This is a genomic window from Pseudomonas sp. NPDC088368 (assembly GCF_044753445.1).
Taxonomy (GTDB): Bacteria; Pseudomonadota; Gammaproteobacteria; order Pseudomonadales; family Pseudomonadaceae; genus Aquipseudomonas; species Aquipseudomonas bambusae.
The window spans coordinates 90,626-171,900 of the sequence record NZ_JBIVNG010000013.1 but is presented as its reverse complement, the minus strand read 5'-3'; the positions used below and the strand labels follow the sequence as shown (position 1 = coordinate 171,900).

Sequence of the window (81,275 nt, the reverse complement as noted above, 5' to 3'; positions counted from 1 at the left end):
CTGCGAAGCGGCAGTAAAACCAGAGAACTCTATTCACCTGACACACCGCGTGGACGGGTTTTGCCATCGCTTCGCAATGGATCGCAGGCAAGCCAACTCCTACGGCCTTCGGCCAGAATCAAAAGCCAATGCCAACACCAACGCGAAGTTACATTGCGATCCGCTTCTGCCGAAGGCGTGGGAGTTGGCTTGCCTACGATCTGCTGCGAAGCGGCAGTAAAACCAGAGAACTCTATTCACCTGACACACCGCGTGGACGGGTTTTGCCATCGCTTCGCAATGGATCGCAGGCAAGCCAGCTCCTACGGCCTTCGGCCAGAATCAAAAGCCAATGCCAACACCAACGCGAAGTTACATTGCGATCCGCTTCTGCCGAAGGCCTGGGAGCGTTGCTTGCTCGCGATCCATTGCGCAGCAATGGCAACCACGGCGTATGCGGTGGGTCAGGCGGATCGAAGTCGTCAGGTTTTGCTGCCGCTGCGCGACAGATCGTAGGCAAGGTGGAGCGCCACCCCGGCACTCCTACGGCCTTCGGCCAGAATCAAAAGCCAATGCCAACACCAACGCGAAGTTACATTGCGATCCGCTTCTGCCGAAGGCGTGGGAGCGTTGCTTGCTCGCGATCCATTGCGCAGCAATGGCAACCACGGCGTATGCGGAGGGTCAGGCGGTTCGAAGTCATCAGGTTTTGCTGCCGCTGCGCGACAGATCGTAGGCAAGGTGGAGCGCCACCCCGGCACTCCTACGGCCTTAGGCCAGAACCAAAAGCGAATGCCAACACCAACGCGAAGTTACATTGCGATCCGCTTCTGCCGAAGGCGTGGGAGCGTTGCTTGCTCGCGATCCATTGCGCAGCAATGGCAAATCCGGTGGATGCGGTCTGTCAGGTCTGACCGCATGCCCCGAACGATCAGCCTCCTGAATCGCCTTCACGCCATGAAACGGGCATAAAAAAGGCCGCGTTCGCACGCGGCCTCTTCTATATATAGCCAAATCACAGGTCGGCTATCCGCGACACCCTAAGGGATGCCGCAGGCAGATCAGAACGATTTGCCGGACTTCACGCGTTCCAGGTCGCTCTTGACCATCAGGTCACACAGTTGCTCCAGCGTGGTCTTGGCTTCCCAGCCCAGTACGCGCTTGGCTTTTTCCGGGTCGCCGATCAGCAGTTCGACTTCGGCTGGACGGTAGAACTTCGGGTTGACCTGAATGACGGTCTTGCCGGTCTTGGTGTCGATGCCGTGCTCGTTGTCAGCGCTGCCTTTCCATTCCAGCTCGATGTCCACAGCCTTGAACGCCATGGACACGAAGTCACGAACGGTTTCGGTGCGGTTGGTGGCCAGAACGAAGGTGTCCGGCTCGTCGGCTTGCAGCATGCGCCACATACCTTCGACGTATTCCTTGGCGAAACCCCAGTCGCGCTTGGCGTCCATGTTGCCCAACTCAAGCACGTCCTGCTGGCCCAGCGAAATACGGGCAACGGCGTCGGTGATCTTGCGGGTCACGAACTCTTTACCGCGCAGCGGCGATTCGTGGTTGAACAGGATGCCGCTGGAACCGAAGATCCCGTAGGACTCACGGTAGTTGATGGTCATCCAGTGAGCGTAGAGCTTGGCCACGCCGTACGGGCTACGCGGGTAGAAATCGGTGGCTTCGGTCTGAGGGACCTGTTGCACCTTGCCGAACATCTCGGAGGTCGAGGCCTGATAGAAGCGGATCTTCGGGTTAACGATGCGGATCGCTTCCAGCAGGTTCACCGCGCCGATGCCGGTGATTTCTGCGGTGGTGACCGGTTGCTCGAAGGACACGCCTACGAAGCTCTGGGCCGCCAGGTTGTAGATCTCGGAAGGCTCAGCCTTCTGCAGCAGGCGAATGCTCGCGCCCAGGTCGGTCAGGTCATGTTCGACCAGTTCCAGGTTCGGGTGATTCAACGCGCCGACTTCTTCCAGACGCCAAAAGTTGACCGAACTCGTACGGCGATAGGTGCCGTAGACCTTGTAGCCTTTTTCGAGAAGCAATTGGGTGAGGTAGGCGCCGTCCTGACCGGTAACGCCTGTGATAATCACTGATTTGCTGGGTGCATTCATTGCTTCATGTTCCGCTGTGGGACAGAGTCCGTTTTACTGTTGTTACTCAACCAGATGTTGACGCTATCCACGCTTTCCTCGGAAAGCTTGCCAGCCCAACGGTTGAGAATGAACAGGTTTGTGATGAAGTCGTATTGCGTCTTGAGCAGGTCGCGACGAGCCTTGAACTCGTTCTGCGTCGCAGTCAACACGTCCACGGCATTCACCACCCCATAAGAAAACGCCTTGTCTGCCGCAATGCTGGATTGCTCGGCAGAACTGAGGGCGTTCCGGTTGGCGCGTATTTTTTCGACACTGGAGTCCGCGGTCAAGTAAGCATTTGTCGTTTCCTTGACGACTTGCCGACGTGTCGCCTCCATTTGTTCCTCCGCCGTAATCTGATCCTGATACAGACCACGAACGCGCGCAGAGGTTGAACCACCACTATAGATCGGAATTTGCACATTGACGCCCGCGACATAGCTATCGGTTCTTGGCGCCAATGCGTTGTTGTAACCTTCGTTGGTATTTTGCGCGCTGAGGTTCAGGCTGACGGTCGGGTAATGCCCGCCCTTGCCCCCGCGCAGCGCGGCCTCAGCGGCTTCGACAGCGTGTTGGCTGGCGAGAATCTGCGGGTTATTGACGGTCGCCAACTGCACCCAACTGTCGAGGGTTTCAGCCGAAACTTTGAGTTCGACGTCGTTACGCACACGGCTAAGACGCTCGGTCACCGGACGACCAATGATCTCCGACAGCGCCGCACGGGTCACGCGAACCTGGTTACGGGCGTCTACTTCCTGCGCCGTCAACGAGTCGACCCGAGCCTGAATGTCGAGCTTGTCGGTAATCATTGCCAGTTGTTTCGCGTACAGCGCATTGACCCGATCAAGGTTCTTCTGCGTGGCGCGCAACTCGGCCTGCACCAATTCCAGTTCGTCGTCCGCCGCCAACGCCGCGAAATAACGCTGCGCGAGATCGACGGTGGCTTCGGCCTGGGCTTCCTTGGATTCTTCGCCGGCTTGCTTGGCGAGGCTTTTGAACTTCTCGTAGTTCTCCCAGGCCGCCTTGTTGTAAATGTGCTGGCTGAGCTGGAGCGCGTAGTTTTCGCTGCTGTACGACTGAGTGATCAGCTCGTTTTCCTGGTGGATGCGGTTCTTGCCCGCACTGATACTCACCTGCGGCAGCAACCCGCCGAACGCTTCGCGCTGCTGTTCCTTGCTCGATTGGGCACGGGAATATGAAGCGAGGACCCGAGGGTCCTCCAGACGCGATTCACGATAAAGCTGCATCAGGTCAGCGGAATAGGTCTTCGCGCTGACGCTGGTCGCCGGGGGCTTGGGCTTCGAGGGTTCGGCTGTTTTCGGCTCAGCGGCCTGGACTTGCAGCGCCAGCATTCCCAACATCAGACATGGAAACAGACGCACAGTCACTCCTCGATCAACGATTGCGAGATGGCGTTACGCGCCGGCTGCAACAGGTATTGCAACATCGTCCGCTCGCCGGTTTTGACCAGCACGTCGGCCGGCATACCCACCAACAGCTTGCGGTCACCCAGTTTGTGCGCACCGGCTTCGGTCACTTTGACCCGCGCCAAATAGTACGGCTGGCCTGTTTTTTCGTTGGTCAGGCGGTCCGCGGAAACAGCGGTGACGATGCCTTCAATCACTGGCGTGGTCGCGCTGTTAAAAGCGCTGAAACGAATGTCGGCCAGTTTGTCGATGCCAACGCGGTTGATGTCTTGCGGCGGAATCTGAGCTTCCACCACCAGATCGGACACCGAAGGCACGATGTCCAGCAGCGGCGTGGCCTGACGCACGACGCCACCGATGGTGTGAACGGTCATGCCGATGACCATGCCGTCATCCGGCGCACGAATAATGACGCGAGTCAGACGATCAGCCAGCGCAGCGGTCTTCTCTTGCAGGTCATAGGCTTTGGTCTGCACTTCAGCCAATTGCTTGGCGACGTCAGAGTTGAAGTCTTTGTTGATCTGCAGGATCTGCAATTGTGTTTCGTTGATCTGCAAACGGGTTTTGGTGATGGTCGAGCGGTGATCCGCGACTTCCGACTTCAACATGTCCAGCTTGCGTTGCTGCTCAAGCATGCGCTGTTTGTCGACGAAGCCTTGGGCCAGCAAGTCTTTCAGGTCACCAATCTCGCCGGTGTACGAGCCTTCGAGGTTGTTCTTGGTGCCGATCATGTCTTCGGTGCCTTTGATCTGCTGATTCAGCTGACCAATGCGTTCCTGCAAGACCGAAATCTGCCCCAGACGCGCGCCGCGACGGGCGTTGAACACCTGAGTTTCGCCAGCACGCGCTTCGACACCGCGAGGGGTGTCTGCTTCCGCCATAGAGCCGAAGTCGATGGACGGCAGGTTATCGCGCTCAGCGATCAGACGCGCTTCCATCGCCTTGGCCGCGATCAACTGGTTGTGGTTCATGTCGTACTCGGCGCGCAATTGCGCGTCATCGAGCACAATCAACGGGTCGCCTGTCTTGACGATATCGCCGTCATGCACCAGCACGTCTTTGACGATGCCGCCTTCCAGGTGCTGAACCGTCTTGCGATAGGCTTGCACGGTCACGACGCCCGGCGCGTAAACGGCGCCGTCGATCGGAGCAACCGCAGACCACACACCAAAGATGCCGAAGGTCACCAGCAGGATGGTGAAGCCCAGACGGCGGGTCTTGGTGTCGGAAACGGGTAAATCCGAGAAGTTATCGGGTTGGATACTGAGCGTGCGGGTCATCGATATCTTCCTGTCAGGCGCGAGCGGTCGCGCCTGTGCCCACTTGGGCTTTTTGTTGAGCGGCGATCTGTTGCTTGTTGAGCTCTTCCATCACTTGGTCGCGCGGACCGTACATGCTGATGCCACCGGCGCTCATGACGAGCAAACGGTCAAGCTGGGACAGAATCGTCGTACGGTGCGTGATCACGAAGATCGTCGCGCCGGTCTGTTTCAATTCCTGGATGGCGGTGGCAAGCGCACGCTCGCCCACTTCGTCGAGGTTGGAGTTGGGCTCGTCGAGCAAGATCAGGCGGGGCGAACCGTAGATCGCACGGGCCAGACCTACGCGCTGGCGTTGACCGCCCGACAGGTTGACGCCGTCGCTGCCGATGACCGTGTCGTAGCCTTCCGGCAGTTGCAGGATCATCTCGTGGACGCCCGCCGTTTTCGCGGCCTTGACCACGAGTTCAGGATCAACGTCGGCAAAACGCGCGATGTTTTCGCTGATGCTGCCTTCGAACAGTTCGATGTCCTGAGGCAGATAGCCCAAATGCGGACCCAATTCGTGCTTGTCCCAATTGGCGATGTCGGCGCCATCAAGACGGACCACGCCGTGCTGCGGGGCCCAGACACCCATCAGCGCACGGGCCAGCGTCGATTTGCCGGACGCACTCGGACCGATGATGCCGACCACCGCACCCGCAGGCACGGCGAAGCTGATGCCTCGAATGATCGGGGCTTTGGAGCCCGGCGCACCGACGATCAGGTTCTCGACCAGGATGTTGCCCTGCGGAACCGGCAGCGACATGCGCTCAGGCTCGGCTTTCTGTTTGTCGAGGATGTCGTTCAGGCGGTCATACTGGGAGCGGGCGGCGATGAAGCCTTTCCAGCTGCCGATGATCAGGTCGATTGGCGCCAGGGCGCGACCCAGCAGCACGGAGCCGGCGATGACCAAGCCCGGGCTGATTTCGTGGTTGACCGCCAGATAGGCACCCAGACCCAGAATCAACGACTGAATCAGCATGCGGAAGGTTTTGGAAATGGAGCTAATGACGCCGCCACGGTCGCTGGCATGGGATTGCAACAGCAGGACGTTGCGCTGACGACGGCTCCAACGCTCGATCAGCGTGTTGAGCATGCCCATCGATTCGATGACTTCGGCGTTGCGCAGGTTTTTGGTGGTGTAGAGCGTCGCAGAGATGTTTTCTTTGTTCGCCTGACCCAGAGCCTTGCCGGTGAAGCGCTCGTTGAGGTACGCCAGAATCAGCAACACAATGGCACTGCCAATCGCGACCCAGCCATACCACGGGTGGAACAGGAACATCACAGCAACGTAAATCGGCAGCCACGGGGCGTCGAAAAACGCGAACAGGCCGTTGCCCGTCAGGAATTGACGCAAGCCGGTCAGGTCGTTGAGCGACTGGGCCGACGCATCCATACCGCCACTGTCCAGGGCGCGCTTGAAACTGGCCTTGTAAACGTCGCGGCTGAGCAACACGTCGAGGCGGGTACTGACGCGAACCATGATCCGCGAGCGAATCCACTCAAGCGAACCCATGGTGATGACCAGGATGGTCATGATCAGTGTCAGGACAGACAAAGTGGTGAGGTTACCGCTCGTTACCACCCGGCCGTAGACCTGGAGCATATAGAAGGTAGGAACCAGCATGAGCGCATTGACGAACAAGCTGAAAAAGCCGACCGAGATAAAACTGCTCCTGCAAGATTTCAGGGCAGCCTGCAAGCTGTTTTCATGTGTGCTGCGCATATTTGACTACTGCCGCTATGGGTAACAGGAAAAGCGCGCGAGTGTAACATCGCCACTATTCCTGACAAATGAAAAGGTGTTTAGGGTCGCAGGTATTTTCCAAGCTGCATGTAGGAGCTTTCTCTGCACGCTGAAGGCCTTTGGAGCCACGAATAGCCCTGATGCAAAAAATTTGCCCACCTGCGCCAACGCCCCTAAACTCGGCCCCGCCTGTGGTCGACCTCATCGGCGGCCAGGACGATTTGCCAAATAAATGGCGAACCTCCCCGCTGCCCAGCCCTGCCTCGCAACGCCGTATGGATCGTCGCGCAGGAGACCATGCGACAGGCGGTAGGGGATCAAGCGTAGTCGTTCGACTCCTGATCGCCGCCTTCGATGACAATCATTTGACTACGTCCGACCGACGGTTAAGCGCAGCCGGGTCTGATCCATTACAAGAACAGCCGCCTGTTCGACTCCGCTAAGGATTAGCAATGATTCACTCTTCAAAAATTGCTGTCGTCATTCCCAGCTATAAAGTCAAAGCCCACATTCTGGGTGTCCTCCAAAACATCGGTGAGGAGGTCGACGTCATTTACGTGGTCGACGACTGCTGCCCTGATCAGTCGGGCGAATTCGTCAAGGCCAACTGCACCGACCCACGGGTCAACGTCATCGTCTGCCCTGTCAACCAAGGTGTCGGCGGCGCCGTGATGACAGGTTACGAGGCCGCCATTGCCGATGGTGTCGACATCATCGTCAAGGTCGATGGCGACGGGCAGATGGACCCGGCGCTGATCCCGGACTTCGTATTGCCCATTGCCAATGGCGAAGCGGACTACACCAAAGGCAACCGTTTCTTCGACCTTGAAGAGATTCGTCAGATGCCGAAAATGCGGCTCTTCGGCAATGCGACGTTGTCGTTCATGACCAAACTGTCGTCCGGTTACTGGGATCTGTTCGACCCGACCAATGGCTTTACAGCCATACATGCAAACGTCGCGTCTCACCTGCCGATGAAGAAGATCAGCCAACGCTATTTCTTCGAAACGGACATGCTGTTCCGCCTGAACATCCTGCGGGCCGTGGTGATCGACGTTCCGATGGATGCCAAGTACGACGACGAAGTCAGCAACCTGAAGATTTCCAAGGTCGTGGGCGAGTTTCTGGTCAAGCACATCCGAAACATGAGCAAGCGCGTGTTCTACAACTATTACCTGCGCGACATGTCCCTCGCTTCTATCGAGCTGCCGGTCGGCGTTCTCCTGGTACTGGCTGGCACATTGTTCGGCGTCAGCCACTGGATCGGCGCATTGAGCTCCGGCATCCAGACGACGCCAGGCACCGTGATGCTTTCGGCGCTGCCAATCATCGTGGGCACGCAGTTCATTCTGGCGTTTTTGGGGCAGGACATCGCGTCCGTTCCTCGCCGCGTTCTTCATTTGCACAAGAAGAAAAAACTTCTCGGCCAAGGTGTTAAACCATGATTTATTTCGTCGCGCTGATCTGCGTGCTGGGCATTGCGGGCGGGCAGATCCTGTTCAAACTCAGCGCCACTTCGCTGCATAAGACCGGCAACTTGTTTGACCCCGGCACTTTGATGACGCTGTTCTCGGCATTCGCGCTGTACGGCGTGACGACCCTGGCCTGGGTCTGGGTGCTGCAAAAGGTCGAACTGGGCAAGGTGTACCCACTGATGGCCCTGGCCTTCGTGCTGGTCCCCATCGGCAGCTACTTCGTCTTCGGCGAAAAATTCCAGAGCCAGTATTTTGTGGGCGTTGCGGTCATCATTGCCGGGATCGTCATTACCGTTAAGGCGTGATGTGATGGGGGGTGGGACAGATAAACGGTGCTGGCAGGTTTGCTGCCGCTGCGCAGCAGATCGCAGGCAAGCGAGCTCCCACGGCCTTTGGCCAGATTCAAGAGCCAGGCCGCGTCGCAGATTCCCGTTCAGCCTGGATCGCAACCCATCCCGACCTCGCTGAATCGTTGTCTCATCATGACCCCACTCTGCCTGAATCACGGCCTCACACCACGCCCGCTTCTGCCAAAGGCGTAGGAGCTGGCTTGCCTGCGATCTGCCGCGAAGCGGCAGCAAATCCGGAGCATGCGGTGTGTCACTTCCAAGGCGCCGGATCACCAAACAACTGCCCCTGCACCCCTTCGATTCCCATCTCGGCAATCACCAAATGCTCGCCCTCGGTCTCGACCCGCTCGGCGATCAAGGGCAGGTCGATGCTGTGCGCCGCCCGCTGCACGGCTTCTATAAAGAGGCGTTTGTGGCTTTCTTCGTCGATGGCGCGGATGTAACTGCCGTCGATCTTCAAATACGCCAACCCAAGGTGCGCCAGGTTACCGATCATGCTGAAGCGGCCACCAAACCGCTGCAGCGCCAACGTGAAGCCAGCGGCCTGCAGGCGACGGGTGAGTTTTTCCAGCACCGCCTGTTCAGGCAATTGCTCCTCACCAATCTCGATGGTCAGCCGCCCTGCCAGTTTTGGATGCTGACGCAGCGCGTCGAACACTTGGTCCAGCGCCGCAGGGTCACTCAACGTCGCGGCAGACAGGTTCAGCGCCAATGACTGGTCGTGGGTCTGAAGGTGCTTGAGCACTTGGTGCAGCATCAGCAGGTCCAACCGGCTCGACCAGCCGAACCGCTCGATCCACGGCAGGAAACGCCCAGCCGGAACGGCTTCGCCCTGCTCGTTCACCAGCCGCGACAACGCCTTGTAATGCAGCACCTTCGTGATATCACGCGTGCCGACCACCGGCTGGAAGAACAGCTCGAAGCCACCATGAGTCAACGCATGATCCAGCACGCGATGCCACGTGTGCTGATCATCACCGCTAGGCGCGACTTCGCCGTTCTCGACGTAACTCCAGGTTTGCTCGCCTTGGGTTTCGGCCTGTGCCAGTGCCTGATCCGCCAGCCCCAGCAACGTCAGCGGTGCCTCGCCGGGAACATAGGGCGCCAATCCCATGTGCGCGACAGGCGACACGTCGGACGCCCCGGTGGCTTCGAGTGTTTTGAGCGCCAATTCCAGATCGTGAACCAGCGCCAGCGCCTCTTCACGGGCCATGCCCGGCGCCAGCACCGCGAACTCACCGCCCCGCGAACGGCTGATGAGGTTCCGGATTTTCGGATATTTCTCGCAGTGCGAGAGCAGCATCTGTGCGACCGCGATCAGCAGGGCATCGGTGCGCTTGCCGCCCAGGCGCAGGTTCAGACCCGCTAGATCTTGCACGCGCAACAGCAGCAGATGGCCCGCTCGATGCTCTTCCTGACTGCTGACATGGGCCTTGAGCTGCATGTCGAAGTACCGCCGGTTCGACAAACCGGTCAGGCTGTCCTGATATGACTCAACGCGCAGTTTCTCGCTGCGCTCCGAGCTTTCCTTGAACAGTGCCTTGAGTTTATCGACCATCTGGTTCATCGCCTGCACCACCCGACGCAGCTCAGGCGTGCGCGGCAACTCCGGAAGCGTCAGAAACTCGCGACGGGCAATCGCCTGGGATTGCGCAACCATGTAATCCAGCGGTTTGAGTTGACGACGCAGCAGCAGCGCCCCGAGCAATGCGCTAACGATGCCGCACAACACCAGCCAGCCGAGGCTGCCCAATGCGCTCTGCCACAGCTTGGCCAATGCGAACATTGGATGGCTCACCACCTCGACTCGCGCGGTCTGTTGCCAGCCGCGACTCACGATCCCTTCACCGCCTCCCGGTGCCAGGCCGATGGCGTTGATGAACCATTGCGGCACGCCTTGATTGTCAGGCTCCGCGCTGCGCTCGACGATCACCGCATTGGTCGCCAGGTCCACCACGCGAATACTGGCGTAATAGCCGCTGTCGAAAATCGACGTCACCATCAACTCAACCATCGCCGGGTCGTCGATGTTGGCGGTCAGCGACAGCGCCAACGACGTCGCGGCGTCTTGCGCGTGAGACTGCAGCTGATTGACGTACTGCGCCCGCGAGCTTTCCAGGCTGACGACAAAACTGCCCGCAAACGCGACAACCAGAAACAGACAGATAGCGATCAACAGCTGTTTGAACAGAGACATCAGTACTCCTAATTCTAAGGCTCGGTCGGGAAGCCTTCGGCGGCCATTTTCTTCAACACGTCCTGCCAACGCGACAGGCGCTTGGTATCGCCCACTTTCTTATTGCCCTGCGCACCCGGCAGCCACAGCCCTTCGGCATTGAAGGCGTAAACCGGCAACAGGTCCGTCCGTTCGCTGGCGGGTTTGATTTCGTTGATGAGGCTGTCGAGCACCAGCGGCATCGCATTGGGGCTCGAATAATAGGTCAGCACCATGTGCGCACGATTGAGGCGCAACGCCTTGACGTAGGTGATCAGCAATTTCTCGCTTGGAACGCCCAGCCGACGCAGACTGAAATATTTGGCGATGGCGTAGTCTTCACAGTCGCCCGCGCCCTTCCACAGCGACTCGATGGGCGTGGACCAGTAATCGACCTCATGCCACAGGTCGATGTCTTCTTCGTAACGCATCTGTTTATTGAAGAACTGATTCACCACCGCCAGCTTGTCCATCTCGCTGACCTGCTTCTCGGTCGCCAGCAGATTCTGCCAGGCGTCGATCCGTTGCTTGCCAGCCCCTAACGGACCGTACAGCGCTTCGGCTCTTCTGCTGATCAGCGCGAAATCCCAATCCGCCGCCAGATAGCTCGTACACGCCGTGCACGCCAGTGCAAGCGCCAAAAGCCACCACAACCCTGGGCGCTTATGAGCTGAACGTACTGCCAATTCGTTGAGTCCATCAGGCAAACGGATAACCGGAAAGCGATGGTGAGGGGTCGAGGGGAAAAAGACAATGGCGCAGTGAAATCATCCGTTCGAAGTCCCTCAAAAACATTAGATCAATAAAGCCCGCGCTCTATAGCGAAACAATCTCAACGAAGACAACTTCGAAGTTGCCAGCACTTGGGGAATTCCCCCTATACTTGCAGCGCCTGAGGTGTCTGATTCAGTACGAGTTTATATTCATCCGCGACATTCGTCGTGCCAAGGTGAATGACTACGATCATGCGGGCCTGCTGCACTTAATTACCCGTGCTGATCAATACAGTGACAGCCTTCCATTTTTTGATTCTAACTTTCCCATCGAACGCGCGCGGGGAAGTGTTTTCGCCCGTTTCATACGATCAATAAGCAGCCCAGCGAAGATATAAAACCCGAGGATGTAGAGTGACCATAAAAGGATTTTTAAAAAGGGAGTTTTCTGCACTGAGCGACGGCTGGCACGCGTGGTATCTGCTGGCATTGCACGACATCAAAGGGCGCTATCGCCGTTCGTTCATTGGACCGTTCTGGATCACATTGACCTCCCTGTTATTCGTCGGTGGCTTGGGGCTGGTGTATTCACGGCTCCTGAATCTGGACCTCAAGGAATATCTGCCCTTCCTCGCCTGCGGCATCATTGTCTGGACATTCATTCTGACCTTCATCAATGAAGGTGCGAGCGCGATCATCAACTCCGCGCACATCATCAAACAAATCAGCATGCCGATATTGACCCATATTTTCCGGGTCGCCTTTCGCAATACGCTGATCTTTCTGCACAGCTGGATCATTCTGATTCCGCTGTTGATGTGGTACGGCTACCTGACCTGGTTTGGGCTGCTGTGCTCAATCCTGGGCATCGTGCTGGTGGTCTTCGCCCTCACTCCCTTTGCCGCATTATTGGCGGTGATCTGTGCACGCTACCGCGATGTCCTACCCATGGTCACCAGCGCGATGCAGCTGCTGTTCTTCATCACGCCCGTCATGTGGCACCCCGCCCAACTGGCCGGTCTGAGCGAAGTAATTCGCTACAACCCCTTCGTCTACCTCATCGACCTGGTCCGCGAGCCCATGCTCAACGGCCTGTTTCCCGCTGCATCGGCCGGGCTGGTTCTGGCAATGGGCGCAGTGCTGTGGGGCATCGCGCTTTCGATGCTCTTTCTTAATCGCAAACACATTCCTTACTGGGTCTGACCATGGCGTATCTGATCGCAGAAGGTGTCACCGTCGATTACCCGATTCTCGATGTCGGCCGCCGCTCCTTCAAAAAGGACGCGCTGTCGTGGGTCACCGGGGGGCGCATCGGTGAAAACGCCAGCCACCACCTGAGCATTCGGGCGCTGGATGGCGTCAATCTTGAGGTTCAGCCCGGCGAGAGAATCGGGCTGCTGGGGCACAACGGCTCAGGCAAAAGCACGCTGCTCAAAGTGATGGCCAACGTTTACTGGCCCACCCTTGGCGAGCTTCGATCTTCAGGAAGAATTACCTCCCTCCTCGACCTCACGCTGGGCATGGAAGTGGAAGCAACGGGCTATGAAAACATCTTCCTGCGCGGCGCGATCCTCGGCGTGAAACCGAGCGAGATCAAACAAACGATCAACGACATCGCCGAATTTTCGGGGCTGGGTGACTACCTGAACCTACCGCTACGAACCTATTCGTCCGGCATGCTGGTGCGCCTGGGGTTTTCCATTTCGACGGCGTTTCCTGCGGACATCATTTTGATGGACGAATGGCTGGGCGTGGGCGATGCGCAGTTCCAGGAGCAGGCCAACACGCGCCTGAATGAGATGACGTCCAACGCATCGATTCTGGTATTGGCCTCTCACTCTCCAGAACTGATTAACAGCGTCTGCAATCGCGGCATCAGACTCGAACACGGAAAAATAACCGAAGACTTTCTCATCGGATAACCGCCATGAAGATAGCAATCGTTTCATCCTACAAACTCGAATGCGGGATCGCGCGGTTTTCCGAAGTCCTGTACCGAAACTTGATGCCGGACAATGAAGTGTCGATTTTTGAACTGCCACCGCAAGAACTTAAAAAAAGTTTTGGTGCCTCTGACGCAGAAGCTGATCAATTCATTGGGGCGATCTGTGAACAGCTCAAATCATTTGACGCGGTTTCGATCCAATGCGAGTACGGACTGTTTTCAGATTCCATCGGCATCTCGATTCAACGTATCAAACGCCTGTTGTCGGCCAATCCCAATTCGACGATCACATTCCACACCGTATTCAGCCGATCCAGCTCGGCGGATGTCGCGCTGCCTTCGCTCGCAAGGCTGGTATTTCGCCCCCGCTCTACCGTCATGGACTTCGCCAGAAGTTGGCGGTCCAGCAAAACGGCGCGTTATGAGCTAGGCCTGTTTCAGTTCATCCGCGAACACAAGATCAAAGTCATCGTGCACACCGAAACCACAAAGCGCGTTCTTCAACAGCGCTTCAAATTGGTCAACGTTGAATGCCATCCGCTTTGCTACACGACAGAAAAAGAAAAATCTGAATACGACCATCCGGCCTGTCGCGAGGAGCTCATCAGCCGGCTCGGCCTGGAGGAGGATGACCGTCTGATCGGCGTTTTCGGTTTTTTCGGCGGCTATAAGGGCTTCGATTACGCGATCCAGTGCATCGCCAGGCTCCCCGACAATCACAAATTGCTGATTTTTTCAGGGCTACACCCGACCGCCATCAAACAATCCGACACCTCGCAGATCGACCAACTGGTCAACCTCGCGAGGAAACACAAAGTTTTGGGGCGCACGTTTTTCATGGGCAGCGTCGACGATGCAGCCATGTACAAGGCGATCGCCGGCGTGGATTTTTCCTGGCTTCCCTATCGAGAAGTCGGGCAGGAAGCTTCGGCGATCTGCAGCGAAGTGGCAGAGCTGTCAAAGCGCATGATCATTTCCCGAAATTTTGCGTTTGTGGACTACATGAAATTCAAGCTGCGCGACGACTACGAGTTTTTCGAGATCGGCAACGTGGAAGAGCTGCGACTCAAAACGATTCACTACGACACCTACCACCCACCGATGATGTCGCTGTCCGCGAAGGATCACGCCGCGTTGCAGACCCGTTTTTACCTCGACCAATTGAGTCGGCCAGCGGTGTAGATCACACCCTTCACTCCAACATTGCCGAGCCGGAGGCACATCGACTGAATGTGTACACCGCGAACGCCGGCGCGTTCAGACACCTGTCCTTGCCCATCCGATGCCGGGAGCACTTTGATGCCCGCCAAAATGCCTGATTCATTTTCGGTTTATCTGGACCTGCTTCGTGTCGTGGCCGCCGTCACGGTGCTGGTTTCGCATTACCCACTCACGGCGGCCTTGGGGGCGATAACAGACCGCTACAATTTCGGTTATGACGCGGTGGTGGTGTTTTTCGTGCTGTCCGGCTACGTCATCAGCCATGCTGTCGACACGAAAGAGCGGGATGGTCTGACATACAGCGTGAACCGCATCGCGAGAATCTTCCCCGTGGCCGCCGTCGCCGTGGTGTTGTCGTGGCTGCTCATGAGCTTGGGCAACGCCACGAATCCCACACTTCATCCTGACGCTTTTCAACTCGATGCGCCGGCCTACTACGTCATCCGCACGCTCTCCTTCACCAGCGAGTTCTGGTGGGATGACATTCGCCCCTTCGGCAACGGTCCGTACTGGAGCCTGGCATTCGAAGTGTGGTGTTACGTGATCTACGGACTGGCCATGTTCACGCGCGGTCATTGGCGAGTGGGGCTGGTGCTGCTTGCGCTGCTGCTGACGGGGCCCAAACAGTGGCTGGTGATGCCGATATGGCTCGCTGGGGTCGCTGCCTATCACTGCAGAGATCGAATCAATCCGGGGCGTCCCATGCTGTGGGCGCTGTGTATTCTGCCACCCGTGGTGTTTCTCACCCTGCAACTGAGCAATCCTCGAGACTGGTCGTACCCTCTGGTCGGTATGCACATCGAACGTTTCTTGGGCCATGGACTGGACGGCGCTGCCAATTGCGGCTGGGGCTATCTGCTTGCCGTATTGGTCGCAGCGCACTTGTTCGCGGTTCGTAAGCTGTGTCTGCTCATGTCGTTCAATGCCCGCGGGCGTGCACCAACGATCATTCGGCAACTCGCTGCCTACACCTTCAGCCTGTATATCATCCACCACCCGCTGCTGACCTTCTGGCACGCGGAGTTGGGACAAACCCGCGATTTCTATAGTCCCGACCTGAGGGGGCTCGTTTATCTGGGCACGCTCATTCCGGTTTTCATCCTTGGGTATCTGGTCGAGCGCAAAAAGAAAGTTTTTCGGATCATGATCCTCGCCGCTTTTGCCAATACCAAACGGATGATGAGTCCCTGAGCAGGCAGCTTCGACTGCCGTTCTCTGGTATTCTTGCAGCCCTCCAGAATGCGGCGAAGCCCCGTAAATCCGGTTGTACCGCAGGGCTTTTCCCCTGTGAATTCGCAGAGTCGAGCACATCGGACAGTGCCGCGAGCCCGCATGGCGTTGTTACCGCAGATTGCAACCATTTGGCACTTTAAGGATTGGAAACCATGGGATTGATACCCGTAATTTTGTCTGGCGGCGTTGGTAGCCGGTTGTGGCCCGTTTCTCGCGAGGCCCATCCCAAACCTTTCATGACCCTGCCTGACGGACAGAACCTGATTCAGAAAACCTTTCTGCGTGCTGCGGCGCTGGACAGTGTTTCGGAAGTACTGACAGTCACTAACCGCGAACTGCTCTTCAAGACAGAAGACGAGTACCGGACCGTGAATACCAGCGGCGTTGCTCAGAGCTACATCCTTGAGCCTTTCGGCCGCAACACCGCCGCCGCCGTCGCCCTGGCCGCCCTGCAATTGAAAGAAGCTCACGGCTCCGACGCCCACATGCTGGTCCTGGCCGCCGACCACCTCATTCAAAACGAAACAGCGTTCGCCCAAGCCGTTGCCAAAGCGGTTCAGCTGTCGGAAAAGGGCTTCCTGGTCACCTTCGGCATCAAGCCTCAGTACCCTGAAACCGGCTTTGGTTACATCGAAGCGGGCGCGCCGATCGACTCGAACGGCGGCTTGCAGGTCGCCCGGTTCGTCGAGAAACCGGACTTGGCCACGGCCGAGTCTTATCTGGCGGCGGGCAACTACTTCTGGAACTCCGGCATGTTCTGCTTCAAGGTCGGGACTGTGCTGGAAGAGTTCGCCAAACATGCGCCGGACGTGCTCAGCGCCGTTGCGGTTGCCATGGAGCGTTCGCGTCTGACCCAGGCCGATCGCTATCGCTGCCTGGCGCTCGACCCGGCCTCGTTCGGCGACGTGCCGGACATTTCCATCGACTACGCGCTGATGGAGCGTTCCGACAAGGTCGTGACCGTCGCCTGCGACATCGGCTGGAGCGATATCGGTTCGTGGAACGCGGTCAGCGAGCTGACCCCGGAAGACGAAAACGGCAACCGCTTCGAAGGTGAAGTGCTGTCTCACGGCGCGAAGAACAACTACGTCAACAGCGAAGACCGTCTGACCGCGCTGGTCGGGGTTCAAGATTTGCTGGTCGTCGACACCCCCGATGCGCTGATGATTGCGCATAAAGACCACGCGCAGGACGTCAAGAACATCGTCGGCCAACTCAAGAAAGCCGGCCACACCCTGCACCTCCTGCACCGCACCGTGCACCGCCCGTGGGGCACGTACACCACGCTGGAAAACGGTGAGCGCTTCAAGATCAAGCGCATCGTGGTCAAGCCCAAGGCATCGCTGTCCTTGCAAATGCACCATCACCGCAGCGAACACTGGATCGTTGTGAGCGGCATGGCCGTGATCGTTAACGATGACCAGGAACTGATGCTCAACACCAACGAATCGACGTTCATCCGCGCCGGTCACAAACACCGCCTGAGCAACCCTGGTGTCATCGACCTGGTGCTGATCGAAGTGCAGAGCGGCGATTACCTGGGCGAAGACGATATTGTGCGTTTCGAAGACGTCTACGGTCGCGCCAACTGACCAGACGAGGTCTGTCTTGCTCTGACCGCGCAGCCGGTTGCCTCTCTGTCACGAGCGCAACCGGCTCTCCCATCTTCAATCGAGGCGTTTTTTCTGCCCGTCAGTGAAAAGCGTCCTTCGATGCCGGCTCTCACGCACGACACCGGCCACGCACCTGCATTCGTACGTTCGGAACAGCAATGATCAAAGTTCTACACTTCTTCAAAACCTACTACCCGGAAACACCGGGCGGCGGGATCGAGCAAGTCATTTTTCAGCTGGCGCAAGGCAGCGCGGTCTACGGCATCGAGCCGCAAGTGCTGTACCTGAGCGCCAACGGCTCGGCTCGCAATCAGACCGTGGGCAATCACATTACCCATCGCTCGAAACAGGATTTCCATGTTGCGTCGACAGGCTTTTCGCTGTCCGGGATTCGGGATTTCAAAGCGCTGGCGGCTCAGGCAGACGTCGTGCATTACCACTTTCCATGGCCCTATATGGACGTGGCGCACTTCGCGACACGGATGAAGAAGCCCTCGTTGGTGAGCTACCACTCGGACATCGTCAAACAGAAAACCCTGCTCAAGCTGTATTCGCCGCTGATGAACCGCTTTCTCGGGAGTGTTGACCGAATTGTGGCGTCGTCCCCGAATTACGCCGCCAGCAGTGAGGTGTTGACCCGCTTCAAAGACAAGGTCGAGATCATTCCGTATGGCCTGGACCGCGCGACCTACCCGGCGCCCTCCCCCTCCAGACTGGCGGACTGGAAACAGCAATTGGGCGAGCGTTTCTTCCTGTTCGTAGGCGCATTGCGTTACTACAAAGGCCTGGATTTCCTCCTCGAAGCGGCGCATCAGACGAAGCTGCCCGTCGTGATCATGGGCGGCGGGTACGAAGAGCAGCAGTTAAAGGCGAAGGCCGCTGCGCTTGGGCTGAGCAACGTGACCTTCCTGGGCGGACTGGGTGACGAGGACAAAAACGCACTCCTCGCGCTGTGCGAAGCGTTCGTCTTCCCGTCTCACCTGCGTTCGGAGTCGTTCGGCATTTCGCTGCTGGAAGGCGCGATGTATGGCAAGCCGATGATTTCCTGCGAAATGGGCAGCGGCACGACGTTCATCAACATTGCCAATGAAACCGGGCTGGTCGTCCCGCCCCGTGACTCGAATGCGTTGGCAGCGGCCATGAACACCCTGTGGCATGACCGGGAACTGGCCAGCCGCATGGGCGCCAAGGCGGCTCAACGTTATGAAGAAGTGTTCACGGCGGAGAAGATGGTGCGGTCTTATGCGGCGCTGTATCAGGAAGTTGTGAACAGGCGGTGAGCCTCACAAGGGCTTTTGCCATAGGACGTTATGCCCGGTGAAGCATCGGCTTACAAAATTTACGGCATAGACGGTTCGTGTGAAAACAGCTCATTGAGAGCCGCTTGGCCTGTATACTTCCGCGCGCCTCATATCGCTAACGACGGTCACTCACCTCATTCTGTGACGGGGCGCAATCTATTCATGATGTGTCAGAGGATTTGACGTTTAATGCGCCGGAAAGCCCATCAGTTTGCCTATCGAAGTCGATTTCAACTTTATTTTGTTACAGCGTTCCTGCTCCTTTCTATCATTCCACTGATCGCAACGATCATCTCGATCTGGAAACAGGACCGCATCGAGTCCAACTCCGTAGTTCGGTGGTATCACTCTGTTGTGGAGCCGGTTCAAGAGCTGCGACCTTTGATGATTTTTCCACAATCGTGGGAGGGCCATTGGTACGACAGCGATAAAAATTATCACCACTTCGAAAAATGGTTCGGAGATCGTCTCGCTTTCAGAGACTTGATGATTCGCTCAAAAAACGAACTCGACTATCGTTTGTTCAAATCGTCCTCTCGCGTGTACTTTGCATCGGGCAAAGAAATTTATGGCCGACATCTTCTGGATATCGAGCTACCTGCAGTAGAGAATTTTCTGACAACTCCTGGTAACGCTGACTACGTGCGGCGAGGAATGATTAGTTTCTCCAACGCACTCAAGGCCGAAGGGGTCACGACGCTGTTCGTTACACCCCTGCAGAAAGAATACTTTTGGCCAAACCGCCTTCCGTTCTTCGCACCCAAGCTCGACCGTTCGAGCCATTTCTTCAGCCTGTACACGCAGCTGAATAATGAGCCGCAACTGAACGTGGTGGATGTCGTTGGCATTCTCGACAAACTTCAAGTCACGACGCCGACGTTCTATAGGCAAGACTTCCATTGGACCAATATGTCCGCGATGGCGGTTTCGAAGGATATCGTCAACACCATCGCACGCTGGGAAGGTTCAACCCTTTCCTGGTCACATCCTATGGATTACAGCCTCAAACCCTACGCGGGTTCCGATGCGCGTTTTTCTGCCCGTCTTTTTGCACGGGATTCTGTATTCGAGCCACAGCTGAATCATGCTTGGGCGGAAGTGCATGAAAAAACGCCGATGGACGCCTCGAAGACCGGATTGGAGTCCGAGACGAATACGATCACTGACAAGGGGCTGCTTCCTTCAGCATGCATGTTCGGAAACAGTTTCAGTGACGGCATGCTCGAAGCGGGGATCGCGGATTACTTCCAATCCTTCACCAAGCTGGATCGGACACGCGACATGTCAGAAGTCCCGACGCTGATCCGTGGCAGATGCAAGTACCTGATCGTGCAGATTCTGGATTTGCAAATCCAGCACTGGTCAGCCTTCCAGCGTAGAGGACTGGGCTCCTGAGCCCACATCAACTGTCACGGTATTGGTAGCTTCTTATGGTTTTTTCCTCACCAGTTTTTCTGTTCATTTTCTTTCCGTTGTTCTATCTCACTTATTTAGTGGTCCCCAAGACACTGCGAAACGGCCTGATCCTGATCGCAAGTATCGGGTTTTATGTCTTTGGTGCCGGGGCGTTGACCGCAGTCGCAATCGTCATGCTGGCGGCGAACTGGGTAATCGCTTTCTGCCTCGATGCTTCACGGAAACGCTCGCCAGGCGGAAGGGTCGGTAAAACCATCTTGCTGGCCGCAGTGGCTCTGAATCTGCTTCCACTGGCGATGTATAAATACCTGCTGTTCTTTTTGCAGGTGTGGATGGATACGACCGGAATGAACATGGGTACCGTCATTGAAAGATGGACGTTGGCCCTGCCGCTTGGCATTTCCTTCTACACATTTCACTTCATCTCCTACATCGTCGACGTCTACCGGGGCAGCATCAAACCCGAGAAAGCGCTGCATCGCTTTGCGATCTACATTTTTCTCTTCCCGCACCTGATCGCAGGGCCTGTCGTCCGCTTTTCTGAAATTGCCGAACAGCTGCATGTGCGTCGGCGAATAATCGTGCAGAGTGATCTGTTTTGGGGTCTGGTTATTTTCATTATCGGCCTGAGCAAAAAGATTCTGATTGCCGACCCTTTGGGGAATGTCGTGACGCTGGGTCATCGCCCGGACCTTGAGCTGACCACTTATTCAGCCTGGCTGAGTTCGGTTTGTTACTCGTTCCAGATCTATTTTGACTTTTCCGGCTACACCGATATGGCAATCGGCATGGCAAGAATGATGGGGTTCAGATTCCCCAAAAACTTCAATCGTCCCTATGCTGCAACGAGTATCACCGAGTTTTGGCAACGTTGGCACATGACCCTGTCTCGGTGGTTCCGGGATTATCTCTACATACCACTGGGAGGTAACCGAGCCAGCAAAACGACGACGCTGAGAAACCTGTTCATCGTATTCCTGCTCTGCGGCCTGTGGCACGGGGCCGCTTACACATTTCTGGTGTGGGGCGTGGGTCATGGCCTATTGATCGTCGCAGAACGTGCAGGCTGGATTAACTTGCGCGCACTCAAACTGGGTAGCTTTCCCGTTTTCATTCTTGCAACGCTGCTTTGGGTGCCTTTCAGGGCGGGGAGCATGGACGAGGCGATCAGGTTTTGGTCGGCCATGTTCGGGCATGGGAACGAGCTGCATCTTTGGGTAGCCAGCAACAGCGCATTGCAGGATTACAAAACACTGGCTCTATTAGTACTGGCGGTCGTGATTTGCTTCGTCAGTGACGGTTCTTTTTATCGCCTCAGAACCAAAGCCATCCGCTACCGGAAATGCATCGCGCTTGGTTGCCTGGCGCTTTACCTTTGCTCAGCAATATCGGTCGTGGAGTCAGGATTCAATCCGTTCATTTACTTCCAATTCTGATCGTAAGGCACCTGCCGTCGCACGCCGGATCATACTGGCGTGCACGCTGGAGCTTGAAACAGCGCTGCTGCACGAGCAGCTGATAGAACCTCGGCACGGCGTCTCAAGGGCGACCGCGGTGCTCGTCTCACCGCGCTTGCGCGCCAGTCCCACGAACATAGGGTTCAGGGCTTACGCTTCCTCGGACCGGTATTGAAGACCGGCACCTTTCGCACGGGCTTTGCGGCGGGCACGTCGGCAGCAACTTCGCCGCTATCGACCCATTTGCCCAGATTGCGCTTGCTGCCGCTGACTTTTGGTTTCTTCGGCTTCTTCGGCTTTTTCAGAATCTGCCCAGTGGCATCCGTCGTGGGAACGCGGTGTTCAGGAATAAAATCCGGTTCTTCGCGACGTTGCAGGGTCTGGCGCGTCAGCACTTCAATGGCGCTGAGCAGCTCGACTTCGTCCGCACAGACCAGCGAAATCGCTTCCCCCGTCTGCCCGGCACGCCCCGTGCGACCGATGCGGTGCACGTAATCCTCCGCGACGATCGGCAGGTCGAGGTTAACCACAGTTGGTAGGTCATCGATGTCGAGACCGCGAGCCGCCACATCAGTGGCCACCAGAATCTGCACTTCCCCCGCTTTGAAACGATCCAGCGCCCGCTGACGGGTCGCCTGCGGCTTGTCGCCATGAATGCCGTCGGCGTTGATGCTCAGGCCCTGCAGGCGATCCACCAACTGATCGACGCCGACACGCGTCTTCGCAAACACCAACACCTGGCTCCAGCGCTGCTTCTTCAACAGATGAATGAACAGCTCGCTCTTGCGCTTCTTGTCGACCGTCACCACCCACTGCTTGACCGACGACGCCGCAACGTTGCGTGGGCTGACCTCAATGCTCAGCGGGTTATCGAGCATCTGCCCCGCCAGCACGCGGATCGAATCGGAGAACGTGGCGGAAAACAGCAACGTCTGGCGACGCTTCGGCAGCGCGGCGTAGATATCACGCAGTTCTTCGGAAAAACCCAGGTCGAGCATGCGATCGGCTTCGTCGAGGATCAGCGTCTGAACCTGAGAAAACTTCACCGCGTTCTGACGATACAGGTCGAGCAAACGACCCGGCGTGGCCACCAGCACATCGACACCGCGACGCAACTTCATCATTTGCGGATTAATGCTCACGCCGCCATAAACCGCATAGGTGGCCAGCGGCAGGTGTTCCGCGTATTGGTGAATCGCTTCATGCACCTGCTCTGCCAGCTCGCGAGTCGGCACCAGCACCAATGCCCGCACCGAGTTGGCCGCTACTTTCGGGCCTTCCATCGTCAAGCGTTGCAGCAACGGCAGAGCGAAACCTGCGGTCTTGCCAGTGCCGGTCTGCGCAGCGGCCATCAGATCACGGCCCTCCAACACGGGAGGAATGGCGTTGGCCTGAACAGGGGTGGGCGTCTGGTAGCCAAGCGCATCAAGCGCGCGCAGCAGGGGTTCGATCAGGCCAAGAGAAGCGAATGTCATGGGATTACCGTTGGAAAAAGGTCAGCGCATTAGGGCTGTGAAGAGCCAATGGCGCGCAGTTTAACCTGTCTAGGCCATGATCTGCTCGCACCAGTGCAGCAGCAATCAGTACGAATACCACAAGTGAACGGCATCCACTGGCTCTGCCATTGTAATAAGAGATAAGAATCTTCCTAAAAATGACGTAAGAAGTTTCAAAGAAAAAACATGCGAGCGGGAAAAGTCCCACAAAATTTCAAGAAACATCTCGTGTTTAAACCCGGTAAACTTGCACTCGCCGGAAATGAAAATCCCAATCATTTGAATATACAAATCGCCCAGGTATTGCCTGGACTCTTGAATCCGCCAATAGAACCCCGGGACACACATGTCTACCGAGACACCTAAACACTTACCTATATTATTGAGCCTGATTATCAACGACCTTAAGGCCCGATACCTCACCAACTATCTCGGTTTTCTCTGGGTGCTTATTCAACCCTGTGCAACCGCGCTGATTTTATGGTTCGTTTTCGAGTACGGATTCAAAGTTCCTCCACACCATGACTATCCTTTTTTACTATGGCTGGCGTGCGGGCTGATCCCTTGGTTCTACATAGCCGAGTCGCTGAACACCGGGTGCCATGCGGTAAAAGACAATGGCTTTCTGGTCAAAAAAATTGTGTTCAACGTTTCACTCCTACCGATCGTTAAAATAGCGTCGGCACTCGCCGTACATTGCCTATTCATTTGCATTCTATTCGGATTATTTTTGGCATATGGATATTCACCCTCAGCACACTGGCTTCAATTGGGCTACTACGTGGCCTGTCTTTCTGCACTCCTCCTTTCATTGGCGTGGCTTACCAGCGCGATCGTCATATTTTTTCCAGACCTGTCACAAATTATAGCGATGATGACTCAGCTCGGATTCTGGTTAACGCCCGTATTTTGGGACATCAAGGCACTTTCGAGCTCAGTGAGCCAATACTTTTATCTGAATCCTTTTACCTACATCGTTGAAGGCTTCAGAGACTCCATGATCAGAGGCATCTGGTTCTGGGAACATCCGATTCAAAGCGTTCTGTTCTGGTCTGGAGTGGTTATGTTGGCATCGGCGAGTCGATATACATTTAAAAAACTCAGGCCTCACTTCTCGGACGTTATGTGATGGAAAATTCACCAACTCAAGTCATAGCCGTGACGGGCGTAGGAAAACAATACAAGCTGTACAAGAAGCCTGTTGATCGTTTTTTGGAGGCACTGTCATTTTCAGGAAAACCGCGACACCGTGCGTTTCATGCCTTATCCAACATCAGTTTCAACGTAGCGAAAGGTCAAACAGTTGGCATATTAGGGAGAAATGGCGCAGGTAAAAGCACGCTTTTGAAAATCCTCACCGGGGTACTAACGCCCAGTGAAGGCGAAGTTCAAATCACAGGGCGTGTAGCGTCCCTGCTGGAGCTCGGCGCAGGTTTCAACCCCGAATACACAGGGCTGGAAAATATTTATTTTCAAGGGGCTTTGATGGGCTATGGCGCATCAGAAATGAAAAAACGTCTTCCGCAGATTCTGCAATTTGCTGATATAGGAGATTTTATTGAGCAACCTGTCCGAGTCTACAGTAGCGGAATGTTTGCACGCCTTGCATTTTCCGTCGCCATCAATGTCGACCCTGACATACTGATCATTGACGAAGCGCTGAGCGTAGGGGATGCAGGATTCCAACTGAAGTGCATGTTGAAAATGCAGGAAATGCAACTTCGCGGCACAACCATTCTTTTTGTTTCTCACGACACACAATCTGTGATCCGGTTCTGCCAAGCCGTTATCGTCATGGATCAAGGGCGACTAATCGAATACAGCCACGACGTATTAACCGCTGCAAAAAATTATGAAAAACAGGCGCGCAATAACGGTGCGATTCCGCTTTGCACGGCCCCGCCTATGCAGAATGACATCTGCTATGAACAAGAACTGGGTGACATCTCCGAGGTGAGATTCGGTTCAGGTCAAGCAAAAATAAACGCGGTCGACTTTATCACAGCCGATGGCAACGTCAGCAATCAATTTTCACCATCAGACTGGGTTACGATGCGCTGTTATATCCAGTCTGCACAAACGCTGAATAACGTCGTCGTAGGCTGGTCCCTGAGAAACATCAAGGGACTGGACGTCGCCGGGGACAATACATTACTGGCAGGTCAAACGTTAAATTTGGAACGTGGAGATTATAAATTAATCTTAAACTTTCCATTGCACATCGCACCTGGCGAATATTTTTTATTTATCGGCATGGCGCATCTGGGTCCAGAAAGAGTTGAACTCGATCAGAGATGGCCCCTGAGAAAAATCACTATTACAAGTTCACGCACGGTGGTCGGTGCCGCCTTTTGCCCCTCTACTGCTAACATGATCAAGGTTACGTAATTTATGCCATTGCCGGAAAAAGACGGTCTCGCCTCCTCCCCTCGAAGGGCGATTGCACCGATCAGCAAGAACCAGGCGCTGCTACCAGCAAAGACAAGTGGCACGCATCAGAACAAAAAGGTCATGTTTTACACATTGCCAATGGTTCTGCGGGAGCGCCCGACACTTTTCAGCAGTATCGTAGACGTTTACCTCCCGTTAGCTGATCAGTTTGCTGTCGACGGCTGGGACTGTGTATTCGTTGGCACCGACGAGCTCCACCGTGAGTATCCGGAGTTTGCTCACGAATGGATAAGTCCCGCTACGCTGGCGTGCTCATACCCCGACTGGATGCGTACTGACTGGTTGCAAGATTGGGCTGGGATCCTGAGTGGTCGATCACCTGAATTCCACGAAGAATTTGTGCGCACCCTGATGCATCGCGCCCAGCCAGATCTGGTTTTTTGTTGGAACTTTGACAGCGCACTCAAGACCGCGTGTTCGGAGTACAACATCAGTCTCCTTTTCAACGAATTAGGAATGCTTCGTGCGCCAAATCCTCTGACCTACTTCTCGGACCCCTGCGGCGTCAATGCTCGTAGCAGTTTCCAGGCGCAATTCCCTCAATCCAACGCATGCAGTCGAGCGTCGAATCTGGAAAGCGCGATCGCGAGGTTAAGGGCACTTGAAGAGCTCTATTGTCCACCAGGAAGCGCGCGTCCGTCCGGATGCCTGATTCTGCTTCAAGTAAGGGACGACTCCAACGCCATCACAGGCTCGCCGTTTCCGGCGATGGCGGACTTTGTCAACTGCGTACTCAAGGCCGTCGCCCCTTCCGGCATGTCCATAACGGTCAAACCCCACCCGCTGGATGACCTTCCGCATCTCCCAGACGGCGTAACAGTTGCAGACAAGGCTGCCTCTATCGAAAAACTGATAGGTTCAGCGGAAGTCGTCTTCACCCTCAACTCATCTGCCGGTTTCGAAGCAGCTCTGGCAGGAAAAGCCGTTTATGTTTTGGGAGACGCCGCGTACTCCAATATTGGACTGACTGTCGACGTTCCGAACCCGTGCGCATTGCCCGAAGCTTGGGATAACCACAGGAACTCTTTCACGCCTGCTCTGGAGCTCAGGGCGCGAGCACTTTATTTTGCGGAGCGAAACTATTTTCTTTCGCCTGCTCAGTTTATCGAACCCCTTTGCCATTTCGAGAAGCTGAAATATCAAGGCTCTCGGCTTGCGAATACAAGGGACGTTGAAAAGAGTGATGGTTTCCAGCAGTACACGCTTGTCAATCGGTTAAAAAATATAAACAACGCACACAAAGCCGAGTTTGCTCGCCTGAGCGCCAAAACCACTGCCTGCAAAGCTGAAATGCAAGCTCAGATCAATTGGCTGACACAATGTCTTACAGCGATGGAGCGCTCTAACTCATGGCGGGCCACTCGGCCGTTGCGGGCGGCATCAGAAAAGCTCGGCGAGTGTCGAGTTTTTCTACGCGATTATTATCAACGAAAACCTTTTTTGTTGATTTTGAAGATCAGACTTGAACGCGCGAGCGCATACGCTAAAAAGACAGTTTCTGCTACGTTTCAATCAAAAAACAATGCTAAGGCGTTACAAGTACTGACAGAGCGGCGCTTTTCCTACTCCTTGACCCCAAGACGTTCAGCGCCCAATGAGCCGATCATTGATGTGTCGATCGTCACGTACAACAGCGCCAAATGGGTCGACCGCTTCATCAACTCTCTAACAACGCAAGCGTATCCGCTGAATAAAGTCAGATTGTATTTCGTCGACAACGGATCAACCGATGACACTGTTCGGCTGCTAGAGCGCTGGCGTGAACAGCTCTCGGGGGCTGTGGCAAAGTTTCAGATTGTGGAAGGCGCCAACGTGGGTTTTGGCGGAGGTCACGACCGCGTAATGAGGAGTTCAGAGGCAGAGTTCGTCCTGGTCACGAATATAGACATCGAATTCACCGACCAGGCCATTCACGCACTTGTCGCAGCCGCGAGCGAAGACGCGAATTGCGAGATCGCGTCTTGGGAGGCACGCCAAGCCCCGTATGAACATCCCAAATATTATGATCCGGTCACACTCGAGGTTAACTGGTCATCGCACGCCTGTGTTTTGATCCGAAAATCCGCTTACTTAAGCTGCGGCGGTTACGAGCCAAAAATCTTCATGTATGGAGAGGACGTAGAACTTTCTTATCGATTTCGCTCATATGGGTACAGGCTAAAATATTGCCCTTCCGCGCTCGTGCACCATTACACTTACGAGACGGAAGCCCAGGTCAAACCTCTGCAGTACAGAGGCAGCACACTCGCTAATCTTTATATCCGCTGGCGATATGGCAACATAACAGACAGAATTGCTGGACTGTTGTTACAAGGATGGTTGCTTTTCAGCCCCAGTGCGTACACGAATGCACGTCGGCATCTCATTTCCAATGCTTGCACCTTCGTCAAGAATGTTGTGCATTTTTCCAAAGGCAAAGGGCCTAGAGGAGACGAAGGCTACCCGTTTCGCGCATTTGATTATGAGATGACGCGTGGCGGGGCATTTTGGCCGGTAGGAAAATCGCTGAGCGCGCTCCCAAAAGTGACCGTCGTAACACGCACTTATCGAAAACGCGAAAAGTTTCTTCGGCAGTCAATCATCTCGGTCATAAACCAAACCTACCCAAACATAGAACTGATCATTGTGGAGGACGGCGGGAAGACAACACAGCCTTTGGTCGCCGAATTTATGACCATGCCAGGCGTAACCATTCGGTACTACGGCCTTGAAAAAGTCGGCCGATCAGTCACCGGAAATTATGGCTTGGAAATGGCAACCGGCGAATATTGCATGTTCCTCGACGATGATGACCTTTTATTTTCGGACCATGTCGAAGTGCTCGTTTCTTCGTTGCTAGACAATCCAAAAGCGGCGGCTGCCTATTCCCAGTCTATTGAAATCGCAACCAACGTAGATGATCAAGGCCATTATGATGAGATCAGCCATGTGGAACCCGAGACCTTCAAGCATTCGTTTGATTACAACATACTACTTGATCATAACTTCATCCCGATTCAGTCCCTTCTATTCAAACGAAGCCTATTTTTAAACAGAGGTGGTTTTGAGACTGACATGGACCACCTGGAAGATTGGAATTTATGGTTAAGGTATGGTTTTAACAATACGTTCTCTTACGTTGCCAAAACCACTTCTCTATTTAGGACACCTGCCGATTTTTCGACAAGAAAGGACCGACATATGCAGCTACACAATGCTTACTTCATTGCAAAAAATAGAGCCATCGAGTCTTGCAAGTCTTATTCTCAGGACCTGAATCAAATGGCGTAGCAGACTTAATTCACCACCGACAGCTATCGCGTCATAGCTGTCTGTAACAAGTACATCAGTGGCTTTTTTTTCACATTCCAAATATTGGAACGGCATTCGCTCGTCTGCAGAAAAGTCCCTGATGCCTATCTGGACCCACTACCGCCATGCAAAATCCAGGTTCAATAGCCTCCAAAGAGAAGGCTGCCGTCTTACTGGCAGCCTTCAATGGAATTCTATGGATAGAAGAGCAAATCAACTCTATCCTTCGACAAATCGATATTGAGGTCACTCTCTATATCAGTATCGATCCGTCAGACGACGGCACAGAAGTTTGGTGTAATGATTTGGCAGCGGCGCATCCCAACGTTGTTATTCTTCCTCAGGTCCCACCCTCCGGCGGCGCATCTCAGAACTTCTTTCGACTCATACGCGATGTGAATTTGCGTGACTATGATTACATCGCGTTCGCGGATCAGGACGATATTTGGTACTCCGACAAACTCATCCGTGCGGTGCAAGCGCTGAAGAGGGAAAACGCAGCAGGCTATTCAAGCAACGTCCTTGCGTTCTGGCCTACTGGACGCAGAAGCCTGATCGATAAGGCCCAGACGCAAGTGGAATGGGATTTTTTCTTCGAAGCCGCCGGCCCCGGGTGCACTTACGTTTTTACCAGGCACCTTGCGTGCGACCTCAAAACCTCAGTCTCGAAGCAATGGCAGACGGTGTCGCAGGTAACTCTTCACGATTGGTACTGCTATGCATTCGCTAGAAGAAATGGGTATAGGTGGTACATCGATTCTGAGCCCTCAATGGACTATAGGCAGCATGACCACAACCTTCTTGGGGCCAACAAGGGCATCCGGCGGCTAATCGAACGGTATCGACGGATCCAAGATGGGTGGTGGTTCGGACAGGTTCGACTGATCTCTCAGCTATTGGGCGTCCCCTCAAACCCTTTGATTAACACCAGCAACGTGTATTCAAAGTGGCAGCTTATGCTTTTATCGCTTAATGCAGGTCAGTGTAGGCGGAGGCTAAGAGACAAAATCGGATTCGCCATCATTTGCTGGCTCGAAATTCTCACGAGGCGAAGCCGAAAGCGCTGACAAAGTTTTTTTCCGCCCACAGTGCGTCGTTTACGAATTTGTCTGCACCGGAACCGGACTCTGCTTGCGCCACTGCGGCAAGCCGATCAGCACCACGGCGCTGATGATCACGGCCATGGCTGCGGATTCTGCCGGGCCGATGTGTTCGTCGGCGAACAGGACGCCCAGCATGACGGCGACGGCCGGGTTGACGTAGGCGTAGCTCGTCGCGGCAGCGGGGCGGACGTTTTTCAGAAGGTACATGTACGAACTGAACGCGACGATGGAGCCGAAGACCACCAGATAGGCCATGACCAGCCAGCCGGACAGGCCGGGGGATTGGGTCATTCGTTCGCCGCTGACGTAGCTGCCAATCAGCATCATGGCTCCGGCGACGAGCATTTCGCAGGCGCTGGCCATGGGGCCAGCGGGGAGTGGCAGGTAGCGGCTCCACACGGAGCCGAATGACCATGTGGCTGCCGCGAAAATGACCAATGCCGCGCCCATGGGGCTGGCTTGCAGGTTGGAGCCGAGGTTGAGCAGTGCGATACCGATCAGCCCGAGCACGATGCCCGCCCACTCCAGCCGGGTGTTGCGATGCCCCCAGATCAGCCCGAACAACAGGGTAAACAGCGGTACAACGGCGACCGCCAGCGCCGCCACCCCCGACGCAACCCCCGCATGTTCGGCCAGGGTCACGGCGCCGTTGCCACACGCAAGCAGCAGAAAACCAATCATGCCCGCGGCTTTCCATTGCTTCCACGTGGGCATCGGCGCGCCGCGCAGGCGCATGAACGCGAACAGAATCGAGCCAGCAATAGTGAAGCGAACCCCTGCCATCATCAAGGGTGGCCAGGTTTCAATGCCGATACGGATAGCGAGATAGGTCGAGCCCCAGATCACGTAAAGCGCGAAGAAGGCCCCGATGAGCAGCAAGGGAAAGCGGCGGGAAGCAGGCATGAAAGGCTCGACTTTTATTCTGAGTGTTGGTCCTGCGGGGAAGACAGTCACTCGGATTTTTTGGAGCGCTATTGTAGGAACATTGATCTGACAGAATCAGTAACAACTGAAGACTTTTCGACCCATACACTTTTTCAGCCAGATCTGATCAACCCTCAGAACCCACGATGCTTGCTGATTGCCTCAGCGATTTTTTTCGCGGGGACCTTCTGCAACGTGCACATTAACTTGTGGGAAACCCCGGCCAGACCGTGAGTGGTGCGCAGTTCCCGACTCAGGTGCGCCGTGAGGTTGGCCGCCATCTCGGCATCGGCCATGGCCCGGTGAGCCTTGCCGGTGTTTGGCAGCCCCGCCCAGGACGTCAACGTACCGAGTTTGTGATTCGGCGCGGCAGGCAGTAGACGTCGCGCCAACAGCATGGAGCAAGCAAAGCTTTGCTCGCGGTTACGTTTGATGCGGGACAGTTCGTAGTCCCAGAATTTCTGGTCGAACGCGGCGTTATGCGCGACCAGCGGCGTCAGCCCGACGAACTCTGCCACTTCGTTCATGACTCGCTCGGCCGGGGGCGCGGTACGGAGCATGCTGTTGCTGATGCCGGTGAGCGATTCGATGAACGACGGTATACGCACGCCAGCGTTCATCAGGCTCTGATAACGCTCGACGATGACGCCCTCTTCCATGATGACCACGGCAATCTCGGTCGCCCGACAATTGCTGTTGGGAGAAATGCCGGTGGTTTCGAAGTCGATGACGGCGATGCGTTCTTGCATGGAAAAACCTTTAAATTTTACGTTTTGACGCAGTTCACCTGTAGGAGTGAGCTTGCTCGCGATGACGGCAGATTATTCAACACTGTGGTATCAGGCAGACCGAAATCGCGAGCAAGCTCACTCCTACAGTCCTCAGCTTTTAAGCAACAACCCGCCTTCAATCGGCACATATCGGCTGGCGGCACGGATCAGTGAATTCGCGGTCAGGCCCGGTACGCCGTAGGCCACCGCCTCGACCCCGTGTTTGCTGATGATGCGTTCGAGCAGCAGATCAAAGTCGCCATCGCCCGACGCCAGCACGACTTCGTCGACATTGGGAGCAACGTCCATGATGTCGATGGTGATGCCCACGTCCCAGTCGCCTTTGGCCGAGCCGTCGCTGCGCTGGATGTAGGGCTTGAGTTTGACGGTGAAACCGAGGTTGCGAAGGATCTGCTGGAATTGCTGTTGTTTGGCGTCGCCGCGATCAATGGCGTAAGCGTATGCCTCGACGATCTGCCCACGCTGACTGATGTCCGCCCACAAGGCGGCATAGTTGAAGTGACAACCATGAGCCTGACGCACGGTGTAATACAGGTTCTGTACGTCGGCAAACACCGCGATTCTTCTCACCGGAACTCCTCGATGCGCTGACAAGCGACTTCGACCCGAACGCCGGATCGGCGCTCAGTATGCCAGTTTGAGAAGGGGATTGAAGGTCTGTGTGCCGGTTGAGGGGCGAGGCGTGAATGTTCTGCGAACAATCAAACAAGGAACCGCATGCAGCCGGAAAGGCTACATGCGGTTACGGATGAGTCCTCAGACGTAAGAATCGTCGTCATCACCACCAAAGAAACCACCACTGTCATCATTGCTGTAGTCAGTGTCCGCGAAACCACCGGAGTCATTACCCCAGCCATCGTTGCTGGTCACGCGCTGCTGGTCGTCGCCCCAGCCGCTGTTTCCATTGCCGAGATCATGATCGGCAGCCGGTTGCGCCGGCTGTTGTTCGATGATTTCGACGATTTCCTGGGGCTGGCTGTTGTGGTGGAACAGGCTGCTGATGCCTTCAGCGAGCATCACGCCACCGGCCACACCGGCTGCAGTTTTCAACGCACCGCCGAGAAAGCCACTGCCAATGGGGGCTGCGGGCGCCTGTTGTGGAGGCTGCGCGTAGTTGCCTTGTGGAGGCGGGTTATATGGAGGTGGGCTGGCGGGACCGTCGCGCCAGCCGCTGCCCGATGACGGTGGAGGGCTCGATGGGCGCGAGAAGGACGACGCCGGCTGCTGTGGCTGCGGATCGCGGGAGCCGCCGCCAAAGATGCTCGACAGGAAACCGCCGCTGCTCTGGGCCGGCGCGGCTTGTGTCTGGGCTTTGGCGCGTTGAAGCTCAGCCTGGAGCTGTTGGATCTGCTCGTCGCGCTGACGGCTTTGGGCTTCCAGCTGTTTGATAGCGACTTCCTGAACCAGAATCGCCTGCGCCATGTAATACGGGGCGCCAGGCTGCCGTGTCAGGTGATCCTTGATCAGCGCCTCGGCCTGGGCGTCTCGGGGGGCCGACTCGGTTTCCGCTTGTTTGAGTTTGGTAAACAAGCCGTCGATCAGGGTTTGCTCTTCGCTGTTCATGGCGACCTCGTTAGATTGCCGTAAGAATTCTGTGACGTGACCACAATGGTCAGACACAAACAGTAATGGGGCGTTTCAAGGGCGTTTCAATAGAGTGTAGAAAAAGTTAAGAAGCGGGTCAGACCTGCCTTATTGGCCCGTAAGACCGCTCATACGTTAAAGTGTCCGCCTGGTTTTTCCTGTGACCCATTCATGAATCCGCTGACGATCATTCAAGACTCGCTTTACTTTTTCCGCCGCCATTTCGCGACCATCGTGACGCTGTGCCTGCCACTGGTAATTCTCGAAGCCCTGACCAAGCAACTGCTCGCCAGCGCTGTGGGGCCGGACGGTTCTGCGAGCTGGCAATTGCTGATCGGACTTTTGTTTTACCCGCTCTACACCGGCGCGCTGATTCTGTTCCTCGCCGCCAAGACCCGTGGCGAAACGCCCGCCAAGCGCGACCTGCTGGCCGCCACGTTGCGCCTTTGGCCGACCTTCGCGGTCCTGACCGCTTTGAGTACGCTGCTGATCATGGCCGGTCTGTCGCTGTTCATCGTTCCCGGCGTGTGGGTGATGATCAAGCTGGTGTTCTCGGAGTACCTGCTGGTGCTGCGTGGGTTGGGGCCGCTGGACGCGATGCGCGAAAGCTTCAAGATGACCCGCGGGCATCTGGTACGGATTCTGGCGTGCGTGCTGTTCGTTTACATTCCGCTGTCGGTGCTCGAAGGCCTGAGCCTGTACGTGCTGCCCGATCAGCAAAGCCCGCTGCTGTCGTTGGCAGTGGACAGCACTTCCAGTTTCTTGCAGCTGTTCATTAGCGTGGTGATGTTCCGTCTGTTCATGCTGATCGACGAACCCGTCCGACCGGCCTGAGGAGCGCCGATGCAACGTTCATTGCGCTACCTCATCGCCTTTGCGCTGTTGGTCGTTCTGGCGGCGGGCCTGATCTACGACGTGACCTGGCACCCCGCCCGACATGAGCAGATGCCGGTCACCTGCAACGCCAAGGACGCCAGGCCTCCCATCCTCGTCCCCGGTCAGACGCTGAAAGTCATGACGTGGAATATTCAGTACCTCGCGGGCAAACGCTATGTGTTCTGGTACGACCTCTCCGACGGCAGCGGCCCTGATGAACGCCCGACTCCCGAAGACATTGCTTACAACCTGGATGAAGTGGCGCGGGTCATTCGCGACGAGCAGCCGGACATCGTGCTGTTGCAGGAGGTCGATGACGGCGCCAAAAACACCGACTACACCAATCAACTGGCACTGTTGCAGGAGCGGGTGACAGATCTGTACCCGTGCAGCACCGAGGCGTTTTACTGGAAATCGGATTTCGTGCCTAACCCGCATATCTACGGCAGCGTCGGCACCAAGCTGGCGACATTGAGTCGCTATCGACTGGACACGGCCGAACGCCTGCAATTGCCCTTACCAAGTGGCAACTGGCTGGGTCGCCTATTTGAACCCAAGCGCGCTTTGCTGGTGAGTTTTCTGCCGCTTCGCGATGGTGGGCAACTGGCGGTGGTGAACACGCATTTGGGGGATTTCAAACCCGGCGACGACACCGTTCAAAGACAGGTGGCTGCAACGACGCAACGGCTGGACACGCTCGAAGCCAACGGGACGCTGTGGATCACCGGTGGCGACTTCAATCTGCTGCCACAAGGACAGTATGAGCGGTTGCCCGCCGAACAACGCGAACAATACGCGCCTGAGAGTCAGCTGCATGCGCTGTGGGAAAAATACCCAATGATCCCCAGCAACGACGACGTCAACGGTGAGAGTCCGCGAAAGTGGTACACGCGCTTCCCCAACGACCCACGAGTGAACGGGCCGGATCGCACGCTCGATTATCTGTTTTACAGCCCGGCGCTGAAGCGGATCGACGCGCAGGTTCGGCAGGAAGATACGTTGCTGATTTCGGATCATTTGCCGGTGATTGGGCGGTTTTTGTTGCCGGCCAAGGAATAAGCCTGAATGAAGCTCACATCTGTAGGAGCGAATTCATTCTGGGCGGCATTCCGACGAGAGGCCGGTAAAGCCGCCACCGCTCTGTCGGTCATGCCGACGCCTCGCGAATGAATTCGCGCCTACAGGGTGGACCTTCATCCGGCAATGGATCTGGGCTTACTTCCTCGGCTTGATCCGCGCGGTCGGCTCGGCAATCAACGGATTGTCTGGCCAGTAATATTTCGTATCACCTATCTACCTGATGGATTGACAACGTATGACCCCCGGAAAATATAGGCTTCAGCCAGCCCAGGCGAAACCAGCATTGACTGTCAATGCTATTGCTAAAGATTGACTATCTGTAGGTCGACTACGGCAGACATTGACACTCTATCCGTTAGACGCACGCTCGCTTCAGCCCCACCATTGACACTATAGAGTTCAGCTCGGAAAAACCTCCCGAGCGTCTCGGACCTTAGGTAGCGTTCGTGAAGAGAAAATTTGGCTGTGTTGGGCGATGTAGCCTCAATTTCGACGGGACTACACTGCGGCTGATGAAGATATCCAGCGAATTGGCGACGCGATGATCTGTAAACGGCATTCTTCTCTCCTTGATTTGCCCTGCATCCCTATCGGCAACGACCGGAAAAAATTGCGTGCGGTTCGTCGCCCCATCGAGCTGAACAATACGTCTCAGAACAGTGAAGAGACGAATTCAGCTACAGGCTCTGGAAGCAAGTCCTGTGGATGATCGCCGCCCCAAGTGGCCAGCCCGCTGCTGCCCTTGATGATTCCAGAGCTGGTCACATCACCAGTTCGCACATTGACCACGTCCACTTTGACTTCAACCTTGTCCGGGATCATTGACCACTCGGTGGCTCGGTGTTCCCAGTGCAGTATTGTCGGGAATATAATGTCTTGGTCAGTACGCTGAGCCTGGGAGACGGCATCCTCGAAGTTTTCCGCCACGCCGCCGATTCGCACCAATCGTGATTTGGCACTGGTGGCGTTGTAGATGATTTTAGCAGTATTTCTCCCTGAGCCGTTGTAGACGTGAGTTCGTACTCACTATCTAGTGACGTCGAAATCAGAATACGGTCGCTTGCCGCAATGCGCGCTGAGCCATTCTGCTGCGGAGTCCAGTTGTGAGAGTCGGCACATCCGACCAGCGCGAGGATAAAACCTAGAGGAACAAAAAGCGCATCGATACATCCTTGTTAAAAGACCAACGTTTCTGAGCCGTGACTTTACGCCATTCGCAATTCTGCCTACTACCAGAAGCTCCAAGCTTTTTACTCAGGGCACACAGCATCCGCCGCTCTTTCCGTTTCCCGTCACTTCGTCCTGACCGTCCAACGCTGTTCGATCTTGGTCGTGTAGCATCTGCTCATTCGCCCACTTTGGTGCAGCAGGCACACTAGCTAAACGAAAAACGCCTCCCCCCCTGCGGCCATTGATCTCATCCAGAACCCCCATCACTTTGTCAGCTGCAGGGGCTGCGAATGAGCGAATAGATCGCCTATAAACTCATCAAACTGAAGCAGATCCAGGAGAAGCGTCTGCCATGCTGTAGTCGAAGCCGAGCCCAGAAATGCGATTAACCGCTTCGGTTACAGCTTTTGTCATCAGCTGAGAAATAAAGGAATTGCGTATACATCAGTGATCAGTATAGCTGACCACAAAGCCATCAAGTCCAACAGAATACCGCCCGTCTCGATCCCCAAGAAAAGAATAGCTCTTCAAACGTGCGAGTGTATCGCCAGAAAAACTATATCTATTACTTTTGATCAATTCTAAAATCTCTCGATCAAGGCCTATACTCAACTTTCTGCCACCCTCTACCAGATCATAAAACTCAACATCCAAGCCATCTATTTTTTCCCGCTTAGAATTACGGTCGAGATACTTACCAGCAAGCAAGAACGGAGCATAATAGGCGTCGAAAAATTTTTTATTATCAATATCCATGTGTTTCCCGTCATCGCCTGAAGGATCATCTAGGTATGTAAGTATCCGATCCGAACCAATATAAGTAGCACAAGCGGTACCCGTCGCCGGCTGCAAGCCATGTATTTTCTCCACCTGTCGCACCTGTTGCTTTGCTTCAGCAATTTTACTGTTCAAATGAGACGCTGACGAAGATAGCCCTTTAGCCTCGAATACATGCCACTTCGCATCTTAGGTTTGCCCTACAAGGTCGGGCTCTTTTGATCGCGCGCGACTAACCTGCGGTGCGAAAGTTATTGCATCTTGCTTCTTTAGAGACTCCACGTGATGCAGATTTGGGATATTCAAAAGCTTTTCCGAATACAATTTAGCAAAAGCCATTCCCAAATTATAACTAATTATTCTTTTTTCATCAGAAACAAGACTATCAAATACAGGGTGTCGCCTAATCCCTTTTAAGTCCGATTGAATGTTACTTGCAACAACTGCTACTTTTTTTATGATTGACTCATAAAGCACCCTAGTAAATCCGTAGCTCTTAATAGCTTGGAGTGACATAAATGAGGGATTGCCAACAGTTATAATGCTACGATACAGATCAATTTTCTTGCATCGCAGCGCTTGCTCTCCCACAGTGTTTATTGTATGAAACGGCTTTTGATAATTTGTAACAACTCGGTAAATATCCGGCATAAATTCAAAACTTCTGGCGAATGGATAATGAAAACTTACAAAATAATCTAGCGAGCGAGTTTATCGATTATTTGTACGCATTGCACATATTTACTTCCTGCTACCTTAAGATTCTCGCGAGTGGAAGTGGCATTCCTGTCGAGGAAGGGAAGAGCACCGGAATAATTAGTGGAATAGCCATTCCAAACCAGGCAAAAGCTTCCTGATCCAATCAGCATCGGGATCGAGACTGTCGTTGTAGGAATACTCAAGCAGCCCGGGCGGGACAGCCCCACAATCGAGCCAGAGACGAGAATGCCCCACTGGGCACTGAGCCACAATAGCTGACAACAGAGATCGGACGTGACGGCACGTGAACAATCTTAAGCAGACGCGAGATTGCAATGGAGCCAGTGCTCTCTGATGAGCCCTCCCAAGCGCCACGGAACTCCAGGCAGCGGTAAAATCCATAAAAACGGCGTAATCCTGCCTTAGGTGATTAACAAATCGAAGCAAATAAGTTATGTTGAGCATGCTATCTGCATCTCACTTGGCAAAGGAACTGTCCATTATATGACCACTGACGTTTTGCTCAAAAAAAGGTGTGGCATCAACCTAGACGCCCAGAAGAACACCTCCAGCCGTCATCGCGTATCCAATACACAGCTGGACGCAGAGAACAATACGTATCAATTCTTTTTAAGAAGAAAACCACAATTACTAACTTCACACTTCAGATACTCGGCGCATTTTTAATAAATACATTGGCGCGGATAAATACGCGCTTAAGAACACCTCCATTATATCCAACATAGCTTTAGCAGGGGGATACGCGGTGGCCAACCAAGCGTTCAGCTTTTCCGGATTAGCTAGATGTTTATCGGATGCTGATTTTTATGAAGAAAAAAGATTGTCTGAGGATGACTTCAGAAAGGCAGTCATAGAGCATGCACTCCAGCTTTGCCGGTGCACAGATGAAGACAAAATCTTAATAAAAAAAATCAAGATTGGAAATAAAACTGGTTATACAGCCGGGAATCTAGCAAGCAAATTAGTCCTACGCAAATGCAACATTAACATCCATAATGCTTTTCGTATAAAGATGAGTAACAGACAGGCCATTTCTAGAGAGATACCTGCGTATCTTAGGGACGGAACACCGTACAGAGTCTATCGGCTAGACATAAAATCTTTTTTTGAAAATATTTCGGCAACCACTGCGATCAGAGAATTAGAATGCAATCAACTATTATCCCCACACACAAAAAACGTGGTAAGGCACGCATTACAAGGGTTCAAGGCGTGTTATGGCTCGGGCGTGCCTAGGGGAGTAGAAACCAGCTCGGCGCTAGCAGAGTTGTTATTGAGCGACTTTGATAGAAAGCTTAAAGACCACGAAGAGGTTTTCTATTTCAGCAGATTTGTAGATGATATCATTGTAATCACTTCGTCATCTGAAGACCAGCAAGGGTTTTATCAGTGGCTTTGCGACATTTTACCTCCCCCGCTTAGCTACAACCCTGACAAAACCAAGATTCACACAGTTTCAAAAAGAAAAAAAGCCGGCGCAGCAAATCCCGATGGCAAGCAGGTTCTTAAGTTTGGATTTTTGGGATACTCATATAGTGTCTACGACACGCCTTTACCAAAAAAGAACAATGTGGAGAACGAAAGCACGGCCGGCTCTATTTACCGAAAAGTAGTTATTGATATTGACGATAAAAAAATAAGAACTATTAAAGAAAAAATTAGCAAAGCGCTTTATAGCTATTCTAAAAATTATGATTTTAATTTACTTCACGACAGAATTAGATTTTTAACTAGCAATAGAGAGCTTAAAGATAAGGATGGAAACAAAAAAATCTCCACCGGAATATATTACAGCTACGCTTCAATAGACCCTAAATCTGCGAGCCTGAAAACTTTAGATGTTTTCTTGGAGCAAGCACTCTGTAATACAACCGGCCGGCTCGGCAAGACTTTCTCACAAAAAATAACGCAGGAACAAAAATCAATACTGCTGAAACTCACATTCCGTAGCGGCTTTGGGAAGCGAGCCCATAGAAAGTTTAGTCCAAATCGTCTGAAAGAAATCACGAGAATTTGGTCATGAAGCACAAAAAAAATACCAAAATAGATAAAAAAGATTATTTCAGAGCGGCTTTGACTGATACAGCGCCGTCAGATGTCCCGATCATTTTCTCTAATGACGGGCTGTATATAAACTGCCACAGAGCCAATGGAAACAAAAACCAAGGGTTTGATATTCTTCGCTCGCTCTATACTAACGTCGTCAGCCCTATTGACAATGAAAAACATGGTTCTGATGAGGCAAATCAGCGCCAAAACAAACAGTCTCACCCATTAAAATATAAAATTATAAAAAACGAGCACAGTCTTAGGACTTTATCACTCATACACCCTCGATCACAAAAAAATCACTGCGAATTCTACAGGGATCATAGCAGTGTGATTATCCAGCTTTGTTCAAAAAGTCCATTATCCATACGTTGCCCCGCTAAAATCGGCGGTTCTTTTTACACAAAGGAAATCGATACAACAAACAGATATAAAGATATTGACATAGACACTCTTGAGTCAGAACTTAAGCGCCGCCATGCTTCATCTTACTTTGCTTATAGCGGGTATGACCGACTCTACAAACTATACAACTCACCTCGATACGTGAACCTTGAGCAAAGATTCGCATCGATGTGGACTATTGATGTAGCCAATTGCTTTCAAAGCATTTACACGCATACGATTTCATGGGCCATTAAAAACAAGGAGTTTGTCAAACTACATACTAGCTATACCAGTCAATTCTGCCAAAAGTTTGACACTCTAATTCAGCGCAGTAATAACAATGAAACTAATGGTATACCAGTAGGGTCAGAGGTGAGCAGGATTTTTGCCGAGATAATCTTCCAGGATACTGACCTAAAAGTTGTTTCTTCGCTGGAGTCAAAAAAACTCAAATTGAACGATGATTATGTGATTCTCAGGTATGTGGATGATTACTTAATATTTTCCCACTCTGATGAAAACTCGGAAATCATATCTAAAGTAATTGCCGACGTCATTGGCGAGTACAATCTCAACCTGAGTACGTCCAAGCAGGTCAAGTATACTCGTCCATTTTGCACTGACAAATCTAAAGCTATCCTAGGCGTAAAGCATTGCCTGGAATCGTTTGAGGGAGTTCTTTTATCAAAGAAAAACATCGATGGCCAACAACGATTCTTCCCGAATAACATATACAGTCCTACGAGATTCACTCAAAACTTCATCAACAATATAAAATCGCTAATTTGGGGGAGTGAGAGAGGTTATTCAGACGTTGCCGCCTACATAGTATCCATGCTTTGCAAGCGTGCTGAAAACCTCATTTCAAGTCACAAATATAACGCTCCGCATAGCTCGGATAAGGATTTGACTCTTCGAGGAGCGTTACTGATCATCATTAGATTGGTATTTTTTTTCTACAGCGTAGCACCTGCAATTTCGTCATCCAATAAAATTTCAAAAACACTGATACTCACCGATCAATTCATCCTAAGCACTATGCCATTGCATTCAGAATTTTATCGTACCGAGATCATGACGCACGTAAACTCACTGAAATTCAACAGGCAAAAAAACGACACGCGTAATGGGTATCTCTCTCTCGAAAGACTCAACATACTACTGGCAACTAGTGAATTCGGTAAAAATCACTTGATTTCGCCCAGTGTGTTTTCTTATCTGGAATCAGACGAAGCAAACGTCACTTACTTTGATATTGTATCCCTTATATACTATTTCAAAGATCACCCCCAGTATCTCTCCGCCAGATCAAGCCTTTTACAAATTGCATTGGCCAGACTCACTACCAAACCTAATTTGCAGCAAAACTCAGAACAGGCTCACATCTTTCTCGATCTAATATGCTGTCCTTATATATCAGCAGAAAATCGACATATCTTAATCAAGGATTATTTAGCCGTATACGAGCCGGCAAGGCAATTCTCAAACGAAGAGGTAGTCAACATGGTGACTACGTTGGAGGATAAATTTTGGTTCGTAAAATGGAAGAACCTAAATTTGGTGCGGCTTCTCGAACGAAAAGAGTTGAAACCCATCTACTAACCTGATAAAAAATACACGCGTCGTTAGGGGCTGAGATTGCTGCGGTACTGGGCTTCGGCCCGTTACATTTTCGCTTTTTATCAACCCTTTGCTCGCAAGGCTGAGGAGGGCTAGAAAGTTGAGAGGTATAGCTCGTCAAGACTTGCCTCACACACCTGATGCTGAAGCCCCTAATCGACTCCTCCTTCCGACTTGGCTACTGCGCGTCCCACGCCGCCGCGTGCTGCTATACCCGCAGCCCGAGATACCCCAGCAAGTGATGCGCTTGATCCCTACGCGCGTTGAACTTCAGCTAATCGTCAGCGTAACAGCCCTAGTACAGCCGCTGATTTTGCGATGGCCCGAGCCGACTGTCCCAGGCTCGGGCGGCCCTTACAGAGTAAGAGTGGATGGTTCGACCAGTAATGGGATAGCGGGCGCATTACCACCGACAAGCATCAGCATTGACGCATCGACAACGTATTCACACCTAAACCCAAGAACGATCACGAATCAGAGCTTGAGATTATTGGCCAGATCGGTCTCAGGGTAATCACATCACCCTCCGCTTCGATGGTCAATTCATCACCAACACCAACGCCCATCGTATCCAGCACCACCTGTGGAATCTCGATCATGAGATCGCCACTGCCATCCCCAGGATCCTGGCAACGGAAGATAATCTGTTCAGCAGGTTTCAAAACTTCAGACTCGTTCATGGTCGCCCCTCACTATCGCTCAACTGCTCAATCTCCTGCTGCATATCCTCCAGAAGTTGGAGCGTTTCCTTCCAGCGTCTGACGAACCCGAACCAGTCACCGGCGTAGCATCCTTCCGGCCGAGTCGCTGCTGGCCCTCGGTACCAACCAATTCTGGTCAGCCATGGTTCAAGGTCTGCGCGCAGCTCCATGCACTTGAGAAGTTCGCGCATGCAGTGGCTTATCCCGCCTTGGGTTCTCGACCAAAGTACGACAGGTAATGCCACCCTCCTGTTGTAATCTCTCTGTCCGGGAAATTGATCGCAGCCTTACCCGTGATGTAGTGCTCGCGAGTAACGCGTTGAAGGTCTAGATCGAATGCCTTCAGCATACGATCTAGAACCATGGCGTCGGTGTGATCTTGTCCATCAATTGCAGCACGATGGAAGCTACAACTTGCACCAATACATCAATGAACAGCTCGGCAATAATCTTCAACATGGTGACTCCTTCTTCCTAAGGCTTTGTCTGGTGACTGATCATTTCGGTACAGGTGCTACCCTCTTCCTCCTTGGAGCTTTAGCCTTTGGCTCTGGGGCTTCAGTGCTCTTTTCCGCTTCGGCGTCGGCGGTCTTTTTGGCTTCCGCTTCTGCCTTCGCTTTTTCTTCTTCAGCGATTCGCTGCTGCTCCCAATACTCTCGAATCCGAACCAGGTCGTTACTGCCGCCTATGTCAGCCAGGCGCTCAATGAACCGCGCATACAGATCGTCGGAAATGAGATTTTGAGTCCACATTTTTTCGATGGCTGCGTTCGGGTTCAAAAGAAGCACGTAGTGGAACTCCCCCGAGGTGCCCTTTTTGGTGTAGATGAAGTCGTACTTCTTCAAGATCTTCATCCTCCTGCGCCAGGTATCCACCATCCGTGCACCAGTAAACCCGGCCTCACCTGCAAACGTGGCTTGGCTCTCGATGACTACGAGAGGGTGATCCGGTGCACGAGCCCAGAGACACATGAGCGTGTGCCCCGCTGGGTGGCCTTTGATTTCATTCAAGGCCTGCATCGCGATAGGGAGCGTCCGGGGAATGGTGCTGTAACCATGGTTTACCTTGCGGATCCAGAGCCATGCTTCAGGGAAATTCGGAAACTGCACATCCATCACTGCAGCGGCCTTCTCGGCCATCTTCATTGACCTTGCCTTGCTCTGCTTTACGTTCATCATGCCGTCCTCGGTCTTGATTCGTTGATGGAGTGAAATATCCTCCAGAAAGAATCAAAATGCCACCCGTCATTTAGCATTTTTCAGCGCAATTTCACGTCACTTAGACGTGCATTTTGTATAAGTGAAATTGGTCTATATGACGATTTACACGCTTGTGAAGGACGGCTATTTAGACGAGTTTTTAGAGGTAATCCTCCCGAAATCATTAGGCCATTCTATATTTCCGTGTACTCCGTGCTCGATGGTCTCCCGGTCTCGTGTACTCCCGTGCTGCGGGTGTGATTCTTAAGAGAGGGGCTCGAGGAGCTGGCAAAAGGCACAGAATGCTCACGCATTTTGCGTTTGAAAGGCATCAATCGGCAGCTGTCAGGCCTCGGTGCAGCAGCATAGAATCCCTGCTTGCGTCATCAATTTATGAGAGGAGCAAACCTCCGATGAACGATTTCTTCCGAACAACAGTGATATGCCAGGATCTAGGCGATGGCAGCGAAGACGTCATCATTGATCTATCACCTGAAGTGCTCGCGGCATTGAACGTCGGCCTGGGCGACTCCTTGAGTATCGAGCAGATCCACGGATCGATAGTGCTGAAGCCCATCCGAGACACGAAACCAAATATCTGACTCCCAGAGATGATGTGATGAAGCTTTCCCTGGACTGCGAATTCACCCAGCTGAATCAAAGCACCAAGCTCATTTCGTTAGCGCTCGTAGCCGAGACAGGTGAGGAGCTCTATGTGGAGCTCCCGGATACCTGCCAGGTCAAGGACTGCAGCGACTTCGTAATTGAGAACGTTCTGCCCCAATTCGATCTCGCAAGTCATGGCTTGTCGCTCATGGAGGCTCAGAAGTCCCTTAGAGCGTTTCTGGCCGGCTTGGAGCCACCGCTAGTGGTTTGTTCGGATGCCCCTTCCTGGGACTGGGGATTCTTCTGCCAACTGGCTTGTGTAAAAAACGAATGGCCCAGTTAGGTCGCACAGCAGCCTCTGGATTTGATCCAGATCTTCAAGCACCTCGAAGCCAATGACATTGGCGACCTAACAATTCCTGATTGACCCCACCACGCGCTGCTGGATGCGCGTCTTTTTGCCGGGCTGCACCAAAAACTCTCGGCATGACTCCCACCTGCCAGAACCATCGAAGCCTTTCGATTTATTTTGAAGCCCTCTACGGCTATTTCTAGCATCAAAAACGATTTGCCGCATGGATCTAGGGGCTTTGTCGTAAACGCTCCCAGGCGAAGCCATGGCTCTTCCTAGGGGTGGTTTGTGCATGACGCGAGCTAGTAATTTCGAAGATACAAAGCTTTGTGAGGGGATAAAACCGATCTCTAGACAGACACTGAAGAAAGACTCGTTGAACTCTCCATAGTTTCTGGTAGTCTTTGTTGCATAAACCAAGGAGAGTTTCCATGATTGAAGACGTAGGCGAAATCGGATGTGTCGTTGTCTACACGTGTCGGGGGAAGGACAGGATCTTGAGAGAGGGTGGCAGCCAGGCGTGGCGCATCGATATGTCACGGGCCTCGAAACGCAAGTTCCTGGTCTGTGTCCAGAACAGGAACGAGACTTGGGGCCAAGCCACGGCTGATCATCAGTCGGCATTCCTGATCGCGAAAATCAGTCGAATCGAGAAGTCGACGGAGAATGGCAGCGCAGATCGAGCAATCATCAAGATCTCTGAGTACGCTGAGCTCAGTTTTCCGGATGCTTGGGATGGGAACCGGAATCCGGTGGCCTACAAGCACCTGCGAGATTTTGGGATACACACCTTTGAAGATCTCGAGGAGAGCCTGAGTTGGACGAGGCTTGGAGCTCAGATCAATTTTGGTGACATCGAACCAGCGGAGATGCCCGGTGATGATTACGTTGCCGCTGAGGTCTCATCTCCATCTGCCGGAAATAATGTCGGTTACGAAGAGCCCAAGGCCCTGACGGTAGACGAGGCCAAGATAGGCCTAGCCCGGAAGTTCGGGGTTTCAATCGATCAGATTGAGATTACGATTAGGTGGTAAAGCACTCTGGCGTCGGATAGGTCTTGGCATCTGGTGAATGGATGCTGCACTACCGTGAGAGGCTGAAAACCTGCTGCGTGGGCCAAATTTTTGGGCACAAAAAAACCGCCTTTAAGGGGCGGTTTCTTTGACACTTTACTTTCACAGGAGACGGTTTTAGCCGTGTCGCCGAGGTAGAGTCCTGCTCTCTTTGCCCGACCATGTGCAGCCAATTCTACAGAGCAAGATAACTATGTCAAGCCATATAGCTTGCATTGAAACGCTTAGGCCTTAGAAACCGGGCCTTTCAAGCCACAGCTTCCGCTTAGGAGGAGATCGGAACTAGGGTCACTTAAGACCATCTTCGCGATCCAGGTCATGCTGAAATTCAACCTCTTCAGCAAAATTCCTACCCATTTCCTCTGTCCATCGCTTTGCCATTCGCTCGATAGCCATGAGCTCATCAACCTTTGCCTGAGCGGCCGCAAGCTGCTCATTGAGCTGGACAATGCTCGCATCACGCTCTTGGACGGATTTGCGCTCCAGGACCACCTCATTGAAAGGAACGTAGTCGGATGCCCCGACAGCGTGAACAAGTGATTCTTTCAATGTCCGGATCTCACCACGACTGAGAGCAACGCCGTAGTTTGGGTTACGACCGGTTGTGTTCTTGAAATAGCTCGTTGGTGGCAGCACCCTTTGGATCGACACGCTTTCCAGCATGCTGCAAATGACATGGCTGTCTTTGCCGCTGTGCTTGTACCTTGGCATCTTGTCCAGGGTGTCCTGCTCCAGCTTGAAAATGGTGCGGTCACCATCAGCTGCTGACTGTGAGGTGATCGGGGCCACCTGGATAAGATTTTTGGAGATCACTTTCACAACGACCGCAAGCCTACGCTTGTGCATTTCGGCATCGAGAAGCGTGTCCATGTAGCGCTTGTTAGTTTTCAGTTCTGCAGTGGAGCGAGCTGTCTGTTGAACAAACCCATAATCCACTTCAACGAGGGTGCCTTGCCTCAAAAGTTTGGAGATGGTTGTCGCCGGGTTCTTTTTGAGAGTCTGATAGAGAAACTCTTCTTTAGAAATATCATGCCGTTTTATGTATACGTGATAAACGGCAGGGGGCTGGCCATCAGTCAGTTCGGCAGTGACATTTTCCAAGCGCCAAACATGGTGATCGATATCTGCGAAACATTTGGTCAGAAACACTGGGTGAGGCACTTTCCCAGGTTTTGGGCGTGGCATCGCGGGGATCAAAGCCTCCTTGATTCCCTCATAGCTTTCCGCTCCAACAAGAACATGGGAAATTTTCCCCTCGCCATCGACGACCGACTCGAGATACCGAATGATGATCGTCTGCATGCACGTCCTTGAGCTAGGGTAGTAGGGGCCGGTGATTTTGAAGGGTTCTAGCGCGGTTGGGAAGGGGTTGACCGCATTTTTACGTGGTCAATGTCTGCTTTTGTTGTTTTTTATAAAGACCCTACTTACAATTCTAAAAAACACTATTAACGGAGTAACGCATAACGGAGTAACGCAATGTCCAAGTTAGCCGAGTTTCGCCAGCTGGAGCAACAACTCGCGGAGCAACTAAAAGCCTTGGAGGCTCTCAAGGGTGATGATGACCTGCAAAAGGAAATTGAATTTTAAGGGAAGTTGCGCGCACTTCTGGGCGAATACAATCGCAGTCTTCGCGATGTAATCGCTATTCTTGATCCAGCGTCGGCTACTCGTAAGGCAACTTTCTGCAGCCCCGGCCAAGGCACCTCGTTATGCACGCACTGTCAAGGTTTACAAGAACCCTCATACTGGGGAAGTAATTGAAATTTAAGGCGGTAACCATAAGCAACTCAAGGAATGGAAGAGCGAACACGGCTTGGACACTGTTGAATCTTGGGTAGCCTAAGAGTTACTCTTTGATGAGGGCCTCACGGCCCTTGTCGTAGGTTTCTGCGGTGCTCAGCCCTGAAGCCGTACGTGCAGGTCTGGAAAAATATCCTGGGCAAACCAAGCGGGTAGACCAGGCTCGACAATCCGCGACTTTGGCGTAGGACTCACCACGATCCCTAGCTTGATCAACCGTGTGAGCTCGTCCGATGCCGCTCGCCCAGATAGCCCAGTAAACATTTTGAATTCTGAACGAGGTAGCGCTCCCTGCATCAGCAGAGCGAGCACTGCCGCCGCAGTATCAGATTGCACACCGGCATCCAAAATGCGCTCTTTCGTCCTGAAGGCACGGATCACCCTGGTTCGCATTTTGTCCCGATCAAGTGCTGCGATCATGTAATCGACCTGGTCGTGACAGATATCAAGCATGAATTCTATGAAGGCGAAGTAATGCTTCTCTGACAAGCTTCCTCGGCCATCAAGATCACTCTCTCGCGGACGATCTGCGTTCGCCAAATAGCCGTAGTAATCCTTGTGTCTTCTGCCGAGGCCTCGGGAAAGAGACCACAGGTGTGGTTGTAACCCCAGCTGCGTGAGCTGCAGGTGAGTAACCATACGGGCAACTCGCCCATTCCCGTCCAAGAATGGGTGAACGAAAGCCATTCGATGATGGTTGGCCAATACCGCGATGATACGCCGGCGAGGATCTTGGATGCTTCCGTAGCCCCACTGCAATTGCTCAAGCATGGGAAGCACTACGGCAGCTGCAGGTGCCAAGTGGTTACCGACAGTCACCTCCTCGTCTGGATTGCTACGCAAAGATCCTGGCACCAACAGTCGACCGTCTGCGAGACGCAAGCTTTCTTCGTCTGCTCCGTGAAACAGCTGGTAGTGCACCGTCTTCAATAAAGCAGGCGAAAACATTGCCTTGAAGTCTTTCGGGTATAGGCGAAGCGCTCTCTCGAAAAGTACCTGGACATCCATATGTTTGACCGCCAAATCATTGAGCTGCTTACGGTCTTTCTTGGGCGCATTTAGGGCCTGCTGCATTGCTGCAGGTTCGGTGTATTGCCCCTCGATGAGGTTCGAATAGTAGGTATTGGTGATTCGCAACAGCCGCCCAAGCCTTTGCGCGGTTTCCGGTGCGAGTCGACCGGCAAGAAATGCGGTTTTGGCGGGTAGCTTCTCTGCCTTGTCCAGCATGGACTGCGGGAGCTTGTCAGTGAGGACTGGATTCACCCAGGCCTTGTTGGTGATCAGATTCATCAATGCGTGTCTTGGCGACGGTGGTTGGTCAATATGATAGTCCTTCGAGTCAAATTAAGCACATTTAATTATGAACAAAAACCTCTGAAAGCCCCGTATTACATGGCAAAAAGTTAAATTTACTTAATTTTACCCGCATTTTTTTGCCGATTTTATATCCGATTTCAGATATAACCTTGAACCCGTATGGACTGCTCAGTCGATATCTCATCAGGAACCGTTTCGGCGCTGAACCGGCCGCTCAACGCTTGGCAGTGCGAGGGCAGCACGTACGGGCATTTTTTTGGCATCAAACCAAGCTTCCAAAAGCTATGCCCTCGCGAGCACTTTCGGATCGTGGAGGGAGACCTGCTCCCAGAGATTCAGAGGCGGGGGCTGAATGTCCTTTGAAAACCTTGAAAAAATCCGGTTGAAAATTAAATTAAATGAATTTAATCTCTGGTTGCCTCATCCCAATAACTCTCTAAAAGTGAGCCTATCATGCCTCCACAGAGACACATTCTAAACGCGTTAAAATCGATCACCCAGGCACAGCAAGAGCTTGCTCGCAAGGTTGAGCGCCATGACAAAAAGCTGGACGCTCACACCCAGGATATCGCTAGGCTGGAAGAGCAGATTGTCGCGCTTCGCAACCAAGCTATCCAGGCTGAAGTGCGTAGCGGCGTCCCATCGAAAGACGTTGCCACCAAGTACGGTGTAACCCCATCCCGTGTTTCACAGATCGCTCCGCGTCGCCGGGTTGGTTGAGTATCGATGGCACCTAGCTCTACAGTCTCCAGGCACGAAAAAGCCCGCAGATGCGGGCTTTTTTGTGGGTGTTGGCTAATGAAGCTGAAAGGCCAGCCGACCTGAGTCAGTTACTGGATGCCGTCCAGAGCTGGTCAAACCGAGTCGTGAAACGACGGCTCATCATTTCCCTGCGCATTCCCCAATCTGGATCTGCAGGCACGCTGGCCATGCGCAGCGTCCCCCTCCCCCATCCGCTATTGATCTGATCGAGTAGCCCATATCGGTAGGGCGATACACGCCAGGCCGGTAAGTGCAGGGATCGCGAATCGCTCAATATCACCCCGATCCAGGTCGACCTCCAGGGAGGCGCCGGTGACGAGTACCTCAGCAACCACAGTGCAGCTCTGATCATCAATCCCTTGGATATCTGTGACGGAGTTATGTGTAGACTCCGTACTCGATTCGTCCCAAAAGCTCCTTCACCAAAATGTACCCGACTTGCGTGCGTAGTAAATCGCATGGCACCTGACCGCCCAAGCCAAAAGCAGCAAGGCCCAGCCAATATTCGGCCGACCGATGTGTCCCGAGTACCCGTTCAGCTATCTCAAGAATCAGCTCGCGCCTGACGAGATAGCCTCTGTATTCTCCGCTCCAACATCCGAATGGAGCGGAGACGCGGGACGCTGGAGCTCTTGAGTCATCCATCCCACCCCCTCGTAAATACCTGGATATGCCACTTGCTGAAACCATCACCTCATCATAGTCGTCGAGTATGAATGAAGTCCTGCAAAGAAGAGGTTTCTGTGGGAATGATGCGCCCACTCACGCTGCGATCATCCATAACGGACAACACGCCGCCTAGTGGTCTCTCTTACTATCACTGAGGTAAGCACAGCCGGAAACGCACGTTATTCTCACAACCGGGTAGAGGTTGCCTAGGACAGGCGCGGTGTTAGAAGGTTTTCTTACGAACACTTGGGCGCCGCCTCGCACTGGTGCATTTCATAACCCGTACCGGAAAAGCTATTGGTCAATTGCCTCGATGAGCGCAACCAACACCTCGGTTGCTCGACCTATCAGCATTAGCTCATTGTTCCCACCCAGTGAAACATCTACGAGGTTGATGTGGATGACCACTGCGCCACCTGCGAGCGCGATTTCCGGGATATCTGCAGCCGGAGTGACAACACCAGACGTGCCTATTGATACGAGCGCATCGCAACCCCGTATCAGCTGCATTGACGCTTTCCAAACACCTGCGGGTAAATCTTCCTTAAACCAAACGATTCCCGGTCGAAGTCGCCCGTTACAGTGCTCGCAGCGTGGAGGGTCCTTTTCCAAACCTTCAACGGGAACGCTAAGCTCCTCTGGTGAAAGATTTGCCCGTCTATTACAGGCGAAGCATTTGGCGTGTTCGAGACTACCGTGGAGATGCACAACGTCCTGTGAGCCAGCCCGTTCGTGCAAATCATCAATGTTTTGAGTAATCACCGAGACTTCTCGACCGCTGGACGCTAGCCGCTGGATAGCGAGATGACCTGCATTTGGTTGGGCATTTTTCGTCTGACATCTCCTCCACAAATAGAACCCCCAGACCAATGCCGGGTTACCTCGAAAAGCGTTAGCAGTTTCCAACCGTTGAGGATCGTACGCAGCCCAGTCACCAGTGCATTTGTCGCGGAAAGTTGGTATCCCACTTTCCGCCGAAATCCCGGCGCCTGTAAAAAAAACGATTCTCCGGGCTGTCCGAAGAAATTGTGCTGCCTTAGCAAGATCACCTGCAACACTCATTTTTCACCTAACTACTAATCTGAAGATACTAGTTTCCGACACTGCAAAATACCATATCAGTACTAGCTCAATAGTCGGCAGAGGCATATATAATCTTTCGAAAGGCAGGCAATTTTTTATTCACAACGGTGGAATAAGTTTTACCTGGAACAACCAGATACTCATGGCCCGATACTTCTCCGTTATTGTCAACCACTTCGTGGAGGGATTTAAGTATTTCCATCTTCCATGAGCCCGTACCATTCATGGATCCTGGCGTAACCACTTGGACTTGGTTAACCCATCCATCTCGACTTCCAGCGCTAACCAAATCGGTTAAAAGCTGTACGTTAGGAGCCAAAACAATGCTTTTGTGATGAAAATCTCCGGTGCAGTCGATGGTCTCTACATGAAACCAAGGCCACACGGTTTCCAGCTCCACGAGCGACCAAAACTGAAATCCGGCTGTCGGGCGAATCAATCCTCGCATTAATTCCGCTTCACGCATCGTTCTGAACATAATCCGTCCTGATGAATACTAATGGCCTTTCTCCGGACAACGGCCCGACAGTCAGCTTTTCCAAATTTACCGATCTGTAACGCCTAAAAATCCCTATAAGCGCATTATAGTGAGTTTATCGGAACCTCTGCAATGTGGCTCTATCCTCGTTTTTGAGGAAGGTCGGGTGCTCACACACGAAATCGCAGCAGTAGTGAGGACGATTCGAAGGATGAGAGCTCTCGCATACGAGGACCTCGCTGATGTAACTGTGCGTCGTAGCATCAGTTCTCTGGAGCAGGCTCAGGTCAATATCTCCATCGGAAAGCTCGCAGGGCTGGCCACAGCCTTAGATTTTGACTTCGTTGCCTTACTGACCATTTGCGTTGCGTTGAAAGAAGATGCGCCCCCTGAGAAAATTATCGAGCGCGCATCAGCAGCCCTTGCCGCATTTTCCACCGAGGGAGGCATGGTGCAGGTCCTCTCTCAAATGGCTGATGGAAAGGTGGTCCCGAGAGCCCCTGGCAAACCTGCGAACGCAAAAAACATGGCAGCGGTAGCAAACCTTCGCGCATTGGGCTTCAGTCAAGCTGAAATTGCAAAAAAGCTGCGCCTATCCAAATCCACGGTGAATCGTTATTGGAAGACTTCCTAAGGGCCCTGGTGGGCCAACGCCCCCCACGTCACTGCATTGGGAAAATTTCTAATACCCATCCACACCAAATTACCCCAGCGGTCGCCCATTGAAAGGTAATAATTTACTCCCAACATCAATTGCTTCCAGCTGCCGAACTCTTTCCCATAGCTGTAGATTCTGGGTTAAAACTGCGTCTCGCTCTCTGCAAGCCACCAGAAGTTCCTCCTCCAGCCGATGAATCTTTTTATTCGATCTAATTAATTCATGCCGCGCGTTGTTAGCAACTTCCCCTCTCTTTATTTCATCTCGAACAGCGGTAATCTTTGCAATCAACGCCATGTGAAGCTTCCGCGACTTTTTCAGATACCCACGATCAAAGCCAGCTTCATGGTTTACGACTCCAGCCGTGAGCTTTGAAAGATCGAGTCCTACGTGCGCAGCCACATGAGGCTTCCCGGTAATCAAGCGCTCCAATGCTTCTTCGCAAGCCGAAACACCACTGCCTTTAATAACATCTGTCACTATCACAACTCCTTGGACTTTATAAATCTACCTAGGAATGCAAAACACTCCTCCAACATCTTACTCAAAATCATGCGCTCTCCTTCACCCTCTTTATAAAGCTGAATCTCAACGTTCAGGTCTTCAATAAGCGCCTTTACTTTATCCGGCTTAATAATTGCGTTTTCACAGGATAGGCATGCTACAAAATTACCCAAGACGAAATCATCACATCTTCCAACTTTCGTACAGCCTCCCAGCAGTGTCGGTCGGTAACTGATTAAACCTTGCCTAACGCGCCGCTCGGTTTCACTGCGGAGTTCTTGTATGTTGATTTTTCCCTCTATGGCTATCCTCTTCTGTTTTTCGATATACGAACCCGTCCCGCCGAACAGTGGATCACTTTCGGTAAGAAGATTAGAGATTAGCTCATTGGCAATCGACATAGGCAGAGCCATTTGAAACTCAAAAGCAAAATGATTACCAGGAACTACAAAATCTTTCTCGACCTCATCATAGTATCCAAAAATCGTTTTTAAATTTTCAAACCCATTTGAGTAATACCGCGCCATCTCATTTGTCAACTGCTTAAACTGAGAGCGCAGCGTAGGCAAGCTCAAGAACCCGCTGCTGCTCCCATAAAAAGCCAGCGACCTTCGAAACTGATGACTGGTCAAGGGCCATGGTTGACCAACAGCAAAGCTGGATTGGTTATAGAAGTCTTGCTTCGGATCACTTTCAGCAAGCTCGACCAAATCATTAGGAGTAATTGTTAGCTTTTGGAAAGAGGCAATTGTGTAGTGCACAAGTGAAATATTCCCCACCGCGACTTCGGGCTTGCCTCTACGGTAGCCTACTATCGAAGGATTCAGAAATAACGGTGCATCTGTGAAATTAATATTATAGAGCTTCGCCAGCCCCCTGCAAATTGCCTGGGCGATAGTAATAGCCCTGACCACTTCGAACGTAGCGAACCATCGGCCTTCCTTTCTGTACCCAGCAAACTTAGTAGATGTCGACAGAACGGAGAAATACTGCGCTGAATCCCGTATCACACCGGACTCATCTATCAAATCCGGTCTAAAAACCTCTTGACTAATGCAGTTATAATCCATACGCATAACGTCCTGATCACGCATGCCCGTATAGAGATGAATGACAGTTTTCACAACCAGTAACATCTTAGCAAGCACTGCTTGCAAGCTTCGCTTCTCTGTACATTCGAATTCCAGCGAAAATACCGCTTCCAGATTGTGATCTTTCAGGGCCTGAAGCATATCTGGGCGGTAGTTCTTCATCCCGCCAAGCCGCCTAGTCTTTTGGGCTTCATAGCTAATACCATAATGCTCATCAGCAAAGCATTGAAGGAATGACTCATATGCGCCAACCCCCTTGTAAAGCTGATCAATCAAAACAGCAGATTCATTTATTATGTTTAAATATAAACTTGTTGGAATGATAGGATGCTGATTTGACTCGGGCCTTTTCAGATCGAAAAGTTTTGGGTCAACAACAACAAATCCTAAACGGCCCACCCCTATTGAAACAAGCTGAGTCATTACCGCTGACAAAGTCTTTATCGTATTACCAAACACATGATTTCGTATAAAAGCATCCATGTACACCTTAACAGTCAACAACTGCTGGATTGACAAGTACCCCACTAGGGGCCTGCGGTGTTGCTCATGGCAAAACACCATCATTTTTCTTATTATTAACCAATATTGGTTCAACGTAGACGGGCTCAACACGCCTATCACCCCCCCACCAGAAAAATAAATGATCTTATATAATATAAACTTAGCTTCATCTATCAACGATCGCTCTTGGGCTCCAGCAGAAGGAAACACCTTAGAGAATATTAAGGTTCCGATTCTATTAGCGGAAAGTCTGTAAGGATTAAAATCCCACACATCATTTCCATAGATAGCGGTTGCACGACCACTGGCATCTCGACAGAGCACAAAACTTACAGAAGGGGGGCGATCTGATTGAACAGCGATGTCGGGCTGTGACTCTTGCTCCAAATTCCCACATGCAGAAAACACGCTAACTGACTCTAGACGTCCACTCACGAAATCACCCCTATATACTCATAGTTGGAGAGACGACGCTCCCAAAATGCTGTCAGTATTCCATACTCATTTACAGTCCTCTTGACGTCCTCTACCAATCTCTGCATAGACTCGGAGCGACCAGCCAAAGTGGCTATAATATATTCCACTCTGACAGACAAGTTTTTATAAGTCAGCTCAGCATGCTCCGAATCTGCAGCAACACCTCTAATCTTATTTACCACATATTGCATACTCAATAGCTTATGCAAGTCAGACTCTTCGGCATGAAAAACGTAATTCTCGCAAAACACGCACCCAAAGCCGGTGTTACATGCCGATTTAATCAAAGATGCACTATTAGAGTCCAATATAATTGGGGAGTTAAACTCACTACAGTGCCCTGCTATAGTTGGAACTGCTATTTGCACTGAAGCCGATTCTTGTTTACTAAGAATCTTATTCGCAGCATGACGGACTGCTTCCCAATATTTCCTCAACTCCTCACCTTGCTGCTCAGGAGAGGCCTCAGAATAGGTCGACAAATTCACCTGCTCTGTATGATTCAATACATCAGCGATGACAGATGGCGAAAACTTTTTTCGATGGAGTACATTGCTTTTTAGCTTTCGCATCTCACGCGGCGTTGGCATACTCGCAACAGGATCAATGAACAATCCGGATATAGCATTATGAAATTTTGCCATCACACCTGATGTAGGAAATGGCTTCAGGCTGGTCCTATCGGTTGAAACTAGAAAAAAAAGTTGATCAAACTGTTTACCGCCTAATATCCAAGCTCTAATTTTCAGATAATCCCGAAGCACTTCGACGCCACTCCCGCGACCGAGATTGTAAAGAGTAGCCTTCCCGGCGGCGCGAAACTTCACGGCTGATAGCTCTTTTTTCAAAGGAGACTTAACCACTCCAAGAGCATCTTCGTATGAAAACTGCGAAAACTCGGTAGGTGAAGCGCCAGTGATCAACAAAAGCAAACCCGCATATGCTTTGAGCGAAATAATTGCTATCTTTATTCTGAGCCAATGTCTAGGATCGCTGTTAGCTTCAACGCATTGTCGGTTTGCGCTAGCTATATGCGCTTTGATCTGGAAAATCTCAGCAGGACTGAACTTTTCCTTATTAGAGGCGCCGAGGTACTCTTCAAATGTGGAAACTCTCTTCTCAGCTAAATTAAATACCGGTGGACACTTTGCAAACGGCCCAATTATGCCCGCCCTAGCGGCAAATATCGTTACATCTCGACCCGCGACTGCAAAACTAGTCGGATACGGTTTGTTGTGCAAAATAATAGATGCGCACCCAGCTGCAATTTCGGACAGCGCTTTTTGGTAGTTCAACACAAGGCTCTCACGAGGCGCCAGAGACTCTTTTACACCTATTATTCTATAAGCACCTGCCACAATATGACTGCTCACACTTGGATATAAGATACCAAAGACAATAATCGCTGAGACTTGATAGCTAGATGCAGTAATTGGTTTGATAGCCCCTTGCGCTATTTTTGCCCTTAGGTAGTCAGTAAACTCCCGATATATCTGTTGCGCATCACTCGGACCTCCTAGAATGCACAGACTGTCTTGGGCGTCTACCCAATCAAAAAAATAGGTAAGATGCCTGAATCTTGTTAGCATCGCCTGATCGCCAAGCCCAACAAATGCCTCTAACAATCCAATTATTAAATCCCGGCGGTTAACATCGAGACTAGCCAGCACAACGGGTGTACCGGCTAAATTTTTAGATTTATTCTCGCCACTTCTTTTCTTGTATGCCAAACAGCCGATATCAAGTGGCTTGGTCAGGACCTGTTTCGAGAGCTGGATCTGTAATAGCTCTGGATGTGAGAATTCACTCCAGCCCTCCCCTCTTGGCACAGTAACTGCTGGACGTAAAACAAAGCCTTCAGACATCATCCTTCCCTACATTCAAAACATCATAACTACCATTAAAAAGAACTCCCTCCCAGACCTCTTGCGCGACAACTGTTTCCTGTGACATAAGGAATAGCTTCAAGTAGTCTTCCGTGGTCTTCCTGGATCGATGGTGCATCCGTCTCTGAATAAACTGAATGTCTTCACCAGGCTTCAACATTCCATTGCCTATCAACTTTTGTAACCGTTGATAAAGTTGATAAGCATAAGTAGCCCGCAACCAATGAAAAGAGAAATCTTTTGGAAACTCAGCCTCCTGGCTGCCTATAAGCTTGCGCCTCATATTATCCGTCACTTGCCCTGTCTGCCGAGACTTGACTTCACGGTAGCGAGGATCATCTTTAGCCATGTAGCAGCAGTTCCCCTGATCAGAAATAAACAGATAAGCATCCTCTTCGACCCACTGATAACCTGAGGTCTCAATATTTGAACGAAGCTTTGCACGGCGAGCAGTCATTAATGGACTTTTAAAAAAAACCAATACCTCTTCTGCTAATTGCTTCGGAACATATAGGATCTGAGGGACACCCTTTTTCGTGTCCATACCCGTACCAGGCCCCGCGTGCAGCTTATACGCCCCCTCCAGCAAGAGTTTGCTTGGGTTAAATGCCTCTAAGTGTCGAAGGCGCATAGTCAAGATGGTTTGCTTACGAGCCCCAGTCATCAACGACATGAGCAGTATCAGACGCTCTTGCATAGGCCATTCTTTCTCACTCGAGAGCAATTTCAAAAGACAGCTAAGCTCAGAGTTTGCAAGAGGCCTTAAAAACTCACCATCCTCAAGTACGAAGCCAAGTGGTACCCGGCCTTTGGGTGGAACACTAAGCGTTTGACCACGCTTTTTTCTAGACACTACCGTTCCCCCCTCACCGTACTTAACGAAAAAACTGATATCCCTTACTGTATCAACCCGATTAATGTCGATAACATGCCATGAGCTTGAGACATATTTATAAAGTTCATAGATCGCAGCGGTATACTGATTGATTACCGCGTTACCCCTACCACTTTGATTAACGAGATAGTCAAAATATTTATAAGTTGGCCTAAAAGCTGGTCTTGAACCAGTAAAATCTAGCCAATCTAAATTCCGCGCCTCACAAAACATCAAATAATCTAGTAATCTCCCGGCTATCCGCCGCAAGTCGTCATTTCGTAAGTTCTTATGCGTTTTATTCTTAATCGACTGCAGAAGATAGTCATTAGCCTCATGCCAGGGAATCCCGCTTTTATGAAACAGAAATGGCACATGAAATGTGGTGTCACCAAGTGATGTTTCAACTTCTTGACCTTGGTACATCACCAAGAGATCGCTGCCCTCAAGCCGTACAGGCTTGGCTCCTGCGAAGGGGTAGGATCGAAGAATGGCCGAGACGTCCTTAACCGAGGATATCAACGCCAGACGGCCTTTATGGGATGGATTGCTAAACGACATGAATCACCTCAGATGAGCTTGAATTCACGTTACTGATTTGCGGCTTGCGATGCATCCGAACACGATGCAGTTACTGAGGGTCGAGCTTTAGATGCTCTGAAACAGGCGCGTAGGTACGAGATGAGCACCACGTATCGCGGACTGCAAGATGTTAACGGCGAACTCCAAACCTCGTTCGAGATCGTTACGCATGACTTGATCGGCTCGCGAATTCGGCCAAGTCAGGATGCTCTGACTTGGCGCTCAATCTGCACGTCAATCGTTGGTGTTAGGTGCTATGGAAACTGCGGAATGTGTCAATCATTTATCCTTAAGCGATTCCACCCAAGGGTCCAACTTATGGAATAGCTTGGGGTAGCGCCCCTTCAGATCCTTCTTCACTTCGGCGTAGGTGCTGCGCCAGAAGTTGGCGAGATCTTGTGTGACTTGCACCGGTCTGCGCGCAGGCGAGAGCAGGTGCAGTTTGACGATCTGTCGGCCGCCCGCGATGCGCGGGGTGTCGGACAGGCCGAACAGCTCTTGCAGGCGCACGGCGAGGATTGGCGGGGTTTCGCTGTAGTCCAGTCGCACAGACGAGCCCGACGGCACGCTTAAATGGTGCGGCGCCTGTTCGTCCAGTCGCTGCGGCAGCGGCCATGGCAGCAGGTTGTGCAGGATCGACGAGAGGTCCAGATTGCCGAAGTGACTAAGCCGCGTGACCTTGCCCAGGTACGGCATCAGCCAATGCTCCAGACGCTCAAGCAGCGCCTCGTTGCTGATATCTGGCCATTCGCTGCTGTTCTGTTTTTGCAGGTCCAGTTGGCGCAACAGGCTGACCCGCGCCTGCCATTGGCGCAGTTCCGGCGTCCACGGCAACAATTCCAGTCCCTTGCGTCGCACCAGCGCCAGCAAGGCCTGGCTGCGTGCTGATTCATCTAGCCCTGTCAGCGGCTCGCGGCTGATGATCAACTCACCCGCCTTGCGCTGACGCTCGGCGCGGAACACGCCTTCACGCTCGTCCCAGTCCATTTGATCGAACGTGGTCACTTGCTCTGACAGGACCGACTCGAACAGCGCCGGATCGAACTCCGCTGCCAGGTAAATCCGTTCTTCACGCTGCCCCTGCCGACTGCCGAGGTCGGCAATCACCAGCCACGGTTCCTTCATCAACGCATCGGGCTCAGCGAACAGCGCAGCGCGGCCGTTCGCCAATCGGTATTCACCGCCACCCGCCTTACGTTGTTGCGCGACGCGATCGGGGTAAGCCAAGGCGAGCAAGGCGCCCAGCCAGCGGGGGTGATCGGGATCAGAAACAGGCTGCGTCGACGCCCCTTTTAGATAGCCGCGATATTGCCGCGACAGCTGCTTGGCCCGCTGCACACCACCCTGCGCACCGCGCCCGGCTTTTTCAGAGCCTGCGAGCAATGTCAGGCGGCTGTGCAAATCGGCACCTGCGCCACGCAGAATGTCGCGCTCGCCCAATAGCGCGGCGACGTCACAGGCCAGCGCGCCAAGCCCCAAAGCCTGGCCGCGCAGCAGCAAATGTGCGATGCGCGGATGAGCAGGCACTTCGGCCATCGCTTGACCATGTGTTGAAAGCTTCCAGTCCTCGCCCGGCTTGCGGGTCAAAGCGCCGAGGCGACCGAGCAAATCCTGCGCCTGAGCGTATGCGGCGGCGGGCGGTGTGTCGAGCCAGACCAGTTGCGCAGGCTCAACACCCCAACGAGCGAGCTGCAATGCGAGGCCGGCGAGGTCCGCCTGAAGAATCTCCGCCGTGCCATACGCCGCGAGTTGATCATGCTGGGCCTCGGACCACAGCCGATAGCACACGCCCGGCTCCAGACGCCCTGCCCGACCGGCCCGTTGCGTGGCGCTGGCGCGGGAGATGCGCTGGGTGTCGAGCCGGGTCATGCCGCTGCCCGGATCGAAACGCGGCACCCGCGCCAACCCGGCATCGACCACCACCCGCACGCCATCGATGGTCAGGCTGGTTTCGGCGATGTTGGTCGCCAGCACCACCTTGCGTTTGCCGCTCGGGGCCGGTTCGATGGCCGCGCGTTGGGCGCTCAGGTCCAGCTCGCCATGCAGCGGACAAAGCATCACGTCGCTGCGCTCACCTAAAGCGTCGGCGAGCTGTTGATTGACGCGACGAATCTCCGCCTGTCCCGGCAGAAACACCAACAGGCTGCCAGTCTCGTTGCCCAGCGCGTCGAGTACAGTCTGCACCACTCGCGGTTCAATGAACTCGCCCGGTTGAAACGGCCGCCCCCACTGCATCGTCACCGGGAACATGCGGCCTTCGCTGCTGATCACCGGCGCATCGTCGAGCAGGCTCGACAGCCGCTCGCCTTCCAGCGTCGCCGACATCAGCAGAATCTTCAGCGGCTGCTCGTCACGAAACAGGGCGCGACCATTGAGGCTCAAGGCCAGGGCGAGATCAGCGTCGAGACTGCGCTCGTGGTACTCGTCGAAGATCAGCAGGCCGACGCCGTCCATCGACGGGTCTTCCTGCAAACGACGGGTGAGAATCCCTTCGGTGACCACTTCGATGCGCGTGTTCGGCCCGACTTTGCTCTCCAGACGAATCCGATAGCCGACTGTTTCCCCGACCTTCTCGCCCAGCTCCGACGCCAACCGCTCCGCCGCCGCCCGGGCCGCAAGACGCCGGGGTTCGAGCATCAGAATCGTCTGCCCCGCCAGCCACGGCTCCTGCAGCAGCGCCAACGGCACGCGCGTGGTCTTGCCCGCGCCGGGCGGCGCTTCGAGGACGGCTTCGTCACGTTCGACAAGGGCCTGACGCAAGGCAGGCAGGACGGCATCAATGGGCAGAGAAATCATGAGGGCTCCAAAACAGACCGCTGATTATACGGGCGCGCGCCGCCGCTTTGTTTCTCTCAACACAGAACCGTCTCCGTCGTTGGATAGTCTTATTGCTTAGGCATTTGCCTTGTATAGTTGCGACTTCCTCTGAGGAGATTTTCATGCGCATTCCTTCCCGTTTGATTGGCGGTGCCCTGGTCGTCAGCCTGCTGGCCCAACTGACCGCGTGCGGCAGTATTTTCTACCCTGAACGTCGCGGCCAGATTCAAGGCAGCGGTCGCATGGACCCGGCCATTGTGGTCCTCGACGCCATTGGCCTGCTGTTCTACATCCTGCCCGGCGTGATCGCGTTTGGCGTGGACTTCGCCACCGGCGCGATTTACCTGCCAGACGGCAAGCAAGCGCAAATCGACCCGGAGAAGTTGCAACCGGCCGTGCGCACCGATGGCACCGTGGACAACCTGCGACTGCAAGCCATTCTGAAGACTGAACTGGGCCGCAACCTGCCGCTGGACGATCCGCGCCTGATCCAGCACAAGGGCAGCGTCGAGCAACTGGCGTCGCTGGGTCTGGTGCCGTCCGCCTGATGTTTTCGAGGTTAGATTGAAGGAAGCGCCATGAGCAGCAGCCCTGAACACGCCCGGTTATTGCGCCTGGCAACCCGCGCGTCGCTGGCCGTCGCGAGCATTCTGATCATCGCCAAGGCCATTGCCTGGTGGTTGAGCGGGTCGGTCAGTCTGCTCGCTGGCCTGACCGATTCGTTGCTCGATGGCGCAGCGTCGTTCCTCAATCTGCTGGCGGTGCATTACGCACTGCGTCCGGCAGATGAAGACCATCGATACGGGCACGGCAAGGCCGAAGCCTTGTCGGGCATGGCGCAATCGTTGTTCATCGCGGTCAGTGCGTTTCTGATCGGCTTTCAGGCCATAGAGCGCATTCAACATCCTCAGGCGTTGGGCGCACCGGCGCTGGGCCTGTTGGTCATGGTGCTGTCGATCGCGCTGACTGTCGCCCTGTTGATGTTTCAGTACAAGGTCGTCAAGGAAACCGGTTCGGCAGCGATTCGTGCCGACTCGCTGCACTACCGCTCGGACCTGCTGCTCAACGCCAGCATCATGGTTGCGTTGGGGCTGGCGTATTTCGGGTATGACCAACTGGATGCGTATTTCGGCCTGGTGATCGCGTTCTACATCCTGTGGAGCGCGATATCGATTGCGCGAGAAACGGTGTCGGTGCTGATGGACGCCGAGCTTGAACCGGGCGTGAGTGCGCGGATGCTGGAATTGGCGCAAGGCGTGCCGGGTGTATTGGGCGCTCATGATTTGCGCACCCGGATTTCAGGGAATCACTGGTTTGTGCAGCTGCACTTGGAATTGCCGGGCGCGTTGACGCTGCTGGTGGCGCATGAACTGTGCGAGCAGGTCGAGCGGGCGATCATCGCCGAATTCCCCAAGGCCGAAGTGCTGGTGCACGCCGACCCGCAGGAAGTGGTGAATCGGGCGAACAGCCCGGTGATGAATTGAAGGAGTAACCCCTCGAACCGATGGTGTTCTCTGTTGGAGCGAATTCATTCGCGATACGTCGGCATGGGCGACACATGGGTGTCGGGTTTACCACCGCTTCGCGAATGAATTCGCTCCCACAGGGGGCAACCGAGCAGGCATCCTGAGGGCATCACCGATCATTCAGCCTCACTGCTGAACGCTATACCCCCGCCCTGCATAACACGCTGCCATGGCCTGACGATAAATCCCGACCACTTCCGGCGCGGGCTGATAGGTCGCGGCGGCCGGGTCGAAGTTGCTCTGCTGCACGGCATAGCGGTAACAGTCGTAACGGTCCTGCTCGACCTGCTGCTGCGTCTGACCATTTGCCGGGTAGGCCACCACATCGTACGGATCGGCAGGTTGCTGTTGCTGCACCTGCTGTTCCGGCGAATAGACCGGCTCCACGCCCTGCGGCGGTTCGGCGACGACGTATTCCTGAGAGCTCTGCTCGTAGGTGTAATAGGTGCCCGCAGCGACGAAAAACAGCGCGCTGCCGAGCCATACTTGCTGAGCGTAGTCCGGCAAATACCGCACACGCACACCCCGTGGCGGCGCAACGACCACATAACGCGGACCTTGCGGGCGATACCAATAGCCGCCTGAGTAGAAATAATCGCTGCCGTGATACGGCACGCGAGAGTAGCCGCCCGGCATCCGGTCTATCTCATACCCCGGACGATAACGCGGCCCGCCGCCCCATCCATCGCCGTGCCCACCGGGACGACCGTTGTTGCCGGGACGGTTATCACCGCCGCGCCACGGATTGTTGTCCCGAGGTTGATCACGATAGAAACCCTGACGCGGCTGCTGCGTCTGCACCACGGTGTCCGGGCGACTCTGAATCGGCAGATTGCCCTGGCGGTCTTGCAGCTGACGCTGCTGCAACTGTTGCTGCTGTTGACGTTGCTGCTGCTGTTGCTGTTGCTCCTGCTGGCGCTGTTGTTGGCGCTGCTGTTCCTGCACCTGATCCTGACGCTGCTGGTTGCGCTCACGGTCCTGCTGCTGGCGTTGCTGATCCGCCCGCTGTTGCTGATTCTGTTGAATCTGCCGCTGCTGGTTCTGCTGTTCCTGCTGGCGCTGCTGCTGGTATTGCTGCTGTTGCTGTTGGCGTTGTTGCTGCTGCTCGCGCTGCTGATCCATATTGAAGCTGCGCTGCTGGTTCTGTTGTTGCTGTTGTTGCTGTTGCCGCTGCTCGAAGCCCCGCTGCTGTTGCTGGCGTTGCTCATTGCGCTGCTGTTGTTGATTGTTATCGTCGGCCAACACCTGAGCGCTGATGCTCAAGGCCAAAAGACTGACACCTGCCAAACGCCAGATGCGCATGTTCATGCTTTCCTCACTGCGGCGCGGATACTTGATGGTAGGACTGCATTATGGGTGCGCCGTTCGCAGCACTCTATAAGCGTGCACAAAAAAAGAGGGCCCTTTGGGGGGCCCTCTTTCGAATACTTCGTCCTGGCTCGACGCTTTTGGCGCCGGCTCACCTCGCATCGTCTTCTGGACAGTGCGTAGCCCGGTGGCCTGGTCAACCCTGTCGGATTGGAGGCCGCGGCTGGCCTGATTCGGCGGGCCGCGCTGGACGCTGTGTCCGGGCAGTGATTCTGGTTAAAAGAATAGGCCTGAGCGTGCGACACAGGATTGCGAATGTTGCTGATGAAAACACCACTTGCGCAATTTTTCCCTTCGGATGAATAATTCGGCGCAATCGATCTCATAAAGGTACCCGTCGTGAGCAAGCTCGATAGATATGACCTGAGTATTTTGGCCGAACTGCAACGTGACGCGCGCATTTCCAACCAGGAGCTGGCCGAGCGCATCGGTCTGTCACCATCGCCTTGCTCGCGGCGGGTCAAACAGCTGGAAGACGACGGCTACATCGTTCGTCAGGTGGCTCTGCTGGATCGCAAGAAGCTGGGGCTGAGCCTGACGGCGTATGTGTTGATCGGCATGGACCGTCACACCCCGGACCGCTTCGAACACTTCGAGCAGCAAATCCGCAGCTTGCCGCAAGTGCTGGAGTGCAGCCTCGTGACGGGCGTCGACGCCGACTATCAATTGAAGGTCGTGGTGCCGGACATGGACCACTATCAGAAATTTCTGCTGGGCCACCTGACCCGTATCGACGGCGTGACCAGCGTGCGTTCGAGCTTCGTGCTCAATCAGGTGCTGGCGAGCACCGAATTGCCGCTGGTGCACCTGAGAAGCTGATTCCCGTTCAATTCACCCCGCGCGACCGATTCGAAGGAGACGACCATGGAACCCGAGGTGTTCGAAGAATGGATGATGACCATTCTGGTGACCGTGCTGATCGGTTTCATGGGATTCATCGTCTGGGACCTGGCCAAGAAGTCGAAGGCTGGACGCTTCGGGACGATCATTTTGTTCGGTGTACTGGGGCTGGGCGTGCTGGCGTTTGTGATCAAGAGCGTGGTGATTGCGTATCTTGAGCAGCACTCCTGACCCCAAGCAAACGCAGATCAAACTATGGGAGCGAATTCATTCGCGAAACGGTGGTACATCCGACACAAATGCGCCGACCATGCCGACGTCTCGCGAATGAATTCGCTCCCACAGTGGGTCGGCGCCAGCAGTCAGGGCAGTGAGCAATCCGCAATACTCACAGCTTCGCGGGCACTTCCCGCCACTGTCCCTGATCCAGCCCTTCAATGCTCCAGTCGCCAATCCGCACCCGCACCAGTCGCAAGGTCGGCAACCCTACTGCCGCCGTCATCCGGCGCACCTGCCGGTTACGCCCTTCCTTGATGACCAGTTCCAGCCAACTCGTCGGCACGCTTTTGCGAAACCGCACCGGCGGATTGCGTGGCCACAGCTCAGGCTCGTCCAGCTGCCGAGCCTGCGCAGGCAAGGTCGGGCCGTCGTTCAGTTCGACGCCGTCACGCAGCTTTTGCAATTGCTCGTCGCTCGGTTCGCCCTCGACTTGCACCCAATAGGTCTTGGCCAGTTTGTGTTTCGGGTCGGCGATTCGCGCCTGCAATTGCCCGTCGTTGGTCAGCAGTAACAGACCCTCGCTGTCGCGGTCCAGCCGCCCGGCCGGATAGATACCGGGGATGTCGATGAAGTCCTTGAGGGTCGCACGCCCTTCCCCGTCGCTGAACTGAGTCAGCACGTCGAACGGCTTGTTGAACAGAATCAAACGAGGCTCGGCAGGCGGGGCCTTGGCGACGCGACGGGGCGCACTGGAAGGGCCAGGCGCAGGACGGCGGGAAACGGGGCGTTGATGACGGGACATGACAACTCAAGGCGCGGAAACAGAAAGGGCCACTTTAGTGGCCCTTTCGCTAAACGCCTAGCCTCAACGGAACGGCGGTTCGTCGAAGCTGCGCAGTTTGCGCGAGTGCAGCGAGTTGAGCTGCGTGCGCATCAGGTCCAGCGCGGCGATGCCAATCTTCAAATGCTGGGTCACAGCGCGCTCATAGAAGGCGTTGGCCGAACCCGGCAGTTTGATTTCGCTGTGCAGCGGTTTGTCGGACACGCAAAGCAGCGTGCCGTACGGCACCCGCAGACGATAACCCTGAGCCGCGATGGTGCCGCTTTCCATGTCCACGGCGACAGCACGAGACAGATTGATCAGCGGGCGTTCTTGCGCCCAGCGCAGTTCCCAGTTGCGGTCGTCGTAGGTCAACACGGTGCCGGTGCGCAGACGCTTTTTCAGGTCATCGCCACGTTCGCCGGTGATTTGTGCCGCCGACTCCTGCAACGCCAGTTGAACCTCGGCCAGCGCTGGAATCGGGATGTTCGGCGGCAGTACACGGTCGAGAATGCCGTCGCGGCGCATGTAGGCGTGAGCCAATACGTAGTCACCGATGGTCTGCGACTGACGCAGGCCGCCGCAGTGGCCGATCATCAGCCAGCAATGCGGACGCAGCACGGCCAGGTGGTCGGTGATGTTTTTCGCGTTGGACGGGCCGACGCCGATGTTGACCAGCGTCACGCCATGGCCGTCTTCGGCGATGAGGTGATAGGCCGGCATCTGGTAACGGTGCCAGACCACGCTGGACACGATGGCCTGCGCCTCGCCGTGGTCCATGCTCTTGTCGACGACGACGTTGCCCGGCAGCACCATCTTCACGAAACGTGGATCGTCACGCAGCTTTTCCAGGCCATGAACGATGAACTGGTCGACATAGCGGTGGTAGTTGGTCAGCAGAATCCAGGGCTGCACATGGCGCCAGTCGCTGCCGGTGTAATGCACCAGACGACGCAGCGAGAAATCCACGCGAGCGGCGTCGAACAGCGCCAGCGGCAGTGGGTCGGTATTCGCCCAGTCATAGAGACCGTCGGCGATGCCATCGGTGGCGGCGGACAAGTCGGTGCTCGGGAACACGCGAGCCAGGGTCGCAGCGGTCACCCCGGTGCCTGCCAGCTCATCGCCTTGCTCGACGACATACGGATACGGAATGTTCTGCACGCTGACGCCCACTTCGACCGTGACGGTGAAGTCGTTCATCAGCGGCGTGAGCTGTTCGATCAGGTATTTGCGAAACGCCGCCGGGTGGGTGACGGTGACGCTATAGGTGCCCGGCAGCTGGACCTTGGCGTATGCGCGGGTGGTCAGCGGCACTTCGCCGTGGCAGTGGTAGGTCAGACGCAATTCGGGGTAGCGGAACTGCAGACGCTCGTCGGCGTCCGGTTCAACGCGGTCTTTGAGGTAACGCTTGAGCGCCTGGCTCAACGCAGTGGTCGCACGTCCGTGCAGCTCGGCAAGCCGGTCCACAGCTTGCTCGGCAGTTTTTACGACAATGAAAGCTTCAGTCACGATGCGCATCCTTCTGATCTTGCAAGGCTCCATCTTGCCTGCAACGGCGGGGGAAGGCACGAACGGCGTTGATGAAACACCAACGGGAGGCGGTATTCCCCTGTGGGAGCGAATTCATTCGCGATACGTCGGTACTGGCGATGCAGCTGTATCGGCTGTGCCACCGCATCGCGAATGAATTCGCTCCTACAGTAGATCAGCGGCACGTATGAGATGTCGGTCAGCCAATCGGCGGGGTTGAACGCGCCACCAGCGCTTCCACATCCACCCTACGGGGCAACGCGCCATACACCCGTCCCGGATGCTGCAAACGCCCGGCGATAAACCCGTCGCTAACCACCGAGTTCCCCGCCTCCAGCAAGAGCTTGGCCTGCAAACCGACGGCGATGTCTTCGGTCAGTTGCCGGGCACGGTATTGGATGTCGGCGGTGACCTTGAACGCGGTTTTCAATTGATCGATGTGCGCGGCCAGTCGAGCGTCGCCATGGCCATCGCCCAGTTCATCGAACAGCGCGTCGAGCACGCCCGGTTCTTTCGACAAGGCACGCAGCACGTCCAGACACTGCACGTTCCCCGAGCCTTCCCACGTCGAGTTGACCGGCGCCTCTCTATAAAGACGCGGCAAGATCGTGTCTTCGACGTAGCCCGCGCCACCCATGCATTCGGCGGCTTCGTTGATCATGGCCGGGGCGCGTTTGCAGATCCAATACTTACCCACCGCCGTGACCAGCCTCGCGAAACGTGCTTCGTGAGAGTCGTCCAGCCGCTCCAGCGAGCGGCCCATGCGCAGGGTCAGCGCCAGCGCCGCTTCGCTTTCCAGCGCCAGATCGGCCAGCACATTCTGCATCAGCGGCTGTTCGCTCAACACTCGCCCGCTGACGGCCCGGTGCGCGCAATGGTGGGCTGCCTGAGTGAGCGCCTGACGCATCAACGCGCTGGAACCGGTCATGCAATCGAAGCGGGTCATGGCGACCATTTCGATGATGGTCGGCACACCGCGCCCTTCTTCGCCGACCATCCACGCCAGCGCGCCGCGGAATTCGACTTCGCTGGACGCATTCGACCAGTTGCCGAGTTTGTTCTTCAGGCGCTGTATGTAGAACTCGTTGCGGGTGTCGTCCGGACGATGGCGTGGCAGCAGGAAACAGGTCAGGCCTTTGTCGGTCTGCGCCAGCGTGAGAAAGGCATCGCACATCGGTGCCGAGCAGAACCACTTGTGGCCGACCAGCTCATACGCCTGACCGGGGCCGGGCTGGCCGACGGGATAGGCGCGAGTGGTGTTGGCGCGAACATCGGTCCCGCCCTGTTTCTCGGTCATCGCCATGCCGATGGTCGCCCCGGCCTTGTGGGCGATGCCGACGTTACGCGGGTCGTACTGGGTGGCGAGGATTTTCGGCAGCCAGACGTCGGCCAGATCCGGCTGCAAACGCAAGGCGGGAACGCTGGCGAAGGTCATGGTCAGCGGGCAACCACTCCCCGCCTCCGCCTGGCTGTGCAGGTAGCTCATGGACGCGCGGGCGACGTGGGCGCCTTCGCGGGGATCGGTCCAGGGCAATGAGGGGATGCCGTGCTCGACCGCCGTTTGCATCAACTGGTGATACGCGGGGTGAAACTCCACGAGATCGATGCGATGGCCGTAACGGTCATGGCTCGCAAAGACGGGTTTATTCTGATTGGCGAGAAAGCCGGCCTCCATCAGCGGACCGCCTGCCAGCGCACCATAGGCATCGATTTTCGACTCCGCCCAGCCCGCGCCGTAGCGTCTGGACCACTCTTGCAGCGGCAGGTCGATGCGGTAAAGGTTCGTCCCGTCCAGCGAGGGCGGCTGATTGGTGACGTCGTGGGTTTCGGCGAACTGATGCAGGTTCATGGCGGCCTCCGGTTCGGATCGGTGCACGGCAATGGCGCAGATGTGAGCCAGTGAATCACGCACGCGACACCGAAAAAAGTGCCATAGCCGACTAAATCACGGCGGGTTTGCCGTTGGGTGAGCATGATCTGCTTTCGCCTGATCCACCCCGTCGCTGCCGTCGTGCCTCCGGCGTCTCCCACAGCGGACTTGTCGTCGGCGATATCTGCGTCCAACGCCGCAATACCCAGGGTGTACGCGAAACTCCAATACGCCACAAATCCTGTAGGAGACGCCGGAGGAACGACGGCAGCGAAGACAATGCATCAGTCACGCCTAGGTGACCGACAACGTCGCCCGCTCAACGTCCACGCTCAACCGGAACTGGCTGCCAATGCCCGGTTCTGACTGGTGACTCAAGCGCCCACCCTGCAGCTCGATCAGTTTGCGGCAGATCGCCAGACCGATCCCGAGGCCGCCGTACTCGCGGGTCATGGAGCCGTCGACCTGATAGAAGTTGGCGTATAGCGTGTCTTCGTCCAGCCTCACGAAGCCTATACCGGTGTCGATCACGTCCAGCAGCAAACGCACTTGCTGGTCGTGAGCATGTCCACCCACGCACAGTCTGATCGCACCGCTTTTGGTGAACTTGATGGCGTTGTCCAGCAGGCAATCCAGGCATTGACGCAGTTTCAGAGAGTCCCCAAGCAAGCTGTCCGGCAAGGTTTCGTCCAGCTCGACACTCAGGGACAGCGCCTTGTTCCGAGCCAAAGGTTCGAACGTACTGCGCACTTGAAACAGTAAATGCCGCAGGCTGAATGCTTCGCGCTGAACGCCGATACGCCCCGCTTGCAGCTCGGTCAGGGTGAGAATGCCGTTAACGATGCCCATCATGTTCTGCGCGGAATCCGCAGCGGTCTGGCGGTACAGCGCGATTTCTTCGTCGCAGACCTCCATCTGCATCAGCTCCAGGGAACCGATCACGCCATTCATTGGGGTGCGCAGTTCGTGGGTCAGGGTGGCAAGGAATTCATCCTTGAGCCGGTTGCTGACCGCCAGTTGCTGGTTGAGTGTTTCCAGTTCCTTGCTCGACTGCGCCATGATCTGGGTCTGCCGGTCGCGCATGGTGTTGATGCGGTCCGCCAGCGCCAGCGACAGCAGTGCGACTTCCACGACTGAGCCGATCTGGCTGGCGTACATGGTCCAGAAATTGTTCGGCAAGTGCCCCAGCAACATGGTCGCGTTGATCACCCCGCCCAACAGAAATGCCGACCAGGCGAAGATGAAATAACGGGCAACGCGACGCCCCTTCAGCCAGGCGACGATGCCAATCAGCAGAATGACCGGGGTAAACAACAGAACCAGCCCGGTCACCAGCCTAAGTGCGATGCCGTAATCCATGGTCAACGACAGAATCATGATGACGGCGGCGCACAGCATCATCAGCACGAGCGGGGAATCGAGCCAACGCCCCAGCCCCGGCGTTTGCAGGAACTTACGCGCAAATTGGCTGGCGAACAGGATCGCCGCTGCAATCAGAAACGTCGTGGAGACGTTGGCCCACCACGGGTTGTCCGGCCACAGGTATTCGATACCGGCACCGTTGACAGACACTTGGTACAGCCCGAAACAAGTGATGTAGAGGATGTAATAGAGGTAGCTGGTGTCGCGCACGCTCACGTAAATGAACAGGTTGTAGACCAGCATCACCAACAACACGCCGTAGATCATGCCGAGGATATACAGCCGCGACGGTTGATCTTCGATGTAGGCGTGACTGGCCCACAGATTGAGCGGCGCCTGAACGGAACCATGGCTGGCGACGCGAACGTATATCGTCTTGCTCTCGTTGGCCTTGAGGTTCAGGTCGAACAGGTAGTTGTTCTGTTTTATCTGACGGCTCTGGAACGGCAGCATGTCGCCGGTTCTCCACGTCAGGCTCGGCTCGGCGGTCTCGCTGGCCATGTACAGATCGACGTGGTCCATGGGTGGGTAGGCGAGTTCGAGCAACCAGTCGGCCGAGGCCACCGGGTTCGCGGGCCTATAGGTCAATTGCACCTTTAACCAGAAGGCAGACTCGGAGTAACCGGCGTTCAGCGCACCGGCATCCAGCGCGTGAAACTGCGCCTGGCCTTCGGGCGAGGCTACCTGTTCAATCGTCGCCGAACCGCTCGGGTCCTCGAACACCTGAGTCGCACGGCCCAGCGACAAGGTGCGCGTGGTTTCGTCGAATTCCAACGCGCTGGCCAACGAGGGCAGCAGGATCAACAACAACGTCAGCAGAACGCGCATACAACACCGCCGACATTCATGGGGGCGGCCATGCAGTTCCCCCGATCTGTGGGAAACGACGTCAAGTTTGAGGCGAAAAGGGGGCTCAACAGGCAACGCACTTGCATTCACTCTTCAGGCAGAAATAAGACTTACAGCCGACAGCATAGCGACTGATAGCTGGGTGACACCATCTGTATCGTCACACATCAGACTTTCGTGACCCCTTTAAGATGACTGGCATCATAACGCCGGCCAGGCCCGTGCTAGAGGGCGCAAGCGATTGCCGGAGAAAAATCTGCCGCCGACCAGCGGCCCGGCAAAAGCTTTAGTGGTAAGCTCGCGCACCATGAATATCTATAGCTCCCGCCCCGTTGTCCTCTGTCTCTCCGGCCACGACCCCAGTGGCGGCGCCGGCTTGCAGGCAGATATTGAAGCCCTGCTCGCTCAGGGTTGTCATGCCGCCCCTGCGGTCACCGCGCTGACCGTGCAGGACACCGTCAACGTCACCGATTTTCGCGTGCTGGATCGCGAGTGGGTGCTGGCTCAGGCCAATGCCGTGCTCAACGATTCGCAGGTCGCGGCGGTGAAGCTGGGCATGCTCGGCTCGTTGGAGATGGTCGACACCGTCGTCGAACTGCTGCAAGCGAATCCGCACCTGCCGCTGGTCTGCGACCCAGTGCTGCGTGCCGGTGGCGGCGGGCGACTGGGCAAGGATGAAGTCGGCTATGCGATGCGCGAGCGGTTGCTGCCGCTGGCCACCATTGCCACGCCAAACCTGCCCGAAGCGCGCATTCTGGCCGAGCTGCCGGAAGGCACCGCCGACGAGTGCGCCGAAAAGCTGTTGCCGTTCTGCGAACACTTGTTGATCACCGGCGGCCATGGCGACGAGCACGAAGTCCATAACCGGCTGTACATTCGCAACGGCGAATCGCGCACCTTTACCTGTCAGCGCCTACCCGGCAGCTACCACGGTTCGGGCTGCACGCTGGCGAGTGCTTTGGCCGGTCGACTGGCCCTCGGGCAAGACGTGATCAGCGCTGTGCAAACCGCCCTGGACTACACTTGGCGCACGTTGCGCGACGCTGAGCAACTGGGCAAAGGCCAGTTCGTTCCTCGTCGTTTGCCGCTGGATTTCTGCTCGTAACGCCACGAACAAGAGGCACCCCCGATGAAACTGCGTGGCCTGTATGCCGTTACCGACAGCCAACTGTTGGCCGGCAAATTCCTGTCCTACGTCGAGGCCGCCCTTGATGGCGGCGTGACCCTGCTGCAATACCGTGACAAATCCGGTGACGAGACCCGCCGTCTGCGTGAGGCCTCGGAACTGCTGAAATTGTGCGACCGCTACAAGACCCGCCTGATCATCAATGACGACGCCGAGGTGGCTGCACGCCTCGGCGTTGGCGTGCACCTCGGCCAGACTGACGGCTCGCTGCCCGACGCACGCGCCCTGCTCGGTCACAAGGCCATCGTCGGCGCTACCTGCCACGCACAGCTCGAACTGGCGGAAAAAGCCAAGGCCGACGGCGCGACCTATGTGGCGTTCGGGCGTTTCTTCAACTCCAACACCAAGCCCGGCGCACCTGCATGCAGCCTCGAAATGCTGGCTGACGCACGCAAGCGTATATCGCTGCCGATTGCCGTTATCGGCGGCGTCACGCTGGAAAACGCGGCCCCGCTGGTGGCCCATGGCGCCGACCTGCTGGCGGTGGTGCATGGCCTGTTTGGCGCGGAAAACACGCAAGAAGTCACCCGTCGCGCTCGCGCCTTCAACGACCTGTTCAAATCGGCCTGACTCTTCGTCGGGCCGACTTACCCTCATTCGATTCAAGCAGAGACCTTCATCATGTCCCGTTCTGAAACCCTGTTCGCCAACGCACAGAAACACATCCCCGGCGGCGTCAACTCGCCGGTTCGTGCGTTCAAGAGCGTCGGGGGCACTCCGCTGTTCTTCAAACACGCAGCAGGTGCCTATGTCACCGACGAAGACGACAAGCGCTATGTGGATTACGTGGGTTCGTGGGGGCCGATGATTCTGGGCCACAGCCACCCGGACGTGCTGGACGCCGTGCGTAAACAGCTGGAGCACGGCCTGTCTTACGGCGCGCCGACCGCGATGGAAACCGAGATGGCGGACCTGGTCTGCTCGATCGTGCCGTCGATGGAAATGGTGCGCATGGTCAGCTCCGGCACCGAAGCGACCATGAGCGCGATTCGCCTGGCCCGTGGTTACACCGGTCGCGACAGCATCATCAAGTTCGAAGGCTGCTACCACGGCCACTCCGACAGCTTGCTGGTCAAGGCAGGTTCGGGGGCGCTGACCCTGGGCGTGCCGAGCTCGCCGGGCGTGCCTGCGGCGTTCGCCAAACACACGCTGACTCTGCCGTTCAACGACATCGACGCGGTCAAGGCGATGCTCGCGGACGTCGGCCAGGAAGTGGCGTGCATCATCGTTGAGCCAGTGGCAGGCAACATGAATTGCGTGCCGCCAGCGCCGGGTTTCCTGCAAGGCTTGCGTGAAGAGTGCGACAAGCACGGCGTGGTGCTGATTTTCGACGAAGTGATGACGGGTTTCCGCGTTGCCCTCGGCGGCGCACAAGCCTATTACGGCGTGAAGCCTGATCTGAGCACCTTCGGCAAGATCATTGGCGGCGGCATGCCGGTGGGCTGCTTCGGCGGCAAGCGCGAGATCATGTCCCACATCGCGCCGCTGGGTCCGGTGTATCAAGCGGGCACGCTGTCGGGCAACCCGCTGGCCATGGCAGCCGGTCTGACCACGCTGCGCCTGATCAGCCGCCCAGGCTTCCACGATGAACTGAGCGCGTTCACCACGCGCCTCCTCGAAGGCCTGCAACAGCGTGCCGACGCAGCGGGCATCCCGTTCGTGACGACTCAGGCGGGCGGTATGTTCGGCCTGTATTTCACCGACGTGAAAGAGATCGTTACCTTCCAGGACGTGATGAGCAGCGACGCCGACCGCTTCAAGCGCTTCTTCCACCTGATGCTGGAAGGCGGCGTGTATCTGGCGCCGAGCGCCTTCGAAGCCGGCTTCACCTCCATTGCCCACGGCGACGCGGAGCTGCAACTGACCCTCGACGCAGCCGAAAAAGCCTTCGCGCAGTTGAAGTAACACGACATCCTGTGGGAGCGCGCTTGCCCGCTCCCACAGTTGATTGACCGTGTTATTCGGCTATTTTGTTTAAACGTTAGTTGTATGCGGCGCTTCGAGCCCCCTGAATACAGGCGAATCAAGCCCGTGCAGCAGAAAATCAGTAAAGACTTTGTAAGGTAGGCCCCGCTTATTTCATAATGCGCAGCCAGCACGTTTAGCTGGACGGGCATGCCCGCACCTTTTTCAGAGGTAAGTCGACTTCCATGAATCGCACCGGCCGCACCCTTGCATTGGGCTGCCTGTTGCTTCTTCATCCCCTGCTGGCGAATGCAGGTGGCAACTCGTTGTTAATACCAGCGGTGGGTCGCTGCACCCTGAATACCCAGCCAGACAACCTGCCAGCCGCCTTGTCGGCGTGTCAGCAGGCGGCCAAAGGCGGGGATGCGCAGGCGCAATACGAGTTGGGACAGTTCTATTACGACGGCAAGAACACGCCGCGCGACCTCACTCAGGCACTCAACTACTTCGAACAGGCCTCATTGCAGGGCCATGCGCAGGCGCAGTATCAACTGGGCCTGATGTTCTTCCGTGGTGAGGGTGTGCAAGCCAATAACATTCAGGCTTATATCGTCCTGAAAATGGCGGCGGTCAACGGGTCGGAAGATGCGCTCGACCAGGCCGACGAAGTTTCGGGCCAAATGAAAAAGGAAGATCTGGAAGTCGCGACCCAAGTGCTGGGGCAAATCTTCCGCAAGTATCTTCTGGAGCTGCAAACCGCCGAAGGGCGCACGCCATTCGCGCCCTTCCCGGATACCAGCAAACCCTGATCGAGTCGCCGGACCTTATTTGTCCGGCATCGGCATTGGGAACGGCATGACATTGCCAGTCTGACGCGCCTCACTGATCTTCGCCGTGCCCATCCGCTCGACTTCATCGATACGCACGATCGAATGCATCGGCACGAAGCTGCGTACCACTCCGTCGAACTGCTGCTTCAACTTCTCTTCGCTGGGGTCTACTACCACGGTCGTGCGCTCACCGAAGACGAATTCCTCAACCTCAAGAAACCCCCACAGATCGCTTTGATAGATCTGCTTGGCGTACATCTCGTACACCTGGCCCTGGTTGAGAAAAATCACCTTATAGATTGGAGCTTCGCGTTTGGTCATAACAGGCAGGCAATGATCGGTGTTTTGAAAAGGGCGCGAACTATAGCATGCCGCTGGTTAGGCAACGCTAGGAACCCGAGGCCATGGTCCCTATAATGCGCGGTTCTTCGAATCACCTGATGAATCCGAACCCGCATGGCCAAGAAGCTTTATATCGAAACCCACGGCTGCCAGATGAACGAGTACGACAGCTCGCGCATGGTCGATCTGCTGGGCGAACATCAAGCGCTGGAAGTCACCGCCCGCGCGGAGGACGCCGACGTCATTCTGCTCAACACTTGCTCCATCCGCGAGCGGGCGCAGGACCGCGTCTACTCCCAGCTTGGCCGCTGGCGCGAGCTGAAGCTTGCCAACCCGGAGATGGTGATCGCCGTCGGTGGTTGCGTCGCCAGTCAGGAAGGTGCGGCGATTCGTGATCGGGCGCCGTACGTCGATGTCGTGTTCGGCCCGCAGACCCTGCACCGCCTGCCGGACATGATCGACGCCGCACGCATCACCCGCTTGCCGCAGGTGGATGTGTCGTTTCCGGAAATCGAAAAATTCGACCATTTGCCCGAGCCTCGCGTCGATGGCCCGAGCGCTTATGTGTCGGTCATGGAAGGTTGCAGCAAGTACTGCACGTTCTGCGTGGTGCCTTACACGCGGGGTGAAGAAGTCAGTCGGCCCTTCGATGACGTGATCACCGAAGTCTTCCACCTCGCCGAAAACGGCGTGCGTGAAGTGACCCTGCTCGGCCAGAACGTCAACGGCTATCGCGGCACGACCCACGACGGGCGCGTGGCTGACCTCGCTGAATTGATCCGCGTGGTGGCGGCCATCGACGGCATCGACCGCATTCGCTACACCACGTCGCATCCGCTGGAGTTTTCCGACAGCCTGATTCAGGCCCACGCCGACGTGCCGGAGCTGGTCAAACATCTGCATTTGCCGGTCCAGTCGGGTTCAGACCGCATTCTTGCGGCGATGAAGCGCAACCACACCGTACTGGAATACAAATCCCGTTTGCGCAAGCTGCGTGCAGCGGTGCCGGACATTTGCATCAGCTCGGACTTCATCGTCGGCTTTCCCGGCGAGACCGAAAAAGATCATTTGCAGACCATGAAGCTGGTAGAAGACGTCGGCATGGACTTCTCCTACTCGTTCGTCTACAGCTCGCGCCCTGGCACCCCGGCAGCGGATCTGGCCGATGACACCTCGGAAGAAACCAAGAAAGAGCGCCTCAAGCAGTTGCAGGACCTGATCAACCGTCAGGGCTTCGAGATCAGCCGCAAAATGGCGGGCACTGTCCAGCGCATTCTGGTCACCGACTATTCGAAGAAAGACCCCGGCGAACTGCAAGGGCGCACCGAGAACAACCGTATCGTCAACTTCCGCTGCGACAACCCCAAGCTGATCGGGCAATTCGCCGACGTCTACATCGACAGCGCGCAACCGCACTCGTTGCGGGGGTCGTTGTTGCAGTAAGGCCCGACGCCCTCATCCATCAGCAGCGCCGCTGATGGCATGCCGGGCGACGACCTGTGGGAGCGAATTCATTCGCGAAAAATGCTTCAGCCGATAAAGATGTATCGCCTGTTGTATCTTTCGCGAATGAATTCGCTCCCACTGGGATCACCCCCAGGGCCCAATACCCGCGTACAAATCCTGCGGCATTCAACCATTAGTAAGTGAGCCCTTTCGGACAGTGCCCACAGGGGTTATCCTTCATTTCACCTTTATTGCCGTCGGGCGGCTAAAAACCACTTTGAACGCACCTATCGAACCACATCGTTTCAGCCTCGAACCTATCGAGGCCCACCGCTTCGCCAATCTGTGCGGGCAATTCGACGAGCACTTGCGCCTGATCGAACAGCGCCTGGACATCGAAATCCGCAATCGCGGAGGCCAGTTCGAGATGATCGGCGAGCGCAAACAGACCACTTCGGCAGAAAACCTGTTACGCCGACTCTATCGGGAAACCAAAAGCACCGAGCTGTCCCCGGACATGGTTCATCTGTTCCTGCAGGAATCCGGCGTCGAAGAGCTGGACAACCACCCTGCTGCCGAAGTCGGCGTAGCCCTGCGTACCAAGAAAGGCATGATTCGCCCTCGCGGCTTGAATCAGCAGCGGTACGTGAAGGAAATCCTCGCCAACGACATCAACTTCGGCATCGGCCCGGCCGGTACCGGCAAGACTTACCTTGCCGTGGCTGCGGCCGTCGATGCGCTGGAACGCGAACAGATTCGCCGCATCCTGCTGGTGCGTCCGGCGGTTGAAGCAGGCGAAAAGCTCGGTTTCCTGCCCGGCGATCTGGCGCAGAAGATCGACCCGTACCTGCGACCGCTCTACGACGCGCTTTACGAGATGCTGGGCTTTGAGTACGTGGCCAAGCTGATCGAAAAGCAAGTGATCGAAGTTGCGCCGCTGGCCTACATGCGCGGACGCACCCTTAATAACAGCTTCATCATTCTCGACGAGAGTCAGAACACCACCGTCGAGCAGATGAAGATGTTCCTGACCCGTATTGGCTTTGGCTCCACCGCCGTGATCACCGGTGACATCACCCAGATCGACCTGCCGAAAGGCACCAAATCCGGGCTGAATCATGTCATCGAAGTGCTCAAGGACGTGCCGGGCATCAGCTTCACCCACTTCAAGCCCAAGGACGTCGTGCGCCATCCATTGGTGCAGCGCATCGTCGAAGCCTACGAGCGCTTCGAAGAGAGCAACGAGCAAAATGCCCCTCGGGAATACCGCCGCGATGCTTGAGCTGGATCTGCAAGTCGCGAGTGAAGCCAGCGCCCCCAGCGAAGCCCAGTTCCGCCTTTGGTGTGAGATGGGCCTGCGCCAGCGCGTCGCCGACTCGGAAATGACCATTCGCCTGGTCGACGAGGCGGAAGGCCGGGAACTGAACCACACCTGGCGTCACAAAGACTACGCCACCAACGTGCTGTCCTTTCCCGCGGACGTGCCTGACGAACTCCTCGACATTCCGTTGCTGGGTGACCTGGTGATCTGCGTGCCGGTCGTGACCCGCGAGGCTGCCGAACAGGGCAAGGCGCTGGACGCACACTGGGCGCACCTCACCATTCATGGGTGTCTGCATTTGTTGGGCTACGATCACATCGACGATGACGAAGCTGAAGAAATGGAAGCACTGGAACGGGAGTTGCTTGCAGAGCTGGGGTATCCCGATCCCTACGCCGACGACGAAATCGTCGACACACCACCTACAGAAACACCAGGCAAGGACCACGAGTAAGGGCTATGAGCGAAGACCGATCGAGCAACGGGCAAAAGTCATGGTTGGGCAAACTGACCCAGGCATTTGCCCATGAGCCGAAGAACCGCCAGGAGCTGCTAGAGCTGCTGCGCGAAGCCCATCAGAACAAATTGCTGGACAGCGAAGCGCTGGCCATCGCCGAAGGCGCCATTCAGGTGGCTGACCTCCAGGTCCGGGACATCATGGTCCCGCGCTCTCAGATGGTCAGTATCAAGGCCAGCCAGAGCCTTCGCGAGCTGCTCCCGGCAGTGATCGATTCCGCCCACTCTCGCTACCCGGTGATTGGCGAAAGCCACGACGACGTGCTCGGCGTATTGCTGGCGAAAGACCTGCTGCCCTTGATCCTCAAGGAAAACGGCGACGTCGGCGACATCAAGAGCCTGCTGCGTCCGGCGACCTTCGTGCCGGAATCCAAGCGCCTCAACGTGCTGCTGCGTGAGTTCCGCGCCAACCACAACCACATGGCCATCGTCATCGACGAATACGGCGGCGTGGCGGGTCTGGTGACCATCGAAGACGTGCTGGAACAGATCGTCGGCGACATCGAAGACGAGCACGACGTCGAGGAAGACAGCTACATCAAACCACTGCCCAGCGGCGACTTCCTGGTCAAGGCGCTCACCCCCATCGACAGCTTTAACGAGTTCTTCGACAGCGAGTTCTCTGACGATGAATTCGACACGGTCGGCGGTCTGGTGATGAATGCGTTCGGGCACCTGCCAAAGCGTAATGAAATCACCGAAATCGGCGCGTATCGTTTCCGCATCCTGAATGCGGACAGCCGCCGGATTCACCTGCTGCGCCTGAGTCCGATTTCGCGCTCGTAACGTCGTATCCGTTTGTCATAAGGAATGTAAATGCGCTGGATCACCCGCCCCGGCTGGCCCGGTAACCTGCTGGCCGTGGCGGCTGGCGCACTCGTCACCCTGGCCCTGGCGCCGTTCGATATTTGGCCACTGGCGATTGTCGCGCTGGTGGTTTTCTACCTCGGGTTGCGCGACCTGACACCTCGCCAAGCGTTGTGGCGGGGCTGGTCGTACGGGTTTGGCCTGTTTGGCGGCGGCACCAGCTGGATCTACGTCAGCATTCACACTTACGGCGAAGCGCCGGTCTGGCTCGCCGGGTTCCTGATGGTGCTGTTCTGCGCTTCTGTCGCCTTCTTCTTCGCCCTGCCCGCCTGGCTCTGGGCGCGCTGGATTCGCCGCAACGAAGCGCCTTTGGCCGATGCGCTGGCTTTCGCTGCGCTGTGGTTCGGTCAGGAAATGTTTCGCGGCTGGTTCCTCACAGGCTTTCCTTGGCTTTACTCCGGTTACAGTCAACTCGATGGCCCGCTGAAAGGTCTGGCGCCGCTCGGAGGCATGTGGCTGATTTCGTTCAGCCTCGCGCTGACCGCTGCCCTCCTGTGCAATCTGCCTCGACTGCGTGCACGCAAAAGCTTCTTCGCTGCTGGCATCGCTCTGCTGCTGGCGCCTTGGGTGGTGGGTCTGGCGCTGAAAAGCCATGCCTGGACCGAACCTTCAGGCGCGCCGTTGAAAGTTGCCGCGATGCAGGGGAACGTCGAACAAAGCATGAAATGGGACCCGGCTGCGCTGAACGCTCAGTTGGCCCTTTACCGCGACATGACGTTCACGTCCCAAAAAGCCGACCTGATCGTTTGGCCGGAAACCGCTGTGCCGGTGCTCAAGGAGTCCGTCGAGGGCTACCTGACGATGATGGGCAAGTTTGCCGCAGATAGGGACTCAGCACTGATCACAGGCGTGCCGCTGCGGCAGAAAGGCGGGCGTGGTGAATTCCGTTATTACAACGCCATCACCGTCACCGGCGAAGGCGACGGCACCTACCTGAAACAGAAACTGGTGCCGTTCGGTGAGTACGTGCCATTGCAGGACCTGCTGCGCGGGCTGATCACGTTCTTCGACCTGCCGATGTCCGACTTTGCACGCGGCCCGGCCGAACAGGCATTGTTGCAGGCCAAGGGTTACCAGATCGCGCCGTTCATTTGTTACGAGGTCGTCTACCCCGAGTTCGCCGCCAGCCTTTCCGCCCAGA

General features: G+C 55.0%; 66 protein-coding genes and 4 pseudogenes (1 of these 70 cut by a window edge). 37 read left to right on the top strand and 33 right to left on the bottom strand.

Annotated elements, in window-relative coordinates; translation table 11 throughout:
* On the top strand, positions 1-220 hold a 220-nt coding region (locus tag ACIQAL_RS26540), incomplete at its 5' end, for a hypothetical protein (RefSeq protein ID WP_401150573.1).
* A gap of 820 nt (positions 221-1,040) precedes the next feature.
* Here the strand turns inward: ACIQAL_RS26540 and gmd are convergent.
* The 4 genes from gmd to ACIQAL_RS26520 are packed head-to-tail and all read right to left on the bottom strand — an operon-like array spanning position 1,041 to position 6,562.
* Positions 1,041-2,087, bottom strand: coding sequence for a GDP-mannose 4,6-dehydratase (gene gmd / locus ACIQAL_RS26535; RefSeq protein WP_166597530.1), 1,047 nt, complete (start codon positions 2,085-2,087; stop codon positions 1,041-1,043).
* Positions 2,084-3,460 (bottom strand): TolC family outer membrane protein, encoded by a 1,377-nt coding sequence (locus tag ACIQAL_RS26530; RefSeq protein WP_401150605.1) that lies wholly within the window; start codon positions 3,458-3,460, stop codon positions 2,084-2,086. Before ACIQAL_RS26530 ends, gmd begins: the two co-directional genes overlap by 4 nt.
* A gap of 32 nt (positions 3,461-3,492) precedes the next feature.
* Positions 3,493-4,815 (bottom strand): HlyD family type I secretion periplasmic adaptor subunit, encoded by a 1,323-nt coding sequence (locus ACIQAL_RS26525; protein ID WP_401150571.1) that lies wholly within the window; start codon positions 4,813-4,815, stop codon positions 3,493-3,495.
* A gap of 13 nt (positions 4,816-4,828) precedes the next feature.
* Positions 4,829-6,562, bottom strand: a complete 1,734-nt coding sequence (locus ACIQAL_RS26520) for a type I secretion system permease/ATPase (protein WP_401150569.1) — start codon at positions 6,560-6,562, stop codon at positions 4,829-4,831.
* Between the two features lie 473 nt (positions 6,563-7,035).
* Here ACIQAL_RS26520 and ACIQAL_RS26515 point away from each other — a divergent pair, with 473 nt between their 5' ends.
* Together ACIQAL_RS26515 and ACIQAL_RS26510 are read left to right on the top strand one after the other, a co-directional pair.
* The gene (locus ACIQAL_RS26515; protein WP_401150567.1) at positions 7,036-8,028 is read left to right on the top strand and encodes a glycosyltransferase family 2 protein; all 993 of its coding nucleotides are present in this window, start codon (positions 7,036-7,038) and stop codon (positions 8,026-8,028) included.
* Positions 8,025-8,363: an EamA family transporter gene (locus ACIQAL_RS26510; RefSeq protein ID WP_166597526.1), complete on the top strand. Its 339-nt coding sequence runs from the start codon at positions 8,025-8,027 to the stop codon at positions 8,361-8,363. Before ACIQAL_RS26515 ends, ACIQAL_RS26510 begins: the two co-directional genes overlap by 4 nt.
* A gap of 295 nt (positions 8,364-8,658) precedes the next feature.
* Here the strand turns inward: ACIQAL_RS26510 and lapD are convergent, their stop codons facing one another.
* A complete protein-coding gene (lapD, locus tag ACIQAL_RS26505; RefSeq protein ID WP_401150565.1) occupies positions 8,659-10,605 on the bottom strand; it encodes a cyclic di-GMP receptor LapD in 1,947 nt (648 codons plus the stop codon).
* Positions 10,606-10,619: 14 nt separating this feature from the next.
* Positions 10,620-11,309, bottom strand: a complete 690-nt coding sequence (gene lapG / locus ACIQAL_RS26500) for a cysteine protease LapG (RefSeq protein WP_401150564.1) — start codon at positions 11,307-11,309, stop codon at positions 10,620-10,622.
* A 441-nt stretch (positions 11,310-11,750) separates the two neighbouring features.
* Here lapG and ACIQAL_RS26495 point away from each other — a divergent pair, with 441 nt between their 5' ends.
* From ACIQAL_RS26495 to ACIQAL_RS26460, 8 genes are all read left to right on the top strand, one after another.
* Complete coding sequence (locus ACIQAL_RS26495) at positions 11,751-12,539, top strand: ABC transporter permease (RefSeq protein WP_401150563.1); 789 nt, start codon at positions 11,751-11,753, stop codon at positions 12,537-12,539.
* 2 nt (positions 12,540-12,541) lie between these two features.
* The gene (locus tag ACIQAL_RS26490; protein WP_401150561.1) at positions 12,542-13,258 is read left to right on the top strand and encodes an ABC transporter ATP-binding protein; all 717 of its coding nucleotides are present in this window, start codon (positions 12,542-12,544) and stop codon (positions 13,256-13,258) included.
* Between the two features lie 83 nt (positions 13,259-13,341).
* A complete protein-coding gene (locus ACIQAL_RS26485; protein WP_401150559.1) occupies positions 13,342-14,463 on the top strand; it encodes a hypothetical protein in 1,122 nt (373 codons plus the stop codon).
* Between the two features lie 117 nt (positions 14,464-14,580).
* Complete coding sequence (locus tag ACIQAL_RS26480; protein WP_401150558.1) at positions 14,581-15,693, top strand: acyltransferase family protein; 1,113 nt, start codon at positions 14,581-14,583, stop codon at positions 15,691-15,693.
* A gap of 194 nt (positions 15,694-15,887) precedes the next feature.
* The gene (locus ACIQAL_RS26475; RefSeq protein WP_401150557.1) at positions 15,888-17,327 is read left to right on the top strand and encodes a mannose-1-phosphate guanylyltransferase/mannose-6-phosphate isomerase; all 1,440 of its coding nucleotides are present in this window, start codon (positions 15,888-15,890) and stop codon (positions 17,325-17,327) included.
* Positions 17,328-17,506: 179 nt separating this feature from the next.
* The gene (locus ACIQAL_RS26470; RefSeq protein ID WP_401150555.1) at positions 17,507-18,628 is read left to right on the top strand and encodes a glycosyltransferase family 4 protein; all 1,122 of its coding nucleotides are present in this window, start codon (positions 17,507-17,509) and stop codon (positions 18,626-18,628) included.
* A 210-nt stretch (positions 18,629-18,838) separates the two neighbouring features.
* Entirely contained in the window at positions 18,839-20,044 is a 1,206-nt protein-coding gene (locus ACIQAL_RS26465) for a hypothetical protein (protein WP_401150554.1), read from the top strand.
* A 35-nt stretch (positions 20,045-20,079) separates the two neighbouring features.
* Complete coding sequence (locus tag ACIQAL_RS26460; protein ID WP_401150552.1) at positions 20,080-21,501, top strand: MBOAT family O-acyltransferase; 1,422 nt, start codon at positions 20,080-20,082, stop codon at positions 21,499-21,501.
* A gap of 164 nt (positions 21,502-21,665) precedes the next feature.
* Here the strand turns inward: ACIQAL_RS26460 and ACIQAL_RS26455 are convergent, their stop codons facing one another.
* A complete protein-coding gene (locus ACIQAL_RS26455) occupies positions 21,666-22,997 on the bottom strand; it encodes a DEAD/DEAH box helicase (RefSeq protein ID WP_401150551.1) in 1,332 nt (443 codons plus the stop codon).
* Positions 22,998-23,364: 367 nt separating this feature from the next.
* On the opposite strand from ACIQAL_RS26455, the gene ACIQAL_RS26450 reads away from it, so the two are divergent.
* From ACIQAL_RS26450 to ACIQAL_RS26435, 4 genes are all read left to right on the top strand, one after another.
* On the top strand, positions 23,365-24,147 hold the full coding sequence (locus ACIQAL_RS26450) for an ABC transporter permease (RefSeq protein ID WP_401150549.1): 783 nt from the start codon (positions 23,365-23,367) through the stop codon (positions 24,145-24,147).
* Complete coding sequence (locus ACIQAL_RS26445) at positions 24,147-25,406, top strand: ABC transporter ATP-binding protein (RefSeq protein ID WP_401150547.1); 1,260 nt, start codon at positions 24,147-24,149, stop codon at positions 25,404-25,406. The genes ACIQAL_RS26450 and ACIQAL_RS26445 overlap by 1 nt, the downstream gene beginning before the upstream one ends.
* 3 nt (positions 25,407-25,409) lie before the next feature.
* The gene (locus ACIQAL_RS26440) at positions 25,410-28,739 is read left to right on the top strand and encodes a glycosyltransferase (RefSeq protein WP_401150546.1); all 3,330 of its coding nucleotides are present in this window, start codon (positions 25,410-25,412) and stop codon (positions 28,737-28,739) included.
* A gap of 146 nt (positions 28,740-28,885) precedes the next feature.
* A complete protein-coding gene (locus ACIQAL_RS26435; protein ID WP_401150545.1) occupies positions 28,886-29,827 on the top strand; it encodes a glycosyltransferase in 942 nt (313 codons plus the stop codon).
* Between the two features lie 30 nt (positions 29,828-29,857).
* Here the strand turns inward: ACIQAL_RS26435 and yedA are convergent, their stop codons facing one another.
* From yedA to ACIQAL_RS26415, 4 genes are all read right to left on the bottom strand, one after another.
* A complete protein-coding gene (gene yedA / locus ACIQAL_RS26430; protein WP_401150544.1) occupies positions 29,858-30,766 on the bottom strand; it encodes a drug/metabolite exporter YedA in 909 nt (302 codons plus the stop codon).
* Positions 30,767-30,921: 155 nt separating this feature from the next.
* Positions 30,922-31,536 carry a PolC-type DNA polymerase III gene (locus ACIQAL_RS26425; protein ID WP_401150543.1) on the bottom strand — a complete coding sequence of 205 codons (615 nt, stop codon included), beginning with the start codon at positions 31,534-31,536 and terminating at the stop codon, positions 30,922-30,924.
* A 132-nt stretch (positions 31,537-31,668) separates the two neighbouring features.
* Positions 31,669-32,148: an NYN domain-containing protein gene (locus tag ACIQAL_RS26420; RefSeq protein ID WP_166597513.1), complete on the bottom strand. Its 480-nt coding sequence runs from the start codon at positions 32,146-32,148 to the stop codon at positions 31,669-31,671.
* Between the two features lie 186 nt (positions 32,149-32,334).
* Positions 32,335-33,141, bottom strand: coding sequence for a DUF2076 domain-containing protein (locus ACIQAL_RS26415; protein ID WP_401150542.1), 807 nt, complete (start codon positions 33,139-33,141; stop codon positions 32,335-32,337).
* Between the two features lie 192 nt (positions 33,142-33,333).
* Here ACIQAL_RS26415 and ACIQAL_RS26410 point away from each other — a divergent pair, with 192 nt between their 5' ends.
* Positions 33,334-33,996, top strand: a complete 663-nt coding sequence (locus tag ACIQAL_RS26410) for a YciC family protein (protein WP_401150541.1) — start codon at positions 33,334-33,336, stop codon at positions 33,994-33,996.
* 9 nt (positions 33,997-34,005) lie between these two features.
* Positions 34,006-35,097: an endonuclease/exonuclease/phosphatase family protein gene (locus ACIQAL_RS26405; protein WP_401150539.1), complete on the top strand. Its 1,092-nt coding sequence runs from the start codon at positions 34,006-34,008 to the stop codon at positions 35,095-35,097.
* 672 nt (positions 35,098-35,769) lie between these two features.
* Here the strand turns inward: ACIQAL_RS26405 and ACIQAL_RS26400 are convergent.
* The 3 genes from ACIQAL_RS26400 to ACIQAL_RS26390 all read right to left on the bottom strand — a co-directional run bounded on the left by ACIQAL_RS26400 (position 35,770) and on the right by ACIQAL_RS26390 (position 37,716).
* The gene (locus ACIQAL_RS26400) at positions 35,770-36,093 is read right to left on the bottom strand and encodes a DUF4823 domain-containing protein (RefSeq protein ID WP_401150604.1); all 324 of its coding nucleotides are present in this window, start codon (positions 36,091-36,093) and stop codon (positions 35,770-35,772) included.
* A gap of 639 nt (positions 36,094-36,732) precedes the next feature.
* Entirely contained in the window at positions 36,733-37,200 is a 468-nt protein-coding gene (locus ACIQAL_RS26395; protein WP_401150538.1) for a hypothetical protein, read from the bottom strand.
* A 54-nt stretch (positions 37,201-37,254) separates the two neighbouring features.
* Positions 37,255-37,716, bottom strand: a complete 462-nt coding sequence (locus ACIQAL_RS26390) for a hypothetical protein (protein WP_401150536.1) — start codon at positions 37,714-37,716, stop codon at positions 37,255-37,257.
* An 814-nt stretch (positions 37,717-38,530) separates the two neighbouring features.
* Between ACIQAL_RS26390 and drt3a the strand changes: the two genes are divergently transcribed.
* Entirely contained in the window at positions 38,531-39,808 is a 1,278-nt protein-coding gene (gene drt3a, locus ACIQAL_RS26385; RefSeq protein ID WP_401150535.1) for an antiviral reverse transcriptase Drt3a, read from the top strand.
* Complete coding sequence (gene drt3b, locus ACIQAL_RS26380) at positions 39,805-41,823, top strand: antiviral reverse transcriptase Drt3b (RefSeq protein WP_401150533.1); 2,019 nt, start codon at positions 39,805-39,807, stop codon at positions 41,821-41,823. Before drt3a ends, drt3b begins: the two co-directional genes overlap by 4 nt.
* A 485-nt stretch (positions 41,824-42,308) precedes the next feature.
* Here the strand turns inward: drt3b and ACIQAL_RS26375 are convergent, their stop codons facing one another.
* Complete coding sequence (locus tag ACIQAL_RS26375) at positions 42,309-42,521, bottom strand: AbrB/MazE/SpoVT family DNA-binding domain-containing protein (RefSeq protein WP_401150532.1); 213 nt, start codon at positions 42,519-42,521, stop codon at positions 42,309-42,311.
* A gap of 518 nt (positions 42,522-43,039) precedes the next feature.
* Complete coding sequence (locus ACIQAL_RS26370) at positions 43,040-43,720, bottom strand: hypothetical protein (protein ID WP_401150530.1); 681 nt, start codon at positions 43,718-43,720, stop codon at positions 43,040-43,042.
* Between the two features lie 434 nt (positions 43,721-44,154).
* Here ACIQAL_RS26370 and ACIQAL_RS26365 point away from each other — a divergent pair, with 434 nt between their 5' ends.
* Positions 44,155-44,343, top strand: a complete 189-nt coding sequence (locus ACIQAL_RS26365; protein ID WP_401150529.1) for an AbrB/MazE/SpoVT family DNA-binding domain-containing protein — start codon at positions 44,155-44,157, stop codon at positions 44,341-44,343.
* A gap of 787 nt (positions 44,344-45,130) precedes the next feature.
* Complete coding sequence (locus ACIQAL_RS26360) at positions 45,131-45,733, top strand: hypothetical protein (protein ID WP_401150527.1); 603 nt, start codon at positions 45,131-45,133, stop codon at positions 45,731-45,733.
* 327 nt (positions 45,734-46,060) lie between these two features.
* On the opposite strand, the gene ACIQAL_RS26355 is transcribed toward ACIQAL_RS26360, so the two are convergent.
* Entirely contained in the window at positions 46,061-47,074 is a 1,014-nt protein-coding gene (locus tag ACIQAL_RS26355) for a hypothetical protein (RefSeq protein WP_401150525.1), read from the bottom strand.
* Between the two features lie 177 nt (positions 47,075-47,251).
* Between ACIQAL_RS26355 and ACIQAL_RS26350 the strand changes: the two are divergent.
* Positions 47,252-47,618 (top strand): annotated as a pseudogene (locus ACIQAL_RS26350) (histone-like nucleoid-structuring protein, MvaT/MvaU family).
* A 53-nt stretch (positions 47,619-47,671) separates the two neighbouring features.
* Here ACIQAL_RS26350 and ACIQAL_RS26345 read toward each other — a convergent pair.
* The 5 genes and pseudogenes from ACIQAL_RS26345 to ACIQAL_RS26325 all read right to left on the bottom strand — a co-directional run bounded on the left by ACIQAL_RS26345 (position 47,672) and on the right by ACIQAL_RS26325 (position 51,884).
* Complete coding sequence (locus tag ACIQAL_RS26345; RefSeq protein WP_401150524.1) at positions 47,672-48,865, bottom strand: Fic family protein; 1,194 nt, start codon at positions 48,863-48,865, stop codon at positions 47,672-47,674.
* An 853-nt stretch (positions 48,866-49,718) separates the two neighbouring features.
* A pseudogene (locus tag ACIQAL_RS26340) lies at positions 49,719-49,868 on the bottom strand (DUF4113 domain-containing protein); the annotation flags it as partial.
* Between the two features lie 164 nt (positions 49,869-50,032).
* On the bottom strand, positions 50,033-50,299 hold the full coding sequence (locus ACIQAL_RS26335; RefSeq protein WP_080052655.1) for an MbcA/ParS/Xre antitoxin family protein: 267 nt from the start codon (positions 50,297-50,299) through the stop codon (positions 50,033-50,035).
* A 318-nt stretch (positions 50,300-50,617) separates the two neighbouring features.
* Positions 50,618-51,385 carry an SIR2 family NAD-dependent protein deacylase gene (locus ACIQAL_RS26330; RefSeq protein ID WP_401150522.1) on the bottom strand — a complete coding sequence of 256 codons (768 nt, stop codon included), beginning with the start codon at positions 51,383-51,385 and terminating at the stop codon, positions 50,618-50,620.
* 67 nt (positions 51,386-51,452) lie between these two features.
* Positions 51,453-51,884, bottom strand: a complete 432-nt coding sequence (locus ACIQAL_RS26325) for a hypothetical protein (protein ID WP_401150520.1) — start codon at positions 51,882-51,884, stop codon at positions 51,453-51,455.
* Between the two features lie 211 nt (positions 51,885-52,095).
* Between ACIQAL_RS26325 and ACIQAL_RS26320 the strand changes: the two genes are divergently transcribed.
* Complete coding sequence (locus tag ACIQAL_RS26320; RefSeq protein WP_401150518.1) at positions 52,096-52,518, top strand: resolvase; 423 nt, start codon at positions 52,096-52,098, stop codon at positions 52,516-52,518.
* Between the two features lie 69 nt (positions 52,519-52,587).
* On the opposite strand, the gene ACIQAL_RS26315 is transcribed toward ACIQAL_RS26320, so the two are convergent.
* The 5 genes from ACIQAL_RS26315 to hrpB all read right to left on the bottom strand — a co-directional run bounded on the left by ACIQAL_RS26315 (position 52,588) and on the right by hrpB (position 61,256).
* Complete coding sequence (locus ACIQAL_RS26315; RefSeq protein WP_401150516.1) at positions 52,588-53,022, bottom strand: hypothetical protein; 435 nt, start codon at positions 53,020-53,022, stop codon at positions 52,588-52,590.
* A gap of 2 nt (positions 53,023-53,024) precedes the next feature.
* Positions 53,025-55,076, bottom strand: coding sequence for an integrase (locus ACIQAL_RS26310; RefSeq protein ID WP_401150514.1), 2,052 nt, complete (start codon positions 55,074-55,076; stop codon positions 53,025-53,027).
* Positions 55,073-56,983: a hypothetical protein gene (locus tag ACIQAL_RS26305; RefSeq protein ID WP_401150512.1), complete on the bottom strand. Its 1,911-nt coding sequence runs from the start codon at positions 56,981-56,983 to the stop codon at positions 55,073-55,075. Before ACIQAL_RS26305 ends, ACIQAL_RS26310 begins: the two co-directional genes overlap by 4 nt.
* The gene (locus tag ACIQAL_RS26300; protein WP_401150510.1) at positions 56,976-58,439 is read right to left on the bottom strand and encodes a site-specific integrase; all 1,464 of its coding nucleotides are present in this window, start codon (positions 58,437-58,439) and stop codon (positions 56,976-56,978) included. The genes ACIQAL_RS26305 and ACIQAL_RS26300 overlap by 8 nt, the downstream gene beginning before the upstream one ends.
* A 300-nt stretch (positions 58,440-58,739) precedes the next feature.
* Positions 58,740-61,256: an ATP-dependent helicase HrpB gene (hrpB, locus tag ACIQAL_RS26295; protein ID WP_401150509.1), complete on the bottom strand. Its 2,517-nt coding sequence runs from the start codon at positions 61,254-61,256 to the stop codon at positions 58,740-58,742.
* 143 nt (positions 61,257-61,399) lie between these two features.
* On the opposite strand from hrpB, the gene ACIQAL_RS26290 reads away from it, so the two are divergent.
* Positions 61,400-61,825 carry a polyribonucleotide nucleotidyltransferase gene (locus tag ACIQAL_RS26290; protein ID WP_401150507.1) on the top strand — a complete coding sequence of 142 codons (426 nt, stop codon included), beginning with the start codon at positions 61,400-61,402 and terminating at the stop codon, positions 61,823-61,825.
* Between the two features lie 30 nt (positions 61,826-61,855).
* Positions 61,856-62,761 (top strand): cation diffusion facilitator family transporter, encoded by a 906-nt coding sequence (locus ACIQAL_RS26285; protein ID WP_401150506.1) that lies wholly within the window; start codon positions 61,856-61,858, stop codon positions 62,759-62,761.
* Between the two features lie 168 nt (positions 62,762-62,929).
* Here ACIQAL_RS26285 and ACIQAL_RS26280 read toward each other — a convergent pair whose 3' ends face one another.
* On the bottom strand, positions 62,930-63,748 hold the full coding sequence (locus ACIQAL_RS26280; RefSeq protein WP_401150504.1) for a DUF6515 family protein: 819 nt from the start codon (positions 63,746-63,748) through the stop codon (positions 62,930-62,932).
* Between ACIQAL_RS26280 and ACIQAL_RS26275 the strand changes: the two are divergent.
* From ACIQAL_RS26275 to ACIQAL_RS26265, 3 genes and pseudogenes are all read left to right on the top strand, one after another.
* A pseudogene (locus ACIQAL_RS26275) lies at positions 63,662-64,135 on the top strand (hypothetical protein); the annotation flags it as partial. The gene ACIQAL_RS26280 and the pseudogene ACIQAL_RS26275 overlap by 87 nt on opposite strands.
* Positions 64,136-64,510: 375 nt before the next feature.
* Positions 64,511-64,990, top strand: a complete 480-nt coding sequence (locus ACIQAL_RS26270) for an Lrp/AsnC family transcriptional regulator (protein ID WP_166597505.1) — start codon at positions 64,511-64,513, stop codon at positions 64,988-64,990.
* A gap of 45 nt (positions 64,991-65,035) precedes the next feature.
* The gene (locus ACIQAL_RS26265; protein ID WP_401150502.1) at positions 65,036-65,242 is read left to right on the top strand and encodes a DUF2788 domain-containing protein; all 207 of its coding nucleotides are present in this window, start codon (positions 65,036-65,038) and stop codon (positions 65,240-65,242) included.
* Between the two features lie 157 nt (positions 65,243-65,399).
* Here the strand turns inward: ACIQAL_RS26265 and ACIQAL_RS26260 are convergent, their stop codons facing one another.
* From ACIQAL_RS26260 to ACIQAL_RS26245, 4 genes and pseudogenes are all read right to left on the bottom strand, one after another.
* On the bottom strand, positions 65,400-66,032 hold the full coding sequence (locus tag ACIQAL_RS26260; protein ID WP_401150500.1) for a pseudouridine synthase: 633 nt from the start codon (positions 66,030-66,032) through the stop codon (positions 65,400-65,402).
* Between the two features lie 63 nt (positions 66,033-66,095).
* Positions 66,096-67,592, bottom strand: a complete 1,497-nt coding sequence (gene amn, locus ACIQAL_RS26255; protein WP_178115759.1) for an AMP nucleosidase — start codon at positions 67,590-67,592, stop codon at positions 66,096-66,098.
* 187 nt (positions 67,593-67,779) lie between these two features.
* Positions 67,780-69,429 carry an acyl-CoA dehydrogenase family protein gene (locus ACIQAL_RS26250; RefSeq protein WP_401150498.1) on the bottom strand — a complete coding sequence of 550 codons (1,650 nt, stop codon included), beginning with the start codon at positions 69,427-69,429 and terminating at the stop codon, positions 67,780-67,782.
* A gap of 339 nt (positions 69,430-69,768) precedes the next feature.
* Positions 69,769-71,700, bottom strand: a pseudogene (locus tag ACIQAL_RS26245) (7TM diverse intracellular signaling domain-containing protein); the annotation flags it as partial.
* Between the two features lie 328 nt (positions 71,701-72,028).
* Between ACIQAL_RS26245 and ACIQAL_RS26240 the strand changes: the two are divergent.
* The 4 genes from ACIQAL_RS26240 to ACIQAL_RS26225 all read left to right on the top strand — a co-directional run bounded on the left by ACIQAL_RS26240 (position 72,029) and on the right by ACIQAL_RS26225 (position 75,621).
* Positions 72,029-72,826: a hydroxymethylpyrimidine/phosphomethylpyrimidine kinase gene (locus ACIQAL_RS26240; protein WP_166597499.1), complete on the top strand. Its 798-nt coding sequence runs from the start codon at positions 72,029-72,031 to the stop codon at positions 72,824-72,826.
* A gap of 24 nt (positions 72,827-72,850) precedes the next feature.
* Entirely contained in the window at positions 72,851-73,477 is a 627-nt protein-coding gene (gene thiE / locus ACIQAL_RS26235) for a thiamine phosphate synthase (protein ID WP_401150497.1), read from the top strand.
* Positions 73,478-73,528: 51 nt separating this feature from the next.
* Positions 73,529-74,812 (top strand): glutamate-1-semialdehyde 2,1-aminomutase, encoded by a 1,284-nt coding sequence (hemL, locus tag ACIQAL_RS26230; protein WP_401150495.1) that lies wholly within the window; start codon positions 73,529-73,531, stop codon positions 74,810-74,812.
* A 245-nt stretch (positions 74,813-75,057) separates the two neighbouring features.
* The gene (locus tag ACIQAL_RS26225; RefSeq protein ID WP_341961764.1) at positions 75,058-75,621 is read left to right on the top strand and encodes a tetratricopeptide repeat protein; all 564 of its coding nucleotides are present in this window, start codon (positions 75,058-75,060) and stop codon (positions 75,619-75,621) included.
* A gap of 15 nt (positions 75,622-75,636) precedes the next feature.
* Here the strand turns inward: ACIQAL_RS26225 and ACIQAL_RS26220 are convergent, their stop codons facing one another.
* Complete coding sequence (locus tag ACIQAL_RS26220) at positions 75,637-75,963, bottom strand: DUF1820 family protein (protein WP_166597495.1); 327 nt, start codon at positions 75,961-75,963, stop codon at positions 75,637-75,639.
* A gap of 135 nt (positions 75,964-76,098) precedes the next feature.
* Here ACIQAL_RS26220 and miaB point away from each other — a divergent pair, with 135 nt between their 5' ends.
* From miaB to lnt, 5 genes are all read left to right on the top strand, one after another.
* Positions 76,099-77,427: a tRNA (N6-isopentenyl adenosine(37)-C2)-methylthiotransferase MiaB gene (gene miaB / locus ACIQAL_RS26215; protein WP_166597494.1), complete on the top strand. Its 1,329-nt coding sequence runs from the start codon at positions 76,099-76,101 to the stop codon at positions 77,425-77,427.
* A gap of 280 nt (positions 77,428-77,707) precedes the next feature.
* Entirely contained in the window at positions 77,708-78,712 is a 1,005-nt protein-coding gene (locus tag ACIQAL_RS26210; protein ID WP_401150494.1) for a PhoH family protein, read from the top strand.
* Positions 78,705-79,205, top strand: a complete 501-nt coding sequence (gene ybeY, locus ACIQAL_RS26205) for an rRNA maturation RNase YbeY (RefSeq protein WP_401150603.1) — start codon at positions 78,705-78,707, stop codon at positions 79,203-79,205. The genes ACIQAL_RS26210 and ybeY overlap by 8 nt, the downstream gene beginning before the upstream one ends.
* 5 nt (positions 79,206-79,210) lie before the next feature.
* Positions 79,211-80,053 carry an HlyC/CorC family transporter gene (locus ACIQAL_RS26200; protein ID WP_166597491.1) on the top strand — a complete coding sequence of 281 codons (843 nt, stop codon included), beginning with the start codon at positions 79,211-79,213 and terminating at the stop codon, positions 80,051-80,053.
* Positions 80,054-80,083: 30 nt separating this feature from the next.
* On the top strand, positions 80,084-81,275 hold the 5' portion of the coding sequence (gene lnt / locus ACIQAL_RS26195; RefSeq protein ID WP_401150491.1) for an apolipoprotein N-acyltransferase. The gene runs 329 nt beyond the window's last position; 1,192 of the gene's 1,521 nt are visible here — the first part of the coding sequence; the start codon lies at positions 80,084-80,086; its stop codon lies beyond the right edge, outside the window.

Excerpts from the sequence above, each read along its gene's own strand:
- gmd (WP_166597530.1), bottom strand. The coding sequence starts at position 2,087 with ATGAATGCACCCAGCAAATCAGTGATTATCACAGGCGTTACCGGTCAG.
- ACIQAL_RS26530 (WP_401150605.1), bottom strand. The coding sequence starts at position 3,460 with ATGCTGGCGCTGCAAGTCCAGGCCGCTGAGCCGAAAACAGCCGAACCC.
- ACIQAL_RS26525 (WP_401150571.1), bottom strand. The coding sequence starts at position 4,815 with ATGACCCGCACGCTCAGTATCCAACCCGATAACTTCTCGGATTTACCC.
- ACIQAL_RS26520 (WP_401150569.1), bottom strand. The coding sequence starts at position 6,562 with ATGCGCAGCACACATGAAAACAGCTTGCAGGCTGCCCTGAAATCTTGC.
- ACIQAL_RS26515 (WP_401150567.1), top strand. The coding sequence starts at position 7,036 with ATGATTCACTCTTCAAAAATTGCTGTCGTCATTCCCAGCTATAAAGTC.
- ACIQAL_RS26510 (WP_166597526.1), top strand. The coding sequence starts at position 8,025 with ATGATTTATTTCGTCGCGCTGATCTGCGTGCTGGGCATTGCGGGCGGG.
- lapD (WP_401150565.1), bottom strand. The coding sequence starts at position 10,605 with ATGTCTCTGTTCAAACAGCTGTTGATCGCTATCTGTCTGTTTCTGGTT.
- ACIQAL_RS26490 (WP_401150561.1), top strand. The coding sequence starts at position 12,542 with ATGGCGTATCTGATCGCAGAAGGTGTCACCGTCGATTACCCGATTCTC.
- ACIQAL_RS26485 (WP_401150559.1), top strand. The coding sequence starts at position 13,342 with ATGCCGGACAATGAAGTGTCGATTTTTGAACTGCCACCGCAAGAACTT.
- ACIQAL_RS26480 (WP_401150558.1), top strand. The coding sequence starts at position 14,581 with ATGCCCGCCAAAATGCCTGATTCATTTTCGGTTTATCTGGACCTGCTT.
- ACIQAL_RS26475 (WP_401150557.1), top strand. The coding sequence starts at position 15,888 with ATGGGATTGATACCCGTAATTTTGTCTGGCGGCGTTGGTAGCCGGTTG.
- ACIQAL_RS26470 (WP_401150555.1), top strand. The coding sequence starts at position 17,507 with ATGATCAAAGTTCTACACTTCTTCAAAACCTACTACCCGGAAACACCG.
- ACIQAL_RS26465 (WP_401150554.1), top strand. The coding sequence starts at position 18,839 with ATGCGCCGGAAAGCCCATCAGTTTGCCTATCGAAGTCGATTTCAACTT.
- ACIQAL_RS26460 (WP_401150552.1), top strand. The coding sequence starts at position 20,080 with ATGGTTTTTTCCTCACCAGTTTTTCTGTTCATTTTCTTTCCGTTGTTC.
- ACIQAL_RS26455 (WP_401150551.1), bottom strand. The coding sequence starts at position 22,997 with ATGACATTCGCTTCTCTTGGCCTGATCGAACCCCTGCTGCGCGCGCTT.
- ACIQAL_RS26450 (WP_401150549.1), top strand. The coding sequence starts at position 23,365 with ATGTCTACCGAGACACCTAAACACTTACCTATATTATTGAGCCTGATT.
- ACIQAL_RS26445 (WP_401150547.1), top strand. The coding sequence starts at position 24,147 with ATGGAAAATTCACCAACTCAAGTCATAGCCGTGACGGGCGTAGGAAAA.
- ACIQAL_RS26440 (WP_401150546.1), top strand. The coding sequence starts at position 25,410 with ATGCCATTGCCGGAAAAAGACGGTCTCGCCTCCTCCCCTCGAAGGGCG.
- ACIQAL_RS26435 (WP_401150545.1), top strand. The coding sequence starts at position 28,886 with ATGCAAAATCCAGGTTCAATAGCCTCCAAAGAGAAGGCTGCCGTCTTA.
- yedA (WP_401150544.1), bottom strand. The coding sequence starts at position 30,766 with ATGCCTGCTTCCCGCCGCTTTCCCTTGCTGCTCATCGGGGCCTTCTTC.
- ACIQAL_RS26425 (WP_401150543.1), bottom strand. The coding sequence starts at position 31,536 with ATGCAAGAACGCATCGCCGTCATCGACTTCGAAACCACCGGCATTTCT.
- ACIQAL_RS26415 (WP_401150542.1), bottom strand. The coding sequence starts at position 33,141 with ATGAACAGCGAAGAGCAAACCCTGATCGACGGCTTGTTTACCAAACTC.
- ACIQAL_RS26410 (WP_401150541.1), top strand. The coding sequence starts at position 33,334 with ATGAATCCGCTGACGATCATTCAAGACTCGCTTTACTTTTTCCGCCGC.
- ACIQAL_RS26405 (WP_401150539.1), top strand. The coding sequence starts at position 34,006 with ATGCAACGTTCATTGCGCTACCTCATCGCCTTTGCGCTGTTGGTCGTT.
- ACIQAL_RS26390 (WP_401150536.1), bottom strand. The coding sequence starts at position 37,716 with ATGCCGGATATTTACCGAGTTGTTACAAATTATCAAAAGCCGTTTCAT.
- drt3b (WP_401150533.1), top strand. The coding sequence starts at position 39,805 with ATGAAGCACAAAAAAAATACCAAAATAGATAAAAAAGATTATTTCAGA.
- ACIQAL_RS26375 (WP_401150532.1), bottom strand. The coding sequence starts at position 42,521 with ATGAACGAGTCTGAAGTTTTGAAACCTGCTGAACAGATTATCTTCCGT.
- ACIQAL_RS26370 (WP_401150530.1), bottom strand. The coding sequence starts at position 43,720 with ATGATGAACGTAAAGCAGAGCAAGGCAAGGTCAATGAAGATGGCCGAG.
- ACIQAL_RS26365 (WP_401150529.1), top strand. The coding sequence starts at position 44,155 with ATGAACGATTTCTTCCGAACAACAGTGATATGCCAGGATCTAGGCGAT.
- ACIQAL_RS26360 (WP_401150527.1), top strand. The coding sequence starts at position 45,131 with ATGATTGAAGACGTAGGCGAAATCGGATGTGTCGTTGTCTACACGTGT.
- ACIQAL_RS26355 (WP_401150525.1), bottom strand. The coding sequence starts at position 47,074 with ATGCAGACGATCATCATTCGGTATCTCGAGTCGGTCGTCGATGGCGAG.
- ACIQAL_RS26345 (WP_401150524.1), bottom strand. The coding sequence starts at position 48,865 with ATGAATCTGATCACCAACAAGGCCTGGGTGAATCCAGTCCTCACTGAC.
- ACIQAL_RS26335 (WP_080052655.1), bottom strand. The coding sequence starts at position 50,299 with ATGGATGACTCAAGAGCTCCAGCGTCCCGCGTCTCCGCTCCATTCGGA.
- ACIQAL_RS26330 (WP_401150522.1), bottom strand. The coding sequence starts at position 51,385 with ATGAGTGTTGCAGGTGATCTTGCTAAGGCAGCACAATTTCTTCGGACA.
- ACIQAL_RS26325 (WP_401150520.1), bottom strand. The coding sequence starts at position 51,884 with ATGTTCAGAACGATGCGTGAAGCGGAATTAATGCGAGGATTGATTCGC.
- ACIQAL_RS26320 (WP_401150518.1), top strand. The coding sequence starts at position 52,096 with ATGAGAGCTCTCGCATACGAGGACCTCGCTGATGTAACTGTGCGTCGT.
- ACIQAL_RS26305 (WP_401150512.1), bottom strand. The coding sequence starts at position 56,983 with ATGTCTGAAGGCTTTGTTTTACGTCCAGCAGTTACTGTGCCAAGAGGG.
- ACIQAL_RS26300 (WP_401150510.1), bottom strand. The coding sequence starts at position 58,439 with ATGTCGTTTAGCAATCCATCCCATAAAGGCCGTCTGGCGTTGATATCC.
- hrpB (WP_401150509.1), bottom strand. The coding sequence starts at position 61,256 with ATGATTTCTCTGCCCATTGATGCCGTCCTGCCTGCCTTGCGTCAGGCC.
- ACIQAL_RS26290 (WP_401150507.1), top strand. The coding sequence starts at position 61,400 with ATGCGCATTCCTTCCCGTTTGATTGGCGGTGCCCTGGTCGTCAGCCTG.
- ACIQAL_RS26285 (WP_401150506.1), top strand. The coding sequence starts at position 61,856 with ATGAGCAGCAGCCCTGAACACGCCCGGTTATTGCGCCTGGCAACCCGC.
- ACIQAL_RS26265 (WP_401150502.1), top strand. The coding sequence starts at position 65,036 with ATGGAACCCGAGGTGTTCGAAGAATGGATGATGACCATTCTGGTGACC.
- ACIQAL_RS26260 (WP_401150500.1), bottom strand. The coding sequence starts at position 66,032 with ATGTCCCGTCATCAACGCCCCGTTTCCCGCCGTCCTGCGCCTGGCCCT.
- amn (WP_178115759.1), bottom strand. The coding sequence starts at position 67,592 with ATGGAGCCTTGCAAGATCAGAAGGATGCGCATCGTGACTGAAGCTTTC.
- ACIQAL_RS26250 (WP_401150498.1), bottom strand. The coding sequence starts at position 69,429 with ATGAACCTGCATCAGTTCGCCGAAACCCACGACGTCACCAATCAGCCG.
- ACIQAL_RS26240 (WP_166597499.1), top strand. The coding sequence starts at position 72,029 with ATGAATATCTATAGCTCCCGCCCCGTTGTCCTCTGTCTCTCCGGCCAC.
- thiE (WP_401150497.1), top strand. The coding sequence starts at position 72,851 with ATGAAACTGCGTGGCCTGTATGCCGTTACCGACAGCCAACTGTTGGCC.
- hemL (WP_401150495.1), top strand. The coding sequence starts at position 73,529 with ATGTCCCGTTCTGAAACCCTGTTCGCCAACGCACAGAAACACATCCCC.
- ACIQAL_RS26225 (WP_341961764.1), top strand. The coding sequence starts at position 75,058 with ATGAATCGCACCGGCCGCACCCTTGCATTGGGCTGCCTGTTGCTTCTT.
- ACIQAL_RS26220 (WP_166597495.1), bottom strand. The coding sequence starts at position 75,963 with ATGACCAAACGCGAAGCTCCAATCTATAAGGTGATTTTTCTCAACCAG.
- miaB (WP_166597494.1), top strand. The coding sequence starts at position 76,099 with ATGGCCAAGAAGCTTTATATCGAAACCCACGGCTGCCAGATGAACGAG.
- ybeY (WP_401150603.1), top strand. The coding sequence starts at position 78,705 with ATGCTTGAGCTGGATCTGCAAGTCGCGAGTGAAGCCAGCGCCCCCAGC.
- ACIQAL_RS26200 (WP_166597491.1), top strand. The coding sequence starts at position 79,211 with ATGAGCGAAGACCGATCGAGCAACGGGCAAAAGTCATGGTTGGGCAAA.